Genomic DNA, 115,343 nt, shown 5'->3' with positions numbered 1-115,343 from the left:
GACGGAGCATTCCCGGCACCATAGGCTTCCAAAATAATTCCTTTAAGTCCTTCAATTTGCAGGTAGCTGCGCACCACGCGTTCCGTAATTCCTGGAAAGAGCTTGAGTATGGCTATATTATTGTCTAACTTTTTTCTAAATATCAAATCCTCAGCCTTTCCTTCAGGACGCAGTAATAAAGGATAGTTAAAGTTTAAGTGCACACCGCTCTCTACGAGTGGTGGATAGTTCATAGAAGAAAACGCTTCAAATTGTTCGGCACTTATTTTGGTCGTTCTATTCGCTCGGTACAGTTTGTATTCAAAATACAATCCTACTTCTTGAATCACTGGACTCCCATTTTCCTGGGCCGCAGCTATTTGTACCGAAGTAATCAAATTCTCCTTAGCATCCGTGCGCAAGTCGCCAATTGGCAACTGCGACCCCGTAAAAATCACGGGTTTCTGCAAATTTTCGAACATAAAACTAATGGCCGAAGAGGTATACGACATCGTATCGGAACCTGTCAATACAACAAAGCCATCGTAGTCGTGGTAATTTTTTGCAATCATCTCTGCAATCTGAATGTAATAGTCGATGTTCATGTTTGAAGAATCAATAGGGTCTTCAAACGAAATGGTATCAATACTACAATGTAAATGTTGCAATTCCGGAATCTTACTCGAAATCTGACTAAAATCAAAAGCGCGAAGGGCTCCTGTTTCGTAATCCTTAACCATTCCAATGGTTCCTCCTGTATATACGATTAATATAGATGGTTTCTTTGCCATTTTGACAGCTTATTTAAAGTTCTTATATTATGGAATAATTTGTGCTGTAAAGGTATTAAGTAAATAGAATTTATTAAGACATTAATTATAAAGATTTATGGGGTTAGAATATTATATCATTATTGGGGTATTTGCCTTGCTGAGCTGGGCCGTAAGCAACACCCTCAAAAAGAAATTTGACAAGTACTCACGTTTGCGCCTGCGCAACAATATGAGTGGTGCTGAAATCGCGGAGAAAATGCTACAAGATCACGGTATTTACGACGTTCAAGTAATTTCCACTCCTGGAAGATTGACAGACCACTACAATCCAAAAAATAAAACAGTAAACCTCAGCGAAGCTGTATACCACGAACGAAATGCCGCTGCTGCTGCCGTCGCCGCTCACGAAGTAGGCCATGCCGTGCAACACGCACGCGCTTACAAATGGTTAGAAATGCGTTCTAACCTCGTTCCTATGGTCAATATTTCCTCGCAATTTTCAAATTATTTAATCATGTTTGGAATTGTTTTAGGTGCCACTTCCAACTTAGGATTTTGGGTACTTGCCGGAGGAGTTGCCCTGTTAGCAATGGGAACCTTGTTTAGCCTGGTAACCCTACCCGTAGAATACGATGCCAGCAACAGAGCCCTGGCTTGGTTAGAGCAAAAACACATGGTAACCCGAGAAGAACTCGCTGGTTCGAAAGACGCTTTAAAATGGGCGGCTCGCACCTATCTCGTCGCTGCCTTGGGGTCATTAGCCACTTTGGCCTACTGGGTGTTACGCCTCGTTGCGGCCTCGAATAGAAGAGATTAATAGCCACTAGAAAATACCTTTTAAACGATTCGCTTCTGCGAGTCGTTTTTTTTTAGCGTTCATTCCTCACAATTCAACGGTTTTTTATCCCAGTTGAGCCGAATGTACTTTTGGAAATCACTGATAGCCTGCACTTTTGTAGCAAACCTACTAAACAGGCAACCTATGAAAACACTAAGTACCATTGTTCTTATACTAATTCTCCACCTTTCCAGCTGGGCACAATTTAACATTTCAGGAACTATAACTGACAGTTCCCAACAACCCGTACCTTTTGCCAATATCATCGTATACCCTACCAGCCCGAAAGGAGCTCCCAAAGGAGTTGTCACCAATGACGAAGGACAATATCAATTTGAAAGCCTCGCGCAAGGAAATTACCTCTTAGAAGTTTCAGTACTAGGCTTTACCTCAGAAAAAACAGCAGTCTTTACGCTAAACGAACACAAAACCTTCTCGTTTCAACTCAAAGAATCATCAGAAACACTCGGTGAAGTAGAAATTAAGGCCAAGCGTCCCGTAATTCAACAGCGAGCAGAAAAACTTGTCATTGACCTAGAAAAATCTGAAATGCAAAACACCAACCTGCAAGACGTGATGCGGAAAGTACCTGGAGTACTTGTCACCAACAACGGCATCAACTTTGCCGGACGTAACGATGTACGCATCCTCATCAATAACAAGACTACGGAATACATGGATCTGAACTCCCTGCTCCGCGATCTTCCAGCCGATAATATTGCCAAGGTTGAACTCATTGAACAACCCGGAGCTGAATTCGATGCAGAAGGTTCTGGCCCCATCATCAATATTATTTTAAAGAAAAATATTCAACTGGGCACTCACGGAAGTATCAATAGCTGGATAGGTAGAGACCAAGGACTTGAATACGGTAGTTCGGCTTCCTTGGCCAGTTATAAAAACAAACTGAACTGGCAACTGTCATTGGGGTACTCGAGTCCTACCTGGAGAGAAGACCTCTTTATAAAACGCCAAGTCCAGTCCGCAGTATACGACCAAGCTACTCGCGAACCTTACAATCCAAAAAGTCTTCGATTCGGTACCCACCTGGATTACTACCTCAATGACGAACATACGCTCGGATTGGATTTTGGACGAACGGGCACCGATTCGGAACGCATTTCCTCAAGCATCACTCACATTTCCGAAAATGGAACCACACAAACCTTGCGATCGGAAAACAGTTTTGATCGAGACTTAAAGGTATTTAATATCAACCCCTATTACGAATTCAATAACGAGCATCACAAACTGGTATTCGATTACAATCACGTGAATTACCGCACTGACAACCTCAATGCCATCTATCAAAAAGGAGGAACGGTTCCGGTAACTGCCAGGCAGTATCAGCAAGCTGGTGCCTATACCATCAATACCTTCAGAATGGATTACAAGCGTACTTTTAACGATACATTTCAACTAAGTGTAGGATCTAAAGTAGCCTTGGTTGCTACGGATAACGATTTAAAAGCCTATACTGGTGCTGCTGGAGGGTTTCAGTTCCAAGCCGACCAAAGCAATCAATTCCTCATTGACGAAAACATCAGTGCCTTGTATTCCAAATTGCGCATCGCCACTGAACAATGGACTTTTTCTGGAGGTCTTCGGTACGAACACAGCAACACCAAAGGAACTGCCACCAACCCAAACAGCGTGCAGTCACGTGTCATCTCAAAGCTTTTCCCGAGTGCTTCTTTGACAAAAAAAATGGGAACTTCATTAGCCAGCACCCTATCGTATAGTTATCGCATTCGACGACCGAGCTACAATACCTTAAATGCCTTTGTTACCTATTACGACCCACTGTCGTCAGAGGTAGGTAATGCCAACCTCCGCCCTACCTTTACGCACAACTACCAATTCAACCTAAGTTTTAAAGGGCAACCGTTTTTTACCGTTGGATACAGCCAGTCAAAAGACGCCATGTTCCGACTCATTTCCCAAAACGACAGCACCGCTGAAATCAGCCGACGCACCATCAATTTGGACCAACGCAATCATTGGAATTTTCGCCTTTTTGCACCGTTGAGTTTCATTAAAAAGCTAGAAGGCTATACAGGAGTTATCGTCAACTACAACAAATTCACTTCCGATAAATACACCCTAAACCTCTCTAAATGGAATCTCATTTGGTTTACTCATGCTAGCTATAACTTACCTTGGAATATCCAAGCCGAGCTCAACGGAAACTACGGTACTGGTGCTTTGGACGGAGGTGCTGATATCAATTGGTTTGCAGATCTCAACTTTTCTTTCGGAAAAAAATTCATGAATGATAAATTAAAAGTAAATTTAGGCTTTTATAAAATGCTCAATCGCGGTTACGTTGGAGGAATTAGCTATAACAACATCAATGCTGCCCTTGAGAGCAATCAATCGAGACAAAATATCCAACTGAGCATTCGCTACAGTTTTGGAAGTAAATTTGGAAAGAAAAAAACAGCCCGAACGGGATCAGAAGAAGAAGAAAACCGAATAGATAACAATAATTAATTATGAATAGTAAGCTTAACAGATCGGACATTTACTTGCTTTTGGCATACTTTCTAATATCGTTTTCTATACAGTCATACAAATACGCTCAACGCAATGCGTATTTAAGAGAGTACCTTATTGACTTCCCCGTTGAAGCCCTAACGCTCACAACCAGCATTGCCATTTTTGTATTTTGGCTCATTCCCAGAATGGTAGAAGAAAAAAAATACCTGCGCTACACCATCGTTGGACTAGTAGTGATGATTAGCATCACGAGTATCGATTATACCATCGGGTTTTGGACCGGTGGCAACGATTGGAGTAAGTTCCCTTTGGGGCTTGAATTCGTTCGTTTAATGATCGATAAAAGTGCAGAAGAAATGGCCTTTCCGTTTGCCTTATTACTCACAAAGAAATTCTACGAAGGTCAAAACAACCTGTTAAAAATAGAAAAACAACAAAAAGAAAATGAGCTCAAGCTACTGCGTTCGCAAATAGACCCACATTTTCTGTTTAACAACTTAAACACGCTCGACTCCTTGATAGACAGTGACCCTGAAAAAGCCAAGGAATACATTAACAAGCTGTCGTTGATATATCGCTATTTAATTCAAACCAAAGACAGCGAAGTCATGGAACTCCAAGAAGAGGTAAACCTTGCCAGAAATTACATATTTCTCATCCAAACGAGATTTGCAAACGACTACCAATTTGACCTGGCACTTCCGGAACTCGCCGACGACTTATTTTTACCCACAGGAGCCTTGCAAACCTTGCTCGAAAACGTTGTTAAACACAATAAACCACAGCATCAACCGATAAAAACGCAACTTAGCTATTCAGCAAACAGCATTACCATCACCAATACTAGATCAGCGATTCAAACTCCGGAAATCTCGTTTGGTACCGGATTAGAAAACCTAAAAACTAGGTACCGACATTTTACCGATATACCGGTTCGCATACGATCGAGTCAAGACGAATTTTCAGTTAGCATCCCAATTATCAAACTGACCTCTTAACGGCATATTATGAAAGTACTTATTTTAGAAGATGAAATACCGGCATACCAGAAGTTAGCCTCCTATTTAGCAGATTTGTACCCTACAAGTGACCACGAACATCATTGGGGGCGCTCGATTAGCGAAGGACAAGCCTTACTTAACCAGCACGACTACGATTTTATCATTTCAGACATTCAGTTACTCGATGGAATATCTTTTGATTTATTCGATGCCCACCCAAGTAATTGCCCTATTATTTTTTGTTCAGCTCATGACAATTACTTGTTCAAAGCTTTTGACACCAATGGTATTGCCTATATTTTAAAACCTTATACCAAGGCGGACTTTAGAAAAGCCATCGAAAAATATCAGGTACTCTTTAAAAGCGGAAGCTACAAAACACTCAATAAAAACACCTTGCATCACCTAAAGTCGGCACTCCACCAAGAATACAACACCTACAAGAAAAGGTTTGTAATTAAAAAACCCACAGGTATTCAACTCCTGAACGTAACGGATATCAGCTTGGTAAATGCTTCCGGTGATTTTTGCATCGCCACAGATAAAAGCGGACAACGCCATACCATCTCTCAAACATTAGGTGCTGTAGCCAAGCAGTTAAACCCTCAAAAATTCTTTAAAATCAATCGCAGTGAACTGGTTCAGATTGATGCCATCACGGCCATCGAAAGTCATTTTAAAAACCGCCTACTCATCAGTTTAGAAGGCCATCACGACAAGGTAATGACCAGCTCGTCAAATACGGCAGAATTCAGAAAATGGTTAGAACACTAAAAAAGCTCCTTTTTCAAGGAGCTTTTTGTATTAATCGTTAAGTTTTAGTACTGCCATAAACGCCTGTTGTGGAATTTCTACATTTCCTACTTGGCGCATACGCTTTTTACCTTTTTTCTGTTTTTCTAATAATTTACGCTTACGTGAAATATCCCCTCCATAACACTTGGCTGTTACGTCTTTTCTCAGGGCTTTTACCGTTTCACGCGCAATAATTTTAGCTCCAATTGCTGCCTGAATAGGGATATCAAATTGTTGTCGAGGAATCAATTCTTTTAATTTCTCACAAATTCGCTTACCGATATTATAGGCATTGTCGGCGTGTAATAACGATGATAAGGCATCAACCGACTGTCCGTTTAAGAGCATATCTACACGTACCAACTTCGATTTCTTCATTCCTATTGGGTGATAATCGAACGAAGCATAACCTTTCGAAACTGTTTTAAGTCTATCGTAGAAATCGAAAACGATCTCTGCCAACGGCATTTCAAAAATCAACTCAACACGTTCCGGTGTCAAATACGTTTGATTCACAATCTGCCCTCTCTTTTCGATACACAAGCTCATTACCTGCCCCACAAAATCCGATTTAGTAATGATCGAAGCTTTGATAAACGGCTCCTCTACTCGGTTTAGTTTTGATGGGTCTGGTAAATCAGACGGATTGTTTACAATGATAATCTCATCCGGTTCTTTGTTGGTATACGCGTGGTACGACACGTTGGGAACCGTGGTAATCACGGTCATATTAAATTCTCTTTCTAAACGCTCTTGAATAATTTCCATGTGTAACATTCCTAAGAATCCACAACGGAATCCAAATCCAAGTGCAGCAGAACTCTCTGGCTGGAACACCAACGAAGCATCGTTCAACTGCAGTTTTTCCATAGAAGCACGCAGTTCTTCATAATCTTCAGTATCTACCGGATAAATCCCAGCAAATACCATTGGCTTTACATCCTCGAAACCAGCAATTCCTTCTTCGGTAGGGTTCACAAAATCGGTAATTGTATCACCAACTTTAACCTCTTTCGCTGTTTTAATACCAGTAATTAGGTAACCTACATCTCCAGTTTTAATTTCTTTTTTAGGTACTTGATTCAATTTTAAAGTTCCAACCTCATCGGCAAAATACTCCTTGCCCGTAGCCATAAACTTAATCTTCTGATTCTTTTTAATAGAACCGTCAAGTATACGGAAATAGGTTTCAATTCCTCGGTATGAGTTATAAACACTGTCAAAGATCAAGGCTTTTAACGGTGCATCAGGATTTCCTTTTGGTGCAGGAATTCGATCGATGATCGCCTCTAGAATTTTATCAACTCCAAACCCAGTTTTTCCACTGGCAGGAATAACATCTTCTGGGTCACAACCTAATAAATCAACAATATCATCAGTAACTTCCTCAGGATTCGCACTTGGTAAATCTACTTTGTTCAACACCGGAATAATCTCTAAATCATTTTCTAGAGCCAAATACAAGTTAGATATTGTTTGTGCCTGAATACTTTGCGCAGCATCTACAATTAACAATGCTCCTTCACAAGCCGCAATAGAACGTGACACTTCGTACGAAAAGTCTACGTGACCAGGAGTGTCAATTAAATTAAAGATATACTCTTCACCTTCATGAGTATACTCCATTTGAATTGCATGCGATTTAATGGTAATACCACGCTCGCGCTCCAAATCCATACTATCCAATAATTGATCTTGCTTTTCTCGTTCCGTTACCGTTTGCGTATAATCCAACAAACGATCGGCTAAGGTACTTTTACCGTGATCAATGTGCGCAATAATGCAAAAATTTCTAATGTTTTTCATGTATCTAATCCTAATATACTGATGACCGACAAAGATACGCTATTTCAGGCCGTAAGCAAATTAATTTCCGCACATAAAAATCATAACCCTAGTCAAAAAGTAGGGAAAAACACCTTTAAATTGTTATATTCTAAACACATAAACACAACTACCTTGCAAATAGTTAAAAAAAATAGTAATTTACTATGTAATCAATAGTGTTTTTACACGACTACTAACAAATCACAAAAACAACAATTCAATGAAAAATGTAACCAAATCCCTGTTTGTACTGAGTGTTTCACTCTTTTTCTTTAACTGTTCCTCTTCAGAAGTGACACCGCCAGACAACAACCCGACACCGACGGCCACCAAAACGACCTATGACAAAGATGTAAAAACCTTAATCAACAACAGTTGTGCTACATCGGCTTGTCACGATGCCGTTTCACCACAGGCTGGACTTCCCCTTACCAATTACACTCAGGTAAAAAATGCAGCACAAAACGGAAATCTCATCGCCCGAATCAACAGCAGCTCTAATCCCATGCCGCCATCGGGACAAAATTCTACCGTTGTTGCTATAATTGCCAAATGGAAAACGGATGGATATCTCGAAAATTAATATCCGCATCCTTTGCCTGCTTTTATTCTTTACGAGTCAAAGCATGTGCGCACAAAAATACTTTACCCGAACGGGTACTACGGAGTTCAAAGCATCAGTAGATGCTTTTGAACCCGTTGAAGCAACGAGCAATAGCAGTTCGGCCATCCTAACAAATAGCGGTGATTTCGCGGCTCAAGTGTTCATCAACTCCTTTCAATTCAGAGTGGCTTTAATGCAAGAACACTTTAATGAAAACTACATGGATTCTGATAGCTTTCCTAAGGCGACTTTTCGCGGGAAAATTCAGGGTTTTGAAGGCTTTGATGGCAGTACTATGCGCGAATATACCCTTAGTGGAACGCTTACCATACGTGGAAAAACAAAGAAAGTTACCCTACCCATTCGCTTCACCCCTAACAAAGGACAGTGGGTATTAGCGGGGACATTCGAGGTAACGGCGGCTGAATTCGGCATTGAAATTCCGAGTATTGTTCGAAAAAAAATAGCGAAAAACATACGTATTAGTATACACTATGAACTTTCAAAAAAATAAAAAGTGGTTTCTCATCGGTTTATTAGCGATCACACTGAACAGTTTTGGAATCTATCAATACCTTTTTCAAGCGCCTAAAACTACGGAACAACGCTCCGTAGCTTACCGCGGAACTACCAACGATTTTCTGACAAAACTCCAAAAAGAACCGACCTCGTGGAACGGTAAAACTGTTGTTTTGACTGGAGTTGTAACGGAGTTACTCGCCGACGGCGTACTGGTAGATGCCGTTGCCTTTTGTCAGATGACAGAAAAGAACTCCTTGAGTAAAGCACAAAAAATAAACATTAAAGGTCAAGTTATTGGCTATGACGAACTGTTAAATGAATTAAAATTACACCAATGTATTCTAGAAAAATAAGAAAAACACTCGCAATTATGGGGCTGCTTTGCGCCATTCCTTCAGGATTGTGGGCACAGGATGACCTGCTTGATGAACTCGATACGGATGGTCAAGAACAGCACTTTGTACTTCCGGCTTTTAAGACCTTAAAAATTGGCAATCTCCAATCGACAAAAATTGCCGATAAGGGTGACTTATACCTCATCGTTTCGCACCGCTTTGGTCCGCTTAGCGATGGCTTCGACACCTTTTTAGGCTTGGACAATGCCAACACTAAAATTGAATTACTTTACAGCTTTTGGGAAGGCGTACAGTTTAGTATTAGCCGAGAATCGTTTGACCGTACCTATGCGGCAAATACCAAGTTTCGAATTGCCAAACAATCCTCCTCATTTCCTGTAAACCTCGTAGGCTATGCCGGAATATACCGCAACACCTTAATCAACACAGCCACCTTTCCTGCTCTGAAAGATGCCGACCGTTACAGTTACAGCCTTCAAGTGCTCGCTTCTCGACGCTTTTCTAAAGCGTTTTCCTTAGAATTAGCTCCGACCTTCATTCGCGAAAACTTACAAGACCTCAACAATACAATTACCGCCAACCACAATCAATTTGCCTTAGGCTTAGGAGGTCGTTATAAAATTAGCAAGCGCGTGAGTTTAAACGCTGAATACGTGCATAACTTTAACCGTGATAGCAACTCAAAATTTACCAATCCCTATACTTTTGGGGTGGATATAGAAACAGGAGGACATGTTTTTCAACTGTTGTTTACCAATGCGCAATCGACCAACGAACCAGGCTTTATTAGCAAAGCTGAAGGAGATATTGCCTTTGGTTTTAATATTGTCCGTGTATTTTAACTCCTTGAAAACACCCTTACTACAGGTTTCTGCTACCAGAAACCTTTTTTTATACCTAAAAAATAAAAGTTAACTTTGCCAAAATTTTTTAGTGTGGTTAAGATTGATAATATAGAGTTACCAGATTTTCCGTTGTTACTAGCTCCTATGGAGGACGTAAGTGACCCTCCCTTTAGAGCCCTATGTAAGGAAAACGGTGCAGATGTAGTATACACAGAATTTATTTCTTCGGAAGGATTGATTAGAGACGCTGCAAAGAGCGTGATGAAGTTAGACATCTACGAAAAAGAGCGCCCTGTAGGAATACAGATCTTTGGAGCCAACTTGGATTCGATGTTGCGCTCAGTAGAGATTGTTGAAAAAACAAAACCCGACATTATTGATATCAACTTCGGATGCCCGGTGAAAAAGGTCGTTTCTAAAGGAGCTGGAGCCGGAATCTTAAAGGATATTGATTTGATGGTAAAGCTTACAGAAGCCATGGTAAAACACACCAGCTTACCAATTACCGTTAAAACGCGTTTGGGTTGGGATCACGACTCTATCCGCATTGTGGAAGTAGCAGAACGCCTTCAGGATGTAGGGTGCAAAGCAATTTCTATCCACGGTAGAACACGTGCTCAAATGTACAAAGGAAATGCCGATTGGCGCCCTATTGCCGAGGTAAAGAACAACCCTAGAATGCACATTCCAGTGTTCGGAAACGGTGATGTGGACTCTCCTGAAAGAGCCAAAGAAATGCGTGATGTATACGGACTTGACGGCTGTATGATTGGTAGAGCCTCTATAGGATACCCTTGGTTTTTCAACGAAGTAAAGCACTATTTTAAAACAGGTGAACACCTAGCGCCACCAACCATTGCAGAACGTGCAGAAATGGCACGACGCCACCTAGAAATGTCGATCGACTGGAAAGGAGAGCACCTCGGAGTTGTGGAAACACGCAGACATTATACCAACTATTTTAAAGGAATCCCGCATTTTAAAGAGTACCGTTTAAAAATGGTTACTAGCGATGATCCGCAAGTAGTATTTGACACCTTTGAACTCGTCAAAGAAAAATTTAGTTAATGAAGAAAAACAGCGATTCGCTGTTTTTTTTATTTGTTAATAAAGGAAGCGGAGATTCGGGCACTCGCAATTTTTGACGCTATAAATCCTAAACAGATAATGGTCAAAACCACCACGATAAAATTACTCCAACGCAGTTCTACCGGATAGGGCATACTCGCTGTGATTTTAAACCAACCAAACTGCAATTGCAAAGCTACTAAGGCTCCACCGATGCAGAGTCCGATACACATTCCTACCAGAACTAGTAAAAAACCTTGATACACAAATATCTTTTTGATATCCGCCAAACTAGCGCCTATAAACAGCAAGGTTTTTAAATTTTTACGCTTGTCGATAATCATCATAATAATAGACCCTATAACGCTAAACAGCGCAATGATAATGATCAAGGTAAATATCAAATAGGAAATAAAGTTCTCTGTATTTACCACCTTGTAATACAAGGCATTGAGTTCTTTTTTGGTTTTTACCTCATAGCCCGCTCCCAACTGACGTTGTAATTCAGCTTTGACCTGTTTGGGTTTTACTCCTGGAACCAGCTTTACTTCGATTGCAGAAATCTCATTTTTATCGTACCCCAACAATTCTTGTGCTAAAGCCAGACTGGTAAACACGAATTTCCCTTGAAATTCTTCCGAACCAGTATAAATCCCTATCACTTGCGTTTTTACGGAGTTAAATGCTTTGTTCGGGTTCATGATAAACTTCTTCCCGGGTTTAGGCACGTACATTTTTAACGGTTCCCCAAGGTCTCCCACATTTAATGAAAGGGCATAAGAAATTCCGGATCCAACCACTGCTGTATTCACGTATTCATAGTCCAACCAGGTTCCCAATACCACAGCCGAATCGATGGCCACCACCTGATTAAAGCTGGTATCCACTCCTTTGATATAGGCAATGTGATTTTTATCGCGATACATGAGTGAAGCGCGTTCCTCCAATACTTTGGCGTAGGTAACAACCGACTTCGAGCTGTTGAGCATGCCGTGGAGTTCGGGAGAAAACTGAATTCTCTTTCCTGTAGCTGGCAGTATTTTAAGATCGGGGTCGGAAACCTCTAACAGCGAGTCACTGAAAGTTCGCAAACCAGAAAATCCCGACAGTACTATAAACAAAGCAGCAGTACCAACCACCACTCCAAACATCGCAATAAATGTGATGATGTTAATGGCATTGGTACTGCTCTTAGAATATAAATACCTTTTGGCTATATAAAGTGAAAAATTCAATAGACTCGTTAAAAATTCAACAAACCAAAAGTAGGTGAATTTTTTATAAAGTCATAGCCTTTTATCTTTTTTGACGTCTCGGGAGTATGTCTGGATTTTTAATAGGATCTAGATCTTCACCTTTCAACGACTTATCGATTTCTTCGATATAATCTAAACTGTCATCACCGAAGAACAACAACTCTGGCATTCTTCTCAATTGATTTCTCGTACGCTGTGCGAGCTCGTGTCTAATTGCTGGCGTATTAGAAACAATTCCTTTGATGATTTCTTCTCTTTTTTCAGAAGGAAAAACACTCAAATACACCTTTGCTACTCCTAAATCTGCTGTTACTGATACTTTAGATACAGAAATAATCACTCCTCTCATTCCGTCCTGAGCAGCGCGTTGTAATACATCCACTATGTCTTGCTGGAGTACGCCTGCTATTTTTCGCTGTCTATTTGTTTCTTCCATGCTGCAAATTTAGGGAATATTTTCTTTGGGCTCTAGTGTTTAAGGCGTATAGATTTTATTTTTTATCGCGTACATCACAAGTCCTACCCTATTTCGGACATCGAGTTTTGTAAACAGGCTATCGCGATACCCGTCAATCGTTTTAGGACTTAGAAACATTTTCTCGGCAATTTCTTTGTACGTCAACTCGGAACAAGCCAAACGCATAAAGGTCAATTCGTTTTCCTTAAACTTGATAGTACTCTTTCCATTTTTTCCAGATACGGACTCCAACAGTAAATTGGTCACTTCTTTGGTATGATAAAAACCGTTCTCCATCAATTCCATCAAAGCGCGTTCTAGGACTTCCTTTTTCGTGTCTTTTAGCAAATAGCCTACAGCACCTGCTTTCAACATTTTTAAAATGGTGGTATCGGCATCTTCTACCGATAAAGCCATCACGTGTACCTTCGGATGGTGCTCCACTATCCACTGCGTGGTTTCTATCCCGTTCATTACAGGCATGTTTACATCGACCAAAACAATGTCAGGGACATTTTTAGGTGATCCTGTAAATTTTTCTGCGAGTTCTTTTCCGTTTTTACAAGTATACAATACTTTAAATTTATCGAAAGTGTTTACCATACCTTCGATTGCTTGCGACAACAACGTGTGGTCGTCGACGACAACTACAGAATATTTCATAATAAAGTTCAGTTTAGGTTTCCTCTTCTGCTACAATGGGGAATGCTTAAAAATAATAATTAATTATCAAAGTTGTACCATTTTGAGGCTCCGATTTTAGTTCCGCTTGGGCTTTTATCAATTCTATACGCGCTTTTATATTTTGTAATCCAAGTCCTTTGTAGGCAACCTTGTCCATATCAAAGCCAACTCCATTATCGCGCACGCGGATGTGAAGTGCTTCAGGGGTATACTTCAGATGCAAACACAATTCCGAAGCTTTAGAATGCTTAATGGTATTGGAAAAAAACTCTTGCAATACGCGAAACATGATAATTCCGTGCTTTTGATTCACCGTTTGAACGGCCCCCTCAATTTCCAAGCTCGCCTCGATGTAATTTAATCGGTTAAAACGATCTATTTCCAGTTGCAAGGCGTCTGTAAAAGCGATGTTATTGATGAATTCAGGGTTGATCAACTTGGAGAGCGATCGAATTTCTGACAAGCTCTTGCTAATCGTTTCCGTAATATCTTTCAGTTCCTCTGAGTCTACCTGCTGCAATTGAATTTTTGCCAGTGTCAACAGCTGTCCAATATTGTCGTGTAACTCCCAGCTGATGCTTCGCAAGGTTTCTTCTCGAATTTCTATCTGCGTTTCGGCAATTTCTCTTTCAAAGCGTTTTTTTATGGCCTCTTGATCTTCCAGTAATTTATTTTTTCTCCGTTGAAACACCGAAAATAGCAGCACTAAAAAAGCCACTACGATAACGATGACCAGGGTCGTCACAATTAATATTTCTCCTTCTTGCTGCATACGAATCCAAAAATTATCAATAAGTTCATCAAGATAATAAGAACATTTAATACAAAAAACAATCCTCGGGTTTGCATGTAGTGAACCATGCTAAAGAATGGAACCGACGAAAGGTGAAAAATTAAAAAAGCGACAGCTACCCAAAACGAGATCATTTTTTTGTACACCAAAATCTTATCCGACAACAGCAATTCTCTCAAATACCACAAGGCGTACACCGCGATACAGAGAGAACCAAAAATTACCGGTTTGGTGATTTGAGCTCTTGCCTCAAAGTACCACAACCACACGAATAAAAATGCCCACCACAACAGCCATAGAATTTTCCGTTGTCCTACCAATACTCGAAACAACAGCAAGGCCAACAAATTTTGGAACGCTATAAAACCGTAGGACAGATAATAGCTATCGATCTTAAAAGAATACACAAACGTTCCGATGCTTTCGACCAGCGCAATGAGCAGTAGCAGTGCTACCAAAAACTTGTAGAACGGTTGGTTTGCATACCGCTTCAGATACACTACACTAAGTACGGCTGTGCTAATTTGAAAGAAGAGGGAAAGATTTTGGAACATTCTGGCTGAGTTAAGAGATTAAGAATTACGCATAAGGAGGTGTTAGATGACTTAGGTTGGCAGCTCCACTTTCTTCAAAATCATTACCATCTCTCAATGAATTTGTCGCTTTCATCATGACCGGAAGCTGGTATTTATTGTCTTTTCGCTTGCCTTTCTTATAGGTCTCTTTGGTATCATAAATCCACTGATAGCCGTGTTTTGCCAGCATCTCTCCAAAAGTCACGAGTGCTTTTGAGCGGTAACTCTGAACTGGATCGTACAACACTTGTGCACCGTCCACCGTAGTCGAAGGCATATAAATTAAACTACTGTACTCTCTACCGTCATCGGCGTGCAGTTTTCCTACAGAAATAAAACTAATACCCGTCATGGCAATACCTGCCTTCTTACTCAAATTTTCTACGTGCCCTAAGTATTTTTTAAATTGTACAAAATCAAAAGTATTGATACGTGCATCTTCATATCCCATGGCTTTTTCAAAGGGCACAATGCAGTGTTCATCGTACACCTGCAACATTTCTATCACTTGCGGGTAACTCAACATTTCTTTGGTTCTCCCTTCGTCTTTGTAACAAAAAACACCTTTATCCTGGTTGTAGTCCTCACAAAGCTCACAAGCAAACTCCTTTCCTACCATTTTGATAAGTCGGACGATGATTCTCTTTAAAAAACTCATTTTTTTCATGATTTGGTTTGATTTTTAGTTAGCCAAATATAGCACGGGGCTGTACAATATAGCAAGGTATTTTTTCACAGTCCCAATTAAATCAAGACTTTAAAAAAAATAAAGGGGAAAATCCCCCTAATGCTTGCAGTTTTTTCACTTGACCAATTAGCAGACTTCCCCTCTTGCCCAAAAAATATTGATTTAGTTCCTAGTAATTGCGCCAACTACAAAGCGTACTTCTCACCTGCACCCTCCGTTTCCTTTTCGGGTGTTTTTCCCCTTTCACCAAGGAATACTCCTTAACTATTCACGGTTAAATACAGGTGTAAAACACCGTAATTCTCTTCTGATATTCTAGGAATTCTCCTCGAAAAAAAAGCTATCATCTCTCAGAACTTTGCCTCAGTTATTTCGAAATACTCGGCGCAAACCGAAAAGCCGTATACCAAACAGAGTAGGTACATTAAAACTTTAAACCATGCCAAATTTAGTTCCAGAATTGAACAGTCTAGACTTTAACGTGTACGTAGGTGGACCCTTACAGGCTGCCATTCAAGCACAAACGGCTGCCTCTATGGCCACCGTTAACTTTATCCAAGAAGTTGGATTTGAAAACGACGGAGATCCGGCAACTGTCGATTCGCTTCGCTATGTAGATTTTCAATACAAAAAATCGGTTCCCAATCCACATTTTGGTAAATCTGCAGCCGATTTAGCCGCTGAAGGACTTCCTCCTTCAACAGACACTGCCAACACGTATTTAGAAAATGAGGTAGAAATCAAGGTTCCCTTCCTCACCATGTTAACCATTCCATCACTGCGCATCGACGAAGTAAACATCGATTTCAATGCTCGCTTAAGTTCGACAGAAACGAGAAACGTTTCCTCAGAATTCGCCGCAAGTGCAGAGTTGGGAATCAATTACAAAATTGTGAACTTCAAAGCTTCTGCTTCGTACAAGCGCAACACTTCACAAGGAGTTAAAGTAGATAAAACCTACAACCTAGGAGTAAAAGTACGCGCCGTAAATGACGAGTTGCCAGAAGGGTTGAGTAGAATTTTAGACATGCTCGAAGACAGTATCGCTGCAGTAGCATAATCACTAATGTTAAGAGGTAGGCGTACCCGTGGTACGCAGCCTCTTCTTAAACGCAAACACTATGGTAAATTTAAATGAATATTTAGGAGGTATTGCCACTAGCCTCGCCGAAGCACGCTTGATGTCGGACTTAAAATCCTTGGAGATTGCAGAAAAATTCGCAAAACACGATTTGCTCAAACATTTTTCTATTCCTCGATTTAAGGCGCAACAAATAGAACTGTCCATTCCTGTAGCCATCGGATCACTCGAAGCCCAATTAGATACACAGTACGAACCTATCGACAATGTCGCGTTCAACTCACAGACCTATACGCTGTTAAAAAACCAATCCAAAGTCACGGCCTTTGATCGAAAAATTTCGACCGCGATACGATCGCTCATCGCAGAAGAGAGCGAATTACTAGAAAAAAACATCAAGGCGCAAAACGACGTACCATCGGCTCTCAAGCAATACGCCTATCGCGTGGCTGAACGCTTTAGTGCTGTATACCGCAAAAACGTAAACGTAAAACTACTCACTGCTCAACTCTACGAAGCACTTACGCCCGCCATTCAAACAAAAGCGACGACCAAACAACAGCCAAAGGTCATCGTAGAAGCCCACAAACTTCAGGAAATCAATCCAGAAAATATCGTGCGTATCAAAATGACACTCAACGAAGAAGGAATGGAATGGTTTACCTCTGAAAATGACAAAGGAGAGCAAGAATCGAAACTATTACCTGAATAATCATGCGTAAATCTGTCACAAAAATCACACAACAGCTCGAGCAGCAGCTGGCGGCCATCCCCGGTTTGGTCAATCAGCTCGAGCGCAAAAGTAGTTTGAGTATGCGAAGTATCGGCACTTGGTTACTCGAAACAGAAAGTGTACTCAAAGAACTAAACATGCCTGAGGTCTCAAAGTTTTCCGTAAAACGGGGGGAACTCGCTACGTTTATCCCTACGGGTTCGTCGAAAAAAAAAGAAGGGCTCTTTTTAGCCTCATCGCTGCTAACCCAAGCTCAGGACGACCTGTGGGCATGTTACCAAAAACATCAAGAAAAACTCGAACTCGGGGTCAACCTACTTCAACAGCTCTTAACACTCATTTACCAAAGCGGCCAATTCCGATACGATCCGAAGGACGATTTTACGCAATTTATACAACAAATATGGCAGTTTTGCTCGCAACACGAACAGCTAAAACCCATCAGTATTCAAATACTTACCCACCTCAACAAAACCGATGTCCTCCTTTTACTGGGCAAACACATAGAATTAGAAAATTTATAACAAAACTATCCGACTAGAATTGTTATTTTTACCCTATGAATAAAATAGAACACATCGGAATTGCCGTAAAGGATTTAGAGCAGTCAAATGCATTATTTGCTTCGTTGTTTGGAGCTCCTCATTACAAAATTGAAGAAGTCGCTAGCGAAGGAGTTAAGACCTCATTTTTTAAAACGGGGCCTAACAAAATAGAATTACTCGAAGCCACAAAACCCGACAGTCCGATTGCTAAATTCATAGAAAAAAAAGGTGAGGGAATCCACCACATCGCTTTTGCTGTCGACGATATTCACGCAGAAATTCAACGCCTTAAAAACGAAGGGTTCACCGTTTTAAACGAAACTCCCAAGAAAGGAGCAGACAACAAGCTCGTTGCCTTTTTACACCCCAAAACCACGAATGGCGTGCTCATTGAGCTCTGTCAGGATGCCGACTTGTAAAAACGAAGTAAACTCAATTGACAACACTAATAACTGACGAGTATTTAGTATCTTGCGCAGTTAAAATAGCCTATTAATCATGACTACATCTTTTGATTCTTTTCAAAAACGACGACTGCAATCCTCTTACGTTTCAGTGGTCATCAGTATTGCCTTGGTACTTTTTATGATTGGCATGCTCGGATTAATTGTTTTAAAATCGACAAAAGTTGCCAACCACTTTAAAGAAAAGGTTGTCATGACGCTTTTTTTAAAAGACGATTTAGATAAAAAACAAATCGCGAGTTTTAAAGAAGCTTTGGCAAAGGAACCCTTTACAAAAAACGTACGCTACGTGAGTAAGGAGGAAGCTGCGAAGGCCTACAAAAGAGATTTAGGAGAAGATTTTATTAAATTTTTAGGTGACAATCCGTTAAAAAATGGATTCGACATTAAACTAAAAGCAGCTTTTGTTACCCCTGAAGAAATGCTGCGTATTGAAAAGAAGTATCAAAAGAACAAGTTTGTCGCAGATGTCAACTACGATAAATTACTCGTAACTCAGCTGACTAAAAACATCAAGCGCATCAGTTTTTGGCTACTTATTTTAAGTGGTTTCTTTGGGCTTGTCGCTATTATTCTGATCAACAGTTCCATCCGATTAGCCATTTACTCAAAGCGTTTCAACATCAAAACCATGCAAATGGTTGGAGCTACCAAGCGCTTTATCCGCAAACCATTTATTTGGCAGAGCATCAAATTGGGGCTTATCGGAGCTTTGGTAGCCTTGGTATCGCTATTTATTGTCATTTATTACGTGGATGACTACGTTCCTACATTGGCCTTAACGAAAGATTACACAGCCCTTGCTTATGTTACAGGGGGCGTATTACTGACCGCTTTTTTTATCACTTGGATCAGTACCTTCTTTGCCACACAACGATTCTTAAACTTACAAACGAACGACTTATACTACTAAGCCGATTCGCTTAAAACTCATACCATGAAAAACGAAAACAACAATTCTAAAGAATTTTTATTCGGAAAACGCAACTATACCTTTATGCTTATCGGTTTGGCCGTTATAGCGCTGGGATTCATACTGATGGCAGGTGGCGGTAGTGATGACCCCAATGTTTTCAATGAAGAACTCTACAGTTGGCGACGTATTCGCTTGGCTCCAACCCTAGTAATTATTGGATTGGGCATTGAAATTTATGCTATTTTAGCCAATCCTAAAAAATAAGCATGGATATATTAGAAGCGATCATCCTTGGATTGATTCAAGGATTGACAGAATTTTTACCCGTCTCTTCCAGCGGGCATCTCGAATTAGCAAAAGCCTTGTTTGGCGATCAATCCGTACCGCAGGAGAGCTTGACGTTTACCGTGGTACTCCACGCAGCCACAGCACTCAGTACCATCGTTATTTTCCGAAGGGAAATAGCTCAGATATTTAAAGGACTGTTCCAGTTTACCTGGAATGATGAAATGAAATTTTCATTGAAAATTATCATTTCAATGATTCCGGCGGTTATCATCGGATTGGCATTTGAGGAAGAACTCGAAAGTTTTTTCAGCGGAAAAATATTGTTAGTAGGTTGTATGTTACTCGTAACTGCTGCCCTTCTTTTGTTAGCTGACAAAGCGAAAAACACTTCGAAAAATGTCACTTTTAACAACGCGGTGGTTATTGGTATTTCTCAAGCCATTGCCATGTTACCGGGAATATCGCGTTCTGGAGCAACAATTTCTACCTCCGTATTACTCGGAATCGACCGTACCAAAGCTGCTCGATTCTCATTTTTAATGGTGGTACCCTTAATATTAGGAAAAGTAGCCAAGGACCTCTTAGGGGGTGATATCAATTTTAGTGACACCTCAGTAACTCCATTGGCCGCAGGCTTTGTTGCTGCTTTTGTATCGGGAATACTAGCCTGTAACTGGATGATTGCCTTAGTAAAGAAAAGTAAATTATCATATTTCTCAATTTATTGTGCTATAGTTGGTAGTATCGCTATAGGATATGCTTTATTTATGTAGATGACTTTAGAAGAATTTAAAAACGGAAAAGTTTTACTTATTGACAAACCTTTGGAGTGGACCTCATTTCAGGCGGTAAACAAATTGCGCTGGCACATAAAGAAGCGCTTCAATATTAAAAAAATAAAAGTGGGGCACGCGGGGACTTTAGATCCTTTAGCTACTGGCTTACTGATTATTTGTACGGGAAAACAAACAAAAAACATCGAAACTTACCAAGGACAAATTAAAGAGTACACCGGTACGATTACCTTGGGGGCTACCACACCGAGTTACGATTTGGAAACCGAAATTGATCAGGAATATCCCACAGCACACCTTACAGAAGCAATGTTGCACGAAGTAACCCAACAATTTTTGGGTGTTATTGCTCAGAAACCACCAATTTTTTCGGCGATAAAAAAGGATGGTAAACGCTTGTACGAACTGGCAAGAGCTGGTAAAACTACCGAGATCAAAGCTCGTTCTATTGAAATCCAAACCTTTGAACTCACTAGCATCAATTTACCTGAGGTAAACTTTAGAGTCGTTTGTAGCAAAGGAACTTATATTCGTTCGTTAGCCCACGATTTTGGGCAAGCCCTCCAATCTGGGGCGCACTTATCAGCATTGCGAAGAACCAAAATAGGTGATTTCTCTGTTGATGATGCTACGAGTATCGACGGCTTTGTAAGCGCATTGGACGCTACAGCCCCCACAGAAGAAAACGATTGATTGCCTTCATGGCCATAAAAAAGGAACACCTAGCACAAACGTACTAGGTGTTTTTTTATATACTATGCTGGGCTATTATACCCAATACATTAAACTGGTCACTAAGGCTACTACTACGGCGCTAAAAATACCGAACTGCAATTGTTGTTGTTGGCGTTGACGTGCCAATTGTCGCTTAAACTTTTCTCTGAATACCAATAGCTTTTCTCGAGGTACCGGTCGAAACTTCAAGGCTATCTTTTTGGTGTTTTTCCCTAAGAGTTTCCTAGACGTTAAGCCTAACAAATCGCGTTTACGGGATCTAAATTTACTACTACTAATGGTCGTTAATATTCCTAAGGTTCTTCTTCTTTCCATGATTACATTGTTTTCCTATATGACGACCAAAAAACAAAAATGTTACAATCGCCTTTTTGGAATAGTTTTTGTAAAACTAGGAAAAACAACAAATTACATGAAAAAACTACTACTCGCTATCACCTTACTTTTCAGCTATTATCAGGTCAACGCACAAGATTTAAAGGGCAGTCCATTCTTCAGTGCTTCACTGGGAACCACCTTAGGCATCAACCAAGAATACGATGCTGATGACGACAGTAGCGGGACACTTATCGAACCGAAATCGATACTTTTACGCACTTCGGTAGGTTATTATTTTGACGATCGTTGGGCCGCCAGTTTTAACCTGGGATACGATCATCACTTCAGTTACTCCATCAATGCAATTCCGATGTTTGGAAGTTTGCGATACCACCTCAGCCACCAAGAAAGTAGCGCGGTATTTGTCGAGGCGAGTTACGGTCAGATGTTTCGTCTTTCGCATCGCTTCTCGAACGGGAATTACTATCGATTTGGATTGGGCTTTATGTCCTTAAGTTCACACAGTGTAGATGGGTTCGTCCGCATCGACTATCACCGAAAAATGATTGCAGGCTTCAAAAACGGCTATTTAGACAGTCTTTCCATAAGTATTGGATTTACACTATTTTAAGCGCAACCACTACAAAAATCGACTATACCAACTTTCAGTAATAGGCACTTCCCAATACGTATCAAACTCGTATTTGTTTTGCACTAAGTTATCGAAAACCACAGTTTTTGAAGATACCGACTTGTCTTTCAACAATTTTTTAAAGGCTTTGACATCTTTGTATTGCACAAAATCACCTTGCTTAAAACAAACGTTCATCTTGTCCATCAACACGAGTTCGTACGTTTGTTCTAGCCCCAAAATAAAGCTAACCTGTGCATCGATATCGGCATTGGTTAACACGGCTTGCTCATCGGCAAAAAACACGATAAAACGCTGGTACTCCAAGCTAAAAGACGCTTTGAATTCTGGGTCTTCTGCTTTCCAGCCGTCTACGAAGTTGCGCAACTTTTCGTTCAACGCCTCCAATTCCTGCGGGTAAAACTTTCTACTCGCTGGGTATATCCACACCTTTGCGTCTTCGGTTAACGTATCTTTAGTAACAAACATCTGATAAATTTTTGGCAAAGATACCAAAAGAAAAATCCGTTTAAACAAAATGTTCAAACGGATTATCAACTTTTAATTCTAATTATTAGCTCAATAATGATAGTAAATCTCCCTCGGTATTCCTACCCTTATTTTTGTTGTACCAAATTTGCAAATCTTTTTTGAATTCTGCATCCAATTTGCCATTTTTTTCTTTGTAATCTAAAACCATAGCCGTCGCTTCAGAAGGACGTGGCCCCCAAGTACCAATTACATTTTTATCGGCATCCAGGGCTATGAGTTTTGGGATGGCTCGGGCACCGTTGGTCAAAAAAGCATCCATCAACGCCGGGTGCTCATCGCGAAGCACGAGTTTTAAATCAATTTGCTCGTTTTCTTCAGCCAATTTATTAATCACAGGTAAATTTTGAGCTGCATCACCACACCAACCTTCTGTAAGGACCAACCACGTGCGTTGTTCCTCTAAAGCCTTCACTTGCGTTTTCGCCTCTTCAGAAATCTTAATAGTTTTGTCCAAACGCTTCATGCGCTTGTCGTTCAAAGTGCTGTAATTCAACAAATCGTCCGACTGGTTAACTCCTGTCGATTTTCCTTCCTGAATTAAATCGTGAACTAAGGTTCTATACGTCTCGTAAGACATGGCGTTTTGTAAGCTATTTTCTATAATTTCTTTCATGACTCTTGTTTTTGCAAAAGTAACGAGGAAGTACAAACTACAACGTTACTTAGGTTACACTATAGCTTAGACGTACTTTTTTAAAATACTTACGACCACAAGTCTTTATTCGCTTTTAAGTTCTCGATGATGTCTTTTGTCATGGCACTCAAATCGTACTCATGGCGCCAACCCCAATCTTTACGAGCCTGGGTATCGTCGATGATATCGGGCCAAGAGTCCGCAATATCTTGACGGAAATCCGGAGCGTAGCTCATTTCGAATTCAGGAACGTACTTTTTAATCTCTTCAGAAATCTCTTTCGGAGTAAAGCTAATAGCTGCCAGGTTATACGAGGTACGCACTTTGATCTCTTCAGGGGCAGCTTGCATAATTTTTACCGTAGCATCAATAGCATCTTCCATATACATCATTGGCAATCGTGCGTCTTCTTTCAAGAAACACTCAAACGATCCTTTTTTAAGCGCCTCGAAATAGATGTCTACAGCATAGTCTGTAGTTCCTCCTCCGGGCAAGGTTTTCCAACTGATGATTCCTGGATAGCGAATACTTCGAACGTCAACACCGTATTTATCGTGGTAATAGTTACACCAGTGTTCTCCGGCTACCTTACTAATTCCGTATACCGTTGATGGCTCCATCACAGTTTGTTGCGGTGTGTTCATTTTTGGAGACGTACTCCCAAAAACGGCCATAGAACTTGGCCAATACACCTTTTTAATCAATTTTTCTTTCGCCAACTCCAAAACCGCCAACAGGGAAGTCATATTTAAATCCCATCCTTTCAACGGATATTTCTCTGCAGTTGCCGATAGCATGGCTGCCATTAAATACACGTCAGTGACCCCGTATTTTTCGACAACTTCTTGAATATTTTCTTTGTTAGTAGCATCTACAATTTCAAATGGGCCGGATTCCATCAACGCTGCACTGCCTTCTCTAATATCAGATGCGATTACTTGTTGATTTCCGTAAATAGCTCGCAACCTTTCCGTTAGAGCTACTCCAATTTGGCCACAGGCCCCAATGATAAGTATAGTCTCACTCATTATTAATAATTCAAAAATATAGGCATACAAAAGTATTAAATTTAAGAATTCACAAAAGAAAAAACGCAATTTTTAACTTTTAATAAAGAAGAAGAGTCAGATACTTCTTTGGCTTATCTCCTAAAATAAAGTACCTTTACCACCATGAAAACATTAGTGAAACTTCCCTATATCCTCGGTCTTTCGACCCTTTTTGTAACGAGTATTTCTTGTGAAGAAAAAAAGACTGCTCCGCAAACGAAAACCGTTGTCAAAACCGGATTTAAGCAATTTCACAATTACAAGGTAAAACCTCTTAACGACGCCAATTTACAGCGTATCAAACACTGGAAAGAGTTTAAAGATTTGCAGGAATTTTTGGCTGTGTACAACAAAATTTCAGCCCGCGAGGCACTCGACAATGCCCTGGAACTCAAAAGTCTTACAAAAATGGCCAAGGACAGTAACCGAATCGACGCTTTGCAAACCCGTGCATTTAAAGCGAGAATTAACGTTTTTGAAAACGAAGTATTGCGCTTGGTTGACATGACGTACATCCCAGCCATCTCTTCGGGAGAAGTTAACAAGCAAATCAGCGCTGTTGTGAATACCTACAACAGTATGGCCTCTAAAATTGAACATACCTATAAAAAGCAAGACTTGGATAAAACGGTGAAGCTCGACAGCGTTTTCAATAGAATGCAGTAATTAATCGAGTTCCAGTAGGGCTCGGTTAATCAAACTTGTTTCGTAGCCTCTGTACTTCAGAAAATCAAATAGTTTTTTTCTGCGTTTAAACGGATCTTCCTCACGAAGACTCTGTTGTTTTTTGGCCACCAACTCAAACAAGGTTTCCTCGTACTCCTCCGCATCGATTTCTCGGAGCGCTACTTTTATTAAATACGAAGAGATATCCCTGAACTTAAGCTCTCGTGTAATGCGGTCTCTTCCCCATTTTTTTATGCGAAACTTTCCGCGGGCAAAACTCTTAGCAAAGCGTTCTTCATTTAAAAACTCATGGCTTAGCAAATGTAATAATATGTGTTCACGTGCCTCTGGAATCAGTTGGTATTGTATCAATTTCTGCTCTACCTCTTTATGGCAGCGATCTTGATACACACAGTACTGTTCCATTTTGCGTTTGATTTCCTCAACCGTATACACTTTTCTATGCATGCTCTAAAATTTTGCTGGGCAAATATAGTAGGATTCCGACAATTATTTGAGTCGGTCTAAAAAGGCCATGGCCCGTTCTTTATAACTCGCTCCGATCGGAATTTCCACGGCGCCCACTTCTATATCGTGCAAGGTAAAAGCAGTAATTTTTTGTGTATTGATCAGGTATGAACGGTGCACACGTAAAAAGGTTGTTGCTGGCAATTCGGCTTCTAAGCTGCCTATTTTATACTTAGACAATACCTTTTTACCGTCTTCCAGATACACTTTTACATAATCTTTTAGACTTTCTACATATACGATGTGATCCAGTAAAATCTTGTGAAATTTTGTCCCTGACTTTAAGAGTATATACTCTTTTTCCGCTGCTGTCGTTGCCGAAGGTAACACCGTCGCTTCTTTTCTAATAAACCGATCAACAGCCTTTACAAAACGTTCAAAAGTAATGGGTTTGAGAAGGTAATCAACAGCTTCCAATTCATAACTTTCAAAAGCGTATTCTCGGTAGGCCGTGGTAAAAATTGTTTTCGGTGGATGACGGAGTGTTTTTAACAACTGCAACCCTGTCATAGACGGCATTTTAATATCTAAAAACAACAGATCAACCTTTTGGGTACTGATGATTTCAAAGGCTTTCATCGCTGTCGAACAGGTAGCAATGACCTCCAAGCGATCTATTTTACTGATGTGATTTTTCAACAGCTCTTGAGCCAAAGGCTCATCGTCGACAAGCAAGCATTTTATCTTCGTCATTAATGGTCAATTTTTACGGTGAGTACTACTTCAAAATACGAACGATCAACGGTGATATCCAACTCATAAGCTTCAGCGTAAACTAAATCGAGTTGTTTGGTAATATTAGTTAATCCAATTCCCTCTTCCTTGGCTTGGTATCCGAGGGGAATAGAATTTTTAATCCGAAATACAAACTCGTCATCGCCAACCTCGGTGTGCATGTGTATGCTCGGGGCTCCGCTATCTTCCCCAGCGCCGTGTTTGAAGGCATTTTCTACCAAAGATAGTAAGATTAACGGAGGAATTTCAACATCTCCGCTGAGCTGCTCGGAAGTTTCTATTTTTAGACGTTCGTCATAGCGCAAACGCTCCAAACTTATATAGTTGGCAATCAACTGCAACTCATCAGAAAGCAATACCCAATTTCCAGAGCACTTGTACAATACGTGATCCAAAATTTCAGAGAGTTTCCCTATAGACTCAGCAGTATTCGGTGCATTACTCAGGGCCAGCGTATAGATGTTATTGAGGGTATTGAACAAAAAATGAGGATTGAGTTGCGCTTTGAGCATTTTTAATTCGTTGCGCGCCTTTTCTTTACTGAGTTCCAAATCGCGCTCCTTTACCTTTTTGTATTCTCCGAAGTATTTAACCAACAAAAAAAACACCACTCCTGAGTAGAGTGCCGGGATGTAGCCGTGTAATAATTTTTTCCAATCTGTTAAAATCTCCCAAACGGGTTCTTGTACAAAGGGAGGTGTTCGTACCAGCGTTTCGCCGACGTGCACTACCATGATGCGTTCAACGACACTAAACGCGTACGTACCGAGGATAAAAAACAAAACGGTGAGGAGATAGCGGCGTTTCCACAGGTAATTCGGAATTACCCAATAGGCAAAGAAATACGAAGCTCCCACTTGGCCCACAATAATGCAACAGTACATCACGGCAATTTCAAAAGGGCTTTCTCTGCTGTATACCAACTCTTTCGGAATCATTAACAACAAGATTCCCAACCAAAACAAACTGTGTTTTACCCAACGGGGTTGCTCAAAAAAAAACCGCAATATTTTATCTATAGTACTCATGGTGGCTAAAGATACGCAAGGAGTATCAAACGGTACCAAAAATCGACCAACGAGAAAAAATCGCTCCCAAATGTAACCTCTCCGTCGCCCAATACGTCCATTGAGTACACTTTTAGTAAACGTCGACTTTTCTAGGGTATTTATCGATTACACAATTTACAGCGTGCATTTTATTGCACATTTGAGCATTCACTAATAACAGAAGCATGAAAAAAATAATAGCAGCCTTTTTAGTATTGACACCAATACTCCTTTGGAGTCAAGTAACTCTGCGAGGAAAAGTTGTAGAAAAGAACAGCCAGCAGCCCTTAGAATTTGCTACGGTGATTTTGAGCAATCCTACACAACCTCAACAGCTCACCGGAGCTACCACCGATCAGCAAGGACAATTTTCACTGAAAGCCCGTCCGGGTACTTATACCCTTCGGGTAGAATTCATCGGATTTAAAACCTATGAACAAACTAATTTTGTATTGAAAAACTCACAGCAACTGCCTACCATTTCACTGCGTGAAGACGCTACTGCCTTGGATGAAGTTGAAGTCATTGCCGAAAAGTCAACTACGGAATACAAGCTCGACAAGCGCGTGTTCAACGTCGGTAAAGATCTCTTGTCAAAAGGAGGCTCTGTCAACGACATTTTAAACAATGTTCCATCGGTAAACGTCGATGTAGAAGGAGGCATTAGTTTGCGAGGAAATCCCAATGTTCGCATCCTCATCAACGGAAAACCCTCGGTACTTACCAATAACAACGGACTGGAACAAATACCTTCAGAGAGCATCGAAAAGGTAGAGGTCATCACCAATCCATCTGCAAAATACGATGCAGAAGGTACCGCCGGGATCATCAATATCATTCTGAAAAAAAATAAAAAAGGAGGATTTGGAAGTTCTTTGCAACTCAACACTGGAATTCCTGACAATCACGGTATCAATTACAATATCAACTACAAGCAAGATAAATTCAACTTGTTTTCGAACCTGCGCTATCGTCATATGGGTTTTAACGGATACAGCTCTTTGAACCGAACCGATTTTGTAAACGGTACGCCGAACTCCTACCTAGACCGCCTTACCTCAAACAGGACAGACTACCGCGTTTTTAACTTGTACTTGGGTAGTGATTACTACATCAACGACAAAAACACCCTGACCTTAAGCTATTACCACCGTTCCAATGTTATCAAAAACAAAGTAGATTACGACATTCAACTCCGCGATGCCAACAGGCAGGTAACACAGTCGTTTGCCAATACAGAAAACTACCGCGAACCGCAAAAAGCCAACCAACTCGAAATCAATTACGTGAAAGATTTTGACAAAAAAGGACAAAAGCTGACGGTAAACTTTCAGTTTGACTGGTGGAACGACGACGAAAACGAAATCGTATTTGAGCGTCAATTGCTCCCCACTGCCGTACAAAGTAGTTTGAGCACACGCGATATTGAAAGTAGTCAGGACTTTTTGTTTCAATCGGATTTTAGACTCCCCGTGCACAAAAAATCGCATATTGAAATGGGAATCAAAGGAGAGGTCCGATTTATCGATAGCGACTATACGGTCAAAGACAACAATATCGTTCTCGACCGATTCACCAATTTACTGGAATACCACGAAGGTATTTACGGGGCCTATATCCAATATGGAAATCGCGAAGGGAAACTTCAATATTTATTAGGACTTCGCGCGGAGCATTCCAATACAGGGAGCACGGATAGAAAGGGCGCTTTTGAAACAGACAAAAAATACACCAACCTATTCCCTACTGTGCACTTAACCTATAATTTCAGCTCGAGTAACAACCTGCAATTGAGTTATAGTAGACGTATTCGCAGACCTCGATTTTGGCAACTCAATCCTTTTGGTGGATATACCGATCGCCGTAACTACCGCATTGGTAATCCGGACTTAAACCCAATGTTTACCAATTCGTTTGAACTCGGTAGCTTAAAGCGTTGGAAAAAGGTGACCATCAACCCTTCGGTATACTTTCAGCACACGACCAATTTATTCGAAACCCAGGTATTTATAGCCGCAGATGGTGCCCTAGTATCCAAACCTGTAAACTCAGGAACTGAAGATCGACTAGGAGCTGAACTTACCCTGCGTTACTCTCCGTTAAAATGGTTGCGATTGTCAAGTGAAATTAACTACTTCGGCTTTCAACAGCGCGGGCTTTTTAACACAAAAGACCAAGTTTGGACCGCTCGACTCAATGCAAGAATGCGTTTTAAAACTTTTTCTATGCAATCGAGTGCCAACTATCAAGGAGCGCGAAAAAGCGGACAAATCCTCACCAAATCAAACTATGCCGTCAACATCGGTGCCAGCCAAGATTTGTGGGGTGACAAGGCCTCTGTAAGTCTGAATGTCAACAATATTTTTGATTCCAGAGCTGCCCAGCGTTTGATTACCGGCGAAAATTACACCAGTCAAACCTTTACCCGACGTATGGGAAGAACGACGTCACTGAGCTTTATATATCGCTTTAACAGAACTAAAAAAGACCGTGATCGACTTCCTGATTAAGCCTCTATCCGGATGGATAAGGCTAATTTAAACAACGTACACTTGCGTAATTGTCCCCCAATAAACACGAAAAAGGTCCGAGGAATACTCGGACCTTTTTATTAACAAATTAATCAACTATTATAAGCTACGTAACCACATTTTAAACTTAGTAGTTAAGTAGAATAATATCGGTACTACAATTAGCGTTAGGAAGGTCGCTACGAATAATCCGTAAATTACCGTCCACGCTAAAGGCCCCCAGAAAATTACGTTGTCTCCTCCCATATAAATATGTGGATTCAATTCTGTTACTAGGGTAAAGAAGTTTATATTCAGTCCGATTGCCAAAGGAATCAATCCTAAAATCGTGGTAATTGCCGTCAATAATACAGGACGTAAACGCGCTTTTCCTCCACGGATAATAGCCGCTTTTAAATCCTCCACAGGAACATAAGCATCTTCTGGCATGTTTTGCTCCACCTTGCGACGATCAATTAACAGCTGGGTATAGTCTAATAATACCACCCCGTTGTTTACTACAATCCCGGCAAGCGAGATAATTCCCATCATGGTCATCATAATAACGAATGATGATCCTGAAGCTACAATTCCTCCAAATACTCCAATCAAACTCAAGAAAATAGCAATCATAATAATCGCTGGTTTTGACACCGAGTTAAACTGGAAAATTAAGATTAAGAAAATCAATCCAAGTCCTGAGAAAAAAGCTCCCATTAAGAAGGTCATCTGCTTGTTTTGCTCTTCAATTTGTCCGGTATAATCTACCTTAATATTCTTTGGCAGTCCTTCAAAACTCTTCATTTCTTCTTGAATTTTGCTCACAATAGCACTGGCATCAGTGTACCCTGGTGCTAAGGCTGAGTAGACCGTTACCACTCTTTTTAGCGCTTTGTGCTTAATGGCACTGTACCCAGAAGTGTTTCTTCCTTTTGCCACCGTAGACACAGGAATCGACTTCACCTGGCCACTCGCCATATCTCTAAAGGTAATGGTTTGGTTAAATACTACGCTCGGATTGTAGCGGTTGTCTTTATCAAAACGCACATAGATATCGTAATCTTCTCCGTCTTCTTTATACACTCCTGCTTTTGATCCGAAAATTGAATTTCGCAACTGCTGCCCTACTTGGAAGGCTTTTACCCCTAACTCTCCTGCTTTTTTCCTATCTACTTCCACCAACATGGTTGGTTTCGCCTTGTTAACATCTATCTTTAACTCTGCAATTCCAGGAATAGACTTCGTATTGATAAAATCACGCATTTTTTCTGCGGTTTCAATAAGCTCGTTGTAATCCTTTCCTTCCAATTCTATGTTAATTGGATACCCGGCTGGCGGCCCTACAGGATCTTTCTCTACTGAGATTAACAATCCAGGATATATTCCTTTTAAAGCATCGGTGATTTTTCGCTTCAACTCCTTACTATCGGCACCTTTTCGGTATTTATATTCACGCATCGATGCAACTATCTTACCACGGTGTGGCATTTCAGCTGTTGATCCACCGTCAGTTTGAGGATTCCCAGAACCAGCACCTACTTGGGCAATAGAACTCTCTACCAAGAAATTTCTATCTCCTTCCATATACTCCGGTCCATTCAAGATTTTGGTCACACGCGCTTCCAAATCTTTCATGATGGTATTGGTTTTTTCAATGTCAGTACCTTGTGGATACTCCACATATACAATTACCTGGTTGGGCGTATTGTCAGGGAAGAACTCTACTTTGGTTCTTTTGCTCGCTACAGATCCTCCAAATCCAATAAAAGAAACGATTAATAAGATAAACGTTACCACTGAGATAATAATAGGACGTGCACCTCGCAATGATATGGTAATCATACGCTCGTAGAAACGCTCCCATCTCGGTAGCACTCTACTTTGGAATCCATTGGCTAAAGGACGCATTACATAACGATACATCCAGAAATTTAGCGCTGCAAATATCATCAAGGTTCCTAGAGGTCGCATGCTACCTCCGAAAATAACGATCAAGATTCCGAGTACTCCTAAAATAACAGTTAAACGAATGATCTTTTTTAACGGCATTTCTTTATCCTCAATGGCCATGAATTGTGATACCATTACCGAGTTAAAGAAGATAGCCACAAACAACGACGATCCTAGTACCGCTGATAAGGTAATTGGGAAGTACTTCATAAACTGCCCCATGACTCCTGGCCACATTCCTAAAGGAATAAAGGCTGCTACCGTAGTTGCTGTAGAAATGATGATAGGAAAGGCGATTTCACCGATTCCCTTTTTGGCTGCCTCAATACGCGACATCCCTTCTTCTTCCATCAAACGATATACGTTTTCAACGACTACAATACCGTTGTCTACCAGCATTCCGAGTCCCATAATCAATCCAAAAAGAATCATGGTATTCATCGTGTATCCCGCCATGTTTAGTACCATTAACGACATAAACATCGACATCGGAATTGCAAACCCTACAAAGAGTGCGTTGCGCAACCCTAAGAAAAACATCAATACGGTTACTACTAAGATTACCCCAAAGATGATATTGTTTACCAAATCATCAACCTGACCGATGGTTTTTGACGATTGATCATTGGCAATAGTCACCTTTAAGTTACTTGGGAATACGTCTTTTTGTGCTTTTTTCACGATCGCCTGCACCTTTTCGGCAGCTTCAACCATGTTTTTACCCGTACGTTTTTTGACATCTAACATTACCACTGGCTCTCCAAATTCACGAGCATAGGTTGTTCTGTCTTTGTCTTTAAAGGTTACCTGGGCAATATCTTTTAAATAGATATGATTGCCACGCTCTACTTTTACCACAAAATTTTGCAATTCTTGTGGATCTTCGATTTCTCCCAATACACGGATGGTTCTACGTTGGCCACTGGCAATGATATTTCCTGCCGACATGGTCACGTTTCCTCCTTTGATAGCATTAATCACATCGTCAAAGCTCACTTTCGCCGCCATCATCTTATAGATGTCCACGGCTACCTCAACTTCTTTGTCCTCTGCTCCACGGATATCCGCTTTTTTAATTTCCTCTAGATCTTCAATTTCATCTTGTAAATACTCTGCAAAGTCTTTCAACTTGCGCACGGTATAATCACCTGAGATATTGATATTCAAAATGGGGGTTTCTTCCGAAATGTTTAACTCAAAAACATTGGGCTCTACTTTGGCACCGTTAAAGGTAGGCCAATCTTCTCCCGATACTTCTTCGTCAATTTCGTCTTTCACCTTTTGCTTTGCCTGTTCGATAGTGATACCGTCATCAAACTCAATAATAATCATCGATACATCTTCCTGAGATGTCGAGGTTATTTTTTTCATGTTACTTACCGTTTTCAGCTTGTCTTCTAACGGATCAGTAATCAGTTTTTCAATATCTTCCGCGGTATTCCCAGGGTAAATAGAGCTTACATAAATTTTGGTATCCTTGATTTCAGGGAAATTCTCACGAGGCATTCCGATAAATGCCGAGATTCCTGCGAACAAGATAATCGCCATCATTACGTAGATGGTTGTCTTGTTATTAATAGCCCAAGAAGATAATCCAAACTCCTTGTCTACTTTTTTATTTTGTTCGTTCATTCCTACTCTTATTTATTTTTTTGCGCTACATTTTTGGCAGCTAGGTTTAAGATTTGCACTTGCTGACCATTTTTAACACTTCTCGCCCCTTCTAATACGATTTCATCGTTGCTTTTGATTCCCGAAAGAATTTCAATCACATCTCCCTGTGTTTTTCCAGTGGTGATGATTACTTGTTTAGCAACACCTGTAGTTTTACCGGCCTTATTTTCGATGCTATCGACTACAAATACGTACTGCTCTCCTTTTCCATTTTCAGAGATGATGCTCTGTGGAATCAAAATTGCACTTGGATTGGTATAATCATTAATACGCAACTTCGCTGTTAAATTAGGCTTGATCGTACGGTCTTTGTTAGGCACAGCAACTTCTACTTTAAAAGTTCTGTTAGCAGGATTGATAAAGTTTCCGGCTTGACGCACGGTAGAGCTTACTGTCGTTCCTAAGATTGGGAACTCTACTTCTACCTTTTTTCCTTTCTTTACTGAAGAGATATAGCTCTCTGGCACATCCGTTTCGATGTACATATCTCCTAAGTTCACAACGCGGAATACCTCAGCACCAGGACCTGGAGCCACTACGGTTCCCTGCTCTTTAATAACGTCATCAACAATTCCTGTAAACGGTGCACGAATCACACTCTTCGCCAATTGTTCTTTCAATTGGTTTACAGATCTCATCGTTGTTTCGTAGGTTGTTTTCGCCTGTAAATACTGGATTTCAGAACCGATTTTTTGGTCCCACAATCTCTTTTGACGATCGAAGGTAGTTTTGGCTAAGGCCGCTTGTGCCTCTACCTGTGCTACTTGCTGACTCAAGCCACCGTCGTCGATTTTTGCCAATGCCTGTCCTTTTGCTACGCGCTGTCCTTCTTTCACATAGATTTTTACTAACTGACCTGGCATTTCAGGATATACGAGTACATTTTTCTTTGTTTGTACATTTCCTTGTAAATCTAAATAATGCACGAACTCGGTATTTACGGCCTTTTCGGTAGTAATCAAAGGCACTTTTTTATTGGTGTCTAACTTTGCAATCTCTGCACTTAACAATTTGATTTGCGAAGCTAGTTCTTGTTGTTTTTTATCTAACTCGTCCTTTTTAGTACGGATAGTTTTTAGGTCTTGTGAGTTTATTGCTGACTCCACTGATTGCTCTTTACTTCCACATGAAGCTAAAAGTGACGCTGTTACGATGATGGTTGCAATCTTTCTCATTAGTTGATTATTTAATAGGTATGTTTAATGCGTTTTCTAATTTTGCTTTTTTAGCAATCACTTCTAACATGGATTGCATATAGCCGTTTTGTTGTGAGTACAACTGATTTTGCGCTTGTAATAAATCAAAGCTCGACGACAATCCTTCAAAGAATTTCACCTGCTGCTTTTTTTCAATGCGCTCTGCTAAGCCTAAATTTTTCTTAGCGGTTTCATAATTTTCGATACTCAATTGGTATTCGCTCTTTGCCGATTCGGCTTGAAGGTTTAACTTCTGACGAATCTCTTCGCGTCTGATATCGGCATTTTCCAACTCGATACGAGCACGGGCTGTTTTTGAACGTCTCCCGAAACTGCTAAAGATCGGTACGTTTAAGCTCACCCCAAACATCGAATAGTCAAACCACTTCGATTTTGAACTAAAAAATTCAAATTCGTTTGAGTTTGCATTGGCTCCGTAGTTTACAAAGGCTGATAAGCTCGGTAAGGCCTTACTTTGCTCCAATCGCATTAACAAACGCTTGCTTTCACGATCGTTATCCGCCATGCGATAATCGATGTGCTTTTCTACGTCAAACACTTTGGTCAACAGGCTCAAATCGGTATTTGCCAGTACCAAACTATCGAGGTCATCGGTCAATACGAGTTGCTTTTCGATTTTATTTCCAAGAGCGATGTTTAGCATTTTGTACGAAATTGCCTTCATACGCTTGGCATTGTTTAAGTTGTTTTCAACATTCGCCAAGGTGATTTGCAATTGCTCTACATTTTCTAGTTCTGTTAATCCGTTGTCGTAGATTTTTTGGGTTTCGTCAAGGTTCTTTTGCAAGTTTTGACGGTTGTTTTCTAAGATCCCGATAGACTTTTCGATTAACAGTACGTTTCCGTAGGCATTGATTACTGCTTCACGCGTAGCCAAGGCTGTTTTTTCTTTGGATTGCTCCGAAATTTTCAAGTAGGTTCTTGCCGACTGCAGCCCTACCAAGTACGATCCGTCAAAAATTAACTGACGTAAGGTTACAGAGGCGTTCATGGTTTGCTTGGTTCCGAAGCGCACAGGCACAAAGGTTCCTGGTGCTCCTCCTGCTAATTCAGCTGGCAACAACTGTACTTGTTGCTTTAACCAGTTTTGGTAGTCTACCTTTCCATCAATTTGAGGCAATCCGATGGTAGTAGTTTCCCACTTTCGCTCTTTGGCTGCTTCAATATTTTTGGCTGCAATCTTGTTATCGTAGTTGTTTTTCAGTGCATAATCGATCGCATCTTGCATCGATAAATGCAACTCTTTTTGCTGTGCAAACACCCCGCACGATAAAAAGAGTATAAATACATGGAAAATGTATTTCCTCATCGCTTATTTGTTTTGATTTATGATTTTTAATTGTTTTTCTAGCTCCGCTAATCCCTTTTCTGTGGCTATTGCCCTGATATGATATTCTAAAATTTCGTATTCAATACGCAAAACTTCCTGCATGTGTTGACTGTACAACTCGCTTTCAAACACACCGAAAATCAAGGTAAAGTAAAAGTTCCCTACCAATTCTATATTGATAGAAGGACGGTATAGGCCCTGTTCAATTCCTTTTTCAAGGTTGTCTGCATTGCAATCTTTAAACATGCACACCTCTCGGTCCATTAAATCTTGGTACGTCTCCGGGTAGTACTTTTTTAACTGGTACATGGGAGAGGTTTTGGCATTTTTAAACATTTCCTTAAAGATAGCTTTAATTTCGAACTCCTCCTCTATCGCATTGAAATCCTGATCTTTAATATTTAAAATTGTTTTATCAATCGCCTGCTGAACAGCACCGGTTGCCGCGGCTACTAAATTTGCCTTGTTCGAAAAATACTTGTACAAGGTCTTTTTAGAAATCCCCAGCTCACGTGCTATATCATCCATCGTCACACTTTTGAACCCTAAGGTCAAAAACATTTCTCCTGACTTTTCTAAAATTTTATCTCTCATAATCTGGGCAAAGGTAGTGCAGGAAACTTTAGAAACAAAAAAAGTTTCCATAGTTTTAATTATTTTTTAACATTCTGGTATGGTGTAGCTATTTGTTTACCTTATTTTTACAAAAAATTTGAAATTTGGACTTACTACAATATCAATCAGACTTTTTAAAATATTTAGCCGCTCAGAATTTCACTAGAGAACCTAGAAACCTCTATGAACCTGTCGATTACATCTTGCAATTAGGCGGAAAACGCCTGCGTCCCGTATTGACCTTGATCGCCGCGGATTTGTTTTCGGGAAGCTATGAAAACGCCCTTCCGGCGGCCTTAGCCGTAGAAGTTTTTCATAATTTCACCTTGGTACACGACGACATTATGGACGATGCTCCCCTGCGACGTGGTAAGGAAACTGTACACGAAAAATGGGATATCAATACCGGAATTTTATCGGGAGATGCCATGCTCATTTTAGCGTACCAGTATTTTGAGAATTACGAGCCTGTAGTGTTTCAGAAGTTAGCGAAGTTGTTTAGTAAAACAGCCTTGGAAGTGTGTGATGGTCAGCAGCTAGATGTGGATTTCGAAACCCGTAACGACGTAGAGATATCGGAATACATCGAGATGATCCGTTTAAAGACTTCTGTATTGGTAGGTGCCGCCCTAAAAATGGGAGCTATCGTTGCCAATGCCGATGAGGAAGCCGCTGCCCATATTTATAATTTTGGAGTAGACCTCGGTATTGCCTTCCAGCTACAGGACGATTATTTGGATACTTTTGGTGATCCGGAGAGTTTTGGAAAACAGGTAGGTGGTGATATTATCGAGAATAAGAAGACGTATTTGTATTTAAAAGCCTTAGAGGTAGCTTCACCAGCAGACAGCGAGGCCTTGCTAGCCTTGTACAATACCGACGAGGTTGCCAAAGAAACTAAGGTTACAGAGGTCAAAGCTATTTTTGAACGCAATAACATCCCTGCACTCACGCAACAACTCATTGAAGATTACACGAATAAGTCGTTTGAACATTTGACCAAGCTGGATTTACCGGCCAAAGCAACCGACGGACTGCGCGCTTTTGGCGTACAGCTGATGAGCAGAAAAGTATAAAAATTACTTGGGTATTTTAAAAAAGTTTTTATCTTTGCACACCCAAAATCACAGGTCCTATAGCTCAGTTGGTTAGAGCACCTGACTCATAATCAGGGGGTCCATGGTTCGAGCCCATGTGGGACCACTAGTAAAATCAAAGCTTTGAGAGGTTAAAAACTTTCAAAGCTTTTTTATTTGCACTCAATTTGCACTCACATAAACCAAAATAAATCACTTGCCTTCAAACGTTTAAAAAAACATAAATTATATTCTAGACTGAGAATATTTTTTTAAAAAACTTGACATATCACGGATGAGTATGATATAATTCACGTATTCAATAATCTTAAAAGGTAGATTTTTACCGATCATTCTCCGATACCATTTCCCAAAATTCATAGAACTGTTTATTAAAACGCCCTAATCTTTCCTCTAATTCATTAGCGACACAGGTATGGACGTTTCCATCAGGAAGGAGTTTTTGCAAGGCAAGCATTAAACCATTTATCTGGATTAACTCTTTTTCTAATACATGGAGTTTTTTATAAATTGTTGAAATATCAAATTCTTTCATTACATCACCCAAACTGTTTTTGCAATCACGCGCTCTTCTGACCCAATAATATCGAGGTAAATCGCAGTGGTTTCCAAATCACAATGTCCCAACCATTTTTAAACCAAGGTAATCGGTGCTTTTTGTACAGCATTCACCGCATAACCATGACGTAGAGATTTAGAGCTGCCTCGTACACAATCAATTTCAGCCTCAACCATAATCGCCTTTACATACCGTGATGCGGTGCGCAGTGAAAAACACCACAGCTTTTGTGGGCATTGGGCAGCATGTAGGTTTTGGGGGAACATCTCCAAATCCTCTAATAAAAAATCAGCCAAATGGATTTCTCTAAACACACCCCGACGTCTTTTTTTCAAGGTTTCCAGCACAACGGTTTTGTTGGAAAAATCCAAACGATCGACGGTCAAATTATGAATTTCAGAGATACGTGCGCCCGTATAAAAAAGCAATTGGCAAAACAGTTTTATATGTACGGGTTTGTTTTTGGTACACGCTAAAAACCTACGGAGTTCCGCTGTGTTTAAATATTTACGTTTTCCGTTTGCATCATGTAGTGAAAGGTTTGATTTATACATTATTGTTCGTCTTTAATTATAAAAGTTCATTGTCCGATTATTAGATATATTCGGACAATTTTTCAAATAAAAAAGATGTTTTTTTCTGGTTTTAGTGAAAAAAGGGCTTTTTAACGCTCAAATTTTTCTATTTCTAGGGCTAGGCACTCCTTAAACACCCTCATAATGGCAGAGCATATCTAATTTTCAGACACGTTTAGCAGATTAAGGGAAAAAGTTTTTAAAAACTTGGGCTTACACCCCGCCTTAGTGCTGAAATAAACACCATTAAAATTTCAAAAATGAACAAAGAACAAAATGAAGGTGGTTTCTTCGAGAACATCTTAATGCTCCTAGGCGGAATATCAGGAGCAATATTTGGGTACAATCACGGTGAATTTATCGGACTTATTATTGGTGCACTTATACTGGGTGCTATTGGGCAGTTCGTGGGGCAGCTCGCCGATACCATTTTTAAACTGATCTTTATTGTCGCCATCATACTTCTTAATAACACCATCAGAATTCCGGTCTAGAGTTTTATTAGATCAACTTTAGAAACCATTTTCTCATAAAAAAAATCATCATAAAAAACGAGAGAACATATGAAATTTAAAAAACAAACCTTAGTCTTAAGCCTGATTGCCGCAAGTGTGTTTGGTACAAACACATACGGACAAAATAAAAACACGTACAAATCAGATAGCTTGACCTACGAAGCAAAAATGAAAAAAGTGAATGCGGAGCGTACGTTTATTTTTAAAGCCGCGCGTTACACCAAATTATTCCCTGAACTCGGTATAACAGTGATGCACGGTAGAAAAAACACCGAGGATTTTAATATCTTTAAAGATAGACTTTCTACAAAATTAACAGAGAAAGGCATCCCCCATAAATTCTTCATTGAAATTACAGATGAAAAGACAGGGTATGCTTTTGCTTATTTTGTTAACGGTCGTCAAAATGGTATTTTTAATGTAGAAGAATTTGTTGCCATGCTACCTGAAGCTGTACGTGATTTTAGAAAAGCACACCCAAAAGAAAAACTACAAACATTGGAACGTTAGAGTTAGAAGTTCAGCTTAATCTCAGATATTTTATTTACTGAATTTTCTACTTGTTGGCTGTAATCAGTATTTGAAAAATCTTCCATCTCAACTTTTTGATTTTGATTTTCAATCTCCAATGCGGCTTCAACAAAATTGGTTTTTCCAACTTCGTTGTTGAGGCGTGCATAAGCAGCCAAACGATCTTGCTTACTTAAACTTTGATCATTATAGATCTTATTGGCTTGCTCTTGTAAATCATGATAAAATTTTTCACCCTCTTCTAATTTGACAAAGCTTTGATCTAAAGTGTCAATTTGTTCCAGATTATCAATTTTAATCTCAATTAAAACCCTATAATAATCCGCCGATGTAGCATTTTCTAGGATGGATTTCCCTGCGCTTTCTATCACTTTATTAGCTTGTTGAACATTTAATTCTCCACCATCTTTTACCTCTTGTAATAGATCGTCAATATCATTTAAGCGGTTAGCACGTTCCTCCCATTCATCACGATTTTTTTGCATTGCTTCATGAATAGCATCTAAATTAGCATCTATTTCATTTATTAAATCTAAATATACTTTTTCAAGTTCACTTAATAACAGTTCTCGGTTTTTCTCTTTTTTCTGCGTAACCTCATCTTTATTACGTTTGCTCATTTCACTAGCTATAGTTCCAGCAAACAAACCAGAATGACTGCCCGATAATTCACCCTGGAATCTATTAAATTTACGTTGCTCTGTATTTTGATCTGACATTATACCCTCAAATCAGAAAGTCTATGTTTTGCTTTATAATTGTATTATTTAGAGGTTAATTTTTAGTAAAAACATCCCTCTTTAAAAAAGAAAATCGTTTGGTTGAAACGATTTCACATACATATGCATACATTTTTCGTCAACTAAGATTTTCTTAAATATCAACCCCAAAACTATTGCTCTTCTTTATGGGTAATAGCTTCGAGTTCTTAATCTAGAGCATTGCATTTCTCATTTTTTCAATCGTTATATACTTAATGAAAGGAGACTCCAATATGAGTCACATATTCTATGGAACAATTGTTTCTAAAATTTCTAATCACTTTTTCGAAAATCCAGATCACATAGCCATGATCTCCAACACTATGGATGGCTATGAAAACACCATTTGGACAACCTGTAACGAGGCTTCTAGGGTTTTTCATGATCTAATGAACATTATTGACGATGTGGAAATTGATTGGGACTTAGCAGTAGATGAATATGCTGAAGCTATTCTTAATCAACTTATAATTGGGGAGCGATCAAATACATTAGACTTAATTGCCATCGCTTCCAAAGTCATTCATAACTGCCTATAATTTCTATCAAGGAGTGTAAAATATGGGTAAAGAAATACAAAAAACAATTCCTCAAATTGAACTGACATACCGACATAAAATCAAAACTAAAAAATTACCAAAAGTTCAAAAATCCAGTGATGTTTATAAAATTTTACGAGAGCATTGGAATAACGACACTATTAATCTAAAGGAAGAATTTAAAATCATGGTTATTGATAGAAATTCTGATGTTTTAGGCATTTCAACAGTGGCTACAGGAGGAATTAATGAAGTGGCTGTTGATTTAAGATTGATTTTTGCAACGGCCATTTTAGCTAAAGCAAGCGGTATTGTTGCCGCACATAATCATCCCAGTGGCAACCTGACACCTAGTAAAAGCGACTTGGCTCTAACAAACAAAATAGAACATATATGTAAGCTGCTTGAAATTAGATTTCTGGATCATCTAATTATTACTGACACTAATTATTGTTCTTTATCTGATGAATGTTTGATGGGTATATAGTCATGAATCCATTCTACACGCTACAAAACTTAAAGTATGATATTAACCTGATTAACTATGCCACTAGCGTTGGCTATAAGATTAATAAACGAAAATCCACCCGAAATTCAGTGGTCATGTTTAATGATGAAAATGACAAGATTGTAATTTCTAAGAAGAACAGTATTTGGATGTATTTCTCGGTTTTCAATCACGAGGATAACGGCACAATCATCAACTTTATTCAAAACCGTACTGGAAAATCTATTCCTGAAATTTTACAAAAATTTCAATCTGGCGGACATGATATTTTAAATGAGAGGCCTAAATATTGTATTAAGGAAAAGACATATGAACCTGATAGAATTAAAAAACTTTTCTCTCAATATACAGTTGCCAAAGAGCATATCTATTTAAACTATCGAGGTATCTCGAATGCAGTTATGAATTCGGAACGCTTTAAAGGATGTATCTATAAAGATAAATACGGCAATACTATTTTTCCGCATTTTAAGAACGGTGAAGTTTGTGGCTTGGAAATCAAAGGCGGTAATATCTCTGTCTTTGTCAATGGCAGTGAAAAAACACTTTGGTACTCCAACAGATTTAAAAACGATAACACCTTGGCAATTTCAGAAGCCCCTATTGATGCTATGAGTTATCACATGCTGTTCTCTCTCAAGCACACTTTTTATTTAGCAACTGGTGGCAGTATTTCAAGAAAGCAAATCAATATCATTAATCAAATTTTATATGATCATTCACAATTAGAACGTGTTTTGATAATCACAGATAATAATAAAGGCGGTAATCAAATTGCTGATAAATTAAAATCAGAACTTAAACCACAAAATATAAACACCATCGAGCGTCATAGCCCAAAAGAAATCAATAAAGATTGGAATGATGTTTTGAGTAACTCATAAACAACCATAAGCCTTCTATCAATTTTACCTCAAAGCAAAAACCCTAAAACCAGCTTATTTTAAAATCAGTAACGCTTCTGCTGTTTTTCAATGTTTGCGAAACACAAGGTCATCTACGCCAGCATAGCTGACGTGATTCTCTAGTATTTCGGTACATGTAAAATTACTGATTTCAAAACGAGGTCACTACCGCAACACGTTGCGGTTATTTCGTGACGCTCGCCGCTTGGCAAGGGTTCATGCGATGGGGTGAATTCTCTAACGGTCATTTTAATAAAGAAAGGAAACATCATGACTGATAAAAACCAAACTACAAACACAGAAAAAACAAACAATGAAAACATGCCGAACTGGCGGCTAATTCAAGAAAAAGCCTATTACAAAACAAATCGAAATGGACAACAAACACGTGAAACTAAAAATGTTGAGTTGGCTGTTGGTTGGAAAAAGTAAGTGAAAAAGGGACGAATTATATTTCTTGGTCAGACGCTTTTAGCCCCATCACACCAGATGTAGATGGACGCATCGTTACCCGTGCATTTGAAATCAATTACGATAACTAAAAAACAACTCAGGCAGGGGAAATGTCTCCTGCCTGTATTTTTTTATGGAGTTACTATTTTTACAAAACATTTTAATGAATTTGCAAAACCTATTGGAATGATAGGACGTACACATGGTATTTCAAGGGTATTCAACGATTTATTGACCATGGGAATTTGTTCATTTCATCAAACGAATATTCAAAGTCAATTAATTGAACAAGACGAAAACAACGAAGCTTTATACATGGAAACAATAAAGCCGTATTCAAAAGAAGAATTAAACGAACTGTCTAAAGCTTTAGGTGCTTTACAGCTCAGCATTTTAGACAAACCTTATTCTGATCTACTAGGTGAGTATTTCACCATCAATATCACCAAGGGACATAATGGACAGTTTTTTACACCTGATCCTGTTTGTGAAATGATAGCACGTATGACACTTCCAAATTTAGATACAGAAGAAGGAAAACGCATTTTAGATCCTGCTTGTGAATCGGGGCGTATGCTCTTATCTGCCGCTAAAATCAATCCGAAGAATTACTTTTTTGGCGCAGATAACGACTGCACCTGTGCAAAAATGGCAACGTTAAATTTTTTTTCTCAATGGTTTACAGGGGGAAATCGCATGGATGAATAGCCTTACGATGGAATGGTACGGTGGTTGGCATATCAATATGAACGGGTTGGGTATTATTCCTATTGAAAAAGAACAATCCTATATATGGTTGCACCCGCCTAAAATAAAACCAAAAACCGAAAATCAAACAACTACTACTCAGCAGTTGAGTTTGTTTTGATTAAAGGTTTTAAGCTTAATTTGATGAATCTATATCAGTTTTGTTGTCTATATATACTTGTTCTGGAGTTCCTTCTACCTCTTTTTTGTATTGGTAATAAGAAATGTTCACATTAAGTATTGTCTCCGAAGGGATAAGAAATATTTGCCCCTCCATTGGAATGAAACTTTCATCTTCATCTATAGAATCGTCTATTTTTCTACGATAACAACTATCAAGATGGAGGTTATCTAAACCATCTTCATCTAAATAAAAATCCAAAACGAATCCAGAATAAATATATAGTTCCCCGCCAAAATTACTAAGAACATCAACAAATACAGCAGGGTCGTTTTCTTCAAAGTTTTTATACCGTTCAACCCCTCCATTTTCTTTCCAGCCAAGTATTTCTCCAGTGAGTGCGTAATACCACTCATTATCAAATCTAAAAAAAGAGTACGTTAAATCCAAATGATATTTTCTAATAATACCAACAACTAATTTTCCAGTTACAAAACCAAAAACTACAGATATTATAATATAGCTGAAAATTTCAAAAACAAAATTGCCTATATCCTGTTGAAAAACTTCAGAAATTAAAATATCATTTTTGGATCCTAATAATAAAATCCCTAGACTTCTTAAAGATATATATGATTTAAACCAACTACAATTTCTGATTATTATGTATGCAAGACTATGAAATATTATAGAGGGGATAATGGCTCTTGAAGCATCATTAAATATACTTGTTTTAACATATCTTCTTGAAAATTTACCACTATGATAAGCAGAAATAAATAAAAAGCCAGGTAAAAGAATAATAAATATTAATAGTGTAACAAAGGCTATATTCAAAACAGATAGAAATTAAATATATTTAGAATAAACCTAATACAGTTTTTCTCTGTTTTTTTGAATTCTCTTGTTTTTTTGAAGCTGTTTTATTAAAATTTGCAAGTGTGACTTTCTTTAAAACAGCAGAAGTATTGCCTTTAAATTGTGAAGCGACGTAATTTCTTTTATTACCTTGCCCTCTAACTACTGCTATAGTTAATGCTCCTTCATTCGCTACTTCACGTATTTTTTTACTATAAGGGACTTTCATAATTAAAATTATAACATATTGTGTTCATTACGAATATACAAAAAAAATGCCATTTTTTTAAAAAAAACGAAGTTTTTATTAAACTTACGAAATTTATACATGAAATGAGTAAAAAGAATAAATATCCTAATAATTTAAAAGAAATAATGGATTCTAATGGTTTTTCCCAAAAGGATTTGTCTATCGCTTCAAAGGTTTCAATGAGTTATATAAACGAACTTTACAATGAAAAAGCCCCAGGATCAGCTAAAATACAAGGTAAAGTAGTAACAGGATTAAAGAAACTTTATAAAAAAGAGGAGCTTTCTTTCACAACTCTTGAAACAAAGACCGTTTTTCCAAATGGCACAAAGCATAACCCTATAGATTAAATATTTATCTTAAGATTGTAGTCAATTTTTTGGCTATTAATTAGGGGTTAATACAATTAATTTCTTTCCAATGTATATCTAAAAGTCATGATAAGATTATTTCAGAGACTTTATAATCTAAATTTACTGACAGACATCACGTCAGGGGAAATCAAACCCCTGAATTAGTGACGCTTCATGAGCTTTATTTGCACCATAAATAACAATTTATAACCCCACCAACAAAGAGAGGTAAACATGCCAAATCGTATTTTAAAACTACCCGAGGTTATTCAAAAAACAGGATTGTCTAGATCAACTATATACGCCTACAAAAAAGAAGGAATATTTCCTGAATCGATTAAGCTCGGAAAAAGAAGTATAGGGTGGCTTGAACAGGATATAGAAAACTGGTTTGAAGAAAAAAGAGTGAGTTAGTTGTTCAGTTTGGTAGATTCTGATATACTAATAATGTACCAATAGGAATAACCCTGAATGTTATAGCAATTGTTTGTGGGGGTATTAGATTTTTTGGATGTCTAAAAATCGTTTTTTATCAGTACCTAAAATGATTTAACGAATTCCGTACGGGATGCCATTCTATCTTCCAATAAAATCCAAATAAACCTCCAAAACCTTGCAAATGCTCATTTACAAGGAAATTATTCCTCCAAGTAAGTTCATGAAGATTTGTCTAAATCTATCATACTTGGGGGTATTTCTGGGGGTACTTCGTTAACCATTAAAGGGAGATACCCCAATGCAGCTTACAGACTTACATTGTAAAAATTTTAAACCTAAAAATAGAGCCTATAAAAAAGCTGATGGAAGAGGCTTATTTATACTCATCAAGCCAAACGGCTCAAAATTATGGAGGTATAAGTATCGGATAAATAAAAAAGAGAAACTTTACAGCATTGGGGCTTATCCTGAATATTCATTAGTAGAAGCGAGAGAAATCCACCGATCACTCCATAAAATGGTTTCAGAAGGTAAGGATCCTATTGAACATGAAAAGGAACAAAAACGAAAAAAAGAGATTGAAAATGTGTTAACATTCTCTTTTATGGCTTATGAATGGTTGGAGAAACACAAACAAGAAGTAAAACCTCAAACTTTTAAGGAAATAGAAAAAAGGGTAAAAAAATATATTATACCAGTTATTGGACATATTGTGATGAAAGATTTAACATCTAAAGATTTTCTCATGATGATTAAAGAAATTGAAAAGCGAGGAACTATAGAACTAGCAAAACGGATTAGACAATATTCCTCTCAGATTTTACGGTACGCATTAGCGTGCGAAAAAGTAACTCGTGATTTCACTTTGGATATAAGAGGTGCATTGATTAAACCTAAAACAAAACATCACCCTGCATTGATTACATCAGAAGAGGTAAAAGAATTTTTAGATGCACTTCAATACAATGATGCAGGACTTAATAGACAAACCAGACATGGTCTTGAAATGTTAATGCTCACTTTCGTTCGTCCGATAGAAATGGCTGGTGCTAGGTGGAAAGAATTTAATTTCGATCAAAAAACATGGGTGATCCCTGCAGAAAGAATGAAGATGGACTAAAACATGTTGTACCGCTTTCTAAACAAGTTTTAAGAATTTTAGAGCAATTAAAAAAGGTGAATGGTAATAGCGAATATGTATTACCCAATCGACGTGATTTAAATAGACATATGAGTAGAGATGCTTTTTCTAAAGCTGTTAGATTATTGGGGTTTCAAGATAGACACTGTGCTCATGGATTTCGTGCCATGGCAGAAACACTTATTCAAGAACAATTGGATTATGATTTTTCCATTGTAGATCGACAATTAGCTCATAAACACAAAGGTTCATTGGGTGCTACTTATAATAGAGCGCAATTTTTGGAAAAAAGAACAATAATGATGCAAGATTGGGCGGACTATATAGATAGCCTTAAAATTTCAAATTCATCATTGTAACTGTATTGACATAATTGTTGAAATAGAATACTATACTGTAGCCATAGGGATAAGGAGAGGTTAATGTCCCTATTATTATCACAAAATCTCAGAAATTATTTTCACCATGTCGTAAGTCTTCAAGATGAAGTTATCCGTAGTCGTCACTTATATAGGCATCGTTTATATATTTTCAAAGATTTTCTAATTGATTTTAAATTCAATGTTGATTTGGTTGCACTGTATTTCAAATTAACAATAGCAAGAGAGTATGAATATTTGGATAATCAAGAGTTGGATTTGTTACATGATTTTCTAAGGAATCAGGTTAAAACAATATCAATGCCTTTGATATCTGATGAGAAAAAGTTAAGAAATTACTGGAATTCTATGAGAAATTTATGGACCATCCTGAAGATGATAAAACTTTCCAAGAAGATTTACCATTGCTTGTAAAGGCTTATGAAAACTGGAAGCGAAGTGATTTTGATAAACCTACTTTTAGCAGATAATTATTTAAATTTTCTAATTACCTCAACTAATTCATGATATCCGTTTTTTTTAGCAATCTCCATTGCTGTAGCATAATTTTCAAACCGTAAATTGTCATTAACACCCCTTAAATAAGCTTCTTCTGCCAAATCAATGAAATTATTTTGACAAGCTATTAGCAAGCTTTCTTTAGTACTGATTTCTAAATTATTAGCAGTATTGAAAAAATCAATGATATTTGACAATGCAGAAAAAATATAATTATCAATAAAATTACGATTTTCATAGAGATTAGATAAAAAATCAGATATGAATGCCAATGCCTCAAATAAGTCACGGTCCAAATTAAAAACATTAAACTTCTTATATATGGACATTAGAACTCCATAAGCAGAGAAATAATATTTTTTACAGTACCAATATTTATCTTGTTTTTCTAAGTTTCCTAAAGATTCAAAACTAATCATAAACAGTTTATGTGAAAGTTTTGGTCTATTTCTAAGGTAGTTGCTCTCACAAAGAAGATTCAAAGCGTCTTGATAATCTGAATATTTAAAGCTGTGGTCTCTACCTTGTATTTCTTGTATAAGTTTTAGAACTTTAACTGCATATTTATTGATTGTTGAACTATCAGAACTCGTTTTTTCTAAACAGTATATTAAAAATGAATAAGTTGTTAATAGCTCATAGCTTATCTCCAAAGGCTGTTTCTTTTTGATATCATCTAAAATATCTAAAGTTTCTAGGTAGATTTCTTTGGCTCTATGAAAACTTTCAAGGTAGAAAACGGTATGTCCCTCTAATATTTTAATCTTAGCTTTTGTATAAGAAGGTTTGTTGAAAATTTTATTGTAGTATTCAGAGTTGCTTATTTCTTCAACTTCAGGAAGGGTAATTAAGCCTTTTCTTACATATAATACATTAGCTTCCCAGAAAAGTTCTGATACAATGGACTGAATAAAAGGATTGGTTATAAATTCATTTTTTCTCTCGGTTATAAGGTCATTTATAGCGTTGAGAAGGTAACGAACTCGAGATGGCTTTTCTTTTTTTATCTCTATCAAAGTTCTCAAACATAATCTTTCTATATAATTTTCAAAATTTCGTTTGGGATGTTTTTCGTATTCTTTACGAACTAAAATGAGGTTGTTTTCTAAAATAGGTAATGTATAATTCAGCCTATACCTACTGATATTATAATTAACGTCCAATATTACCATAAGGCCAGCAAGATAATTTAACTCATTATCTACATAACTAATGTTTTTTTTATTTTTTAATTTATGGGCTTTTGATAGATAAAAAGCAGTATGGTCAAAACAATTTAAATTGTAAAAAAATATTGATAATCTGAGATAAAGTTTAATGGTTTCACGAAAATCATAGTTTAAGTCATTTTCTTTTAGCTTAGATAATATATCTATAACTTTTTCAATGTATTTTATACCTAAACTTAACTGGTCATAAGTGAGACAGTAAAATGTCGCAATAGTCAAGTAGATTCTTGCTTTAAAAATAGCACTTGGATTTCTTCCAATAGCATTTTTCAAAAACTCAATAGCCTTATCATTATTCTTTGTCTCAGCATATAGGAGAGATAGATCTACGATAACTTTGGTATTCGTTGGGTCAATCTTTAATGCTTTCTTGAGTAGCTTTAGACACTTCTTTAATTTTTTGTTTCTATACAGGAGATAGACTTTTATAAGTATAGCATCTATGATTTTTTCTTTATCAATTTGATGTTCAATTACAGATTGATTTTTGATTTTTAGGGTAACCAATAGCTCATCAATATTTAATGATTTGATGGCTTCTGAATAATTTCTTTTTTGGAAATATTGTTCAGCTTCATTAAACTCCCCTGATTTTTGATATTTAGTAAATAATCGTTCTATTGATTTTATTGTATCTGAAAAACCAGTTTCAATTTGTTTTTTTAATCCTTGTATTTCATTTTTTAATAGTTCAATTTCTTTAGAATTAGAAGCTTCTTGTTGAGATTGTTTAGAAACTTCATTTTGATTATCCTCTGAACGCTTTGAGATTTTAGTTTTTAAGTACTGGGGTAAAATTCCTTTCTTGACACAATAATCATCTGCAGAATTATATCCAAGATATATGGCGAAAACATTTTTGCTTCTTTTACCACCATTTTTCTTGTATCGAAAAATATTTTCTAAAGTAGTTGGGTCAAATGCTTTCCAGTGATTGTTTGTCTTACTATGGTCTATATCACAAAGGTTTGCTAAGTTTTTCTTATCCTTCGTGATTTCCATCAATTCTTCTTCAAGATGACTTAAAAAAGACTCGAAATTACTTCTTTTCCATGTAGACGGATGTCCTTTGCCATATTTTTTTTGAATATCCTCAGCAATTTCATCCCAAAATCGTCTAGAATCGTGCATTAAAAAAATGTTTTTGTTGCTCATTTATTCGAAAAACCTTCGAAGCCTTTTATTCGAAGGAATGTCGAAGGAAGACAGGTTTTATCTTCAGATTTTTGTGTCAAGTAATTACTTAACCTCAGTAAAAATAATTAAATAACATGGGAATTTTTTTTAAAAAGAAGAAATCACCGATTAAATCAGAAATAGGTGGTTTTTACGAAACAAGAAATGACATTGGTTTAATAATGAAACCATTTCGTCAAGAAGAAGACCTAAACTCTTTAAGTCATGATAAAGAGTTAAAACAATTAGAAAAAATATTGACTATCAAGTCTAAGACCGTTCGAAAATTACCATTAGAAATTGTTCAACAAGATATTACTAATTCATGTGAGAAAACCTTAAACCTGATAAAGGCTGATCTCGGTGCTATTCGACTTGTCGTAAAACAAGGACAATCCAAATGTAAACGTATGATAGACAACTTTGACAAAAAGTTACTGATTAAAAAGTATACTAATGAATATATACAAAAACATTCAGAAACTCTTCAAGAGCACAAATATCAACTTACCGAATTTGTAGAAATACAGAAAGCAAAACGGCACTTGATTTTAGAAAATTTAAAACAATTAAAACATGAAACACAAGATTATGTATTTGAACAATGTAAAGGCGAAACACCAGAAAAAAAGTGGTACAATAGTTAAGATAAGCACGTACACACTATTTGTAGGAACGTTAGGATTTGTTGAGCATATCTTAAATTTTTTTGGGCTACAACATTTAGGAGGTGAAAATATTGCCAATATATTTTTATTTACATTATCCATAGCCTTGTCTTTAGCAATGATGTTTTCAGCTCATTATGCTGGATATGCTTTAAGAAAACGATTGTTAAAAGCAAGTACAATTGCTTTTGCACTGGGGGGTATATTTCTAGGAGTTATGGGCTATGTACGATTTATTTCTAACGCTTCATTTATTCTTACCCTAGCCAATTTAGGATTCTACGCCACTATTTCCTATGTCAGCTACTTAAGAGCAGAACATCAAGCCTTTTTTGAGATGAAAAAAGAGATTGAAACTGACAGTATTGAAGATGCCAAAATACGCTCTGGAATTGAGCAAGAGCAAAAAGGATATGAGCATATCGCTCATACATTAAAAGCTGAAAGTGAAACGTATGCCACCCAAAGTGTTAAAGATGATTTTGAATATATCCAAAATGCGATGCGTGAAACAACAAATGTTATCGAAGTAATTGATGAATACGAAGCTCATAGAACAGAACAGCTAAAAGACATTGAAAAAGCGGCTTACAACGCTTGTGTTAAACATAATTATTCTAACTAAAATTTATTAAAATGAGAAAGGTATATATCACTCTGATATTCATAGTAATGGGCTGTACAACATCACCTAAAAGTGAGGCAGTCCTGATCTTCGATCAGACAGAAAAAAGAGAACCACTTAATGAAAACAGCCTGTTTTCGATATATCGTACCCTATCACACGGACGTATAACCATTACAGAAATTATAGATCAATCAAGCTCTAAAAGTATTGTGGTTTATAAAGCGGAAAGTCCGCCGTATCTTCTAAGAACAGAAGCAGAAGAACGTGCTAAAGAACGCAAATTTGAACAGGATTTTATCAGCGGATTACAGGCTTTTGAAGCTCCAAGTAAAAATTTACCCAAAAGCTTTGTATACAGTGTATTTGTAGCCTCTTTATACAAGCTCATGCAATCACAAGCTGATCAAAAAAGCATTTTGGTCTTTAGTGATTTGTTTGAACATGCTGAATTTAGTTTTTATAAATACCGCAAAAAACCTCTAAAAATCAGAAATGACTATCAAAAAATAGTAACACAGTTAGAAACCTATGATACTCCATTGAAGAATGCTGATTTATCTGGGATTGTGATCTCCGTCGTATTTCATCCAAGTAAAAAAAACGATGCGCTTTTTAGAGAAGTAAGACAGTTTTGGACACGCTATTATCAATCTAAAAATGCAGAGATCCGATTTAGTAATCACATTGACAACATTTTTAATAAATAGCTTATGATGACAAAAGCTTCCGATAGAAATTTCAGTAGTAGAAAAACAGTAAGAATATCAGAAATGGCTATTGTGTATGGGATGATCAATAGCCCCATTTTTAAACCTCGAAATAAAAACAACAGAGAGAATAAATTCTTCTTACTACTCAAACAGTTTTTCAAATTTCAACGAGCCGTGTTTGCAATGATTCATGGGAGTGTCTGGATGTATAAAGTTGGATCACAAACTTTAGGATTTTTTGCTATAGCTATAGCATATTGTTCTATCATAGGAATCAATAGTATACATCTAGCTTCCTATTGGAAACCACTAGCCATTGGAATTGTTCCTGTAGTTGTATTGATAAAACCTTGGGATGCACTGCTGATATATTGGAAGCAGGATATAGCCTCTTCATTTATCTTCTACTACGGCATTGTTTTTCTGGTAAGCGCCACGGTGCATCTTGTGATGACGTGGCTAGGAAAAGGTAATTCGAGTAGTACCAAAAGAGGGGAAAGCTGGCTTGTTCTAATCCTTTCTCGATACACAAGAGTTAATGAATATTTCATTTGTGGAATTGTAGAGCCGCTTAGTTCAATTGGCATAGGGTTACTATTGTGGTTTGAATATAGGGACTTATATGGATGCATTTTTATGTGTGTCATTGGACTATCAGAAGGAACACAGCAACTGATCGATCAATCGCACAAAGCACATATAGATAGCATTTTGAAAGCTTAAAAAAATTAATCTGAAATAACATATAACACACATGATACGAATTACCATTTCATCCAATGCGAAAGCGGCTTGTAGTTATCACCAATCTTCATTAAGCAAGCAGGGAGAATACTATCAAGAGACCATTCCTGCTTTTTATCAGGGTGAAATGGCGCTTCAATTAGGATTACAAGAAGTTACATCTGAAAATTTTAGTGGCTTAATCTATAAAGAAAAATTAACACCACTCAATGTTGAAAATCGTCGTGTGGGCTATGATATTACCACGCTTCCTCCTAAAAACTTTAGCATTCTCTCAGCTTTGGGGAATGATCCTCGATTAGAGCAAGCATTAAAAGAGGCAAATAGAGAAATGATGTTGGAGGCTGAAAAACTTATCGTTGCTCAAAACAATACCCAAACCCATCGGTATTTTGAAGCAACAAAAAATGGATGTTGGGCTGAATTTCATCATACAATAGGCAGACCTGTACCTCATGAGTACAAAGGGAAAAGGTATGGGCTGTACAACCTTTAGAGCATATTCATAACTTTTTAATCTCAGCAACCTATAGCCCTAAAAGAGATAAATATTTAGCAATTGATCCGTATCTGATTTTCAAGTCCGCTCCTTATTTGCAGGCATTTTTTCATACCCAATTAACCAACAAATTACGTGCCCTTGGATACATTATTGAAAAAACACAGGATGCTTGGGAAATTAAAGGGGTTTCTCGATCTATCATTGAACGATTTTCTGAAAGAACCCGCATTATAGAGCAGATCAGCAAAACGAAAAACATCACTAATGCGAAAGAAAAAGCTACTATTGGAGCAAAAAGTCGCGTTTCTAAAAATCAATCTGTACCTGAAAGTGAACTGATCAACGTATGGAAAAGCCAATTAACTGCTAAAGAGCTTGCAGAATTTCAACAAATTAAAAATACAGCTCATAAAGAAACGGCTCCATTTATCACTATTGCTAGTGCTATTGATCGAAGCTTAGAGCATTTTTTAGAACGTGTTTCTGTAGTGGAGGAAAAACGTGTACTTGCCCATGCTATGGAACTTTGTTTTGGAAATGGATATGCTCCCAAAGATTTTGAAAAGGAATTAAATCAACGAGAAAACATTCTTAAAGCAACCGAAAATCATCTTGATCTAATCACCACAAAAGAAATGGTACAGCTTGAAAACAACCTTATTTTCAAAGTAGTACAGGCCAAAGGGAAATATCCGCCTTTACATCCTGAGTATACCTTACAAAGAGATTTTTTAAATAAGGATCAAAAAAAAGCCACCTTAGACATTTTATCTTCCAATGATGGAGTGATCGCACTCGAAGGTAAGGCGGGAGCGGGGAAAACGACCATGCTTCAAGAATTAGCCGATGGTTTAAAAGAAGTACATACACAAATGATTGCCATTGCTCCTTCTTCTAAAGCCGTGGATGTTTTAAAACAAGAAGGCTTTGATAAAGCCAATACCATTGCCTCTTTTTTAATCAAACCTGATCTACAAGAAGCCATTCGAAACCAAGTAATTTGTGTAGATGAAGCTAGTATGTGCGGTATTCCTACCCTATCAAAAATACTAGACATTGCTTCTAAGAAAAATGCTCGGGTGATTTTAAGTGGTAATATTCGCCAACATAGTAGTCCAGGGGAATTTGGAGATGCCTTGCGTATTTTACAAGAACAAGCGCAAATCAAAACGGTACATCTTCAACAAAATATGCGTCAAAAAGATGCGCCTGAGTATAAAGAGGCTGTTGATTTCATTGCTAGAGGAAAAACAATTCAAGGCTATCAAATTATAGATAAAAAAATGAAAGCTGTCATTGAAATTCCTGAGCATGATAAACGTATAGAGACCATAGCTGAGCACTATATTCAGTCGACTAATAACAACCAATCTTCATTAATTATAAGCCCAACCAATGCTGAAAAAGATGCTATTTCAGAATTGGTTCGAGATAAATTAAAAGAACAAGGCAGTATTACAGGCATCCCCCGTCTTTTTGATAATTTACAAAATCTATCCTTTACTGAGAGTCAGAAAAAAAATCCTCATAATTATAAGGAAGGCCAAGTCATTCGATTTATTCGTAATACCAAAGGAGGATTTAAAGCAGGAAAACATTATCAAGTAATATCCAATACAACAGATTCTAAAACAACCGATATAAAGGTTCGAGATATGGATACAAATCAAGCTTTGATATTACCACATCTCACTCCTAAACAATACAGTGTATATAAAAAAGCGACCATCGAATTAGCGAAAGGAGATTTGATAAAGCCTACGGTAAACTTAAAATCAAAACAGGGAACAAAAATCAATAATGGAACGCCTAAACAAGTAAAAGGGTTTGCAAAAAACGGCGATATTCTTCTTGAAAATGGAAAAACATTGGCAAGGAATTGTTATCACCTTACCCACAATTATGTGTCTACCAGTCACGGAGCACAAGGCGCAACGGTCAAAAACATCTATATCAGTATGACGGATGCTTCTTTGGGAGCAGTAAATCAACAAAGTTTGTATGTCGCCGTTTCCAGAGGAAAATCCCAAATCAAGCTTTTTACAGATAATAAAACGGCCTTGAAATCAGCCATTGCAAGAAGCGGAGAACGTAAAACGGCCAATGAGATTGCCAAACAACAACATATTAAATTAATGGAACGCCAACAACGCGAGCATCATAAAATACTAACACTTAAAAATAATGATTATGCAAAGAAAAGAACTGTTCAAAAGCAACAAAGCATTACAAGAGGCATTTCCTAATACTGCTCGTAACAATGACTTGACGGAAGAACAAGTGCCGAATTTTGAGCAATGTTATGCTATCGGGGAAGAAGGACAATTCATTAAACGTTTCGAACTCATTAAGTCCAATGGGAAACGATATGGATTTTCCTATGCCTTGCTTACTATTTGCATACAAGAAGATAGTAGTCTTTTGTATCTGAAAGCTTATGAGCTACTCATTAAAATTTCTGGATATCATCTTGACCCTATTCGAGAATACATGAACAAAGAACAATTGCTTTGGGCTTGCGCAAGTCCTAGCGGAAAAGCCAGTGATTTACAAAGTACATGCATTCAAGAAATTAATATCGAAGGAGAATCTGTCATGACAACAGTATAACAGCTTAAAACAACAATAATGAAACATCCTAACAACAATAAAGGCTTTAAAAATCTTACTGATACACAAACTAAAGAACGTTTGAATTTATACAGTAAGCTAGGAGATCATACACAATATTTCAGTATTCAAAATATTAAAAAAGAATACGAAAGCAAACAAAAAGAACAGCAAATAAAAAGAACGACTGCTGATATTTATTATGCACAAAGGATACGGTCGGGTTTACCACACCCTTCACATCAAGTAATTCAGCAGCAACGAATACAAGAAGATAAAAAACTAAAAACGTTACTATTAAATCAGGCGAAAACAATTTATCGAAAAGGCGAAAACCTATCGAAGTGGTTTCATAAAGGGACAGAAAAATCACGTAGCATTCCAGAAAAATCAATAACAAATCAGCTCTCCAAATCTAAAGGATTAGGAAAATATTTTAACGCGCGTGTTCCTGTAAAACCAACCATCAATAAAAACAAAGAAATACATAAAGATCGTTAAACCATAAGAAATTATGAAAACATTCATATTGATTGATGAGGATTCTTTTTTTGAACTCATAGACAAAGTAGTGGCTCATATTGATCAAAAAGCTACCGAGAAAAATAGTAAGTGGATTACTCCTGAAGCGGCAATGAAGGCTTTAAACATCACCTCTAAAACAACGCTACAGCGTTACCGAGACGAGGGGAAAATTCGTTTTGCACAGCCGAGTAAAAAAATCATTTTATATGACTCTCAATCTATTGATGAGTTTTTAGAAAAAAATACAAGAGATACATTTTAATTATCAATATCATTACACAAAAATTATGAGGCTATTTCAATCAAAAGCTAAGAGTCACGAAGATATATTAGATACAACATTATATACATTACCCAAAACCAAAGACCCAATTACTTGGGCGGATTCTCTAGAAGGTGTACTTATTACTGGAAGCACTGGAAGTGGGAAGACGTCGGGCGCTGGTAAGCACATAGCCAAAGCAATACTGAAAAATAAATTTGGCATGTGTATTTTATGTTCTAAGAAAAATGAACGAGAAAATTGGATCAAACTGATTGAAAAACATGCTCCTGAGCGAATGAAAGATGTCGTGGTTTTTAATAAAGATAGTGGATTGCACTTTAATTTTCTAGAATATGAAATGACCCGAACGGGAGAAGGAAGCGGAGAGGTATTAAATGCTATTGAGGCTTTAATAGGATTAAATGATCTTAATAGAGTGTATTTATCTGGGGGAGCTAGTGGAAAAGATGAGCGTTTTTGGGATTTGTCCTTACGGCGTTTGATTAGTCGGTCTATTTCAACTCTACGAAAAACAGGAGAAGAAATCAGCATTGTCAATATGCGTAGGTTAGTTACCGATAGTTTTAAAGCCAATGAAGCAGATCACTATCAAACGCTAGAACATCAATCTATGAATGAAAATATAGATCCAGCAAAGCGTCAAAAAACAATTGAGGAATTAGACAACTGGGTGGCTTCTAATTATTTTTTAAGGGTATTGCTCTCTATATCTGCATTAGATGAAGATGAAATCCATTTATTAATGAATTATTGGCTAAGAGAATTTCCTAAAATTGGTGAACACGCCTCTAGTATCATTATAGTAAGTTTTATGGGGATTGTAGAACCTTTTTTGAATAACGGAATTTTAAAGGATCATTTTTCTTTTGGATTAAGTGAAGAATTAACACCTGAAAATAGCTATCAAAAAAACAGTATTATAATCATTGATTTTCCTGTAAAGGAATTTGGAATTGCCGCCATATATGCCGCTATGATTTATAAAACAACTTTCCAAGCAGCTATGGAACGTAGAACTTGGGGAAAAACTAAACAGAATCATGTGGTAGTTGGGTTTGATCAGAGGGTATGAAATTATTTTTAGGGTGATTTTCCTGTATAAAAAGATAAAACACTTCAATATCTTACGATCATAAAAACAACTAATTAACCTCAAACCAAATATAATATGTCAGGAAATAATTCTACTGAACATATAAATAATACAATGAATAGTCAAGTTTCTGAGCAAACAAATGTGGCTAATCAAGAAGAAACAATTACAAAATTGAATTTAAGGAGCCATACTGCGTATATAGATGCAGAGCCATATATTTCTAATCCTTATGCTTTACTTGGAATGGTACTTCAAATAAGGAAGGTAGATGGCAATTGCCCAAGTAACCTTGCTGATCCCAATTATTTATTTGAATTTACCCCTTATCCCATTAAAAGAAAAATTGATGAATCGTCCAAACTAACAAAACCTACATTAAGAAGTTCTATTGTCGTTGATAAACAATTGGCTTCTAATGTTTCTTTTTTAAGTTATTTAAGCGCAGAGCTTTCTTCCGAAAGTTTCTTCTCTTTGATGGTTTTTGATCAAGCAACAGGGATAATAAATCAACATGATCCTGAATGGCCTTCTAATGTAAGACAGTGGAGAAATGACAATCAAGACCTAATTAATGACCCCGAAATATGTTATTTATTTGCAATATCTGGTTTTGTTCAAAAAAATATTGTTCGAAAAAAATATAAAAAATTTAAAGCAGGTGCAAAAGGCGGTGGTTTTGGGATGAACATAGGTGGTGAATTAGCAACATCTACAGATGAATATTCTTTAGATATTAAATTTGGGATAAATCCAATTGTTTTAAAAAGACCTAGAACAACTAATACTGCTGAAATAGCTAATCTAGTCGCTACACCAACAATAGAAGAAAATATTTTATTTGAAGGATTAACTGGTAGTACGTTTCAATCATTTACAAAGCTTTCCAGATAAAAACAGCGTATGATTTATCATTACTGATAAATGAAAAGTTAGAAATTATATAATAAGTAGTATTCTAATTAAATATTGTATTAACACAACCAATGCTTCTTTTTTATCAAAATTAAAACCAAACATTTAGCCTCTAATATTGTTTACAGGTTAAATTTCTTATTAACCTTGTCATTAAATGAAATTAATATCGAGAATTAGATGTTTTGAAAGTCTAAAATAGTTCTTGATATACTTACTCTTCTATCAAAACACTTAAACCACTATTCTTATTCTTTTAAACATTTTTATTATTAACTTTCTAAATACTTATATTAAAAACATACGAATAAGTAAATTTAACAATGAAACTACCTAAAAACAGTACTCATATAATTAGTACATCTGAATTACAGAAAAATATATTTAGATTAATAAATTTATTTATGGGGTTTACTGCTATTTTAGATGATAATGAAACTTTTTTAGATAGTTTTAAATCTTCTCCTTTATTTCAACAATATTCAAATCTTTTTGAGGAAGAATTTTCAAAATTAATATTAGATATTGCAATAAACACTAGAGTTCTTGATGATTTAATAATTAATTCAAAAAAAGGAGTTAACTTAAGCAAATTTAATGGCTCTGAAATAATAGGTATTTTAGATGAGGAAGAGTTTTTCTCACCAAGAGAGGCTATAAACAAAATAATACATTCTACTTATATCGGACACGACATTAGAAATGAATCCCCTAAACCGTACTATATGCCTAGTTTACATCTACTTGGAAAAAAAGGTAAAAAGGAATGGACTACCGAAGTTTTTTTAATCCCTTTCTGTAAGGTATTATACGATTTTGCCTTAAAAAATGAAAAAATAAGTCTTTAGTTTATAGCTAAAATCCCTGTCAGTAAATCCCTATTATAATATTTAAAAGTTTGAGGTGGAGTGAAATCTGGAAGAAACTCTCGAATTGTATCTAAAGAAATTCTATTTTTAAATTTTCTAAAACTATCTATTCTAAGCCCTACTGCTTTGTCTCTTCCTAAGTAATATTCAAAATATCTCTTTTTGTCTATTCCTAAATCAGTTGAATAATTATTCCAAATTTCATCTGGTGTTGATTGAATTATTTCATTAACCTTACAAACACCAACAATAGCTTTATCTGGTAATGTATTATAAACAATAATTAAATCTCCTTTCTTTAAATTAGGCTTAGATTTCCTTAATTCAATTTTCTTTGTACCCTCAAATATCCTATCAGAAAACTCTGGCTTTATAGAAAGAATTACCACCTTACTCATTTGTTATTTTTATTTTGTACCTAATATATAGATTTGATTGAAAATTTCCTTATCTACTCTTACAGGACATGCAAATGTATTTGATTTTTTCCCATTTTTGATAAAAATCTCTTGAACTTTTTTTAATGGTATTGCATTTTTAAACACTTCGGTATCACTAAACTCTATGGCTTTAATTTTATTTTCAGTATCATTCTTTGCTAGTTTGAATATATCCTCCCATTCATAAATACCAAAGTTCTTATATTGCCTAAATAACTCTTTAGGTTTTCCCATAACCATATCATCTAAATATGAGCACCCAACAATAGCACTACATCTACTATTATTCTTTGATTGACCTTTACTGACATACCAAAGAATCCTAGAAGGAAACTCTTCTTTTATAGGCTTTACACTTCTGTAATATACATTTTCTCTATTCCACGAAAGTTCTGGTTTAGCTCCGAATAAATCCTCACCAGCAATGTAATGATCAAATAATTCTCCTGCCCAATATGGACGAATTGGAATAATATACGTAGGAATATCAATATCACTAAACTTTAAAGGGAATAAGCGTCTCTCTAGCTGTAACTTATAATCAATACTATTTGATTTTAACCACTCAATTACAATATCATTATTAAGAAATCCTACAGTTACATTCTCTTTTGAAAAATAATCTAATGAATTTACAATTCCAACGCCTATTAATTTAACCCATTGGTTTTCTTTATAAAAAAAACCTAATGAGTCAATTATTTCTTTATGAGATCTTTTTAAAAACTGATCTTGTATAGAAAGATAATTTTTCTCTTTTTCTATAGATAGGTTAATAAGTCTATAAAGAAATTGCTTAAACAATATGTCTGATAACTTACCTTTTTGTGTCCTTAATAATTTAATTTCAAATATATCATTATTTATTCTACCTGCCCATACTCCAATTATATCTCCATTTTTATTCTTAACAATCATTGTTTTAGAGTTTTTTACATCTCCTGATAATGAAGTTAATATATCTCTTAGTTCATGTTTTTTTTCACTTTGCTCGCGAACCAAAAATATTTCAACTAATTGATCTGTTTCTAAACTTTGTATTGGTTTATAATTAGACTGCACTCCAGCTAATCGAGATGAATAATAATTAGTTTTATTATTGATCTCATCTATTTCTAGAATAAAGTCTGTCGGTCTTAGTACTTGAACTCCATATTTTTTAAAAATTAAATCATAAGCCTCTAGTATATTTTTATCTGTTGTAATGAAATACTCAAACTCAGAAGCTATACATTCAGCTAATTGTAATTTATCTGATTTATCATTAATAGAATCTCCTAAAACAATTTTACAAACCTCAAAGTAAATCGTATCTCGTAAATCTGGTTTAAACTTAATTTGAGAAAAATTTTGCAAATACAGTCTTGTTTTTTTTGCTCTTAATTTATCTTTATCTCTGTTAATTTCATTAAAAATTTCTGGAGCATAATAGTAGTCAACTTCATTCAACCAATCAGAAAATAAAAAATTAACCCCAGTACCATCTTCACATTTATCTCTACCTTTAATAAGAATGTTTGCATCTAAAACTGCTTTAATAGAATTAGTTTCATTTATTGAACTAGAGAATAAATCAGCACCTCCAAAATCATACGACCAAAGTATTAAATATTTTTCCTCTTTACTCCTACTTCTTTTCCTGCCTACAGGTTTAAATCCATATTTTTCCCAAAACCTAGACGCTTCTTTATAATCTTCTCTACATGATAATGAAATTCCTCTCAGCTTATCTAAAAACTCATTTTTTAAAAAGTCTAATAAGTGTTTTGCTATTTTTTTACCTCTAAATTCTTCTTCAACACATAAATGAATTATTCTTATAATTCTCTTTCTTTGTGTAATAGAAAATAAGACATACCCATGTAAGTTATCTTCTTCATCAATGCTAATGAAAAGAAACCCCTTTTTAATATGTAGACGAATTGCTCCTTCAGGAAGCAATCCTAAGGTTTTCTTATTTTTATTTCCTAATTCTATTACTTTTTGGATTAAAGCTTCTTCACTTAAACCTATTTTCCTTACTATCATACTTTTTCAGGTATTAAGCTTTTTAAAAAACATATCAAAAAATGATTGAAAGCAATTTATTTTCATTGTTCAATAGATTGGGGTAACTCAATAAGCAAAATACAAATTATTCTGATAATTAGTGAAATTTTTAATTGCTATTAATTTAATCTCAACAACATAATTAAAATAGATGGGAAAACCTTCAAAATATCAAACGGAATTAGGATATTGAAACAAAAAACATATTGAAGTGGGAACTAAATATTAAAATAAAGTATCGATAATATTTTGCAAAATGCAAAATACGAGAAAAATTACCCGCCTTAAAAAATTGAATATGACCAAGTAGAATTAGCTATTCTGACACAATTTATGAGATACCATCGATTACGTTCTTAAATCAATACAAGTTAAAAAATGAATGACAATAAATTGACCTCAACAAAAACTGACCGATTTAAAATTTATAAAAGACGGAAGATTATCAATGTTGGCAAAATTTAATATTTCTTTCTATAACTTAACCTTAGTCCACTCTTTTTACTATTTCTAAATTTAGAACTAATTTAATAAAGTGTAAACTTAAATTCTATAACCACAATTACGGAAACATAAACCATATTAAAAGAAGTAGTAATAGCCAACACAAATCAAAGAAAACAAAACAATAACAGAAAACCTTTTAACTAACTTTCTTTTTCTATATCGTTTCTTTAACCTCAACCTAGTTTCTTCCAAAAACACCTTTCTTTCATTATAATCAAATTGACTCTTATCAATTTTACCTTTACTATCTAGAAACCTTAAAGCAGATAATTTACCTGCTTCTATTAAGAAGTTTTTTTCTTCTTTATTTAATTTGAATTTCAAAGTCGATATCGGCCTTGTATCAATTGCCACAATACTTTCGCTATATTCTTCTAATGCCTCAATATCATTTGATTCCATCCAAATGGATAAAATATTTTTGAAAATAGAAGTCCTTTTCTCTCCTTCATAAACTTCAGCTCCTAAATATAACCCTATAAAATCTGTATTGGGGTTATCTTTTAATAACTGTTTAACTGGAAAATTATTCTGTACACCACCATCAAATACTTTTAACCCTTGGCTTCGTTCTGGAGTAAATATATATGGTATAGACATACTACATCTAGCCGCATGTGCTACCCTATCCTCTTTTCTTCCTGGATCCAAAGAATCAAACACAAGAGCCTCATTCCCTTTTCTGCTTGCATAAACAGACAATCTACTAGGCAAATCTTTAAATTTAACGGCTGTCATTTTTTTTAATTTTGACGCCAATAATGTGTCTAGCCAGTTTGTAAACTCATTTGCTGGATAAAACCCTGACTTAGATATTAAATTCCACCATTTAGATATAAAGTTAGCATCTTTAAAATCATTAAAATTTTTATTACCAAGTATTTCTTCTAGTTCTTGGTTAGTATAACCAACAGCTAGTAATGTCGCGGCAATAGCTCCTGCTGAAGTACCAGCATACCAATTAAAAGCATAAAAGCTTGATAATTCCGATAAAGCTCCAACATATGCAATTCCTTTTATTCCCCCACCTTTCATAATTAGGGCTTTCCATATATTTGATTCATCCATCTCTTCTTTCAGAATCAAATTCGAAGAAAACATAAAAGCCCTAGTTGTAGTCGTTAGTAATATTTTAGTTGCCTGAACATCTATTTTATCATCTTGATAACGCTCTTTAACTTCTTTTAACCAACGCTCTCCTTTTTCCTTATAATCTTCGGGGGATACTAAAGTTGGTTTTATATGCAAATGAAATTCATCTATTAGTATACGAATAATTTCTATACGCTGATCAGAGGTCATAGTTTGGGCTTTTTATTCGCATGTAATATGGCATAATTAGCGCCTGTTTCGTTTCGATTGATCTACCCCAAACGTCATCTATAGTTTCAGGGATTTCGCTTATACTATTAAAATCTTTACCTATTTTAGCTCCATTCTCATCAATAACTCTATAAATAGTCTCCGTGATTTCCTCTGTTTCAAGTAAAAAAAACGCAAAGTCCACACTCTGTTCTGAATGTGTGTCATAAAAAAAATCAGCCCTTATATCTATTTTTGTCGGATGCTCTCTAAACCAGTTAAATACATCTTCAAAAACATCTTTGTATTCAGGATATTTTTCAGCTAAATTCTTTAATTTTTCTTCGGACATATCTATATTCCTTGGGGCTAATTTTAGGCTGGATAATGATTTGGTTTATATCATCCCTTCCTAATATAACATTTATATCTCGTTCTAATTCGCCTTTTGAACCAGCTTTTAAAAACCGTACAACAATACCTGTACCATTTCCACTATTATTCATGTAAGCTTCTATTGCACTTTTCCTTGAAGTATCTGAAAACAAGTCTCCAATATCTTCATTAAAAATCCTTATAGTAGCAGTACCTTCATGAGAATCTTTGAGTTGGGTACTCAATAAACAATAAATTTCTTTATGTTCTTTGTAAGATAATAAAAATTTATTTATAGTTTCTGTTAAATTTACTTTTCTGAAATGTTTAGCGCTATCAACTGTTGATTTTACCTTTCTTTGGATCTTCATCAAAGACTCTCGTAAACTCATTGAAGAGTCGTAAGCGGTTCTACTAACCTTATATTCTAAAGTTTCCTTACCATCCCAATATACTTGGTAAATTACTCTTGTAATATCTGTCTTATATACTACTGTTCTCTTTCCTGAACTTGGATCAATAAAATCCTTTTCTTTTACTTCTTTTTCTTTCTTATCATAAAGCTTCCCAAGCCATGAATTATTAACACCTCTGTTAGGCACTCTAAAATCTACCCATTCTAATTCTGATGGTATCAAAGTCGTTTTAGGAAACTTCGAAAAATCTACACCATTTAAAATCTTTTCTTTAATCTTTTCACCAGCATTGTAAAAACTAATTAAGCTCGGGTTTAGTACTTTATAAAGGTAAATATATTGACTACCGTACTCTTCTGAATCCTGAATCAGCTTAAAAACTTTTTCAAAAGGAATTATTTCCTTTTCCATTCCACTAAGAGTATTTTCAATTAAGTCAGACTTGCTACCACTTAATTTAATATCTTTTTTATGCTCTTCTTTGTAACCTTTTAAAAGAGTGTGTAATTGGTCTGTAGTACATAATTCATTTAATAATAAAGCGAGGGACTTTTTTGTCATTTATAAAAAAATATGAATATTAAAAGGCTATAAAAATACTATTTTTTTATAAATATAAAACTGATAATCAAATATCCAGTAAATTCATTCTCTTTCTCGCTTAACTTAAAATAGAAAAATAACTCATTCATATATCAATAATCATATCATTGTAATTATCTAAAATATTATTAGACAAGCTGTTTAAATATATTTGTGTTGTTTTAAGGCTTTCATGCCCTAACATTTCTGAAATAGCAGAAACAGGAATCCCTTTATTATTAGCAAGAGAAGCAAAGGTGTGACGGCTAACATAACTAGTTAAATGCTCATCAATATCTGCCAAAACTGCAAGCTTTTTGAGTTTTTTATTATATCTTTTTCTGGCTTCTTTTAGTCGTTTATATTGCTGAGGCAATGAATCTTGTTTTAGGATGGGAAAAAGATAATCGCCTTTATTCTTACCTTTTGAATAATACTGTAAAATTACCTCAAGAGAAGCAGATATTTTAATATTATAAGGACGATGTGTTTTCTTTCTTGTATATAGGATTCTACCATCAACAATATTTTCTACCTTCAAAAAAGCCATATCAATAAACGAAATACCCATCATATAAAAACTGGCTAAAAAAATAGTTTTTCGCATGAAAACAAATATGATTTTCTGGTATTTCTAAATCTTTTAGCTTTGTTAAAGATTCAATACTCAAAGTTCTTTTTGGGTTGTAGTCGTTTTAATTTTATAATTATCAAAAGGGTAAAATTCTCGCCCAACAAATCCCTCTTTTATGGCTTTATTATAAATCGAACGTATGGTTCGCATATAAACAGCTAGACCATTTAAACTATTTCCTGATCTTAAAAAATTAGAAACAAATTTTTTAAGATCAGGAAATAGTTTAATTCTTCCAAAGAAAAATCTTTTCCTTTGTTATATTTCTTTATCATTCTCAATGTATCTTGATATGAACGCGCCGTACCCAAGCGATTTGCCTCTTTTAATTGCTCTATTTGTTTTTCTCCATAGCTACAAAATGATATTTTTTCTGCCGTATGAATTATACTCTCTTTAAGTTGAACAATAGAAAGAGTATTCAGTTCAGACTTCTCTTCTAACTTTGTAATTATATCCAAAGCATCAGATCTCTTTTTCTGAAAAAATTTATTCAGCCTAATAACTGACTGTGTTCCTTTATATCCTTTCTTAATAACTCTTTTCTTCTCATCCCAATCGTTTTCTCCTATAAAATAATTTAAAGGCAGAGCCGTAGTTTTTCTATTATGACTTAATCTTAAAATTAACGGAAAAGTATTATCTTTTCTTTTTCTCCTTTTATCTAAGGTTACTACAATATTTGTAGCCATAAAAAATAGGTTTAAAAATTTGCACTCAATTTGCACTCAGATTTTGATTTTATATGGTTTTTTTTGCTCTTATTCCAACACAACAAAACCACAAAGCACTGATAGCCAAAGGTAATTATATTAAATAAGATTAAAAAGGTATTGACTCATAATCAGGGGTTCCATGGTTCGAACCCATGTGGGACCACCTTTGGAAAGCATCAACAACACGTTGATGCTTTTTTTTGTTTTAAAATCAATCATTTACAACAATCTGCAACTTTAAAATTAATAACCTATTTCAATTATAAAACATTAAAAGGTTTACCTCTAAAAAACATAAACAAATGAAAACAATAATTTAAAAATTGTAAACGTACTCAGCAAAGCTAAATACAACCCCATAAAGGGTAAAGCACTGTTAAGAATAATAATCACATACAATAGTTAGAGAAATAGTATTCTCTGAAAATCTATTCATTAATCCAAATAGTTGGAGAAATAAGCAGCAAAAAGTTCATCCTCCTAATGAAGAAAACAACTTTATCAACACACAACTAAATCTGATCACCCAAAAAGTAAATCGGGCTTTTTTGTTTTACAAGTTAATAAAGCAGATTTTGATGTAGAAGATATTTATATAAAGATTTAACCTATAACTTTATTACTGAATATGAGTTTTACTTAAAAACAGAAAAAAATTAGTTCAATCGACAGCTTGTAAAGCTATTCAGAAGTTTAGAAAGATTATTAAAATCGGATTAGCTGAAAAGTATTTACAAAGTGATCCTTTCCTTTTGTACAAATACAACAGAATTAAACCAGAAATTATATTCTTAACTTCCGTTGAGTTAAAGAAACTATAAAAACACAAATTCAAACAACCAAAACTACAACAGGTAAAAGATTTATTTGTGTTTTACTATTATACTGGGTTAGCATTTGAAGAAATATCAAACTTAAATTCAAATCATATTATTAAAGGGTTTGATAAAAATGATTGGATTGAAATGAAAAGAAAAAACTAAAATCTCAATCCCAATATTACCTGTGGCAATAAAAATTTTAAAGAAGTATAATTATAAATTCCCTAATATATTAAATCATAAATTCACCCCTTATCTAAAAGAGATTGCAGATATAGTTGGTATTAGCAAACACCTTACTCATCATATAGCTAGAAAAACTTTTACAACAACGATTTTATTAAATAACGGTGTAACTATGGATGTTGTATCTGAATTATTAGGACATTCTAAAGCTTCAATAACCCAAGAATATCATGCAAAAATTGTTAAAAAAAGAGTTAGTGATGAAATTTCAAAAACTATATCTAAAATTAAACAGAGATAAAACTTAAAGAATTAAACATCTTATTTTCAGCCATAAAAAAAGGCCACAACCATTGTTGTGACCTTTTTTACTATTTTCTCTTGACTATAGTTTGATAAACTTTATATCTCCAGTAATCTTGAGCCTGTATGTATTCATCTTTGAATATTTCATCAGTTTTTCCAATTAAATCGAGTAATTCAAATAAGCTTGAAACCTTTTTTTGTAGAAAACTATTTTTAACTTCATTTTTCAAAGGCAAAAAGTTTTTATCTCTTGCTTTTTCAGCTTTTTGAATTAATCTATCTTGAATCTCTTTTATGGTTGTTGATTTGTCTACTCTTTTAACAAATTTTAAATCATCTAATGTTCCGTTAATAAACTCAAGTATATCAGACCCTAAAGTTGATAATTTTTCCTTTACATTTTCCACATTAACACCATGTTTAAATGATAAGATATTTTTATTTCCATCATTTGGGTTTAAATACGCTTCAACGTGATCAAAGTTGATAGAAAACAAACCCTTAAGTTTTACGGCATCTCTTTTAATTTCATCATTAGTAAGCACTAAAGAAAAAGAAACTTTAGATTTATCAAAGAACTCATATTCTTTCTCATTTTTGAATTCTACCCTTATTTCTGAATCTGTTAAATTGTACCTAGAAATAGAAAAATAAAGACTTTTAGATTTGATTAGTTTGTGCAACTGAATCAAAGTAACAAAAACAGAAAAAGGTATATTATAATCTCTATATCTCTTTGAAACTATAGCTCTAACATACTTATTCTTCTTGCTGTCAACTACAGTTCTAAAAACCTTTTCTTCTTCATTATTTTTATTCTTCTCCTCTAACATATCAATATTTCTATCAACAATATCTTTATATTGTTTAGTCAACAGAAAAGACAAATACTTATTCATATCATAGAGTTGGTTAAAATAATCAGCCCTGACAGAATAGCTAGTTTCAAAATTAACCAAATCACTTCTAAACATCTTAATTAACTCTTTATCTTCAATGTTAGAAATCTCTAACAAAGCTTGGTTATCTTCTGTAAAACCAGCTACTCTAACATCCTTTAGCTCTGCTTTTAAATCAATTTTATTTAGACTATTTTCTAAATTCAAAACTGATTTAACTAACGTAAAAGCTCCAGGTATCTTTATAAATTCATTTTTGATTGACTCTAAATCAAAAACTTTAAAAAGGTCTTCTTCAAAATCAGAACCTTCAATTAACTTTAGTACTTCTTGTACTCTAACTCCATCATCATCTGATGGAAAATTTCTCCTTGTAATTCTATTTACAATAGGCATAAAATATATAATGTATTAAATTAACATTGCAATTCGGATGCAATAAATTACCGGGAAAAGATGGGGCTTTTGCTATTTGCAAAAAAGAAGTATCTTTACAGTACCTACAAAAAAATATAATGACTGCCTCTTTTCCAATGGCAATCTTATATCATAACAAAGTCCTAGCATCTCACCGATAGGACTTTTTTTATATCATTATTTATGTCATTTTGTTAAAGTTTTTTATCATATACAATACTTGAAAAGAAAACAACCACTGTAAGTTTCCCAAAAAACCACACTATTTAAAACTGACAAGAATTCAGATTATAAAACTAATAATCTCCTCCCGAATTTAGATACTGTTAGAAATTAGAAAATCAACGGTTTTGATTGTTAAGTTTATGAATTTTAACAAAAACTTCTTTCGTTTAATTATATATCCTTATATCCATTACTCTTCTTTTTCTTTTTTAGAATGATTCTCTATTTTTGTTAATTTAGTTGCCGTAATTAAATTCTCATATTTTTGAACAGTTATGATTTTCTTTCCTTTAGCGCTAGAAAACAATTCAAATAAATCTTGTTTATACTCATTTGCTGAATTAATTACTTTAATAATCTCATCAAAATGATCAATAAAAAATAGTTTAAATAAACCTTCATTATCTTTCGAAGGAATAATTATCTTTCTTACAAACTCTTCTGATTTTTTTGTATCAACATATATGTTGGAAGAAAATTTTAATACCCCTGATAATAAGAATATAATTTCATCTTCTTTTATTTCCGTATGACCTAATAATAAATCAAGAAAATCGTTAAAAAGTCTTTTTTGTTTTCTATTATCTATATACTCTTCTTCTATTTTTCTCCACATATCTCTTTCTCCAGGAATTTCTTTTTCTCTTCTTATTACTTGTTTCATATAACTTTCATAAGCATCCATAAATTCATTTTTCTTTGTTATGGATTTATCTAATAAACCATTATTAAAAAACTTTTTAAAAGCATCATTGAAATTCGAGTCAGATTCGAAATTCTCAACCCAATCTTCCATACTTGCATTTTTTAAATAATCAATTACAACGTTATAAGTTTGTTTTACCGAAGAAAATTTATGATACTGTTGGTTGGATGCTAGATCAATAAATCTTGAACTTATGTCTAATACATTTTCTTCTGTTAATGATTCAGAAAAATAGCTACTCCGACCATCAAAGCTCAATAGAAACTCTTCTATATTATCTTTAAATACTTTTTGCTCAATTAAATGTATATTTTCAAAAACCCATTCTACATCTAAGAACTGTTCAAACCCAAAAGATTCATTCGTAAGCTTTTTTGCTATTTTTACAAGCAATGGATAATTCTTATCCGATTCAATTATTAATTTAAGTATGTGTTCATAAGTAGTGTAATACTGTATAACACTAGATATAGCCTCCTCGTTTTCAACACTATTAAGTTCTTCTTCTAAAGAATAACTTGGAGGTACATTTGGTTTTAGGTAACCTATTTGATTAGCAACGATATCAAAGTAGACTTCTTTATTTTTATTTCCATACCTTCTCTGGTAATCCTCACTTGTGCTTTTTGGTATGGATTTGATTTTCTTTTTTCCTGATATTCTTTTAATAATATTAAGTAATTGTTCTATTTCCCTATCTGAAGTATAAGAAACGTTTTCCAATCTGTCTTCTAAATATTCTTTTAACTTCTTAACATCATAATTTTCGTCTTCTTTCATTAAAAAAAATATTACGTGTTCATAAGAAAATATCTCCGCTATTCCTCTGGTATTCGTTATTAAATAATCATTGAGTTCTTTTGAATTTACGTGTAAATTCAAATCTTTATAAGTACATATTCCTTCTTCAAAACGGTTATAGATATTATCTATAAAATTAATAAAGTCTTCAGGTTTTAAGGTCGTTTTCTCAATTTCCACTTGAATGATAATTGAATTTTCCCGTAAAAATTTTATCAATTTAAATATAGTCCAGTAATAATCTGAATTCTTTCCATTGCTTTTTAGATTTTCCTTAGAATGCCTTGATATCACATCAGCTAATGCTTTAGAGCTTTTTAAAGAAGTATTCTTAAAAATATTTTTATGCCATTCTTTTAGTCCTATAAAATCATTGTTGTTTCTTCTAGATACAATGTCAGTTGAGAATTTTTCCCAGAATATGCTAATAGTGTCAGGAGTAATTACTTTGGAAATATTTTCTAAAATACTGGAAATAATTTCTGGTCTATATTGAGATACATCCTGTTTTTGAAAGGTATTATTAAAATAAGAATGAAAATCGCTATGCTGTTTTATACTATTCAAGGTCTCTTCATCATACCGTATAAATTGTTCTTCAATGTTATTCTTTAATAAAACTTCAGAAGATTTACTCTTGTCAACATTATAAACAATTGCTGCCAAACTTTCTTCTAACTCTTTATCGTTTTTAAAAAGATGTTTTTCTTCTTTTAAGAATTTTTTACTAGAAATAGTTGTTAAAGGGTTTTGAAGAATTTCATTATATCTAAGAGCGTACAGAGCTAAATACCCAATATCAATAGCATTGTTATGCTGAAGATATAAGGAAACAAGACTATTAATAAACGTTATAATATCTCTTGGTTTTCGATTGTTAATATCAATTACTAACTCATAAAGTGAAGAAATAAATTCCACTTCTTCTTTTTTAATCAAATCCTCAAATGCTTCTTCAAATTTTATAGAAAAGAATAATTTCCAATCAGATAAAACAGGAGGAGAAATTCTAAAAACAGTAGAAAAAGTTTTCCCTATGAAATTCTCTACCTTAATGTAATTAGAGTCATCTCTTGCAAAGTGCTGTGATAAATGTTGTTTATCATATGGAATAATCACCCATACATTATCTATCTCTTCTTCTGCAAAAAATGTGTGAATAGATGACCATAATGATAAAACTTTGTCACTATTCGATAGCCTATCCATATTATCAAAAACTATAATAAGTCCTTCCGATTTTAAATCTTTTGTAATTTTATCAAAATATTCTTTAAATCTTTTTACTGAAGGTTCTTCTTCAAGAACATGTTCTAACTCATTTGATTCTATATTAGACCCACTAAAAACATATAGTAATCGCATCAATCTCTCTTTAAATTTTAGCTTACTATCTTTTTCGTTTTTATCAAATGATTTATACTCTTTTTGAAGCTCTAAAATCCCCCCAAAAAAAGCTACAGAAGGTAAAAAGTATTTTAACGCAAATGGTTTTAAATTAGGATAACTTCCTTTTAGAAAATCTATTTTAGAAAAAAAATCACTGTACACAACTTTTAGAAATGAGAACAAAAAGAATGCTAACATAAAGAGAATCCAATAGAATTTAATCTTTGGGAATTTTTCAGTACTCTTTGTAGATTTTTTGGCTAATAATTTTCTAAGTTCTTTATTCCAATCAATATCACCTTTGAACTTTTTACTATCATCTAAATGCGAGATTAATTCTTCTAGGAATGTTTTCCTTGTCAAATCTTCTTGATGTCCCCAAGCATCATATGTAAAAAAAACATAATCAGAATTCTTCTCTTTAAACTTTTTATTAAGAATCCTCACTACATTAGATTTTCCAGAACCCCATTTCCCTTCTAAACCAATTACATTATTAGGGAGAGCTTTATCTTTTATTAGATCAAATAGTGTGTTTGATATTTTTTGGTGTGAACGTCCTTGAAATAAATCTTCTCCGGAAGGACTGCTAGATAAATATTTAGGCTTTAATATTTTTATTGCCATACAATAATTTTAATTTATTAATTCTTTAATTTGAGAATTAACTCTTTCGATAACTTTGCGACAATAACTTAATTCCTGTAATTTATTATCAAATTGAATGCCTTTCTTATGATAAATACATATTTTATCATAAGGGTATGACCAATAAAGTCTGTAATCAGACCCTACGTTCTCGTATATTAGATTTAATGCATCTCTTCTAAACCGCTTTAAATCTTCGTATGGCATTAAATTCTCGTAGATATGATAAGTAATAAATCCATACCTCTTTGAGATACTTATACCTTTAACTGGTATATTTTCGAAAAGTATATCTTGATTGTTTTCTGAATAAAAAAGAGATAAAATAATCTCTTGCTTATCCAATACTTCTATTGAAACTCTTTCTTTTTTTAATTCACTTTGAGAAATAATAAGCTGAACTTCATGAAATGTATCTTGGTACATATTATCTCTATCAAGATTATCATTTACAAATGAAACCCCTAATTCAAAATTATTTACTTCAGAATATTGATATAAATTCATTGATGCTATAACCCCCTCCAACTCATTCAAGTAAACTTTAGCATGTAATCTATCTAAATATCTCAACTCTAAGTTGTCTATTTTCAAAAGCATACTCTCTTGTTCTTTATCAAGCTCCTCTTTTTTACCATAAACCATTATTATTTTAACACCTCTATCACTTGCATCCAAGAGTCTTTTATGAAATTCTTTTGGCAATTGAAGGAATGGTGTAATCAATATGATTTCTTTTTTTGCTCTAGAAATAATTTGTTCAATATGATAGGATATCCCTCTTGTAGAAATTACTTTTTTCATTTATTTTTTTTTCAAAATTGACAACTTACTTAGCACAAGTGATTAACACCTTGTCATTTATTTTAGTTTATCTATAAACTACGCTTACACAAAATAAAAAACAGTCAGTAAATAGATGCATATTAACCCAAGCAGTAAACATAGCATATTAATTAGTTTAAACTTTACGGAAAACCATAACTAGGTTTCTTAAAATTTATTAATCTCTTTACACCTACAACTTTGAAAAGAAGATAGAACAACCTTAGTCCTTTCCTTGGCACAATGTACACGGAAACTCCCAAGGTCTTTTCTATTTTCAGAGATATTTCATTATCAAAATCAAGTAGCAACATGGAAATTTTCATAGATAAAATTATATTTATAGAAAATATATTAATGGATTAATACATAGATTTCCTAAACAAGTTACACCTTATTAAAGAAATGAATCAAATTCAAGCGAAACATAAAAAAAGTAAGCATTCCAATAAATCGCATTTGACAGTACATGTAGATGGAAAATCTTTGGACAAAATTTTGCACGAAATATATCCTGATAAGAATTTGATAGGCCTCGTACCGACCTTTTTAAATTGGCCAGAAGACACAAAAGAAAGAGAACTCATTTTGCAAAGATTTGAAAGTGACGAAAAGCAAGTTGCCCCAATTTTAATGTGCCCTGATACTGTTAATTTGAGGTATAAAATACTACACGTAGAAATAGAGAAAACGGAGAATTCTGTAAAATGGTTGCGAATCGGGTTAGGTGATAGTGGTTTCGAAAGTAATCCTACTGAATCTATGGAAACAACTGTTGAATGGTTAAGCAAAATTGAACTATTGGAATTCGACAGAATCGAGTATCAAAAATTCGTTTCAGAAATTAAAGCTGAAATCGAAAAGGAAGAAATCAAAAGACTTATCAATTTTTGGATCACCAGAATTAATGACAAAGAGCTAATTCCGCACGCTATCAAAGCTTTTAATTTTGGAATTATCGAATCTGAAAACGACTATCAAATGTATCTAGTCGGTACGCACAACTACGATACGCTAAATGATGATTGGGCTTGCGAAGAAGATTTTGTACCCAAAGAAAAATATTTAAGTTTAGGAACGGATTCAAAAAAATGGCGTTGGGAGGAAATTCAATCAATTGTTAAATCAGGGATTGAACAATTTATGGAAACAAAAATTTTTCCGTTAACTTTTGTTCATAAAGCCGAATTTATAACCACTGGATTTGATGACGGAGAGTTACAACAAGTAAAACAACCTTTTGGTATTAGCTAAGAAGGGAAAGGTTTTAACTGCATGTTTCCCAATAAATCGTAACGTATAAAGCTAAGGAGAACCCTAACGTTATTCCTTGCTACTTATTAGAACTTACAAAACAACCTCAGCTACTCGTGAGACTTTACAACTTGCGGATATCCCATTTTGTAAGACCGGTTGCTTTTTTTATAGTATTGCTGTCAATTCCTTGATCTTTGAGGTTCTTGGCAATTTCGAGCTTAACAGCACGCTCCTAGGCTGTTTTGATACGCCATTCCTCGATTTTTTGTTTTTCCTTATCAACAATTTCAAAGGCTCCCGAGTTTTCTAAGGCCTCAATTATGCCCATATCAGCCAAACTCGTGTAGTTTTCTTCGGAGATGATAAGGTGATCTACCACCTGTATATTGATGAGCTTTCCTATCTTTAAAAATCTATCCGTAAAAGTAGAATCTGCCTCCGAAGGTGCGACATTACCACTTGGGTGATTGTGAACGAGTATCATTTTTACCGCTAACTTATAAATCCCCATTCTAAATACATCGGGCGGATTCGCATTAACACGGTTCACAGCTCCCAAACCTATCAGCTCAATAAAGAGTATCTTATTGGCATTATCCAGGCCAACAACCCAAAAATGTTCTTGATTTCTCCTGATTTTGTTTTCACGAAGTAATACCTGCTGCATTACTCTGTATACATCTTCAGAATTTAGCATTTGATTTTTTTGCTTTGAACAAAGAATGACATCCATAAACTAAACATACAACCAAAACCCCAAAGAATCCCAGCAGGAATGAACAGATGGAATTAAAGCTACAAAATGAAAAAACTTGGAATACAGCAGTAACAACTAGTAGCCGATAAAACTGCCGATAGACAAGAATTAGCTTTTACCCTAACTACTAACTCAGGAAACACTAAATTATTAACTCGATATTCCATACACAGTAACCTTGAAGCTGTCATTTTTATCCAATCCTAGCCTAAAATAACCCTTCCTTATCAATCGTTTTTCATCTATCAGTAGTTTTATCGCGAAGTATTCCTAAAAAAATGGAGTACTCCTTTTTGTCAGCCAATAACTTTTAGCTTAACTAAGGGTTTCTTTTTCTGGCAGATGATTCATTTATTTCCCTCCTGACTTTAAGCATCATCTTACATAGGTAAAAAACTATAAAAATGGAAAATACAATGGCAGTTAAATTAATAAACAGATGGTCATAAAAAGTACTTAACCTTTTGTAAAAGTAAAATGCATCAATGATTAACAAGTACTCTAATAAAAGAAAAGGTACTGAATAGTATACTAGTTTTTGCTCTTTCCTTATTGTGTGCTTTTGTAGTAACAACTCAAAAAACACTACAGATAAACATAGGTTAGAGAAGATTAATAAAACCTTACTATCAGGATTACTAAAATCTTCAGCGTTTAAATAAGTAAACGTAACTAAACTTAGGAAAAAGGAAGTTACTGATAAAAATATATAAATAACGTTTTTCATTTTTAACAAGTACCAAAGTTAGATTTAGTTGCTTCCAAAACATGGTTTTCACAGTCTGTAAACGCGAGAATTGTAATGAGAAACAATACAAACGCTCCCAATCGATTTAAAGTTTTCATATTTTTAAGTTTAGATGAATAATACTTTGTATATATTTTTTGGATTTAAAACGTGATTTTTTTGCTTTGAGTAAAGAATGGCATACATAAACTAAACATACAACCAAAACCCCTAAGAATCCTAACAGGAATGAATAGGTGGAATGAAACAGGTAGAATTAAAGCTACAAAATGAAAAAACTTGGAATACAGCAGTAACAAGTTGTAGCCTATTCCCCAGCCTCTCGCCTTTCTTTTTTCAACTTCTTATCACTCTCCAATACCTAACTACCAAAAAGTATAACGATTCTACCAAAATGCGTAAGCCCCCAACAGCCTGACCCGCATACCTTTGCAGTATAGTATTAACAACCGATTATAATGAGAACATCTATTCTAATTTTGGGGAGCCTAGCACTTTTTATGAGTTGTCATACTCCTAAAAACAATTCACAGTCACTTCCCATCGTTCCTTCTAATCCTATAAAACAACCTATGATGTATACTTTAAAATCAGGAAAAAACAGTATTACCTTTACTTCTTTTGGAGTGAACTTGGCAGGAGACTTATACCTACCAGAAGGCTTTGATAGCAGCAAAAAATACAAGGCAATTGTTGGCGCAAGCCCGTTCCCGCAGGTAAAAGAGCAGGTGCTCGCCACCTATGGACCAGAAATGGCCGAGCGAGGCTTTGTTTTTTTAGGCTTTGATTACCTTGGTATGGGCGATTCTCCAGCTTTACCAGGAGAACACAAACAATCGAGATATATGTTCCGATTGATAGAGAATACTTGGGATGCCGTTTCGTATTTAGGCAGTCTTCCTTTTGTTGAAGAGGTTTATGGCTTAGGCGTATGTCAAGGAGGATCTATCATTGCCTCTGCAGCCGTTACTGACCACCGAATTAAAAAGATAGCCACCGTTTCGGGAATGATGGCCGCCGACGCTTTTCAGTGGACCGATAAAAATGCCGCCAATCAGTTGATTGCCGCTGCCAATGCTTCCATGCAAAAACAATACATTACTGGTAAACCAGACTACGTTGCTCCCTTTGGACTCAACGACGAACAGTCGAGAGAAGAATACATAGGAGAAGCTGCCTTCCCTGAAATGGCAGGTGAATCGTATGATTACTACGGAAGAGATGGGTATCGCGGCCCCAAAGCCGTTGAAAATTTCACCAATATGCACATCGGTGATCAGGCCATGCAGTCACTTATTTCCATAGGAGAAGCCTATGCTGACAAAATTGTTCAGCCTACCTTAGTCGTCTATGGCGCCGATGCTCCAACTGCCGTCTGTTCAACCGCTTTTATCGACAAACTTACCAATACCCATGAGGTACTCGCAGTGCCTAATTTTAGTCATGTCGATTTCTACTTTAAACCAGCAGCTGTAAAAGTATCTACTGACGCTGTTGCCGAGTTTTTCGCCAAATAAGTTATCCCCAAGTAGCAAACTTAGACCTCAGCGAATACTTTTCACTACTAATCTTAAGCGGCCTCTCTTTTCTTTTGGAAGGAGAGGTTACTTTGCTACTCCATAAAATCGCTTCGACACTGTTCTATTACGTAGTAATATAGTGCAATTATCCCCCGCTGTCAGTTGCAACAACGAGGGATTTACTACATTACACCAATTCCAACTCCTCTTGAGGGCCGAAAAACTCGTAGTTAATTTGACTTTCTGCTACCCCATAGGCCTCCAATACTGCCAAGGTATTCGCCATAAACGGTGTAGGACCACAGAAATAAAAATCGCTCATGGCAGCAACACCAAGGCTCTCCAAAACATCCTCCGTTAAATAGCCCTTAAAATCGTAGTGTTCTCCTAAAACATCTTCTGACAAGGGTAAGGAATAGACCTTAGCAGCTTGTACTCGATGGTTAGTTAGCGCTTCAATTTCATCTGCAAAAGCGCATACATCACTGTTTAAAGCACATTGAATAAATACTATTGGCTTCGTGCTCTTAGCAACTGCTTCCTTATACATGCTTAACAGCGGAGTTACCCCTATTCCTCCGCTGATAAACACAGAAGGGTTTTCAGTAGTTTGCCATACAAATTCTCCAGAAGGCATCCCGAGTTCTAATACATCCCCCTCATGTATTTCGTCGTGCAAGTAATTCGATACGACGCCCTCTGGATATCCTGTTTCTCTTTTGACACTGATGCGTAAATAATCGCGATCGCTGCTGTCAGACATGCTGTAATTTCTGGTATGTTGATGTGTGGTTCCTGGAACCGATACCGTTAGGGCTACGTACTGCCCTGGTAAAAATTGCGGCACTGGAGTACCGTCGGCTCGCTTCAAATAAAACGAAGTAATCACACTGCTCTCCACTACTTTTTGTGCTACCACAAAAGCTTTCGTCCCGCGAAATCCACCGCGATACTGTTCGCGTTCCGTGTAAATTTCTTCTTCTCTGCTAACAAAAATAGCCGCCAAATCGCCATAGGCCTCTGCCCAAGCATCGATAATCTCATCGGTAGCGGCAGCTCCTAATCCCTCCTTAATCGCCAGTAATAAGTTTTCACCAACTATAGGATATGCTTCTTTTGAAATTGACAAACTCGTATGCTTTTGCGCAATGGATTCCACTGCCGGCCCCATCATTTCTAACTTATCAATATGCACTGCATACTGAAAAATAGCATTTGCCAACACTTTTTGTTGGGATCCTTTCTGTTGGTGCGTCATATTAAAAACATCGCGTAGCTCTGGGTGTTTCTCAAATAACAAGGTGTAGAATACTTTTGTAATAGCCTCTCCGTGCTCTTGTAATACAGGCGCTGTAGCCTTGACAATTTCAATGGTTCTTTTACTGGCCATAAAAAATGGAATTTAGGTAATGTTTAAGTTTTGAAAATGAATAAATGATGAATAGCCCTGTCAATGTCGGATATACCAAAAACCAGTATCCGAGCTCTTGAATTGCCGAACCCGACAATATGGGGATCAGTGCAATGGCTCCTGCTGGCGGATATTGAATTGACCACCTACTCATCAGCGCGATACACAAACCGATGGCCAACACAATTTTTACTACTAGTAGGGTATCAAGTCGACTGCAAAAGACTCCTAAAAAAGCGCCTAGCATAGAACTTGCAAACATTTTAACGGGAGAGTTTACGGTGCGTCCTTCTGAAAAAGCCAGTACACTAGAAGCGCCAAATGCCGCTATAACCAATGTGAGCTCCTGCTGGTGAAACAACAATTTATGCACGTAAAAGACGCATAAAAAACACAGGGAAACTACCAAAAACTCAAAACTATTTCTAAATACTCGTGCCATCGTGTACCGTGATAATAATGAGGCAGCAAAAGTATTTCTAGAAAGCCAATGCGTTTATGATTGAAATCATAAAAACGACCTAGAGGTCTTTTATTAGAACGTAAAAAACCAAAAAAGTACAGAACATTATTGCAGCAAAACAATTCATTTTCTTACTATTACCCCAAAAACAGGGCACATAGGTACAGACCAAACTTCTCTTTATAATTTTTTCAAAAAAACACCTCAATTATAACCAGCACTAAATTTTATACCTGAGGGTCAGCATCACGATTCTTGGTAATATCGAAACTCGACTCGAAGAAATCATAAAGTCAGAAAAACTATTGGTGACGATTTCTCTGGTGTTCAACATATTTTGTCCTGAAATCTCAATACTTAAAGGCTTATTCTTTTTTCTAAATAGCAGTGTGGCATTCCAGTTTTGAAAACTATTGGGCTGACCAAACTGATTTACATTAGTCGTGTGCTCATAATCGGATGTAAAAACAAAATTCCTCAAAAATTTAAAGCGTAGGTATCCTCCAAACACATCAGCATTCATATCGGAATTTGCCAAACCTTTGAACTGACTAAACGACTTGGTATAACGAAACCCTACCGCTGGATTTTTTTTATTAGACGATCGCAGTTTTAACGTTAGCCTTTGGTTGTTTCGCTGATTGACAACCCAACTATTTCCCAACTCTTGGCCATATTGCAGCCATCGCAATCTCATCCTCACAGAAAGCTTCATTCTGAATAATTGTTTCTCAAATAAACCTGAGCACAGCACACTCGTTTCTGGGTTATTCGTTATTACAGGAGTTACAAACTGATCCACCCCGTCAAACTCTACGCGGTTCCTAAGGGTTTTGACTTTTTTAAAATATGACACATTGGCTCTTAAAAACATCCCTTTATAAAGATTTCGTTTCGAGTAATTAATACTCCCTTTATGGAAACGCTCATTGGTAAGTAAGGCATTTCCTCGAAACAACGAGTTATAGGCTACAACGGTAAAGTTTTGCAGGTATTGATCTGGTCGCGGAAACTCATTGGTATAAGCATATTCGAGCTCAACTGACTCTGAAGGGCTAAACTCGAACTCACTATTCCAGCGGGGCTCTACAAGCGTATTCGTATACTGGAAAGTATTGGCTTGGACTGATTGAACCCTATACAAATGCGAAGAGAGTGAGAGCTTATGATCTGCTCCTGCCAACTTAAATTTATAAGCCACTCCAAAATACGCATCGCTAAATGTATTTTTAAGTCGGTTCCCAAAGGTACCCTCTGGAAAGGCAGACGCCAACCCTCCCTTGAGCAACTGATACTCATCAGTATGTACACGTGTTACCTCATAGGTACTCCCAAGAGAAACATACAAATGATGCAGGTCGTGTACAGACCAGTAATGCTTTAACAACGCATCCACACTAGTGCCCTTTCTCGACTTCAACTGACTCACCTCATAGACAGCTGCTGGAGTATAGTTTAAATAATTGGGTAATATAGGCATCGTACTTTGCCAGAGTTTACTGCGTGAAAAGTTGGTATTTGCATTCGTAAGTACTAGGGTTGACGCATGTTTTTTTCCGTGTTTTACATGCCATTCAAAGAACTGTTTGAAATTTGAAATTCTCTGACTATGATCCGTACCTACCCTCAAATCTCTTACATTCGTGACTGACACTAGCTGTTCCGCTCCTTCTGGACTACCGTACTTGTATTGCGATTGATACATGAGACGAGAATTCGGGCTGGGTGCATAATTTAGCTTCACACTGCCCAATACTACTAGGTCTCTCTGTTCATTTTGAAAACTTCTGTTTTCAAAAACATTCTCAGCAGCTTGTAAATAGGTTACTTGATCACTCCTAAGCGATTTTGTATGCGTTTTAGAAAAAATAGCATAGCTATTCAATGAAATTGACGAACTGAGATCTACATTCAAATTTAGTGAAGAAAGCGTACTTTTATTCTGCAGCAACCGCTTATTATCTACAGCAAAATTCACAAGGCTTTCAGGTGCTCTCTTGCGGTCAATAAATGCACTCTCCATATTTTCAAATCGCCTTAAATCCTCATAAGAGAAAGCACTTTTACCAATCGTATTTACCCCTCCTATAAAACTGATGTTACGGCGTTTACTATACGAAAAAAGAGCACTATTCAAATTGTAATGCCCCTTACTACTAGCCACTTCACCCCCCGCCTCTACATCACCAAAAACAAAACGCTTTTTATCTTTTTTTAGCTTTACATTGATAATCATTTCCTTACTATCCGATACTTTTTTTAAAAAATCTACTTCAGTAAAATGATCGATAACTTCTAATTTATCTAAAGCATTCGCAGGAATATTTTCGATGGCTAATTTTGTACTCCCCCCAAAAAAAGGTTTATTTTCTACTAGCAATCTAGATACCTTCTTTCCCTGTACTTTTACAGTTCCGTTGGCTTCTACTTCAATGCCAGGCAGCTTCTCTAGCACTTCAATCATTTTAAACTCTTCACCATTTGAAAAGCGATTAACATCGTAAATCAAAGTGTCTTTTTTTACCATAATTGGAGTTTGATTTGCTTTGATCACTATTTCATCCAGCAATTCACCCGACTCTTGCAGTACAAAATGATGTTTTTTTTCTGTCGATAAAGCGGTATGCGTAATAACAGTACTCTTATATCCTATAAAGGAAACCCTAATGGTATACGTCACTCCTTTTCTAAGCTGCATTCGAAACCTTCCCTGTTCATCTGTAATCGCAAAAGCCATGATCTCCTTCCCCCCAGCTACCTCAGCAATAAGGTTTGCGTTTTGCAATGGTTCCTGGCCCTCATTTTTGACAGTACCTATAAAAGTTTGAGCCGTCATTGCCAATGAGCAACAGTAACAGAGTACATGTATTACGATACTGCCTACTATCGTAAAGCTACCGTCTATTTTTCTTTTTGTTGTAAATGTAACAGGCATGAATACAAATTCGCTTGATAAACGCGATTAATTAGAGAGCTGTTCCTTCGCTTTCTTATGTCTCTTATACATTTCCTCCTCAGTGAGCACCTCTCCTTTGGACGGTTTTTCTACAGTAACCTGCTCCTTAGAAAATTCAATTTTATCAACCACAAATCCTCTATTATCTTCAGAAAGTTCTAAAATTAATCCTGGTAACCCACTGTATCTAATAGGACCATACGGTAAGGAAATATCAGGAGTATACCAAGCAACCACTTCCCAAGGGAATTCTTTTCCTCTCCATTTTTGCAGGTAGGTATAGGTTGCTTTAAAACACTTGTAACCGCTAATTACTTTGGTTTCATTGGTCAATTTCCATTGAATCATACTCGCTTTTCTAAGTTTTAAAATTGTTCCAAAACCGTAGTATAATTGCTCGATGAGCTCGTCTTTTTTTCTATTGGTGTAAATTTTATCATAGCCGTAAAACAATCCTGTTACATACTTTTTTGTTTCTTGATTTTCATGCTCTGAAATAAGACTCTTTGATAAATAGAACAATGATTCATTTTGGTTAAAGTCCAAGTTGTACGTAAGTAATTTGGCCATCATTTCTTCATCTAAGCGCTCTTGATAGCGCATTCTATTCTGAGCTTTCAACTCCTCTGTAGCTTCGGATTTCGCAAAAAAAGCCTTGTACGTTATTCTTCCATTAGTTTGGGCTGCTGCTATTCCTAACTGAAACAACAATAGCATTACTACTATTTTTTTACTCATTTTTTTAGGGAATCTAATATCATTAGACTGTGTTTCCACAGTCTAATGATTGTTATTTATAGTCAAATTTTACGAGAACTGCTTATTCTTGACACTCGCTAGAACTCGCTCGACAATCGTCTAAATCTTTTTGCCATTTCTTTAATGTTCTATCACTACCATCATCTCTTGAATCTGCCCAAGCGATGCACCCACCGCAATCATCATTTAATAAAACTTCTTCTGGTTGTTCAACATTCATATTGTTTGCGTAAATAACAGTTCCTACAACTGCTAAACACATAAATAAAACTGATTTTTTCATTGTTTAAATTTTTTAATTTATTAGTCATCTTAATTCATCTATGACAAAATTGTACGGATTTGTATTGATGAATTTACCTCTTCAAACAATTGTTAGTGCTGTTTGAAGTACATATCATTTGAAAAAAAAAGTGTATACATTGAAAATCATGACAATTTTTTCCATTTTTCTAGCTAGAGTTTTACTAAAAGTATAGCTACTTCTTTTACTAAAACAGTTCAAATAAATAAAAAAAAAAACAACCAACCCATTCAAAAATTACATTTTCCTCAAAACATAATAACATGTTAATAAAAAATCATTTTTTTTTAAGAAAATAACTAAACATATTATACCATGTTAACAAATCACCCTTTAAAGTAAAGAAGTAATTACTACAATGAGGTATTTCCTTTCATCTAACACAAAATCGTCCTGTATATCATTCTCGTGCTTACTCCCTACTACAATAAGTACTTCTTTTTTTTAGCTACTAAAATGAATCGGATCTGCTTGCTAATCTCCTTCTTTTAAGAGCGAAATACTTATATTCGTATCGTTAAATTGCTTAATTCACTCCATTGCTTATGAAATTGTTTAAACAAATAATCATTATTAGTAGCTGCTTCTTTATCGCCCTAGTCACCTACGGGCAGCAAAATGATTACTATAGAGAAGGTGACAATTTTAACAGTGTATTTCAACACCTAGAAACTGGTACGTTTCAAGGGAGTAGTAACGGACTATTACTCGTTCGGAAAAACGACAGTCCTAATAAAAGCCTTATCGATTTCCAAGGAAGTCCCGCTGCCCTCATAATTGAATCCGATGAGCATCAGATATACGACCTGAGCACCAAGATATATAAGGGCCAATCAACTAGTGGTAAAACCACCGTTACCTACAGCACGTACGGCGGAGCAAATGCCTTACAAATAACACTCAATAAAAAGAGCTATAAACTCTCATTGATTGACGGTGCTTGTATCTATGTCATTGGTGGACTCAACTATCATTACGAAGCTGAGGAAAACACAGAATACCTCCTGTTGACCTTTACAAAAACAGTAACACTCCAAGCGACTACTGGAACTAATAGTATTCACATACTCCCCCACTCGAGCCTCATATTTGCCATCGCTCGTAAATAAATTTCCCTAAGTGTTTTAGCTGCAATTTTAAAAACTAATGCTGCTCCTCTTTACGGGCACGAACCAGAAACTTCGGATCTTCTTGAAACTGCTTCCACAAGGTCATTAATTGATGGTACAACGGAATGGCCGTGACTTCTTCACGGTATTGTAGTATTAAATGTGCCAAAAGATTATAGCAAGCCGTGTATTCTCCGCAGGCTATTACGGTATCCAGCATCTGCTGTTCTTTGTCTTTTTCGGTAAACCACAAGGTAGTTCCGAAAGCTGTACTCTTTTGCGAATTTGCAATGATAGCACCACTTATTGCTCCGGTATGTTTTTTAATTTCCTGCCAACGTTTGCTGTTTTCCGGCTTGTTAGCCAATTCTCCCATGGCATCTTCACAACGCAATTCGTAAACAGTTGAAAATACTACTTTGCTAGGAAACGCCGAATACAAAGCAGTCGCATGCTGTCGGCGATCGTTTTTTAAAAAGACCACACTGGCCATGCGGATCAGTGATTTGGCCCTATTGGCAATATAAAACCCAACTCTTTTAGGAGGCAAATACAGCTTTTGATCGATTCCCGTTTCTGCTTGCATTAAGTTAGACAGTACAAAGAATAACAATTGGACTCCCGACAAAAGCGCTAAAACTACCACAGAAATAGTGTACAAAAACAACCACTTTTTGATAAAAAAGAAGATCGTGGCAATCAGAACTAGCAACAAGGTAAATGCACTAGACACCCAAGAAACATAGCGACTAAATTTATTTTTTGAAGCAAACTCAAAGCCTTCCCCTGGATAGGGAGATGACACATCACACAAAAAATACAAATCAGCACCCTGAGCAGTCTTACGCTGTGCTTCCTGAACAAAAACCGAAGCTCCCTGATTATCTACAATCCCACCATCCATCAAGCCTATCTCTTTCAACTCTGGAAACGCGGGTGTAAAGTCTGTAGGAAACCCTATAGGTTCAAAGCCCCCCGGAAAAGCAGTGGAAGCCGCGATAATATCACCTAGTTTTACGTAATCGATAACCTCTTTATACGTACTGTGCACCTTGGCATTCCCAAAGCGCTTTTGGGTCTTTTTGATGTTTTGAAAACGAAATTGATACGTACTATCAAAATCTGTCGCGTTAAAAATTACGCGCTGTAAATGCGTTTTGCCCTCAGCAATACAATCTTGTAATTCTCCGAGCGTACGGTGGTTCGTAAATTTATTGTACTCAATGGCAAAGGCATTAATAGGGTTTTTTCGTTTGTGGCGAAAGGCTTCCTCATTCCAAATCAACGGCCATCGTAAGTGATTCAGCGCATTGGATGCCAGATCATCCTTTTCCAACCACTGATAATACTCGGTAAAAAAAGACTCAAAATCTTGATTCTTTACTTGTGATTCGGCGTATTTAACTCCGGTAATAGTCCCCCCAGAAACCGTTGAGATTGCTTTAACTTGTGGTAAAAGCCCTACTTTTTCCAATAGGGACAAGGTGCCTAATGAAAAGCAAGCGGCTCTGTAACCACCTCCAGAAAAGCACAGGGCTATCGATGAAAACACTTTCATTTCTCTCATTTTATTCAACCATAACTTTTAGGAAGAACAAAACTATTCTACCTTCTCTTTCTTTTTTCGTATTACTGCAGTAAGCTAAACGCTACTGTTGTGGCTTGTCAAATTGATATAAACGCGCCACGTATTTTCCTATCACATCAAACTCTAAATTGACTTTAGTTCCTACCACAAAGTTTTTAAAGGTAGTATGCTCTAAGGTATAAGGAATAATCGCTACGCTGAATTCATTTTGTTTTGAATTCACCACAGTTAAACTCACTCCGTTAACTGTAATCGACCCTTTTTCAATGGTTACATTGTTACCTATTGCTTCGTATTCAAAGGTAAAAACCGTACTTCCATCCGCATCTTCTATGGCCTTACACCTTCCTACACCATCGACGTGCCCCTGAACAATGTGTCCGTCCAAGCGAGCTCCTAGTTTCATACCGCGCTCCAAATTCACTACGGCACCCTCCTCGAGGTCCCCGATGTTCGTTTTATCTAAAGTTTCTTTGATGGCCGTTACAGTATATTCATCATTGTCAAGTGATACTACCGTTAAACAAACACCATTATGAGCAACACTCTGATCGATTTTCAATTCCGAACTCAGTTCACTTTTTACCGTGATGTGTAAATTTTCTTGCTCTCGTACTAATTTGGTTACGCTCCCTAGGGTTTCTATAATTCCCGTAAACATTCTCTAAATTTTAATTACTTTTGTTAACATCAAAAATACGACATTAGAAAATGTAAACTATGGATAAATCGAACAAAATTATTGTTGGTATTTCAATTGGAGACCTCAATGGTATCGGTATAGAAATTATATTAAAAACATTTGAAGACAAGCGCATGTTAGATTTCTGTACACCGGTATTATTTGGTGCTAACAAGGCGATTTCATACCATAAAAAGGTACTCAAAATAAACAGCAGCATCCACGGAATTCAATCGATGGAGGCAGTAGTACACGGAAAAATAAATTTGATGAATGTATGGAAGGAAGAGGTGAAGTTCGAACTTGGCAAGAGTACTCCTGAGGGAGGAAATTACGCTTTCCAATCACTACAAGCTGCGGTAAAAAGTTTACAAGAAGGTACTGTTGACCTACTACTAACCGCTCCTATCAACAAGGAAAACATACAGTCGGAAGATTTTACTTTTGCAGGACATACGGAATACCTCGAAAGCGAACTCGAAGGAAAATCACTGATGATTTTAATGTCGGATACCATGAAAATTGGATTGATTACCGGACATATTCCTGTTTCAGAGGTAGCCAAGGCTATTACTCCTGAATTGATTCGAGAAAAGGTATCGATTATGTATCACTCCCTTCAACAGGATTTCAATATCAGTAAGCCTAAAATTGCCGTTCTTGGGTTAAACCCACATTGCGGAGACAAAGGGGTTATAGGAAAAGAGGACGATGAAATTATACGTCCTACCCTAAAAGAAATTCAAGAATCAGGACAACTCGTGTACGGACCTTATGCCGCAGATGGATTTTTCGGATCCAAAACCTACGAGCAATTTGACGGTGTACTTGCCATGTACCACGATCAAGGGCTCGCGCCATTTAAAGCATTATCGTTTGGAAACGGGGTGAATTTCACCGCTGGATTAAACAAGGTACGAACCTCTCCAGATCACGGAACAGGATTTGATATTGCAGGAAAAAACAAAGCCAACCCGGAATCATTTAAAGAAGCTTTATTTAGCAGCTTACAGATTTACAAAAACAGAATTGAGTATCAAAAGCTTAGAAAAAACGCTTTAAAAGCAGAATCAGTCAAAAAAAATTAACCTAGATATAAAATTAAAAACATTTTTTATATCTTTGCACGCTCAAATTGATGTTTAGGATGAAAGACTTAAAAGAATATAACATAGCTTTTGTAGGCCTAAAAGAAGGAAGTCATTTATTTGAATATCAAATTGGTAAAAAGTTCTTTGAGGCATACAATTACGAAGAATTTACAGATTGTGACATACAATCAACTGTAAATTTTGTAAAGAAGAGCACGCTAATAGAATTAGATATTGCTATTAACGGAACTGTTGAAGTTCCTTGCGATATCACGAGTGAGGTGTTTGACCAAAAGATTACAGGTGATTTACACTTGGTCATAAAGTTTGGTCCGGAATTTAACGATGAGAATGAAGAATTACTCATTTTACCGCACGAAGCCTATGAGGTAAACATCGCACAATACATCTATGAGCTCATTGTACTATCGGTACCGAGCAAGCGCGTTCATCCGAAAGTTCTTGACGGAACTATGGAATCGGAAGCTTTAAAGAAGTTGAACGAGTTACAAATAAATGAAGATACTGTTGTCAAAGAAGAAAAGACAACAAACACAGACCCAAGATGGGATAAATTAAAGGATTTACTAACAGATAAATAAGACATAAAATGGCACATCCAAAGAGAAAAATATCAAAAACTAGAAGAGACAAGAGAAGAACTCACTATAAAGCTTCTATTCCTCAGATAGCTGTTGATCCAACTACTGGAGAGGCTCACTTATATCACAGAGCTCACTGGCACGAAGGAAAATTATACTACAGAGGTCAAGTAGTATTAGAAACAGCTGCTGCTGAAGCATAATTGATAGTTTTTCATAAAAACTAAAAAAACCCTCTTTACGAGGGTTTTTTCGTATAAATCAGTCAAAAAAGTAAGTTTTTGCTTTTTTTTCTTTAATAAAATGAAATAATTTTCATTTCTTTGAAATCTCGTTTTATCATAAAACAAACAACTATGACTAAAATAACTGCAGCTATTACAGCAGTAGGGAAATATGTTCCAGAATATGCTCTAACCAACCAAGAGCTAGAAACAATGGTAGATACCAACGATGAGTGGATTACTACCAGAACAGGGATCAAAGAACGAAGAATCTTAAAAGAGCCAGGTGCTGGTACTTCTTTTATGGCGATTAAAGCCGCCGAAAATCTACTTGAAAAATCGGGAGTTGCTGCCGCGGATATTGACATGGTTATCGTTGCTACGGCAACGCCAGACATGCCAGTGGCCTCTACGGCTGCCTACACTGCTTCAAAAATTGGAGCGGTAAATGCGTTTTCATACGACTTACAAGCTGCTTGTTCGAGCTTTTTGTACGGTATGTCAACTGCTGCTCGCTATATTGAAAGTGGGAGATACAAAAAAGTTCTTCTAATAGGAGCCGATAAAATGTCTTCTATTATTGACTATACCGACCGTGCCACGTGTATTATTTTTGGTGACGGAGCGGGTGCTGTTTTATTTGAACCTAATACCGAAGACTTAGGACTTCAAGACGAGTACTTAAGAAGTGATGGTATTGGAAGAGAATTCTTAAAAATTGATGCTGGAGGATCGATCTTACCTGCTTCGGAAGAGACCCTTAAAAACGGACAACACTTCGTACACCAAGAAGGACGTACTGTATTTAAGTTTGCTGTGTCAAACATGGCTGACGTTGCTGAAAAGATGCTTACTCGAAACGATTTAACGAAAGAAGATATCGAGTGGTTAGTACCGCATCAGGCGAATAAAAGAATTATTGAAGCTACTGCCAATAGAATTGGACTGGAAGAAGAAAAGGTGATGATGAACATACACCGTTATGGAAACACCACTTCTGCAACTCTTCCGCTATTGCTAGCTGATTATGAAAAAGAGTTGAACAAAGGAGATAACTTAATTTTTGCCGCATTCGGTGGAGGCTTCACTTGGGGAGCTATCTATTTAAAATGGGCATATAACTCATAAACCAAACAACTTAAATTTAGGAAAATGGATATTAAAGAAATTCAAAGTCTTATAAAGTTTGTAGCTAAATCTGGTGCAAGCGAAGTAAAGTTAGAAATGGAAGATGTAAAAATCACCATCAAAACAGGAAGCTCAACACCTGAAACTACCATTATTCAAGCAGCTCCAGTTGCAGCGGCACCTATGATGCCTCAAGCAGCTCCTGTAGCACAACCTGCAGCTCCTGCTGCTGCTCCAGCAGCTCCTGAAGCTCCTGCAGCAAACGACGATTCTAAATACCTTACCATTAAGTCACCTATCATCGGTACATTCTACAGAAAACCATCTCCAGACAAGCCTTCTTTCGTAGAAGTAGGATCTGACATCAAAGTAGGAGATACTGTATGTGTTATCGAGGCGATGAAATTATTCAACGAGATCGAATCAGAAGTTTCTGGTAAAATCGTTAAAGTATTAGTTGATGATTCCTCTCCAGTAGAGTTCGATCAGCCATTATTCTTAGTTGACCCATCATAATTTGCATTTTTACCCCACAGAACGAGGCTTTTGCCTTTTCTGAGAGTATAAAGTGCTAAACTCATAACCTAATACTATGTTTAAAAAAATATTAATTGCCAATAGAGGTGAGATTGCCCTTCGTGTAATCAGAACCTGTAAGGAGATGGGAATCAAAACGGTGGCAGTATATTCAAAAGCAGATGCGGAGAGTTTACACGTGCGTTTTGCTGATGAAGCTGTTTGTATTGGACCTGCTCCGAGTAGCGAGTCGTATTTAAAAATGGCCAATATTATCGCTGCTGCTGAAATTACCAATGCTGATGCTATTCACCCAGGATATGGATTCTTATCTGAAAATGCTAAGTTTTCTAAACTTTGTGAAGAGCACGAAATCAAGTTCATTGGAGCAACTGCTGAGATGATTGATAAAATGGGAGATAAGGCCTCTGCTAAAGCGACGATGATCGCTGCAGGTGTACCTTGTATTCCAGGTTCAGACGGTATCCTTGACACTTACGAAGAAACAGAAGCTTTAGCTGTAGAAATGGGATTCCCAGTGATGCTAAAAGCAACTGCCGGAGGTGGTGGTAAAGGTATGCGTGCCGTTTGGAAAAAAGAAGATTTAAAAGACGCGTGGGATTCTGCTCGTATGGAGGCAAAAGCTGCTTTCGGAAATGACGGAATGTACATGGAAAAACTGATCGAAGAGCCACGTCATATCGAAATCCAAGTAGTTGGAGATTCGTATGGTAAAGCTTGTCACTTGTCTGAAAGAGACTGTTCAGTACAACGTCGTCACCAAAAATTAACGGAAGAAACACCTTCTCCATTCATGACTGATGAGTTGCGTACTTCTATGGGAGAAGCTGCTGTAAAAGCTGCCGAATTCATTAAGTACGAAGGAGCAGGAACCGTGGAGTTCTTAGTAGATAAGCACCGTAATTTCTATTTTATGGAAATGAACACGCGTATCCAAGTAGAGCACCCTATTACTGAGGAAGTAGTAGATTACGATTTGATTAGAGAGCAAATTTTAGTGGCTGCAGGTGTGCCAATTTCTGGTAAAAACTACACGCCACAATTACACTCGATCGAATGTCGTATCAACGCGGAAGATCCACACAATGGATTCAGACCAGCGCCAGGAAAGATTACGTCTTACCACGCGCCAGGAGGACACGGAGTTCGTGTAGATACTCACGTTTATGCGGGGTACATGATTCCACCAAACTACGATTCTATGATTTCAAAGTTGATTGTAACAGCACAAACACGTGAAGAAGCTATCAACAAAATGAAACGCGCTTTAGATGAGTACGTAATTGAAGGAGTTAAAACTACCATTCCTTTCCACCGTCAACTTATGGATCACCCTGACTACGTAGCCGGGAATTATACCACTAAGTTTATGGAAGATTTCGAAATGAAATAATTCATCACACATACGATGAATTTCATCACATAAAAACGTTAAAAAATCAGTGAATAGTTCACTGATTTTTTTTTATTCATACCTTCGTAGCATGAGAGTTTTGTACACAATAAGTGTTCGTGTTGTTGCTTTCTTTTTGCGGATTATCGCCTTGTTCAACCCCAAGATACGATTGTTCGTTACAGGAAGAAAACACACGTTCGAAAAATTATCACTTCTTAAGGCAGAAGATAAGGTCGTTTGGCTTCACGCCGCCTCTTTGGGTGAATTTGAACAAGGACGCCCTATCTTGGAAGCCATTAAAAAAGACCATCCTAGCTATAAAATCGTGCTTAGCTTTTTTTCTCCATCAGGCTATGAAGTGCGTAAAAATTACGAATTGGCCGATGTGGTATGCTATTTACCAATGGATACCCCCAAAGCAATGCATCGCTTTGTACAACAGGTACATCCAAGCATGGCCATTATTGTCAAGTATGAGTTTTGGCCCGCCATGCTCACCGCGCTAAAAAATCACGAGGTCGACACGCTATTGGTATCGGGTATATTCCGTCCGAATCAGTCATTTTTTAAATGGTACGGCGCGTATATGCGTTCAAAACTGACCACCTTCTCACATTTTTTTCTACAAAACGAACGTTCATTACAATTGATCAATAGTATTGGTTTTAACAATGCCTCACTCAGCGGAGACACCCGTTTTGATCGTGTTACCGCCTTGCAGCACACGGATAATACCTTACCCTTTTTAGAAGAATTTAAGGGTGATCACTATCTAGTGATGGCAGGTAGCTCATGGCCAGAAGACGAACAATTGTTTATCAACTACATCAATGAACAGGCCACAGCAGATGAAAAGTTTGTGTTTGCTCCGCATACTATTAAACCCGAAAAAATAAAAGAGTTCACCAAAGCACTGCGCGTTAAAACAGTCTGTTTTAGCGACTATAAAGGTCGTGACCTATCAGAATACCAAGTATTTGTTTTGGATACCATAGGACTCTTAACAAAAGCTTATTCCTATGCAGATGTAGCCTATGTAGGAGGAGGACTCGCCACAGGACTACACAATATCTTGGAACCCGCCACCTTTGGAATTCCCGTTATTTTCGGAGGTGTCAAATACGATAAATTTCAGGAAGCACATGATTTACTAGCCTTGAAAGGAGCTAGTGCCATTACGGACCAACAACAGCTGAACGCTACTTTAATAAAGCTCCGTGACCATGCAGACTTCCGAAATACTCAAGGAAGTATCAATAAAAAATACATCACTGACAATAAGGGAGCTACGGTTGCCGTTATGAACTATATTAACCAAAAATTATAATACACTGCTATGGATTTCCTACTACAACCTTGGCCGTGGTATATCGCTGGCCCATCAATAGCGTTGATTTTATTTTTAAATATCTTTTTCGGTAAAAAATTTGGTGTTTCTTCCAATTTAGAGACCATGTGCTCGGCATTAGGGGCCTCTAAATGGAGTTCGTATTTTAACATAAAGCTCAGCGAAAAACAATGGGGGCTGGTATTTGTATTAGGGATTGCCTTAGGAGGATTTGTAAGTAGTACTTACTTAACCCAACAGGAAGGAATTGCCCTGAGTACTGAAACTGTGAAAGAACTGTCTGATCTAGGCTTCCATAATGCCGATCAAAACGGGATGGTACCTCCCGAGCTTTTCGGATCCAATTCATGGCATTCACCCAAAACCATACTCCTATTAATCGTAGCAGGTTTTTGTATCGGTTTCGGATCTCGCTATGCTGGAGGTTGTACCTCTGGACATGCCATCACAGGCCTAAGTAGCTTTCAACTGCCATCGTTAGTTGCGGTAATCGGTTTTTTCATCGGAGGCTTAACCATGATATGGCTCTTGTTCCCATTAATATTTTAAATTATGAAAAAGAACGTTAAATTTTTACTCTCTGGTTTTTTATTCGGGATTATTCTGAGCAAGTCAGAAGTTATTTCCTGGTATCGCATTTATGAAATGTTCCGCTTCCAGTCTTTTCATATGTACGGTGTTATCGGTTCGGCAGTGGCCGTTTCAGCAATACTCATCTACTTTTTCAAAAAGGGAGTGTTGAAAAACTACCTCGGTCATCAGGTTCAAATTGCAGACAAGAAAAAAAACTACAAGGCCGCTCTGTTAGGAGGTATCGTATTTGGTCTGGGTTGGGCACTCGCCGGTGCTTGTCCCGCTCCTATTTTTGTGCTATTAGGGCAAGGTATTTTACCGGTGCTTTTGGTCATTTTCGGAGCCTTAATGGGCACCTTTGTCTACGGTTTAGTACACAAAAAGCTACCGCATTAAACTTTAGCCTTTGATCAATTGATCGGGAATGGTTTCTGACGTTTCATTGACAACTTTCCAACCGTATACACGAGACAGTTGGTAAAGTTTGGACAGCTCTTCAAATAAGCGCCTTTTTGCGTCTTTTTCTAAGGGAGTGAGGTCTATGCTTTCTCGAATTTTCAAAATCGCCTTAGCATTGATACTATTGAGTTCCTCCTTGGTAAAAGAATTGAAGGTACTTTGTTGCAGATCGAAATAGCGAATTTCAGGGCTAATATTCAGTTCTTGTGTCGGTATTTTTACAATGCGAATCTCTCTCTTTTCAGCATCCACATCGATTTCCATCTTCGACAAATCGTAGCCTACTTCTACCTTGGCATTTACCGTTAACAGTGCCTTTTTTTGAAATTGCACCGTCTCAAACAGGTAGTTTTTTGTATCACTGTGCGCATAGATTTCAGAAAACGACGCCTCAGCAACCACCAGTTTACTCAGGTCTTTTACTTCTTCCAAAACCACTGTTACTGACTCTCGATCGGTTTTTTCCGTTGCTTTATTGCGGTGATAAAAGGTTGCGACGATTAGGCCGAATACAAAAAAGGTTAGGTATTTAAGCTTTTGTACCATAGCGTGCTTTATTTAAACAACTAAAGTACAAATAATAAACATGTAAAATGACTGATTTAATTTTCTTCAGTTTTTGGAAAAGCCTGTTTGTTGAAAATAAACAATAAGGCTACCCCAATCGTAATCCAAGAATCTGCACCATTAAAAATTGCGTTGAAGAAGGTAAAACTCTCTCCTTCATACATTGGGAAATACAGCATATCAACTACTTTTCCGTGAAAGAGTTTCCCATAAGGATTGTCGGCAAATAAGGTTGCCAACCTTCCGTGAGAAGAATCAAAGATTACCCCGTAAAAAACAGAATCAATAATATTCCCGACCGCTCCAGCCAAAATTAGGGCTATTGCAATGATGACACCCGTATGCGCTTTGCGTTGAATAGTTTGCCACAACCAATACACAATACCACTTACCGCTACCAAACGAAATAAAGTTAAAAATAACTTCCCGGCCTCGCCTCCAAACTCGAAGCCCCATGCCATACCGTTATTTTCGGTAAAATGGATTTTGAACCAGTCCTTAAACACGACTACTTCTTCACCGAGCATAAAGTGAGTTTTTACGTAAATTTTACTTACCTGGTCTATGAGTATAGCCAAAAGTACAGTTAGGATAGCGATGGTTTTCTTTGACATTTTTTGTATTTAAGAATGACAAAAATAAGAAAAGTATTGTTAATCCAAGGCTTAGCCCAACTCTTTATCTATTCTGGCTAACAACGCCTTTCTATACGACTTCCCTACAACCAATTTTTCACCGTTTTCCAAACTCACTTGATTGCCGTCTAACAGCGTTAGCTTGTCAAAATTCAACAAGGTAGACTTGTGAATGCGTATAAAGTTATCGGGAAGCTTCGTCAGAAATTCTGTCAAGGTCATCGGAACTAAAATGCGCGTTGTAGTATGGATTTTCACATAATTACCATAGGCTTCCACATATTGAATTTCATCAAAATAGACTTTGACTAATTTTTTATCGCTTTTGACAAATATGGCATTCGCCTTTTTCTCTCCCTCAACTCTAATCTGCTGCTTCGTTGGAATCGAACGTTTGTTGACCTTTTGAACAGCCTGAAAAAACCGTTCAAACGCAAAGGGCTTTACCAAATAATCCACGACATCTAATTCAAATCCTTCCAATGCGTGTTCAGGGTATGCAGTAGTTATAATTACCTCTGGACGAATTTTCATGGTTTTCAGTAAACTCAACCCCGAAAGCTTGGGCATATTGATATCTAAAAACAACAGGTCTACCGCTTCCTTGTCCAGCACCTCCAGTACTTCAAAGGCATCTTTACAACTGGCTATCAACGTTAATCCCGGTACTCCCTGAAGGTACCTTTCTAAAATTTGTCGAGCTATCGGTTCATCATCCGCAACAATACAGCGTAAGTTCATCTTTACAAGTTTATTATCAATTTGACATTATAGGTTTCAGCCTCTTCCTTCAAATACAACTGGTGGGCATCAGGATACAACAATACCAATCGTTTTTTAGCATTTTCCAAACCGATACCTCCACTATTTTGAGACATCTGTGCTGCTACGGCACTGGGGCTATAAGAGTTTGTGCATGAAAAATGAAGCTGGTTCCCTGTGGTCTCCATAGCTATGGTAACAAAACTACGGTTTTCAGAGGTTTCTCCTAGGTACTTAAAAGCATTTTCAACAAAGACAATCAACAACATCGGTGCAATTTTAAACTGTCGGTAGTCTCCTCGCAGCTCCAAAGTAACTTCACTACTCGATTCTAAACGAATTTTTTCGAGCGCTACGTAATTGGTGAGGTAGGCAATTTCTTTATCCAAATTTACAAATTGCTCCTTGGTTTCGTACAAACTATAGCGTAACATCTGTGACAATTGCAGCATTAGCTCTGGAAGTTTATCTGATTTTATTACCGACAAACCGTATAGGTTGTTTAACGTGTTGAATAAAAAATGCGGATTTAGTTGAGCCTTCAGCAATTGCAACTCCGCTTCTCGCTCACGACTTTTCCTGACCACGCTATCACGTGCAATTTTTAATGCCAACCCGAAGAGTACAGCCAATATTTGCAGTCCTAAAAAATTATACAGCAACCGACTCTCAATGGCCACTTCCAGCACCCAGGTTGCTAAAAACCAAGAATTCAAAAACGTAAAAAAAAGAATATTTAGCAGTGTCGCCATGACAAATCGACCACTCCCCTTTGAGGCTAGCGGTAAAATCAATAAGTTTTCGATATAAATGGGGGGTGCCATTAACAATACCCCTATCAAGCCGGCCAACAATGGAGTTTCGCTCTGTATCGTCAAGGTAAATACAAAAAACAAACACAGCCATATAAATACATTTTGTACTAAACTGTTTTCCCAAAGTAGTTCTCGTTTATGCATGCTTGCGATTTTTAACAACCAAAGATAACGAGGCAAAGTTTGGAAACCTATTTTTAATGACCAACGTCCCTTTACACCCTTCAAAGGGAGTATTCTTCGTGATATTAGTAGACTAAAACGCTCATCACGAAACGAGCTTCGTTAGTCATTCTTTTTTCTAAAACACCGCTAAGTCTCTCAAATTTGTCCTGTAATTAAACATAAAAACTCATGCTACTAGAACTCAATGGACTGTCAAAAAAATATTCAAAAAACACGTATGGACTTAAAGATTTCTCCTTGCGCATGGAGAACGGCGTACTGGGATTATTAGGTCCGAATGGCGCAGGGAAATCTACCTTATTAAAAATGATTGCAACCATCAGTTGCCCTACAGACGGCACTATCGTACTCAACAAAAACAACGTCTTAAGTGACCCTAATTACATGCGAAAGCAACTCGGTTTTTTACCTCAGTACTTCGGGGTATACCCCAACCTTAATGCTTATGAATTTCTCAGTTATATCGCTGCAATGAAAGGTATTGGTGGAAAGGATTTAAAAGCCAGGATTACCCACCTACTCACCCAAGTTAACTTATTAAGTGAAGCTCATAAACCCATAGGAAATTACTCAGGAGGGATGAAACAGCGCATCGGCATTGCCCAAGCTTTGTTAAACAATCCCAAAGTTTTGATTTTTGATGAACCCACCGTTGGGCTCGATCCTGTAGAACGCATTCACTTTCGCAATCTGATTAGTGAACTCTCTCAGCATTGCATCATCATTTTATCGTCGCATATAGTGAGTGATATCGATACGATTGCCGATCAGGTTGCCATTATGAAGAAGGGGAGCTTACTCGCCAAAGACAGTCAAGAAAATCTCATTAAACAAGTAGAGTCCAAAGTTTTCCAAACAACCATTCAAACAGAGGAACTGGAAGCCTTTAAAAGAGAACACATCATCGTAGACTTAAAAAGAAACCATACCGATGTAACAATTCGCTTTATCAGTGATACCCAGCGCCCTTACTTCAAAGCACAAAAAGCCACGCTTGAAGACGCTTACTTATACTTCACAAATACCAACACCAATCAATAACACCTCAATACTCTTAGTCATGAACACCTTAATACGCGCTGTCAAATACGATTTCCTCCAACGCATCCGCAGTTACTCCTTTCTACTCGTCTTGTGTGCTACTTTACTTATTACCTACCATTTTGTTCCAGCTCCGGGAGCATCGTACTCCACAGTTCGATTCGGAACAATCACCGGTACCTACAACCTGGTATGGATCAGTTATGTCAGTGCTATAATGACTGCTGTATTTTTATCACTTGCTGGTAGCTACCTGGTCAATGCTGGTATCAAAAAAGACATGGACACCCAAATAGGCCCTATAATTGCAAGTACCTCCTCGAGTAATTTCAAGTACCTACTGCTCAAAAGTTCCAGTAACTTTTTGGTACTCCTCAGCATCTTAGTACCTGTGGTGGTGATGACCTTCTGTAGATTTTACCTAGAGCCTGGTCAGGAATCATTTTCACTGACAACCTTTATACTTCCTTTTGGTATCATATGTATCCCAGCTCTGTTTATAACCGCAGTACTTGCGGTCGTATTCGAAGTTGTGTTTCGCAAGCAGTACACCCTAAAAAACATCGTTTATTTTTTCTTTTTTTCGTTCTTACTCATGGGAAGTAATTTCCAAAAAGATTCAAATTTCGACCTTATTGGGACTCGCTACCTGACAAATCACCTCGCTTCACAAATAGAAGCCGCCTACCCAGATTCCGCTACTCAATTGAGCATAGGTTTTGTCATTAACGACACCGACGCACAGCAGGCATTTACATTTACAGAAACCTCTTGGCATGGCTATTTTATAGGAAGTCGTATTTTATGGATGTTGGGCAGCTTGCTTTTGTTAGTAATTTGTGCGCTATTTTTCCATCGATTCTCTGTGAAGCCGACGAGCGTACGCACTGAACCACGCCCTGAAACGAACAAACACTTACTCGGAAAAATGGATCTGTCTGCGCTTGCAATCGGCAGTATAGATTACACTATTCTTCCGCTAATCAAAACAGAATACCTGCTCTTGTTACGCTCTGCACACAAATGGCATTACGTCATTATGTTTAGTGGATTTTTTACGAGTATGCTAGCTCCACTTAACATCAGCACCCAGTATATTTTACCCTTGCTATGGTTTTTACAAGTTCGCAAATTGGGAAGCTTGGGTTCCAAGGAATTTCAATACAACACCCATCTTTTAAGTTTCAGTACCTATAAACCCCTACATCGCCTAGCGGTTGCACAAGGAATTGCCTGTGTTTTATTTTTACTCAGTTTAGCAATACCTGTCCTTATCAGACTTAGCATCATTGGACAGTTTGCAAGTGTTGTGGGTATTGGTATAGGAAGCATCTTGATCAGCACATTAGCCTTTAGCTTGGGAACACTGACTAAAAACAACAAGCTATTCGAACTGCTATTTTTCGGGCTTACCTATGCGTTTCTTAACCGCGTTCCCTTTGCCGATTTCCTCAACCTCTATACCGCTCCGTATACACTCACATATACCTGGATTGCGATGAGTATTCTCTTTCTAATTATCAGCATCGTTGTACGCAGAAAACAAGTCTATAAAAACTAAAAAAACCAGAACGTACGTTCTGGTTTTTTATCATGTATTTTACCGATAATTATCCTTTTAACCAAGCCTTGCGCAATGCAATTTCTTTCGCAGTAGCTTTAGGGTTTTCCTGTAAGCTTTCTCCAGTTGTAAACGATTGTGTCAACTTCGTTTTGATGCGAACTTCTTTCCCATCTCTTTCCAAAACAACATCCATATCTGTTCCTGGTTGCCACATGTACATCTTTGTAAACAGCTTATTGGCATTTTCACGAGTAAGCTGCTCACCATCTACGCTTTTAATAGCATCTCCTGGTTGTGCTCCATTCTCTGCCCAGAAGCTATTGTTCTTTACCGCATTGGTAAAACGAACTGTCATGCTCTTTTCATCAGGACGTACAATAAGTGTTCCGTCATTCTGGATATAATTGGTTTTCACCTTAGTTCTAAACACCTCTAAACCAACCTTATTAAAATAAGTATTGTAATCAATTGGCGTTCCTTCTACTACGTGGGTCTTTAAGAACTTTCCAACAGCAGGGTACGTCATTGATGTAATTTCTTCGATTAACTTATCATCTTCAAAAGGCTTGTTTTTCCCGTATTTTAACGACAATTCTTTCATCAACGATAAAACACCTCTTGTTCCATTACTTTCTTCTCTTAAAATGATATCCAAACACATTCCAATCAACGCACCTTTTTGGTATACATTATAATATTGTGAAGCGTAAGGTTCCTCTAAAACATTCTCACTCATCGTTGTAAAGCTCATACTGTCATTCATTGACGAGGCTGTTTTAATTTTCCCCATCACTTTGGTATAGAACTCTTCTGGAGTTACCAAATCTTGATTTATTTGAAACAGGGTTGCGAAGTACTCTGTAATTCCCTCGTACATCCATAAATGTTTCGAAAAAGTAGGTTGGTTGTAGTCAAAATAATGCACGTCTTCAGAGTGTACACTTAACGGGGTTACGATGTGGAAAAACTCGTGCGAAACGACATCGATCATACTTTTTGCCAAAGCATCATCAGGCATCGACTCTGGCAATACCACTACTGTTGAAGTGTGGTGTTCCAAAGCTCCAAATCCTTTCGGAGAATCCTCTTTTCCTTCTGACAAATACAAATAGATATCGTAGCGAGCCGTGCTATTGACGCTTCCCAAATACGTTTTTTGCGCTTGCATCATTTTCTCCATCACCTTCTTAATTTTAGCAGCATTGTGCTTTTTGTTTGGTGAATATACGCTCAATACAATTTTGATGTCTCCAACTTTAAATTCTTCTACATCCAATTCCCCATAAAACATCGGGTTGTCTGTAATATCAAAATAACGAGGAGCAAAATAACTCGACGTCATCGTTTTACCATCTTCAGACATTTTAGAAGCTACTTGTTGTAATGCAGAAGTTCTTTTGAACTCTTTAGGAGCCACCACATCGAGCGCGTACTGATTGTTTTTTAACGAATCAAAATACCCGATGAACCCGTGTAAATTTAAAACATAATTGGTATTTTCTATATTGGTTCCGGCAGGTGAAAAAGGAGTTTCTCCACCTATTCCTCCTGACTTTTCAATATCAAAAGTATCGTTTACTAAGTAGGTAATTTTATCGAGCTTACTGGCCTCTGAAATCTCCCAAGTATTGGTATCGATTTTCTTTACAGGAAGTTCATTTCCGTCGTAATCTAGCGCTTTTAAACCGTCAACATACTTTCCAAAATCACTAACTGAGTAGGTTCCTTGTACAACGCGTGGTAAACGATACACGACTTTATCAGTACGAAAGCGACCTGGATTGATGGTTACAGGAACTTTATCTTCGTTCACTTGAGTTAAATTCACCGTTGAAACAATTGGATTTTGTTCAGCAAAATCGTTCTTTGTCAGTTTTTTGGCACTGTTACAGCCTACTAAAAACACCCCTGCTACTGCAGCTGATAGTATACTTTTATTCATTGTTTGAGTTCTTTTGTACGTATTTGACTGCGAAAATGGGATTCTGTTACCAAATAATCCCTAAAAAATCGTTAATTTCTTAAAAGAAATACCGCTTATTCAAGAGTACGTACAAAAATATGAGCATGGATGGATTGGACTTTTAGCAACGGACCGGCTACCATTTTCTGACTACAAGGCGAAACACAAGGCTGATCATTTACCGTTATGGTACCTTTATTGGACTGCAATTCAAAACTTCCATCAATAGTGGCTGTTATCGTTCCTTGAAATAGTTGTATGCTCGTGGCCTGCTTTACGGTATGTAACTGAATGTTTCCACGTTGGGAAAAAATAGTCAGGTTTCCGTCGTAGTTAGCCACCTCAATACTGGTTTCTCTGACAGTAACTACTAGCGCTTTATCTTTGGGAATTCGTACAATAACGCTGGCTCTTTGAAGCTCTTCAGTAATAAATTTCCTGAAAACGGTGGGTGCCAGCTCGGTAGTTTCTTTACTTATCTTCAGCTCACTAAAAGACTGGTGTTTTTGAAATACAACAGTTCTGGCAAATGGTTGTTCGTCTTTTAAAACGAGCTCTAATTTTCCTGAAGTACTATTTTCTATTCGGAGGTGATCAATGTCCTCTGCTGTAAACTCTAGCGATGAGGATTGCAATTCCCATTGCCGTGCCAGCTGTTCTTGGGCAAGAACGGTACTTACCCACAACAAACAGGCTATAGAAATAAAAAGACTCCTAGTGAAGGAGTCTTTTCTATTGGTTTTATTTGGGAATGCCCGTTTCATTTATTGCTTGCGCTTAGCCTCAATACTCAAAGTAGCGTGAGGTACTAACTTCAAACGCTCTTTTTGAATCAATTTACCTGTAACTCTACAAACACCATACGTTTTGTTTTCAATCCTTATCAAGGCATTCTTTAAGTCTCTGATAAACTTTTCCTGACGGATCGCTAATTGCATATTTGCTTCTTTAGCCATCGTGTCTGAACCTTCTTCAAAAGATTTAAAGGTAGGTGAGGTATCCTCAGTCCCATTATCAGCTCCATTTTTATAGGAATCTTGAAGCAATTTCAAATCTTTTTCTGCTTGTTCAATCTTGTTGGTGATAATTTCTTTAAACTCGTTTAAATCACCGTCTGAGTATCTTACTTTAACGTCATCCATAATGCTATATTTTTTCAATTAACATTTTACTTTTAATCGTATCGAATTCAAACTCGACACCATTTTCCAACGCATCAACAAAAACCAACTCGTTTGTCAAGGTTTCTGTTTTGATGTAAGTTTCATTAGCCAATACCGATTCTTTCAAATCTGCAAAGCTCAAGAAGGTCAATTTAATTTTATCTGTTACTTCTAGTCCTGTTTCTTTACGGGCATTTTGGATTCGATTTATCAATTCTCTTGCGACTCCTTCTCTCCTTAGATCTTCGGTGATTGTCACGTCAAGTGCCACGGTTAATCCTTCTGCATTGGCCACTAACCAACCTTCGATATCTTTTGATGAAATCTCAACATCTGCGGTCTCTAATTTAATGATTTTCTCATTAATTTCAATATTTATAAAGCCATCTTTTTCTATTTGAGCTATTTGCGCTTGCTCAAAATCACGTATCTTATTAGCAATCAACTTCATATCTTTTCCGAATTTTGGCCCTAGCGCTTTAAAATTCGGTTTGATCTGCTTTACTAAGATTCCAGAAGCATCATCGAGCAATTGAATTTCCTTAACGTTCACCTCTGATTTGATCAAATCAGCCACTGCACTAATCTCCTCTTTTTGAGTTTCATCCAATACAGGAATCATAATTTTTTGCAAAGGTTGACGTACTTTAATTTTTTCTTTCGCTCTTAATGACAACACCAATGAAGAGATGGTTTGTGCATTTTCCATTTTGCGTTCTAACGAATGGTTTACGTAACTTTCGTCGAACTGAGGGAATTCTGCAACGTGAATACTTTCAAAATTCTCTTTCCCTGTCGCCACCGTTAAATCGCGATACAAACGATCCATGAAGAAAGGCGCCACCGGCGATCCTAATTTAGCAACCGTTAGCATACAAGTATACAAGGTTTGGTAAGCTGAGATCTTATCTTGTGCGTACTCTCCCTTCCAGAATCTCCTTCTACACAAACGCACATACCAGTTACTCAAATGGTCTTGAACAAAATCAGAAATGGCACGAGTTGCTCTCGTAGGCTCATAATCCGCGTAGAATGCATCAACCTTTTGAATTAAACTGTGTAACTCTGACAAAATCCAACGATCGATTTCAGGGCGCTCCTCTAACGGAATATCCGCTTCAGCATAGGTAAAGTTATCGATGTTAGCATACAAGGCAAAAAATGAATAAGTATTGTATAGTGTTCCGAAGAACTTTCTCTTCACCTCCTCGATTCCTGCAACATCAAATTTCAAATTATCCCATGGATTTGCATTCGAAATCATATACCAACGGGTAGCATCTGGTCCAAACTGCTCTAAGGTCTTAAACGGATCTACACCATTTCCGAGACGCTTTGACATCTTTTGTCCATTCTTGTCCAATACCAGTCCGTTAGACACGACGTTTTTATAGGCTACAGAATCGAAAACCATTGTTCCGATTGCGTGTAACGTATAGAACCATCCTCTCGTTTGGTCAACTCCTTCAGCGATAAAGTTCGCAGGGTAGTTTTCTTGTTGATCGATGAGTTCTTTATTTTCAAATGGGTAGTGCCATTGTGCATATGGCATAGAACCAGAATCGAACCAAACATCGATCAAATCACTCTCGCGATGCATCGGTTGTCCACTCTCAGAAACCAATACGATCTTATCGACGATATTCTTGTGCAAGTCTATGGTATCGTAGTTTTCTTCGCTCATATTCCCTACTTCGAAATCAGCAAAAATATCTGCTTCCATATGACCCGCAGCAACTGATTTTGCCATCGCCTCCTTTAATTCAGCCACAGAACCAATACAAACTTGCTCTGTACCGTCTTCTGTCCTCCAAATTGGTAAAGGAATCCCCCAGAAACGCGAACGCGATAGGTTCCAGTCATTGGCATTTTTCAACCAATTTCCGAAACGACCTTCTCCCGTTGATTTCGGCTTCCAGTTAATGGTTTCATTGAGGTCAAACATACGATCTTTTACCTCTGTAACTTTGATAAACCAAGAATCTAATGGATAGTATAAAATTGGCTTATCGGTACGCCAACAATTTGGATAACTGTGGACGTATTTTTCAACCTTAAAGGCTTTGTTTTCTATTTTTAACTTGATGGCGATTTCAACATCCACTGATTTCTCAGGAGCTTCACCATCGGTATAGTATTCATTTTTCACATACTTCCCTGCCAATTCTCCCAACTCAGGGCGGAATTTACCTTGTAAATCAACCAGGGGAACAGGATTTCCATTTTCGTCTAGTACTAACATCGGCGGCACTTCAGGAGTAGCTTGTTTTGCTACCAAAGCATCATCCGCACCAAACGTTGGTGCCGTATGAACTATCCCCGTACCATCTTCAGTAGTCACAAAATCACCTGAAATTACTCTAAACGCATTTTCTGGATTTTGGTAAGGTAAGGTGTACTCCAACAATTGCTCATAGCGAATTCCAACTAAATCTTTTCCGATAAAGTCTTTTACTATTACAAATGGAATTTTCTTAGCCCCTGCTTCATAGCTTGCTAACTCCTCTTCTGAGGTTACTGCTTCGTACTTTCCTGAAAATTGTTTCGATACCAAGTTCTTTGCCAATACTACCTGAATAGGTTCAAAGGTATATTGGTTAAATGACTTCACTAAAACGTACTCGATTTTAGGACCTACCGTTAAGGCTGTATTACTTGGTAAGGTCCAAGGTGTCGTCGTCCAAGCCAAGAAATGTACATCTCCTTCAACTTGTAAAAACGCGGGCAAACTTTCCTTTACCGTTTTAAACTGCGCAACCACTGTGGTGTCAGTCACGTCTTGGTAGGTTCCTGGCTGGTTCAACTCATGCGAACTCAAACCAGTTCCAGCCTTTGGTGAATACGGCTGAATGGTATAGCCTTTGTACAACAAGTCCTTGTCGTAGATTTGCTTTAACAACCACCAAACCGACTCCATGTATTTAGGTTTATAAGTAATATATGGATCTTCCATATCTACCCAATATCCCATTTTATGTGTCAAATTATTCCAAATATCCGTGTAGCGCATTACTGCTTTTTTACATGCAGCATTGTACTCTTCCACTGTAATTTTAGAACCGATATCTTCTTTAGTTATTCCCAATTCTTTTTCAACGCCTAATTCAATAGGTAACCCATGCGTATCCCAACCAGCTTTACGCTTTACTTGGTATCCTTTTTGAGTTTTATAACGACAAAAAATATCCTTAATTGACCTTGCCATTACGTGGTGAATTCCTGGAAGTCCGTTTGCTGAAGGTGGTCCTTCAAAAAACACGAAAGGCTCGTTACCCTCACGGCTAGTAATACTTTTTTCAAAGATGTTGTTTTCCTCCCAATAGTTTAAAATTTCTTCAGCTACTTTTGGTAAATCCAATCCTTTGTACTCAGTAAACTTTTTACTCATTTTGTCATTATATTTATTGAATGTGCGAAATTACGTATTTTCTTGTAATTCTAGCGATTGAGCAAAAAAAAAACACCTCAAAAATGAGGTGTTTTTTTTACGAATATGGCATTAAATACCGTTTTGTTATTCCGCACTTGATTTTATTTGACTCCCGTGATTTACAATATAGAAATAAGATCTTCTATTCTTTTGATGCTCCTCTTCGGTACATTTGTTCGCATTGGCATCGTCACAGTTATTCAACAGTTGTGATTCACCGTATCCTTTAGCACTTTCTATGCGCTCAGGTGCGATTCCTCGTGAAATGATGTAATCACGCGTAGCTTTTGCTCTCTTGTCTGACAAGTACAAATTATAGGCTTTCTTTCCTCTACTATCCGTATGTGATTCAATTTTAATCACCATCTCCGGATGATTCTTCATCACGCTTACGATGTGTTCTAATTCGTATTCCGCATCCTCTCGAATATCGTACAAGTCAAAGTCAAAATAAATTGGGTTAATGACAATTTGATCTTCTACTATTAACGACTCCAGTGTCAAGTCAGCCTTGACCACTTTTTTGTTGATATCTTGGGTAGCCTGTTCCGTTTTATTGGATTTGTAATCAGCTTTACTCGCTACAACAATAAAACGCTTTTCACATTCTAGCTGTTTAAAGCTATAACCACCGTCACTAGCCGTACGAGTTTCTCCTAGGGGTTCTCCTTTCTCGTTCATCAGCTTCACGAGAGCATCTGGGATTGGAGCTCCTGTGCGCGTATCTGTGATAAATCCGTCAATATCTTCTTTACACTTGTACACTAAAAAACTATAGATATCATCGTCTCCACGTCCTTCACTTCGATTTGAAGAAAAATATCCAGCGCTTTTTTCATCGTTGATTACAAAAGAAAAATCGTCCATCGGTCCGTTAATCGGCGCTCCTAAATTCACAGGTTTTGAATAAGTGGTTCCATCGTAGCTACTTTCAAAAACATCCAAAGCTCCTAAGCCCAAATGTCCGTCTGATGAAAAATACAAGCGGTTATCGCTCCCTACAAATGGGAACATTTCTCGACCTTCTGTATTGATACTACTTCCTAAGTTTTCTGGATTTCCAAAAGTTCCATCATCATTAACGGTCACCTTGTACAAATCGGTTCCACCGTAACCTTCTGGCATATCTGACACAAAGTACAGTGTTTTCTCATCTGCACTCAACGCCGGATGGCCTATAGAATAGGCATCGTCATTAAACGGTAGTTCCTCTGCCTCTCCCCAACTGTCGTAATTGCGCTCCGCACGATACAACTTTAGGTGGGTGGTACGCTCTTTATCACCTTTTAATTGTGATCCATCAAAATTGTCACGTGTAAAATACACCGTCTGACCATCTTTGGTAATGATAACATTAGACTCGTGATACTTCGTGGTCAATGAGGCTACCTTTTCAGCCAGTTCCACATCGAGTATTTTCTTTACTGTCAGTGGTTTTTGCTTAGCCTTGTAAATATCCAAATACGGCTGATTGTTCCACTTGTACAACTTTTTATTCTCCTGATCTGGACGTGTAGAAGCAAAGTAAAAATAACCGTCATGCAAAAAGCCTCCAAAATCTGAAAACTTGGTATTGGTTGACAAATTATGAATATTGATATAAGTTTTAGGCTTGTTAGTATATTCCGCAAAATAGTTCTTATTCTTTTCTAACTCCGAAACGCGACTGTCGTCACCGGTTAACTTCTTCAACTTTAACAACCAAGTATCTGAATCCGATACCTTACCATTACTTTTCAGTACTTGAGCATAGCGAAAAACATGTTTGGCATCAGCGATGTTCTCATAGGCTGCCATCAATTTTTCATAGGCCTTTTCTGCCTCTGTAAAGTTGGTTGTAAAATAATGTGAATCACCCAACCTACTCAATACTAAATACGATTGATCTCCTTTATCATTCAGCCTTTGATACAATTCTGCTGACTTTTGATATGCGTATTCTTTAAAATACCTATCAGCTGCATATCTGCGTTGTCCCACGGCCACCGTGGTTATACTTACTAATAGGATAAAAATAATTTTCTTCATGTGTCTCCCGTTTAATATTAGAAAAATCTCGGTGACTTCATCGTCTGAGTCTTAAATATTTCATATCGCAACATCACCTCATGCGTTCCCGAATTGTAGTTTGAATAATTTGAGGTGGTAAGGTCATAAGCATAGCCCATTTGCAGTGATCTGCTAATTTGGAATCCCAATAAGGCACTTACCGAATCGCCCCATCTCCAAGCAGCTCCAACTCGAAACTTCTCATTGAACAAGAAGTTTGCTGATACATCTAATGACAAGGGAGCTCCACTAACTATTTTACTCAATACGGCTGGTTTAAATTTGATGTTTTCACTCAAATCAAAAACGTATCCTGCAATCAAGAAATAGTGCATTCTTTCCGTGGCTACCGTTCCTCCTCCACTCGCATCGTCGTAATGGTCTGTTCTAAGGATGTTGGGAACTGCAATTCCAGCATACCAGTTAGATTCGTAATAATAAATCCCTGCTCCGATAGTAGGTAAAAATCTATTGATATTCGCATTGAACTGATTATCGGCTTTATCTCGATAAATTCCTTTGCTCCAATCTACGCTAAAAAAGCGTCCTCCTAATTTCATACCAAAGGCCAAATTTCCTTCATCACTCGTACGCACCGTATACGAAACGTTCACGTCTAAGTAGGTTTCGGTAGCCGGACCAATGGCGTCATTTACTAAATTAAACCCTAATCCAACACCTGTATATCCTACAGGTGTATCATAACTTAAGGTCTGTGTTCTCGGTGCACCGTCGATACCCACCCACTGGGTACGAGCCAGTAGGTTGATAACGCTGTGTCCTTTTGATCCGACATAGGCTGGATTCACACTCATGGTGTTAAACATGTACTGTGTGTACTGTGGATCTTGCTGTGAATAGGCGATACTAGACATCACTAATACTAGCAGCACTATTACTCGTTCTAATCTCTTATTCATCTCTTACTAATTTTTTGCTTAATCTCTGTTTATATATATCCATCCAACCTTAGGTTTACTTCCATCTCCTAAATCTAAAACATAGTAATAGGTACCTGATGGTAATTTATCGTCTACCTGTACATTGAGGCGTCCGTTTGAAGTTCCATCCCACGAATTGTCGTAACGGTTTTTACTGTATACCAAATTCCCCCATCTGTTAAAGATCTCTAGGCGATTATTTTTGTATTTCTCTTCACCTATACACGAGATCACAAAGGTATCATTATTTCCATCTTGATTTGGAGAGAATTCGTTATAAATTGTCAAACACGAAAGTGTATCTGGGTCTAAATAATCAGGGGTACCGTCTTCGTCGGTATCAAGTGCATCTAATGGTATTCCATCACCATCATCATCCGGGTGCTCATCTTCTGTAGCAATACCATCACCGTCATCATCCGTATCCAAATAATCGGGAGTACCATCGCCATCGGTATCATCATTCGAAGGGTTTCCGTCGGCATCAACATCTTCTTCCTCAGTCAATACACCATCACCGTCATCATCCACGTCTTGATAATCCGCTGCACCGTCACCGTCAGTATCTGGTGTATCCGCAGGACTTCCTCCGTTGTCTGGATCTACAGCATCTGCCATTCCATCGCCATCGGCATCGGTGGTATCATCAATCATTCCGTCACCATCACTATCTAAAGCACTATCACTTCCACCTTCTTCAAGGTCATTGATACCGTCGTCATCACTGTCTACATCTTGGTAATCTGGTTGTCCGTCACCGTCAGTATCTGGCACGTCAGCAGGTGTTCCTCCGTTATCGGCATCTACACTATCCGCAATTCCATCACCATCAGTATCACTCGGATTATCTAATATACCATCATTATTTGAGTCTAGCAAACTATTTGAGCCTCCTTCTGATAAATCAGAAATACCGTCATTATCACTATCTAAGTCCTGGTAATCATCATTTCCATCTCCGTCAGTATCTACTGGCGTAACACTTCCTCCGGCATTGGTATCATTGTCATTAGCATCTGCAGTATCGACGATTCCGTCATTATCAGCATCTACGTTTGAATCTAATTTCCCATCGCCATCAGCATCCACATTGGCTGCATCTTGACCACTTTCTACTAAATCCGGAATACCATCTCCATCACTGTCTAAATCTAAGCTATCAATGATTCCGTCTCCATCAGTATCCTTGTTAGGATCTCCTGCCATCTCCACTGAATCTAAGATTCCGTCATTGTCATCATCTAAATCGTGAATATCTGGAATTCCATCACCATCAGTATCTGGTAGTACCGCATCACCGAAGTTTCCGTTATCTCCATCTAAAGCATCAGCAATACCATCACCGTCACTATCTGTATTATCATCGATAACTCCATCACCATCGGTATCTAAATCACCTGGTAAATCTGGATTATTTGGATCTAATACATCAGCAGTACCATCACCATCTCCGTCTGGTAAGTTATCTCCGTCTACCAATACTCCTGAATCGCTTTGTCCATCTCCATCGGCATCAGTTCCTCCCGATTCTTCAACATCATTTAATCCGTCATTATCACTATCTAAATCTTGATAATCTGGTTGACCATCCCCGTCAGTATCTGGCACGTCAGCAGCAGTTCCTCCGTTATCTGGATCTACGCTATCCGCAATTCCATCGCCATCGGTATCTGTTTGATCGTCGATCACTCCATCATTGTCCGCATCTAAGCTTCCGTCAGAACCTCCTTCTACTAAATCAGATACTCCGTCATTATCGCTATCCACATCTTGATAATCGTCGTTTCCGTCTCCGTCAGTATCTACTGGAGTTACACTTCCTCCGGCACTCGTATCATTGTCATCAGCATCTGCAGTATCGACGATTCCATCGTTATCGGCATCTACGTTTGAATCTAATTTCCCATCGCCATCAGCATCCACATTGGCTGCATCTTGACCACTTTCTACTAAATCTGAAATACCATCTCCATCACTGTCTAAATCTAAACTATCGATGATTCCATCTCCGTCAGTATCCTTGTTAGGATCTCCTGCCATCTCCACTGAATCTAAGATTCCGTCATTATCATCATCTAAATCCAACACATCAGGAATTCCATCTCCATCGGTATCTACCATGTCTGCATCACCGAAGTTTCCGTTATCTCCATCTAGAGCATCGGCAATACCATCACCGTCACTATCTGTATTGTCATCGATAACTCCATCACCATCGGTATCTAAATCACCTGGTAAATCTGGGTTGTTTGGATCTAATACATCAGCAGTACCATCACCGTCTCCGTCTGGTAAGTTATCACCGTCTACCAATACTCCTGAATCACTTTGTCCATCTCCATCAGCATCAGTTCCTCCTGATTCATCAACATCATTCAATCCGTCATTATCACTATCTAAATCTTGGTAATCTGGTTGACCATCTCCGTCAGTATCTGGAGTGTCTGAAGCAGTTCCTCCATTATCTGGATCTACGCTATCCGCAATTCCATCACCATCGGTATCTGTTTGATCGTCGATCACTCCATCATTGTCTGCATCTAAGCTTCCATCAGAGCCTCCTTCTACTAAATCAGATACTCCGTCATTATCGCTATCCACATCTTGATAATCGTCGTTTCCGTCTCCGTCAGTATCCACTGGCGTTACACTTCCTCCGGCACTCGTATCATTGTCATTAGCATCTGCAGTATCGACGATTCCGTCATTATCGGCATCTACGTTTGAATCTAATTTTCCATCGCCATCAGCATCCACATTGGCTGCATCTTGACCACTTTCTACTAGATCTGAAATACCATCTCCATCACTGTCTAAATCTAAACTATCGATGATTCCATCTCCGTCAGTATCCTTGTTAGGATCTCCTGCCATTTCTACTGAATCTAAGATTCCGTCATTGTCATCATCTAAATCGTGAATATCTGGAATTCCATCTCCATCGGTATCTACCATGTCTGCATCACCGAAGTTTCCGTTATCTCCATCTAGAGCATCGGCAATACCATCGCCATCACTATCTGTATTGTCATCGATAACTCCATCACCGTCGGTATCTAAATCACCTGGTAAATCTGGGTTGTTTGGATCTAATACATCAGCAGTACCATCACCATCTCCGTCTGGTAAGTTATCTCCGTCTACCAATACTCCTGAATCACTTTGTCCATCTCCATCGGCATCGGTTCCTCCAGATTCATCAACATCATTCAATCCGTCATTATCGCTATCTAAATCTTGGTAATCTGGTTGACCATCTCCGTCAGTATCTGGGGTATCTGAGGCAGTTCCTCCGTTATCTGGATCTACGCTATCCGCAATTCCATCTCCATCGGTATCTGTTTGATCGTCGATCACTCCATCATTGTCCGTATCTAAGCTTCCGTCAGAACCTCCTTCTACTAAGTCAGATACTCCGTCATTATCGCTATCTACATCTTGATAATCGTCGTTTCCGTCTCCGTCAGTATCTACTGGCGTTACACTTCCTCCGGCACTCGTATCATTGTCATTAGCATCTGCAGTATCGACGATTCCATCGTTATCGGCATCTACGTTTGAATCTAATTTCCCATCGCCATCAGCATCCACATTGGCTGCATCTTGACCACTTTCTACTAAATCTGAAATACCATCTCCATCACTGTCTAAATCTAAACTATCAATGATTCCATCTCCATCAGTATCCTTGTTAGGATCTCCTGCCATTTCTACTGAATCTAAGATTCCGTCATTATCATCATCTAAATCGTGAATATCTGGAATTCCATCTCCATCGGTATCTACCATGTCTGCATCACCGAAGTTTCCGTTATCTCCATCGAGAGCATCGGCAATACCATCACCGTCACTATCTGTATTATCATCGATAACTCCGTCACCATCGGTATCTAAATCACCTGGTAAATCTGGGTTGTTTGGATCTAATACATCAGCAGTACCATCACCATCTCCGTCTGGTAAGTTATCACCGTCTACCAATACTCCTGAATCACTTTGTCCATCTCCATCGGCATCAGTTCCTCCTGATTCATCAACATCATTCAATCCGTCATTATCGCTATCTAAATCTTGGTAATCTGGTTGACCATCTCCGTCAGTATCTGGGGTATCTGAGGCAGTTCCTCCCTTATCTGGATCTACGCTATCCGCAATTCCATCACCATCGGTATCTGTTTGATCGTCGATCACTCCATCATTGTCCGCATCTAAGCTTCCGTCAGAGCCTCCTTCTACTAAATCAGACACTCCGTCGTTATCGCTATCTACATCTTGATAATCGTCATTTCCATCTCCGTCAGTATCTACTGGCGTTACACTTCCTCCGGCACTCGTATCATTGTCATTAGCATCCGCAGTATCGACGATTCCATCGTTATCGGCATCTACGTTTGAATCTAATTTCCCATCGCCATCAGCATCCACATTGGCTGCATCTTGACCACTTTCCACTAAATCTGAAATACCATCTCCATCACTGTCTAAATCTAAGCTATCGATGATTCCGTCTCCGTCAGTATCCTTGTTAGGGTCTCCTGCCATCTCTACTGAATCTAAGATACCGTCATTGTCATCATCTAAATCATCTGCATTCCATATTCCATCTCCATCGGTATCGTAATCCACTCGTATGTTCACGGTTACTGAATCACAATTGGCTGGAACAGCTCCATTTTCACATATTTGGTACGTTACAGTATAATTGCCTGCAGTAATTCCTGGATTTACTGTAATCGTCCCGTCTGGATTAAGTGTTAATCCGGTTGGAACACTCAGTCCTGTTAGTGTAACTTCTCCTGGGTTCGTTCCTATAACCACTGGATTACCATCTAACGTATCATTTGCAACCACTGAACTTGTACTATCTCCAACTGTTATAGGCGTTCCTGTAAAATCGTCAGCCACAGCATCAATAACACTGGTCACAGTTATGGTACCTGTAGCATTTGCTATACCACATCCTCCTGTTAAGGCAATCGAATAATTGAATACTCCGCTTACTGTTGGAGTACCACTAATTGTAATGGTATTCGATGACCAAGATGCTGTTACTCCAGCTGGTAAACCAGTTACGGTTCCAATTCCGGTAGCTCCTGTGGTTGTATGGGTTATGTTTGGTAAAACCGTATTGTAAGGTACTGTAGGACTACTTGAAGCTACAGATACTGTATTAACTGGAGTTACAGTAACATTTACCATTGTCCTAGTGGTACTCTCACAACTACTTACTGTTTGTGATGCATAGTAGGTTCCTGTGCTTAACGCTGTTGTTCCTGCTAAGGCAGTTCCTCCAGTTGACGCTGCATACCATTG

116 protein-coding genes and 1 tRNA gene (1 of these 117 running past the window's edge) are annotated in these 115,343 nt (G+C 37.0%); 62 read left to right on the top strand and 55 right to left on the bottom strand.

The genetic code is table 11. The features are described from left to right. Positions 1-770, bottom strand: the 5' portion of a protein-coding gene (locus tag ACKTS5_RS03260) for an asparaginase (RefSeq protein WP_408042406.1). Its footprint begins 265 nt before the window's first position; only the first 770 of its 1,035 coding nucleotides appear in the window; it begins with the start codon at positions 768-770; its stop codon lies beyond the left edge, outside the window. A 97-nt stretch (positions 771-867) separates the two neighbouring features. On the opposite strand from ACKTS5_RS03260, the gene ACKTS5_RS03255 reads away from it, so the two are divergent. From ACKTS5_RS03255 to ACKTS5_RS03240, 4 genes are all read left to right on the top strand, one after another. Beyond that, positions 868-1,569: a zinc metallopeptidase gene (locus tag ACKTS5_RS03255; RefSeq protein ID WP_408042405.1), complete on the top strand. Its 702-nt coding sequence runs from the start codon at positions 868-870 to the stop codon at positions 1,567-1,569. 165 nt (positions 1,570-1,734) lie between these two features. Further along, on the top strand, positions 1,735-4,083 hold the full coding sequence (locus ACKTS5_RS03250; RefSeq protein ID WP_408042404.1) for an outer membrane beta-barrel protein: 2,349 nt from the start codon (positions 1,735-1,737) through the stop codon (positions 4,081-4,083). A 2-nt stretch (positions 4,084-4,085) separates the two neighbouring features. Further along, entirely contained in the window at positions 4,086-5,087 is a 1,002-nt protein-coding gene (locus ACKTS5_RS03245) for a sensor histidine kinase (RefSeq protein WP_408042403.1), read from the top strand. Positions 5,088-5,096: 9 nt separating this feature from the next. Further along, positions 5,097-5,864 carry a LytR/AlgR family response regulator transcription factor gene (locus ACKTS5_RS03240; protein WP_408042402.1) on the top strand — a complete coding sequence of 256 codons (768 nt, stop codon included), beginning with the start codon at positions 5,097-5,099 and terminating at the stop codon, positions 5,862-5,864. A 30-nt stretch (positions 5,865-5,894) separates the two neighbouring features. Here the strand turns inward: ACKTS5_RS03240 and lepA are convergent, their stop codons facing one another. Beyond that, entirely contained in the window at positions 5,895-7,691 is a 1,797-nt protein-coding gene (lepA, locus tag ACKTS5_RS03235; protein WP_408042401.1) for a translation elongation factor 4, read from the bottom strand. A gap of 241 nt (positions 7,692-7,932) precedes the next feature. Between lepA and ACKTS5_RS03230 the strand changes: the two genes are divergently transcribed. The 5 genes from ACKTS5_RS03230 (at position 7,933) to dusB (ending at position 11,107) form a co-directional block, all read left to right on the top strand. Continuing rightward, complete coding sequence (locus tag ACKTS5_RS03230) at positions 7,933-8,295, top strand: hypothetical protein (RefSeq protein ID WP_408042400.1); 363 nt, start codon at positions 7,933-7,935, stop codon at positions 8,293-8,295. Next, positions 8,276-8,830, top strand: a complete 555-nt coding sequence (locus ACKTS5_RS03225; RefSeq protein ID WP_408042399.1) for a YceI family protein — start codon at positions 8,276-8,278, stop codon at positions 8,828-8,830. Before ACKTS5_RS03230 ends, ACKTS5_RS03225 begins: the two co-directional genes overlap by 20 nt. Continuing rightward, on the top strand, positions 8,811-9,191 hold the full coding sequence (locus ACKTS5_RS03220; RefSeq protein WP_408042398.1) for a hypothetical protein: 381 nt from the start codon (positions 8,811-8,813) through the stop codon (positions 9,189-9,191). Before ACKTS5_RS03225 ends, ACKTS5_RS03220 begins: the two co-directional genes overlap by 20 nt. Then, a complete protein-coding gene (locus tag ACKTS5_RS03215) occupies positions 9,173-10,036 on the top strand; it encodes a DUF5777 family beta-barrel protein (protein ID WP_408042397.1) in 864 nt (287 codons plus the stop codon). The genes ACKTS5_RS03220 and ACKTS5_RS03215 overlap by 19 nt, the downstream gene beginning before the upstream one ends. 93 nt (positions 10,037-10,129) lie before the next feature. After that, on the top strand, positions 10,130-11,107 hold the full coding sequence (gene dusB, locus ACKTS5_RS03210; protein ID WP_408042396.1) for a tRNA dihydrouridine synthase DusB: 978 nt from the start codon (positions 10,130-10,132) through the stop codon (positions 11,105-11,107). A 29-nt stretch (positions 11,108-11,136) separates the two neighbouring features. On the opposite strand, the gene ACKTS5_RS03205 is transcribed toward dusB, so the two are convergent. From ACKTS5_RS03205 to ACKTS5_RS03180, 6 genes are all read right to left on the bottom strand, one after another. Then, positions 11,137-12,342: an ABC transporter permease gene (locus tag ACKTS5_RS03205; protein ID WP_408042395.1), complete on the bottom strand. Its 1,206-nt coding sequence runs from the start codon at positions 12,340-12,342 to the stop codon at positions 11,137-11,139. Positions 12,343-12,403: 61 nt separating this feature from the next. Next, positions 12,404-12,799: a 30S ribosome-binding factor RbfA gene (rbfA, locus tag ACKTS5_RS03200; RefSeq protein ID WP_408042394.1), complete on the bottom strand. Its 396-nt coding sequence runs from the start codon at positions 12,797-12,799 to the stop codon at positions 12,404-12,406. Between the two features lie 39 nt (positions 12,800-12,838). Then, complete coding sequence (locus tag ACKTS5_RS03195) at positions 12,839-13,483, bottom strand: response regulator transcription factor (protein ID WP_408042393.1); 645 nt, start codon at positions 13,481-13,483, stop codon at positions 12,839-12,841. Positions 13,484-13,529: 46 nt separating this feature from the next. Continuing rightward, the gene (locus tag ACKTS5_RS03190; protein ID WP_408042392.1) at positions 13,530-14,276 is read right to left on the bottom strand and encodes a sensor histidine kinase; all 747 of its coding nucleotides are present in this window, start codon (positions 14,274-14,276) and stop codon (positions 13,530-13,532) included. Beyond that, on the bottom strand, positions 14,252-14,851 hold the full coding sequence (locus ACKTS5_RS03185; protein ID WP_408042391.1) for a hypothetical protein: 600 nt from the start codon (positions 14,849-14,851) through the stop codon (positions 14,252-14,254). The genes ACKTS5_RS03190 and ACKTS5_RS03185 overlap by 25 nt, the downstream gene beginning before the upstream one ends. Positions 14,852-14,876: 25 nt before the next feature. After that, positions 14,877-15,539: a hypothetical protein gene (locus tag ACKTS5_RS03180; protein WP_408042390.1), complete on the bottom strand. Its 663-nt coding sequence runs from the start codon at positions 15,537-15,539 to the stop codon at positions 14,877-14,879. 460 nt (positions 15,540-15,999) lie between these two features. Here ACKTS5_RS03180 and ACKTS5_RS03175 point away from each other — a divergent pair, with 460 nt between their 5' ends. The 8 genes from ACKTS5_RS03175 (at position 16,000) to truB (ending at position 21,074) form a co-directional block, all read left to right on the top strand. Beyond that, a complete protein-coding gene (locus ACKTS5_RS03175; RefSeq protein WP_408042389.1) occupies positions 16,000-16,620 on the top strand; it encodes a DUF2589 domain-containing protein in 621 nt (206 codons plus the stop codon). A 61-nt stretch (positions 16,621-16,681) separates the two neighbouring features. Continuing rightward, on the top strand, positions 16,682-17,353 hold the full coding sequence (locus ACKTS5_RS03170) for a hypothetical protein (RefSeq protein ID WP_408042388.1): 672 nt from the start codon (positions 16,682-16,684) through the stop codon (positions 17,351-17,353). Positions 17,354-17,355: 2 nt separating this feature from the next. Continuing rightward, positions 17,356-17,898 (top strand): hypothetical protein, encoded by a 543-nt coding sequence (locus ACKTS5_RS03165; protein WP_408042387.1) that lies wholly within the window; start codon positions 17,356-17,358, stop codon positions 17,896-17,898. A gap of 35 nt (positions 17,899-17,933) precedes the next feature. Next, positions 17,934-18,338: a methylmalonyl-CoA epimerase gene (gene mce, locus ACKTS5_RS03160; RefSeq protein WP_408042386.1), complete on the top strand. Its 405-nt coding sequence runs from the start codon at positions 17,934-17,936 to the stop codon at positions 18,336-18,338. A gap of 79 nt (positions 18,339-18,417) precedes the next feature. Next, entirely contained in the window at positions 18,418-19,296 is an 879-nt protein-coding gene (locus ACKTS5_RS03155; RefSeq protein WP_408042385.1) for a cell division protein FtsX, read from the top strand. Between the two features lie 24 nt (positions 19,297-19,320). Further along, positions 19,321-19,563, top strand: coding sequence for a DUF3098 domain-containing protein (locus tag ACKTS5_RS03150; protein ID WP_408042384.1), 243 nt, complete (start codon positions 19,321-19,323; stop codon positions 19,561-19,563). A gap of 2 nt (positions 19,564-19,565) precedes the next feature. Further along, positions 19,566-20,360, top strand: a complete 795-nt coding sequence (locus ACKTS5_RS03145) for an undecaprenyl-diphosphate phosphatase (protein ID WP_408042383.1) — start codon at positions 19,566-19,568, stop codon at positions 20,358-20,360. Beyond that, entirely contained in the window at positions 20,361-21,074 is a 714-nt protein-coding gene (gene truB, locus ACKTS5_RS03140; RefSeq protein WP_408042382.1) for a tRNA pseudouridine(55) synthase TruB, read from the top strand. 75 nt (positions 21,075-21,149) lie between these two features. Here the strand turns inward: truB and ACKTS5_RS03135 are convergent, their stop codons facing one another. Then, a complete protein-coding gene (locus ACKTS5_RS03135; protein WP_408042381.1) occupies positions 21,150-21,431 on the bottom strand; it encodes a hypothetical protein in 282 nt (93 codons plus the stop codon). A 97-nt stretch (positions 21,432-21,528) separates the two neighbouring features. Between ACKTS5_RS03135 and ACKTS5_RS03130 the strand changes: the two genes are divergently transcribed. After that, positions 21,529-22,065, top strand: a complete 537-nt coding sequence (locus tag ACKTS5_RS03130; RefSeq protein WP_408042380.1) for a hypothetical protein — start codon at positions 21,529-21,531, stop codon at positions 22,063-22,065. Between the two features lie 9 nt (positions 22,066-22,074). Here the strand turns inward: ACKTS5_RS03130 and ACKTS5_RS03125 are convergent, their stop codons facing one another. The 3 genes from ACKTS5_RS03125 to ACKTS5_RS03115 all read right to left on the bottom strand — a co-directional run bounded on the left by ACKTS5_RS03125 (position 22,075) and on the right by ACKTS5_RS03115 (position 24,279). Further along, complete coding sequence (locus ACKTS5_RS03125; RefSeq protein WP_408042379.1) at positions 22,075-22,554, bottom strand: ABC transporter ATPase; 480 nt, start codon at positions 22,552-22,554, stop codon at positions 22,075-22,077. A gap of 85 nt (positions 22,555-22,639) precedes the next feature. Further along, positions 22,640-23,230, bottom strand: coding sequence for a thioredoxin family protein (locus tag ACKTS5_RS03120; protein ID WP_408042378.1), 591 nt, complete (start codon positions 23,228-23,230; stop codon positions 22,640-22,642). Positions 23,231-23,319: 89 nt separating this feature from the next. After that, positions 23,320-24,279, bottom strand: a complete 960-nt coding sequence (locus tag ACKTS5_RS03115; RefSeq protein WP_408042377.1) for an NAD-dependent epimerase/dehydratase family protein — start codon at positions 24,277-24,279, stop codon at positions 23,320-23,322. Between the two features lie 144 nt (positions 24,280-24,423). Here ACKTS5_RS03115 and ACKTS5_RS03110 point away from each other — a divergent pair, with 144 nt between their 5' ends. Beyond that, positions 24,424-24,966: a hypothetical protein gene (locus ACKTS5_RS03110; RefSeq protein WP_408042376.1), complete on the top strand. Its 543-nt coding sequence runs from the start codon at positions 24,424-24,426 to the stop codon at positions 24,964-24,966. On the opposite strand, the gene ACKTS5_RS03105 is transcribed toward ACKTS5_RS03110, so the two are convergent. From ACKTS5_RS03105 to ACKTS5_RS03095, 3 genes are read right to left on the bottom strand one after another with little or no spacing between them, the layout of a single operon-like run. Beyond that, positions 24,967-25,434, bottom strand: a complete 468-nt coding sequence (locus ACKTS5_RS03105) for a regulatory protein RecX (protein ID WP_408042375.1) — start codon at positions 25,432-25,434, stop codon at positions 24,967-24,969. Between the two features lie 42 nt (positions 25,435-25,476). Continuing rightward, the gene (locus ACKTS5_RS03100; protein WP_408042374.1) at positions 25,477-26,187 is read right to left on the bottom strand and encodes a LytR/AlgR family response regulator transcription factor; all 711 of its coding nucleotides are present in this window, start codon (positions 26,185-26,187) and stop codon (positions 25,477-25,479) included. Continuing rightward, on the bottom strand, positions 26,187-27,257 hold the full coding sequence (locus ACKTS5_RS03095) for a sensor histidine kinase (protein WP_408042373.1): 1,071 nt from the start codon (positions 27,255-27,257) through the stop codon (positions 26,187-26,189). Before ACKTS5_RS03095 ends, ACKTS5_RS03100 begins: the two co-directional genes overlap by 1 nt. Positions 27,258-27,463: 206 nt before the next feature. Between ACKTS5_RS03095 and ACKTS5_RS03090 the strand changes: the two genes are divergently transcribed. After that, positions 27,464-29,788: a TonB-dependent receptor domain-containing protein gene (locus ACKTS5_RS03090; protein ID WP_408042372.1), complete on the top strand. Its 2,325-nt coding sequence runs from the start codon at positions 27,464-27,466 to the stop codon at positions 29,786-29,788. A 120-nt stretch (positions 29,789-29,908) separates the two neighbouring features. Here the strand turns inward: ACKTS5_RS03090 and ACKTS5_RS03085 are convergent, their stop codons facing one another. Genes ACKTS5_RS03085 through ACKTS5_RS03070 form a run of 4 tightly spaced genes read right to left on the bottom strand, consistent with a single transcriptional unit; the run spans position 29,909 to position 36,604 of the window. Beyond that, positions 29,909-33,370: an efflux RND transporter permease subunit gene (locus ACKTS5_RS03085; protein WP_408042371.1), complete on the bottom strand. Its 3,462-nt coding sequence runs from the start codon at positions 33,368-33,370 to the stop codon at positions 29,909-29,911. An 8-nt stretch (positions 33,371-33,378) separates the two neighbouring features. Next, complete coding sequence (locus ACKTS5_RS03080) at positions 33,379-34,587, bottom strand: efflux RND transporter periplasmic adaptor subunit (RefSeq protein ID WP_408042370.1); 1,209 nt, start codon at positions 34,585-34,587, stop codon at positions 33,379-33,381. A gap of 7 nt (positions 34,588-34,594) precedes the next feature. Further along, positions 34,595-35,938 carry a TolC family protein gene (locus ACKTS5_RS03075; protein WP_408042369.1) on the bottom strand — a complete coding sequence of 448 codons (1,344 nt, stop codon included), beginning with the start codon at positions 35,936-35,938 and terminating at the stop codon, positions 34,595-34,597. A 3-nt stretch (positions 35,939-35,941) separates the two neighbouring features. Continuing rightward, positions 35,942-36,604 (bottom strand): TetR/AcrR family transcriptional regulator, encoded by a 663-nt coding sequence (locus tag ACKTS5_RS03070; protein WP_408042368.1) that lies wholly within the window; start codon positions 36,602-36,604, stop codon positions 35,942-35,944. Between the two features lie 74 nt (positions 36,605-36,678). Between ACKTS5_RS03070 and ACKTS5_RS03065 the strand changes: the two genes are divergently transcribed. Beyond that, entirely contained in the window at positions 36,679-37,650 is a 972-nt protein-coding gene (locus ACKTS5_RS03065; protein WP_408042367.1) for a polyprenyl synthetase family protein, read from the top strand. Positions 37,651-37,703: 53 nt separating this feature from the next. Continuing rightward, a tRNA-Ile gene (locus ACKTS5_RS03060) sits at positions 37,704-37,777 on the top strand. A gap of 216 nt (positions 37,778-37,993) precedes the next feature. On the opposite strand, the gene ACKTS5_RS03055 is transcribed toward ACKTS5_RS03060, so the two are convergent. Next, positions 37,994-38,206, bottom strand: a complete 213-nt coding sequence (locus ACKTS5_RS03055; RefSeq protein ID WP_408042366.1) for a hypothetical protein — start codon at positions 38,204-38,206, stop codon at positions 37,994-37,996. A gap of 98 nt (positions 38,207-38,304) precedes the next feature. After that, positions 38,305-38,784 (bottom strand): tyrosine-type recombinase/integrase, encoded by a 480-nt coding sequence (locus ACKTS5_RS03050; protein ID WP_408042365.1) that lies wholly within the window; start codon positions 38,782-38,784, stop codon positions 38,305-38,307. Positions 38,785-39,065: 281 nt separating this feature from the next. Here ACKTS5_RS03050 and ACKTS5_RS03045 point away from each other — a divergent pair, with 281 nt between their 5' ends. Next, the gene (locus tag ACKTS5_RS03045; protein ID WP_408042364.1) at positions 39,066-39,299 is read left to right on the top strand and encodes a hypothetical protein; all 234 of its coding nucleotides are present in this window, start codon (positions 39,066-39,068) and stop codon (positions 39,297-39,299) included. A gap of 69 nt (positions 39,300-39,368) precedes the next feature. After that, on the top strand, positions 39,369-39,830 hold the full coding sequence (locus tag ACKTS5_RS03040) for a hypothetical protein (protein ID WP_408042363.1): 462 nt from the start codon (positions 39,369-39,371) through the stop codon (positions 39,828-39,830). A 2-nt stretch (positions 39,831-39,832) separates the two neighbouring features. Here the strand turns inward: ACKTS5_RS03040 and ACKTS5_RS03035 are convergent, their stop codons facing one another. Then, entirely contained in the window at positions 39,833-40,570 is a 738-nt protein-coding gene (locus ACKTS5_RS03035) for a hypothetical protein (RefSeq protein ID WP_408042362.1), read from the bottom strand. 275 nt (positions 40,571-40,845) lie between these two features. On the opposite strand from ACKTS5_RS03035, the gene ACKTS5_RS03030 reads away from it, so the two are divergent. The 7 genes from ACKTS5_RS03030 to ACKTS5_RS03000 all read left to right on the top strand — a co-directional run bounded on the left by ACKTS5_RS03030 (position 40,846) and on the right by ACKTS5_RS03000 (position 43,885). Continuing rightward, the gene (locus ACKTS5_RS03030; RefSeq protein WP_408042361.1) at positions 40,846-41,151 is read left to right on the top strand and encodes a hypothetical protein; all 306 of its coding nucleotides are present in this window, start codon (positions 40,846-40,848) and stop codon (positions 41,149-41,151) included. A gap of 22 nt (positions 41,152-41,173) precedes the next feature. Continuing rightward, positions 41,174-41,638, top strand: coding sequence for a JAB domain-containing protein (locus ACKTS5_RS03025; protein ID WP_408042360.1), 465 nt, complete (start codon positions 41,174-41,176; stop codon positions 41,636-41,638). 116 nt (positions 41,639-41,754) lie between these two features. Beyond that, a complete protein-coding gene (locus ACKTS5_RS03020; protein WP_408042359.1) occupies positions 41,755-42,543 on the top strand; it encodes a DUF3991 domain-containing protein in 789 nt (262 codons plus the stop codon). A gap of 291 nt (positions 42,544-42,834) precedes the next feature. Further along, a complete protein-coding gene (locus tag ACKTS5_RS03015; RefSeq protein ID WP_408042358.1) occupies positions 42,835-42,996 on the top strand; it encodes a hypothetical protein in 162 nt (53 codons plus the stop codon). Then, complete coding sequence (locus tag ACKTS5_RS03010) at positions 42,984-43,106, top strand: hypothetical protein (protein ID WP_408042357.1); 123 nt, start codon at positions 42,984-42,986, stop codon at positions 43,104-43,106. Before ACKTS5_RS03015 ends, ACKTS5_RS03010 begins: the two co-directional genes overlap by 13 nt. A 97-nt stretch (positions 43,107-43,203) precedes the next feature. Beyond that, positions 43,204-43,725 (top strand): N-6 DNA methylase, encoded by a 522-nt coding sequence (locus ACKTS5_RS03005; RefSeq protein WP_408042356.1) that lies wholly within the window; start codon positions 43,204-43,206, stop codon positions 43,723-43,725. After that, on the top strand, positions 43,718-43,885 hold the full coding sequence (locus ACKTS5_RS03000; protein ID WP_408042355.1) for a hypothetical protein: 168 nt from the start codon (positions 43,718-43,720) through the stop codon (positions 43,883-43,885). The genes ACKTS5_RS03005 and ACKTS5_RS03000 overlap by 8 nt, the downstream gene beginning before the upstream one ends. 15 nt (positions 43,886-43,900) lie before the next feature. On the opposite strand, the gene ACKTS5_RS02995 is transcribed toward ACKTS5_RS03000, so the two are convergent. Further along, complete coding sequence (locus ACKTS5_RS02995) at positions 43,901-44,722, bottom strand: hypothetical protein (RefSeq protein ID WP_408042354.1); 822 nt, start codon at positions 44,720-44,722, stop codon at positions 43,901-43,903. 22 nt (positions 44,723-44,744) lie between these two features. Further along, positions 44,745-44,972: a hypothetical protein gene (locus ACKTS5_RS02990; RefSeq protein ID WP_408042353.1), complete on the bottom strand. Its 228-nt coding sequence runs from the start codon at positions 44,970-44,972 to the stop codon at positions 44,745-44,747. A gap of 104 nt (positions 44,973-45,076) precedes the next feature. Here ACKTS5_RS02990 and ACKTS5_RS02985 point away from each other — a divergent pair, with 104 nt between their 5' ends. From ACKTS5_RS02985 to ACKTS5_RS02970, 4 genes are all read left to right on the top strand, one after another. Next, the gene (locus ACKTS5_RS02985; protein WP_408042352.1) at positions 45,077-45,343 is read left to right on the top strand and encodes a helix-turn-helix domain-containing protein; all 267 of its coding nucleotides are present in this window, start codon (positions 45,077-45,079) and stop codon (positions 45,341-45,343) included. Between the two features lie 237 nt (positions 45,344-45,580). Continuing rightward, entirely contained in the window at positions 45,581-45,760 is a 180-nt protein-coding gene (locus tag ACKTS5_RS02980) for a helix-turn-helix transcriptional regulator (protein WP_408042351.1), read from the top strand. Positions 45,761-46,082: 322 nt separating this feature from the next. Then, on the top strand, positions 46,083-46,904 hold the full coding sequence (locus ACKTS5_RS02975) for a tyrosine-type recombinase/integrase (protein ID WP_408042350.1): 822 nt from the start codon (positions 46,083-46,085) through the stop codon (positions 46,902-46,904). Further along, positions 46,868-47,284 carry a tyrosine-type recombinase/integrase gene (locus ACKTS5_RS02970; RefSeq protein ID WP_408042349.1) on the top strand — a complete coding sequence of 139 codons (417 nt, stop codon included), beginning with the start codon at positions 46,868-46,870 and terminating at the stop codon, positions 47,282-47,284. Before ACKTS5_RS02975 ends, ACKTS5_RS02970 begins: the two co-directional genes overlap by 37 nt. A gap of 491 nt (positions 47,285-47,775) precedes the next feature. On the opposite strand, the gene ACKTS5_RS02965 is transcribed toward ACKTS5_RS02970, so the two are convergent. Continuing rightward, positions 47,776-50,163 (bottom strand): tetratricopeptide repeat protein, encoded by a 2,388-nt coding sequence (locus ACKTS5_RS02965; RefSeq protein WP_408042348.1) that lies wholly within the window; start codon positions 50,161-50,163, stop codon positions 47,776-47,778. Positions 50,164-50,303: 140 nt separating this feature from the next. On the opposite strand from ACKTS5_RS02965, the gene ACKTS5_RS02960 reads away from it, so the two are divergent. The 12 genes from ACKTS5_RS02960 (at position 50,304) to ACKTS5_RS02905 (ending at position 59,737) form a co-directional block, all read left to right on the top strand. Further along, positions 50,304-50,855, top strand: coding sequence for a hypothetical protein (locus ACKTS5_RS02960; RefSeq protein WP_408042347.1), 552 nt, complete (start codon positions 50,304-50,306; stop codon positions 50,853-50,855). Beyond that, complete coding sequence (locus tag ACKTS5_RS02955; protein ID WP_408042346.1) at positions 50,785-51,501, top strand: hypothetical protein; 717 nt, start codon at positions 50,785-50,787, stop codon at positions 51,499-51,501. The genes ACKTS5_RS02960 and ACKTS5_RS02955 overlap by 71 nt, the downstream gene beginning before the upstream one ends. A gap of 11 nt (positions 51,502-51,512) precedes the next feature. Further along, positions 51,513-52,211 carry a hypothetical protein gene (locus ACKTS5_RS02950; RefSeq protein ID WP_408042345.1) on the top strand — a complete coding sequence of 233 codons (699 nt, stop codon included), beginning with the start codon at positions 51,513-51,515 and terminating at the stop codon, positions 52,209-52,211. Positions 52,212-52,214: 3 nt separating this feature from the next. Further along, positions 52,215-52,937, top strand: coding sequence for a hypothetical protein (locus tag ACKTS5_RS02945; protein WP_408042344.1), 723 nt, complete (start codon positions 52,215-52,217; stop codon positions 52,935-52,937). A 31-nt stretch (positions 52,938-52,968) separates the two neighbouring features. After that, entirely contained in the window at positions 52,969-53,454 is a 486-nt protein-coding gene (locus ACKTS5_RS02940) for a relaxase domain-containing protein (protein WP_408042343.1), read from the top strand. Positions 53,455-53,459: 5 nt separating this feature from the next. After that, on the top strand, positions 53,460-55,706 hold the full coding sequence (locus ACKTS5_RS02935) for an AAA family ATPase (protein WP_408042664.1): 2,247 nt from the start codon (positions 53,460-53,462) through the stop codon (positions 55,704-55,706). After that, positions 55,651-56,070, top strand: a complete 420-nt coding sequence (locus ACKTS5_RS02930) for a hypothetical protein (protein ID WP_408042342.1) — start codon at positions 55,651-55,653, stop codon at positions 56,068-56,070. The genes ACKTS5_RS02935 and ACKTS5_RS02930 overlap by 56 nt, the downstream gene beginning before the upstream one ends. Before the next feature lie 18 nt (positions 56,071-56,088). Continuing rightward, complete coding sequence (locus tag ACKTS5_RS02925) at positions 56,089-56,571, top strand: hypothetical protein (RefSeq protein ID WP_408042341.1); 483 nt, start codon at positions 56,089-56,091, stop codon at positions 56,569-56,571. A 13-nt stretch (positions 56,572-56,584) separates the two neighbouring features. After that, positions 56,585-56,857 (top strand): helix-turn-helix domain-containing protein, encoded by a 273-nt coding sequence (locus tag ACKTS5_RS02920; RefSeq protein ID WP_408042340.1) that lies wholly within the window; start codon positions 56,585-56,587, stop codon positions 56,855-56,857. A 25-nt stretch (positions 56,858-56,882) separates the two neighbouring features. Beyond that, positions 56,883-57,953 (top strand): type IV secretory system conjugative DNA transfer family protein, encoded by a 1,071-nt coding sequence (locus ACKTS5_RS02915; RefSeq protein ID WP_408042339.1) that lies wholly within the window; start codon positions 56,883-56,885, stop codon positions 57,951-57,953. Between the two features lie 96 nt (positions 57,954-58,049). Next, the gene (locus ACKTS5_RS02910; protein WP_408042338.1) at positions 58,050-58,868 is read left to right on the top strand and encodes a hypothetical protein; all 819 of its coding nucleotides are present in this window, start codon (positions 58,050-58,052) and stop codon (positions 58,866-58,868) included. Positions 58,869-59,212: 344 nt separating this feature from the next. Next, positions 59,213-59,737: a hypothetical protein gene (locus ACKTS5_RS02905; protein WP_408042337.1), complete on the top strand. Its 525-nt coding sequence runs from the start codon at positions 59,213-59,215 to the stop codon at positions 59,735-59,737. Here ACKTS5_RS02905 and ACKTS5_RS02900 read toward each other — a convergent pair. From ACKTS5_RS02900 to ACKTS5_RS02865, 8 genes are all read right to left on the bottom strand, one after another. Beyond that, on the bottom strand, positions 59,734-60,156 hold the full coding sequence (locus ACKTS5_RS02900) for an ASCH domain-containing protein (protein WP_408042336.1): 423 nt from the start codon (positions 60,154-60,156) through the stop codon (positions 59,734-59,736). The two genes, ACKTS5_RS02905 and ACKTS5_RS02900, sit on opposite strands and share 4 nt — an antisense overlap. A gap of 9 nt (positions 60,157-60,165) precedes the next feature. After that, positions 60,166-62,226: a GNAT family N-acetyltransferase gene (locus tag ACKTS5_RS02895; protein WP_408042335.1), complete on the bottom strand. Its 2,061-nt coding sequence runs from the start codon at positions 62,224-62,226 to the stop codon at positions 60,166-60,168. Between the two features lie 603 nt (positions 62,227-62,829). After that, positions 62,830-64,056, bottom strand: coding sequence for a patatin-like phospholipase family protein (locus ACKTS5_RS02890; RefSeq protein ID WP_408042334.1), 1,227 nt, complete (start codon positions 64,054-64,056; stop codon positions 62,830-62,832). Further along, on the bottom strand, positions 64,046-64,408 hold the full coding sequence (locus ACKTS5_RS02885) for a hypothetical protein (protein WP_408042333.1): 363 nt from the start codon (positions 64,406-64,408) through the stop codon (positions 64,046-64,048). The genes ACKTS5_RS02890 and ACKTS5_RS02885 overlap by 11 nt, the downstream gene beginning before the upstream one ends. Then, complete coding sequence (locus ACKTS5_RS02880) at positions 64,377-65,408, bottom strand: hypothetical protein (RefSeq protein ID WP_408042332.1); 1,032 nt, start codon at positions 65,406-65,408, stop codon at positions 64,377-64,379. Before ACKTS5_RS02880 ends, ACKTS5_RS02885 begins: the two co-directional genes overlap by 32 nt. Before the next feature lie 127 nt (positions 65,409-65,535). Then, positions 65,536-66,036, bottom strand: a complete 501-nt coding sequence (locus ACKTS5_RS02875; RefSeq protein WP_408042331.1) for a site-specific integrase — start codon at positions 66,034-66,036, stop codon at positions 65,536-65,538. 60 nt (positions 66,037-66,096) lie between these two features. Next, the gene (locus ACKTS5_RS02870) at positions 66,097-66,213 is read right to left on the bottom strand and encodes a hypothetical protein (RefSeq protein ID WP_408042330.1); all 117 of its coding nucleotides are present in this window, start codon (positions 66,211-66,213) and stop codon (positions 66,097-66,099) included. 35 nt (positions 66,214-66,248) lie between these two features. After that, positions 66,249-66,755, bottom strand: a complete 507-nt coding sequence (locus ACKTS5_RS02865) for a phage integrase SAM-like domain-containing protein (protein WP_408042329.1) — start codon at positions 66,753-66,755, stop codon at positions 66,249-66,251. 1,029 nt (positions 66,756-67,784) lie between these two features. Between ACKTS5_RS02865 and ACKTS5_RS02860 the strand changes: the two genes are divergently transcribed. Further along, positions 67,785-68,087 carry a tyrosine-type recombinase/integrase gene (locus ACKTS5_RS02860; protein WP_408042328.1) on the top strand — a complete coding sequence of 101 codons (303 nt, stop codon included), beginning with the start codon at positions 67,785-67,787 and terminating at the stop codon, positions 68,085-68,087. Positions 68,088-68,157: 70 nt separating this feature from the next. Here the strand turns inward: ACKTS5_RS02860 and ACKTS5_RS02855 are convergent, their stop codons facing one another. From ACKTS5_RS02855 to ACKTS5_RS02845, 3 genes are all read right to left on the bottom strand, one after another. Next, positions 68,158-69,387, bottom strand: a complete 1,230-nt coding sequence (locus tag ACKTS5_RS02855; RefSeq protein ID WP_408042327.1) for a hypothetical protein — start codon at positions 69,385-69,387, stop codon at positions 68,158-68,160. Positions 69,388-69,823: 436 nt separating this feature from the next. Then, positions 69,824-73,156, bottom strand: a complete 3,333-nt coding sequence (locus ACKTS5_RS02850; protein ID WP_408042326.1) for a P-loop NTPase fold protein — start codon at positions 73,154-73,156, stop codon at positions 69,824-69,826. A 9-nt stretch (positions 73,157-73,165) separates the two neighbouring features. Further along, positions 73,166-73,981, bottom strand: a complete 816-nt coding sequence (locus tag ACKTS5_RS02845; protein ID WP_408042325.1) for a phospholipase D-like domain-containing protein — start codon at positions 73,979-73,981, stop codon at positions 73,166-73,168. A 426-nt stretch (positions 73,982-74,407) separates the two neighbouring features. Here ACKTS5_RS02845 and ACKTS5_RS02840 point away from each other — a divergent pair, with 426 nt between their 5' ends. Further along, entirely contained in the window at positions 74,408-75,256 is an 849-nt protein-coding gene (locus tag ACKTS5_RS02840; RefSeq protein WP_408042324.1) for a hypothetical protein, read from the top strand. A gap of 235 nt (positions 75,257-75,491) precedes the next feature. On the opposite strand, the gene ACKTS5_RS02835 is transcribed toward ACKTS5_RS02840, so the two are convergent. Then, entirely contained in the window at positions 75,492-75,956 is a 465-nt protein-coding gene (locus ACKTS5_RS02835; protein WP_408042323.1) for a JAB domain-containing protein, read from the bottom strand. Positions 75,957-77,222: 1,266 nt separating this feature from the next. On the opposite strand from ACKTS5_RS02835, the gene ACKTS5_RS02830 reads away from it, so the two are divergent. Continuing rightward, complete coding sequence (locus tag ACKTS5_RS02830; RefSeq protein WP_408042322.1) at positions 77,223-78,281, top strand: alpha/beta hydrolase; 1,059 nt, start codon at positions 77,223-77,225, stop codon at positions 78,279-78,281. 190 nt (positions 78,282-78,471) lie between these two features. Here ACKTS5_RS02830 and hmpA read toward each other — a convergent pair whose 3' ends face one another. From hmpA to ACKTS5_RS02805, 5 genes are all read right to left on the bottom strand, one after another. Then, positions 78,472-79,674, bottom strand: a complete 1,203-nt coding sequence (gene hmpA, locus ACKTS5_RS02825; protein WP_408042321.1) for an NO-inducible flavohemoprotein — start codon at positions 79,672-79,674, stop codon at positions 78,472-78,474. Next, positions 79,664-80,137 (bottom strand): HPP family protein, encoded by a 474-nt coding sequence (locus ACKTS5_RS02820; RefSeq protein ID WP_408042320.1) that lies wholly within the window; start codon positions 80,135-80,137, stop codon positions 79,664-79,666. The genes hmpA and ACKTS5_RS02820 overlap by 11 nt, the downstream gene beginning before the upstream one ends. 241 nt (positions 80,138-80,378) lie before the next feature. Next, on the bottom strand, positions 80,379-83,093 hold the full coding sequence (locus tag ACKTS5_RS02815) for a carboxypeptidase-like regulatory domain-containing protein (protein ID WP_408042319.1): 2,715 nt from the start codon (positions 83,091-83,093) through the stop codon (positions 80,379-80,381). 27 nt (positions 83,094-83,120) lie between these two features. Next, entirely contained in the window at positions 83,121-83,852 is a 732-nt protein-coding gene (locus ACKTS5_RS02810; RefSeq protein ID WP_408042318.1) for a GLPGLI family protein, read from the bottom strand. Between the two features lie 82 nt (positions 83,853-83,934). Continuing rightward, a complete protein-coding gene (locus ACKTS5_RS02805; protein ID WP_408042317.1) occupies positions 83,935-84,156 on the bottom strand; it encodes a hypothetical protein in 222 nt (73 codons plus the stop codon). A gap of 566 nt (positions 84,157-84,722) precedes the next feature. Between ACKTS5_RS02805 and ACKTS5_RS02800 the strand changes: the two genes are divergently transcribed. Continuing rightward, positions 84,723-85,286: a hypothetical protein gene (locus tag ACKTS5_RS02800; RefSeq protein WP_408042316.1), complete on the top strand. Its 564-nt coding sequence runs from the start codon at positions 84,723-84,725 to the stop codon at positions 85,284-85,286. Positions 85,287-85,320: 34 nt separating this feature from the next. Here the strand turns inward: ACKTS5_RS02800 and ACKTS5_RS02795 are convergent, their stop codons facing one another. Both ACKTS5_RS02795 and ACKTS5_RS02790 read right to left on the bottom strand, forming a co-directional pair. After that, the gene (locus tag ACKTS5_RS02795; protein WP_408042663.1) at positions 85,321-86,853 is read right to left on the bottom strand and encodes a patatin-like phospholipase family protein; all 1,533 of its coding nucleotides are present in this window, start codon (positions 86,851-86,853) and stop codon (positions 85,321-85,323) included. Positions 86,854-86,935: 82 nt separating this feature from the next. Then, positions 86,936-87,535 (bottom strand): riboflavin synthase, encoded by a 600-nt coding sequence (locus ACKTS5_RS02790; protein ID WP_408042315.1) that lies wholly within the window; start codon positions 87,533-87,535, stop codon positions 86,936-86,938. Positions 87,536-87,594: 59 nt separating this feature from the next. On the opposite strand from ACKTS5_RS02790, the gene pdxA reads away from it, so the two are divergent. The 9 genes from pdxA (at position 87,595) to ACKTS5_RS02745 (ending at position 94,851) form a co-directional block, all read left to right on the top strand. After that, entirely contained in the window at positions 87,595-88,644 is a 1,050-nt protein-coding gene (pdxA, locus tag ACKTS5_RS02785; protein WP_408042314.1) for a 4-hydroxythreonine-4-phosphate dehydrogenase PdxA, read from the top strand. Between the two features lie 59 nt (positions 88,645-88,703). Continuing rightward, positions 88,704-89,249 carry a YceD family protein gene (locus ACKTS5_RS02780; protein WP_408042313.1) on the top strand — a complete coding sequence of 182 codons (546 nt, stop codon included), beginning with the start codon at positions 88,704-88,706 and terminating at the stop codon, positions 89,247-89,249. An 8-nt stretch (positions 89,250-89,257) separates the two neighbouring features. Further along, positions 89,258-89,452 carry a 50S ribosomal protein L32 gene (gene rpmF / locus ACKTS5_RS02775; protein WP_299106911.1) on the top strand — a complete coding sequence of 65 codons (195 nt, stop codon included), beginning with the start codon at positions 89,258-89,260 and terminating at the stop codon, positions 89,450-89,452. 153 nt (positions 89,453-89,605) lie between these two features. Continuing rightward, a complete protein-coding gene (locus tag ACKTS5_RS02770) occupies positions 89,606-90,601 on the top strand; it encodes a beta-ketoacyl-ACP synthase III (protein WP_408042312.1) in 996 nt (331 codons plus the stop codon). A gap of 24 nt (positions 90,602-90,625) precedes the next feature. Further along, positions 90,626-91,117 carry an acetyl-CoA carboxylase biotin carboxyl carrier protein gene (accB, locus tag ACKTS5_RS02765; RefSeq protein ID WP_408042311.1) on the top strand — a complete coding sequence of 164 codons (492 nt, stop codon included), beginning with the start codon at positions 90,626-90,628 and terminating at the stop codon, positions 91,115-91,117. 76 nt (positions 91,118-91,193) lie between these two features. Continuing rightward, positions 91,194-92,531 (top strand): acetyl-CoA carboxylase biotin carboxylase subunit, encoded by a 1,338-nt coding sequence (accC, locus tag ACKTS5_RS02760; protein ID WP_408042310.1) that lies wholly within the window; start codon positions 91,194-91,196, stop codon positions 92,529-92,531. A gap of 91 nt (positions 92,532-92,622) precedes the next feature. Continuing rightward, complete coding sequence (locus ACKTS5_RS02755; protein ID WP_408042309.1) at positions 92,623-93,861, top strand: 3-deoxy-D-manno-octulosonic acid transferase; 1,239 nt, start codon at positions 92,623-92,625, stop codon at positions 93,859-93,861. A gap of 9 nt (positions 93,862-93,870) precedes the next feature. Then, complete coding sequence (locus tag ACKTS5_RS02750; RefSeq protein ID WP_408042308.1) at positions 93,871-94,431, top strand: YeeE/YedE family protein; 561 nt, start codon at positions 93,871-93,873, stop codon at positions 94,429-94,431. Between the two features lie 3 nt (positions 94,432-94,434). After that, positions 94,435-94,851: a DUF6691 family protein gene (locus tag ACKTS5_RS02745; protein WP_408042307.1), complete on the top strand. Its 417-nt coding sequence runs from the start codon at positions 94,435-94,437 to the stop codon at positions 94,849-94,851. A gap of 3 nt (positions 94,852-94,854) precedes the next feature. Here ACKTS5_RS02745 and ACKTS5_RS02740 read toward each other — a convergent pair whose 3' ends face one another. Genes ACKTS5_RS02740 through ACKTS5_RS02725 form a run of 4 tightly spaced genes read right to left on the bottom strand, consistent with a single transcriptional unit; the run spans position 94,855 to position 97,837 of the window. After that, the gene (locus ACKTS5_RS02740; RefSeq protein WP_408042306.1) at positions 94,855-95,460 is read right to left on the bottom strand and encodes a DUF4230 domain-containing protein; all 606 of its coding nucleotides are present in this window, start codon (positions 95,458-95,460) and stop codon (positions 94,855-94,857) included. Positions 95,461-95,516: 56 nt separating this feature from the next. After that, a complete protein-coding gene (locus tag ACKTS5_RS02735) occupies positions 95,517-96,095 on the bottom strand; it encodes a lipoprotein signal peptidase (RefSeq protein ID WP_408042305.1) in 579 nt (192 codons plus the stop codon). Between the two features lie 51 nt (positions 96,096-96,146). Then, a complete protein-coding gene (locus ACKTS5_RS02730; RefSeq protein WP_408042304.1) occupies positions 96,147-96,857 on the bottom strand; it encodes a LytR/AlgR family response regulator transcription factor in 711 nt (236 codons plus the stop codon). 2 nt (positions 96,858-96,859) lie between these two features. After that, entirely contained in the window at positions 96,860-97,837 is a 978-nt protein-coding gene (locus ACKTS5_RS02725) for a sensor histidine kinase (RefSeq protein WP_408042303.1), read from the bottom strand. Between the two features lie 210 nt (positions 97,838-98,047). Here ACKTS5_RS02725 and ACKTS5_RS02720 point away from each other — a divergent pair, with 210 nt between their 5' ends. Next, a complete protein-coding gene (locus tag ACKTS5_RS02720) occupies positions 98,048-98,920 on the top strand; it encodes an ABC transporter ATP-binding protein (RefSeq protein WP_408042302.1) in 873 nt (290 codons plus the stop codon). Between the two features lie 19 nt (positions 98,921-98,939). Next, on the top strand, positions 98,940-100,481 hold the full coding sequence (locus ACKTS5_RS02715; RefSeq protein WP_408042301.1) for a hypothetical protein: 1,542 nt from the start codon (positions 98,940-98,942) through the stop codon (positions 100,479-100,481). A 49-nt stretch (positions 100,482-100,530) separates the two neighbouring features. Here ACKTS5_RS02715 and ACKTS5_RS02710 read toward each other — a convergent pair whose 3' ends face one another. The 7 genes from ACKTS5_RS02710 to ACKTS5_RS02680 form a co-directional block, all read right to left on the bottom strand. After that, positions 100,531-102,426, bottom strand: coding sequence for a M61 family metallopeptidase (locus ACKTS5_RS02710; protein WP_408042300.1), 1,896 nt, complete (start codon positions 102,424-102,426; stop codon positions 100,531-100,533). A 95-nt stretch (positions 102,427-102,521) separates the two neighbouring features. Beyond that, on the bottom strand, positions 102,522-103,211 hold the full coding sequence (locus ACKTS5_RS02705) for a hypothetical protein (protein ID WP_408042299.1): 690 nt from the start codon (positions 103,209-103,211) through the stop codon (positions 102,522-102,524). Then, positions 103,212-103,589 (bottom strand): TraR/DksA family transcriptional regulator, encoded by a 378-nt coding sequence (locus ACKTS5_RS02700; RefSeq protein ID WP_408042298.1) that lies wholly within the window; start codon positions 103,587-103,589, stop codon positions 103,212-103,214. A gap of 4 nt (positions 103,590-103,593) precedes the next feature. After that, the gene (gene ileS / locus ACKTS5_RS02695) at positions 103,594-106,998 is read right to left on the bottom strand and encodes an isoleucine--tRNA ligase (protein ID WP_408042297.1); all 3,405 of its coding nucleotides are present in this window, start codon (positions 106,996-106,998) and stop codon (positions 103,594-103,596) included. Between the two features lie 126 nt (positions 106,999-107,124). Beyond that, on the bottom strand, positions 107,125-109,068 hold the full coding sequence (locus tag ACKTS5_RS02690; RefSeq protein WP_408042296.1) for an OmpA family protein: 1,944 nt from the start codon (positions 109,066-109,068) through the stop codon (positions 107,125-107,127). Between the two features lie 17 nt (positions 109,069-109,085). Next, a complete protein-coding gene (locus ACKTS5_RS02685; RefSeq protein ID WP_408042295.1) occupies positions 109,086-110,009 on the bottom strand; it encodes a PorP/SprF family type IX secretion system membrane protein in 924 nt (307 codons plus the stop codon). Between the two features lie 18 nt (positions 110,010-110,027). Then, on the bottom strand, positions 110,028-115,343 hold a 5,316-nt coding region (locus ACKTS5_RS02680), incomplete at its 5' end, for a T9SS type B sorting domain-containing protein (protein ID WP_408042294.1).

Origin of the sequence: Tenacibaculum litopenaei, assembly GCF_964514025.1 — a bacterium.
Lineage (GTDB): Bacteria > Bacteroidota > Bacteroidia > Flavobacteriales > Flavobacteriaceae > Polaribacter > Polaribacter litopenaei.
The sequence above is the reverse complement of the archived record's forward strand: the minus strand, read 5'-3'. Positions and strand labels throughout refer to the sequence as shown.

Excerpts from the sequence above, each read along its gene's own strand:
- ACKTS5_RS03190 (WP_408042392.1), bottom strand. The coding sequence starts at position 14,276 with ATGCAGCAAGAAGGAGAAATATTAATTGTGACGACCCTGGTCATCGTT.
- ACKTS5_RS03055 (WP_408042366.1), bottom strand. The coding sequence starts at position 38,206 with ATGAAAGAATTTGATATTTCAACAATTTATAAAAAACTCCATGTATTA.
- ACKTS5_RS03230 (WP_408042400.1), top strand. The coding sequence starts at position 7,933 with ATGAAAAATGTAACCAAATCCCTGTTTGTACTGAGTGTTTCACTCTTT.
- ACKTS5_RS02910 (WP_408042338.1), top strand. The coding sequence starts at position 58,050 with ATGTCAGGAAATAATTCTACTGAACATATAAATAATACAATGAATAGT.
- ACKTS5_RS02920 (WP_408042340.1), top strand. The coding sequence starts at position 56,585 with ATGAAAACATTCATATTGATTGATGAGGATTCTTTTTTTGAACTCATA.
- ACKTS5_RS02745 (WP_408042307.1), top strand. The coding sequence starts at position 94,435 with ATGAAAAAGAACGTTAAATTTTTACTCTCTGGTTTTTTATTCGGGATT.
- ACKTS5_RS02815 (WP_408042319.1), bottom strand. The coding sequence starts at position 83,093 with ATGCCTGTTACATTTACAACAAAAAGAAAAATAGACGGTAGCTTTACG.
- ACKTS5_RS02685 (WP_408042295.1), bottom strand. The coding sequence starts at position 110,009 with ATGAATAAGAGATTAGAACGAGTAATAGTGCTGCTAGTATTAGTGATG.
- ACKTS5_RS03220 (WP_408042398.1), top strand. The coding sequence starts at position 8,811 with ATGAACTTTCAAAAAAATAAAAAGTGGTTTCTCATCGGTTTATTAGCG.
- ACKTS5_RS02710 (WP_408042300.1), bottom strand. The coding sequence starts at position 102,426 with ATGAATAAAAGTATACTATCAGCTGCAGTAGCAGGGGTGTTTTTAGTA.
- ACKTS5_RS02770 (WP_408042312.1), top strand. The coding sequence starts at position 89,606 with ATGACTAAAATAACTGCAGCTATTACAGCAGTAGGGAAATATGTTCCA.
- ACKTS5_RS02835 (WP_408042323.1), bottom strand. The coding sequence starts at position 75,956 with ATGCTAAATTCTGAAGATGTATACAGAGTAATGCAGCAGGTATTACTT.
- ACKTS5_RS03050 (WP_408042365.1), bottom strand. The coding sequence starts at position 38,784 with ATGTATAAATCAAACCTTTCACTACATGATGCAAACGGAAAACGTAAA.
- ACKTS5_RS02960 (WP_408042347.1), top strand. The coding sequence starts at position 50,304 with ATGGGAATTTTTTTTAAAAAGAAGAAATCACCGATTAAATCAGAAATA.
- ACKTS5_RS02965 (WP_408042348.1), bottom strand. The coding sequence starts at position 50,163 with ATGCACGATTCTAGACGATTTTGGGATGAAATTGCTGAGGATATTCAA.
- ACKTS5_RS03135 (WP_408042381.1), bottom strand. The coding sequence starts at position 21,431 with ATGGAAAGAAGAAGAACCTTAGGAATATTAACGACCATTAGTAGTAGT.
- ACKTS5_RS03080 (WP_408042370.1), bottom strand. The coding sequence starts at position 34,587 with ATGAGAAAGATTGCAACCATCATCGTAACAGCGTCACTTTTAGCTTCA.
- ACKTS5_RS03185 (WP_408042391.1), bottom strand. The coding sequence starts at position 14,851 with ATGTTCCAAAATCTTTCCCTCTTCTTTCAAATTAGCACAGCCGTACTT.
- ACKTS5_RS02810 (WP_408042318.1), bottom strand. The coding sequence starts at position 83,852 with ATGAGTAAAAAAATAGTAGTAATGCTATTGTTGTTTCAGTTAGGAATA.
- ACKTS5_RS02955 (WP_408042346.1), top strand. The coding sequence starts at position 50,785 with ATGAAACACAAGATTATGTATTTGAACAATGTAAAGGCGAAACACCAG.
- ACKTS5_RS02940 (WP_408042343.1), top strand. The coding sequence starts at position 52,969 with ATGATACGAATTACCATTTCATCCAATGCGAAAGCGGCTTGTAGTTAT.
- ACKTS5_RS02720 (WP_408042302.1), top strand. The coding sequence starts at position 98,048 with ATGCTACTAGAACTCAATGGACTGTCAAAAAAATATTCAAAAAACACG.
- ACKTS5_RS02855 (WP_408042327.1), bottom strand. The coding sequence starts at position 69,387 with ATGCCTATTGTAAATAGAATTACAAGGAGAAATTTTCCATCAGATGAT.
- ACKTS5_RS02870 (WP_408042330.1), bottom strand. The coding sequence starts at position 66,213 with ATGCGAACCATACGTTCGATTTATAATAAAGCCATAAAAGAGGGATTT.
- ACKTS5_RS02820 (WP_408042320.1), bottom strand. The coding sequence starts at position 80,137 with ATGGCACGAGTATTTAGAAATAGTTTTGAGTTTTTGGTAGTTTCCCTG.
- ACKTS5_RS02915 (WP_408042339.1), top strand. The coding sequence starts at position 56,883 with ATGAGGCTATTTCAATCAAAAGCTAAGAGTCACGAAGATATATTAGAT.
- ACKTS5_RS03255 (WP_408042405.1), top strand. The coding sequence starts at position 868 with ATGGGGTTAGAATATTATATCATTATTGGGGTATTTGCCTTGCTGAGC.
- truB (WP_408042382.1), top strand. The coding sequence starts at position 20,361 with ATGACTTTAGAAGAATTTAAAAACGGAAAAGTTTTACTTATTGACAAA.
- ACKTS5_RS03130 (WP_408042380.1), top strand. The coding sequence starts at position 21,529 with ATGAAAAAACTACTACTCGCTATCACCTTACTTTTCAGCTATTATCAG.
- ACKTS5_RS02740 (WP_408042306.1), bottom strand. The coding sequence starts at position 95,460 with ATGGTACAAAAGCTTAAATACCTAACCTTTTTTGTATTCGGCCTAATC.
- ACKTS5_RS02795 (WP_408042663.1), bottom strand. The coding sequence starts at position 86,853 with ATGAGAGAAATGAAAGTGTTTTCATCGATAGCCCTGTGCTTTTCTGGA.
- ACKTS5_RS02970 (WP_408042349.1), top strand. The coding sequence starts at position 46,868 with ATGGGTGATCCCTGCAGAAAGAATGAAGATGGACTAAAACATGTTGTA.
- ACKTS5_RS02840 (WP_408042324.1), top strand. The coding sequence starts at position 74,408 with ATGAATCAAATTCAAGCGAAACATAAAAAAAGTAAGCATTCCAATAAA.
- ACKTS5_RS03110 (WP_408042376.1), top strand. The coding sequence starts at position 24,424 with ATGAAAACATTAGTGAAACTTCCCTATATCCTCGGTCTTTCGACCCTT.
- ACKTS5_RS02705 (WP_408042299.1), bottom strand. The coding sequence starts at position 103,211 with ATGAAACGGGCATTCCCAAATAAAACCAATAGAAAAGACTCCTTCACT.
- ACKTS5_RS03165 (WP_408042387.1), top strand. The coding sequence starts at position 17,356 with ATGCGTAAATCTGTCACAAAAATCACACAACAGCTCGAGCAGCAGCTG.
- ACKTS5_RS03095 (WP_408042373.1), bottom strand. The coding sequence starts at position 27,257 with ATGAGTACTATAGATAAAATATTGCGGTTTTTTTTTGAGCAACCCCGT.
- ACKTS5_RS02700 (WP_408042298.1), bottom strand. The coding sequence starts at position 103,589 with ATGGATGACGTTAAAGTAAGATACTCAGACGGTGATTTAAACGAGTTT.
- ACKTS5_RS03195 (WP_408042393.1), bottom strand. The coding sequence starts at position 13,483 with ATGAAATATTCTGTAGTTGTCGTCGACGACCACACGTTGTTGTCGCAA.
- pdxA (WP_408042314.1), top strand. The coding sequence starts at position 87,595 with ATGGATAAATCGAACAAAATTATTGTTGGTATTTCAATTGGAGACCTC.
- ACKTS5_RS02985 (WP_408042352.1), top strand. The coding sequence starts at position 45,077 with ATGAGTAAAAAGAATAAATATCCTAATAATTTAAAAGAAATAATGGAT.
- ACKTS5_RS02690 (WP_408042296.1), bottom strand. The coding sequence starts at position 109,068 with ATGAAGAAAATTATTTTTATCCTATTAGTAAGTATAACCACGGTGGCC.
- accB (WP_408042311.1), top strand. The coding sequence starts at position 90,626 with ATGGATATTAAAGAAATTCAAAGTCTTATAAAGTTTGTAGCTAAATCT.
- ACKTS5_RS03105 (WP_408042375.1), bottom strand. The coding sequence starts at position 25,434 with ATGCATAGAAAAGTGTATACGGTTGAGGAAATCAAACGCAAAATGGAA.
- hmpA (WP_408042321.1), bottom strand. The coding sequence starts at position 79,674 with ATGGCCAGTAAAAGAACCATTGAAATTGTCAAGGCTACAGCGCCTGTA.
- ACKTS5_RS02865 (WP_408042329.1), bottom strand. The coding sequence starts at position 66,755 with ATGGCTACAAATATTGTAGTAACCTTAGATAAAAGGAGAAAAAGAAAA.
- ACKTS5_RS02975 (WP_408042350.1), top strand. The coding sequence starts at position 46,083 with ATGCAGCTTACAGACTTACATTGTAAAAATTTTAAACCTAAAAATAGA.
- ACKTS5_RS03170 (WP_408042388.1), top strand. The coding sequence starts at position 16,682 with ATGGTAAATTTAAATGAATATTTAGGAGGTATTGCCACTAGCCTCGCC.
- ACKTS5_RS02805 (WP_408042317.1), bottom strand. The coding sequence starts at position 84,156 with ATGAAAAAATCAGTTTTATTTATGTGTTTAGCAGTTGTAGGAACTGTT.
- ACKTS5_RS02845 (WP_408042325.1), bottom strand. The coding sequence starts at position 73,981 with ATGAAAAAAGTAATTTCTACAAGAGGGATATCCTATCATATTGAACAA.
- rpmF (WP_299106911.1), top strand. The coding sequence starts at position 89,258 with ATGGCACATCCAAAGAGAAAAATATCAAAAACTAGAAGAGACAAGAGA.
- lepA (WP_408042401.1), bottom strand. The coding sequence starts at position 7,691 with ATGAAAAACATTAGAAATTTTTGCATTATTGCGCACATTGATCACGGT.
- mce (WP_408042386.1), top strand. The coding sequence starts at position 17,934 with ATGAATAAAATAGAACACATCGGAATTGCCGTAAAGGATTTAGAGCAG.
- ACKTS5_RS03005 (WP_408042356.1), top strand. The coding sequence starts at position 43,204 with ATGATAGGACGTACACATGGTATTTCAAGGGTATTCAACGATTTATTG.
- ACKTS5_RS03245 (WP_408042403.1), top strand. The coding sequence starts at position 4,086 with ATGAATAGTAAGCTTAACAGATCGGACATTTACTTGCTTTTGGCATAC.
- ACKTS5_RS03225 (WP_408042399.1), top strand. The coding sequence starts at position 8,276 with ATGGATATCTCGAAAATTAATATCCGCATCCTTTGCCTGCTTTTATTC.
- ACKTS5_RS02750 (WP_408042308.1), top strand. The coding sequence starts at position 93,871 with ATGGATTTCCTACTACAACCTTGGCCGTGGTATATCGCTGGCCCATCA.
- ACKTS5_RS03120 (WP_408042378.1), bottom strand. The coding sequence starts at position 23,230 with ATGAAAGAAATTATAGAAAATAGCTTACAAAACGCCATGTCTTACGAG.
- ACKTS5_RS02980 (WP_408042351.1), top strand. The coding sequence starts at position 45,581 with ATGCCAAATCGTATTTTAAAACTACCCGAGGTTATTCAAAAAACAGGA.
- accC (WP_408042310.1), top strand. The coding sequence starts at position 91,194 with ATGTTTAAAAAAATATTAATTGCCAATAGAGGTGAGATTGCCCTTCGT.
- ACKTS5_RS02885 (WP_408042333.1), bottom strand. The coding sequence starts at position 64,408 with ATGTCCGAAGAAAAATTAAAGAATTTAGCTGAAAAATATCCTGAATAC.
- ACKTS5_RS03175 (WP_408042389.1), top strand. The coding sequence starts at position 16,000 with ATGCCAAATTTAGTTCCAGAATTGAACAGTCTAGACTTTAACGTGTAC.
- ACKTS5_RS02950 (WP_408042345.1), top strand. The coding sequence starts at position 51,513 with ATGAGAAAGGTATATATCACTCTGATATTCATAGTAATGGGCTGTACA.
- ACKTS5_RS03015 (WP_408042358.1), top strand. The coding sequence starts at position 42,835 with ATGACTGATAAAAACCAAACTACAAACACAGAAAAAACAAACAATGAA.
- ACKTS5_RS03100 (WP_408042374.1), bottom strand. The coding sequence starts at position 26,187 with ATGACGAAGATAAAATGCTTGCTTGTCGACGATGAGCCTTTGGCTCAA.
- ACKTS5_RS03215 (WP_408042397.1), top strand. The coding sequence starts at position 9,173 with ATGTATTCTAGAAAAATAAGAAAAACACTCGCAATTATGGGGCTGCTT.
- ileS (WP_408042297.1), bottom strand. The coding sequence starts at position 106,998 with ATGAGTAAAAAGTTTACTGAGTACAAAGGATTGGATTTACCAAAAGTA.
- ACKTS5_RS02850 (WP_408042326.1), bottom strand. The coding sequence starts at position 73,156 with ATGGCAATAAAAATATTAAAGCCTAAATATTTATCTAGCAGTCCTTCC.
- ACKTS5_RS03250 (WP_408042404.1), top strand. The coding sequence starts at position 1,735 with ATGAAAACACTAAGTACCATTGTTCTTATACTAATTCTCCACCTTTCC.
- ACKTS5_RS03125 (WP_408042379.1), bottom strand. The coding sequence starts at position 22,554 with ATGTTTGTTACTAAAGATACGTTAACCGAAGACGCAAAGGTGTGGATA.
- ACKTS5_RS02730 (WP_408042304.1), bottom strand. The coding sequence starts at position 96,857 with ATGAACTTACGCTGTATTGTTGCGGATGATGAACCGATAGCTCGACAA.
- ACKTS5_RS02880 (WP_408042332.1), bottom strand. The coding sequence starts at position 65,408 with ATGACAAAAAAGTCCCTCGCTTTATTATTAAATGAATTATGTACTACA.
- ACKTS5_RS02875 (WP_408042331.1), bottom strand. The coding sequence starts at position 66,036 with ATGCGAAAAACTATTTTTTTAGCCAGTTTTTATATGATGGGTATTTCG.
- ACKTS5_RS03070 (WP_408042368.1), bottom strand. The coding sequence starts at position 36,604 with ATGGAAACTTTTTTTGTTTCTAAAGTTTCCTGCACTACCTTTGCCCAG.
- ACKTS5_RS03150 (WP_408042384.1), top strand. The coding sequence starts at position 19,321 with ATGAAAAACGAAAACAACAATTCTAAAGAATTTTTATTCGGAAAACGC.
- ACKTS5_RS03115 (WP_408042377.1), bottom strand. The coding sequence starts at position 24,279 with ATGAGTGAGACTATACTTATCATTGGGGCCTGTGGCCAAATTGGAGTA.
- ACKTS5_RS03040 (WP_408042363.1), top strand. The coding sequence starts at position 39,369 with ATGAAATTTAAAAAACAAACCTTAGTCTTAAGCCTGATTGCCGCAAGT.
- ACKTS5_RS03000 (WP_408042355.1), top strand. The coding sequence starts at position 43,718 with ATGAATAGCCTTACGATGGAATGGTACGGTGGTTGGCATATCAATATG.
- ACKTS5_RS02790 (WP_408042315.1), bottom strand. The coding sequence starts at position 87,535 with ATGTTTACGGGAATTATAGAAACCCTAGGGAGCGTAACCAAATTAGTA.
- ACKTS5_RS02945 (WP_408042344.1), top strand. The coding sequence starts at position 52,215 with ATGATGACAAAAGCTTCCGATAGAAATTTCAGTAGTAGAAAAACAGTA.
- ACKTS5_RS02725 (WP_408042303.1), bottom strand. The coding sequence starts at position 97,837 with ATGCATAAACGAGAACTACTTTGGGAAAACAGTTTAGTACAAAATGTA.
- ACKTS5_RS03075 (WP_408042369.1), bottom strand. The coding sequence starts at position 35,938 with ATGAGGAAATACATTTTCCATGTATTTATACTCTTTTTATCGTGCGGG.
- ACKTS5_RS02715 (WP_408042301.1), top strand. The coding sequence starts at position 98,940 with ATGAACACCTTAATACGCGCTGTCAAATACGATTTCCTCCAACGCATC.
- ACKTS5_RS02890 (WP_408042334.1), bottom strand. The coding sequence starts at position 64,056 with ATGACCTCTGATCAGCGTATAGAAATTATTCGTATACTAATAGATGAA.
- ACKTS5_RS03020 (WP_408042359.1), top strand. The coding sequence starts at position 41,755 with ATGTTTAATGATGAAAATGACAAGATTGTAATTTCTAAGAAGAACAGT.
- ACKTS5_RS03090 (WP_408042372.1), top strand. The coding sequence starts at position 27,464 with ATGAAAAAAATAATAGCAGCCTTTTTAGTATTGACACCAATACTCCTT.
- ACKTS5_RS03240 (WP_408042402.1), top strand. The coding sequence starts at position 5,097 with ATGAAAGTACTTATTTTAGAAGATGAAATACCGGCATACCAGAAGTTA.
- ACKTS5_RS02990 (WP_408042353.1), bottom strand. The coding sequence starts at position 44,972 with ATGAAAGTCCCTTATAGTAAAAAAATACGTGAAGTAGCGAATGAAGGA.
- ACKTS5_RS03025 (WP_408042360.1), top strand. The coding sequence starts at position 41,174 with ATGGGTAAAGAAATACAAAAAACAATTCCTCAAATTGAACTGACATAC.
- ACKTS5_RS02755 (WP_408042309.1), top strand. The coding sequence starts at position 92,623 with ATGAGAGTTTTGTACACAATAAGTGTTCGTGTTGTTGCTTTCTTTTTG.
- ACKTS5_RS02900 (WP_408042336.1), bottom strand. The coding sequence starts at position 60,156 with ATGAGTAAGGTGGTAATTCTTTCTATAAAGCCAGAGTTTTCTGATAGG.
- ACKTS5_RS03045 (WP_408042364.1), top strand. The coding sequence starts at position 39,066 with ATGAACAAAGAACAAAATGAAGGTGGTTTCTTCGAGAACATCTTAATG.
- ACKTS5_RS03155 (WP_408042385.1), top strand. The coding sequence starts at position 18,418 with ATGACTACATCTTTTGATTCTTTTCAAAAACGACGACTGCAATCCTCT.
- ACKTS5_RS03030 (WP_408042361.1), top strand. The coding sequence starts at position 40,846 with ATGAGTCACATATTCTATGGAACAATTGTTTCTAAAATTTCTAATCAC.
- ACKTS5_RS02735 (WP_408042305.1), bottom strand. The coding sequence starts at position 96,095 with ATGTCAAAGAAAACCATCGCTATCCTAACTGTACTTTTGGCTATACTC.
- ACKTS5_RS03180 (WP_408042390.1), bottom strand. The coding sequence starts at position 15,539 with ATGAAAAAAATGAGTTTTTTAAAGAGAATCATCGTCCGACTTATCAAA.
- ACKTS5_RS02780 (WP_408042313.1), top strand. The coding sequence starts at position 88,704 with ATGAAAGACTTAAAAGAATATAACATAGCTTTTGTAGGCCTAAAAGAA.
- ACKTS5_RS02925 (WP_408042341.1), top strand. The coding sequence starts at position 56,089 with ATGAAACATCCTAACAACAATAAAGGCTTTAAAAATCTTACTGATACA.
- ACKTS5_RS02895 (WP_408042335.1), bottom strand. The coding sequence starts at position 62,226 with ATGATAGTAAGGAAAATAGGTTTAAGTGAAGAAGCTTTAATCCAAAAA.
- rbfA (WP_408042394.1), bottom strand. The coding sequence starts at position 12,799 with ATGGAAGAAACAAATAGACAGCGAAAAATAGCAGGCGTACTCCAGCAA.
- ACKTS5_RS02930 (WP_408042342.1), top strand. The coding sequence starts at position 55,651 with ATGCAAAGAAAAGAACTGTTCAAAAGCAACAAAGCATTACAAGAGGCA.
- ACKTS5_RS03085 (WP_408042371.1), bottom strand. The coding sequence starts at position 33,370 with ATGAACGAACAAAATAAAAAAGTAGACAAGGAGTTTGGATTATCTTCT.
- ACKTS5_RS02800 (WP_408042316.1), top strand. The coding sequence starts at position 84,723 with ATGAAATTGTTTAAACAAATAATCATTATTAGTAGCTGCTTCTTTATC.
- ACKTS5_RS02830 (WP_408042322.1), top strand. The coding sequence starts at position 77,223 with ATGAGAACATCTATTCTAATTTTGGGGAGCCTAGCACTTTTTATGAGT.
- ACKTS5_RS03145 (WP_408042383.1), top strand. The coding sequence starts at position 19,566 with ATGGATATATTAGAAGCGATCATCCTTGGATTGATTCAAGGATTGACA.
- ACKTS5_RS02905 (WP_408042337.1), top strand. The coding sequence starts at position 59,213 with ATGAAACTACCTAAAAACAGTACTCATATAATTAGTACATCTGAATTA.
- ACKTS5_RS03035 (WP_408042362.1), bottom strand. The coding sequence starts at position 40,570 with ATGTCAGATCAAAATACAGAGCAACGTAAATTTAATAGATTCCAGGGT.